A 115,343-nucleotide genomic window follows, 5' to 3' on the forward strand; every position below is an offset into this window, starting at 1 on the left:
AAAGGAATCATAGACTCAATTGGATTGATCGAATTCATAGATTTTATTTCTGAAAAGTATTCCATTGAGATTCCTGAAGACCTATTAACTCCAGATAATTTTGATTCAATCAACGGAATTGTAAAACTTGTCCAAAAATTGACAAAGTGATGTTATGAGAATTGATGAATATATTGCAAAACATGCTAAAGAAGCTCCTCAAAAAACTGCACTGGAAGAGAAGGACAGATCAATATCTTATAGTCTTCTTGATGAAGCTATAAACACTATAACAGCAGAAATTGATGATTTTGATCATTGCAAATTTGCGATCTTTGCCGAATCAGGTATAGAATATATTCAGGCCCTAATGGCAGTTTACCGATCGAATAACATCGCTGTACCCCTCCCAGTGGAACTGACAGAATCTAATATTAGAGAGATACTTAATGCTAACCAGATCAATAATATTATTGTCACCGAACAGCAATATTCGAGATTTGAAGGCAACTTCTTTGAAGACTTCACTACCATAATCCACATTTCAAAGGATTCCTCTGTGAATTCTTTGCGCAAAAATGTTATCAGTGAAACCAATAATGATCAACTACGACTTGTAATGTACACATCCGGCACTACAGGAGCTCCAAAAGGAGTCATGTTAAGTGATGAAAATCTAATAGCAAATGCAAATTCCATAATAGAAGTACTTAGCATAACACCAAAAGACAAAGCTGCACAAGTAATATCTCCACACCATGCTTTTGGAAACTCAATAATAAATTCCCAGTTGGTTGCAGGTGGTTCTATTAAGATAGGTAGCCTTACTTTTCTAGAATCAACCTTTAAACTTGTAGAATCGGGAGTAACTATATTTTATGGGGTTCCAAGTACCTACCGCATTCTTCTAAAATATCCTTCCAGCTTCCAGAGATCATTCAGGAACGTCCGACTTGCTGCATCTGCAGGTGGTGCTATGGAAGTCGAAATTATAGATCAGATCAAGCAGTTGAATGATAGGATCGAAATAATACCAATGTATGGACAGACGGAAGCAACAGCAAGACTTTCCTACCTCCCATCCAAAGACCTGGAAAAATACCCTGATGCGATAGGCAGACCTATCCCAGGTGTTGAACTTGATGTGGTTGATGATAACAAAAAACCAGTTGAACCCGGCGTTACAGGAGAATTGATCGCCAGGGGAAACAACATACTGATAGGTTATCTTAATGACGAAGAAGCTACCAGTAAAAAAGTTATCGACGGCTGGATGTACACCGGCGACCTGGCAAAAAAGTTGCCAAATGGTTACTTTAAATTATTAGGTCGTAAGGATGACCTGATCAAAGTTGCTGATCATCGCATAAATCCAAGAGAAGTTGAAAAATATATTGGGAAAAATAATGAAGTTTCAGACGTATTCATCGTCCCGGTCGATCACGAGTACCTTGGAAATGCGATCAGTCTAATGGTGATCCCAACTCAGGATACAGAAGTTGAAGCATTATATTCTTTTTGCAGGAAAAATCTGCCTGGTTTCCTGTGTCCACTGGAAATAATTCTTATCGAGAACTTGCCACTGAGTAAAAGTGGAAAAATATCTAACAGGTCTATAATAGAGGAGTATCAAAATGTCAAAGCTAACATGTAAGAAATGTATTTTAGATTCAGACATTCCTGGTATAACAATAAACGAGGAAAGTGGCCTTTGCCAGTTCTGTGAGAGCTATAAACCCATATCTCCTGATGAAAAGAAGGAATATTTGGAAATCATAGGAAAAATGCTTGAAGAAAACAGTGGAAAAGGAGAATATGATGTTATTTTTGCACTTTCCGGTGGAAAAGACTCCTCATATGGACTCTATAAGCTGAAAAAGGAGTATCCATTCCTTAACATCCTTGCAATTCAGTTTGATAATGCCTTCATTTCAGAAGCTGCTGTCGCTAATGCAAAAAAGATGTGTGAGATCGTTGGCTGCGACTTTTTTAAGCTGACAATGAAAGAAGAAGCACTTTGCGATACTTTTCGAAAAGCAGCCGGATCTACCAATGCATATTCAAAATTTGCCAGATATCGAGCCAGTGATATCTGCAACACATGCATTAGTATCATCAAACAGAAGCTGATAGAACAGGCAATTATTCATAAAGCACCATTCATTGTTTTTGCTTTCACATCAGGCCAGGCCCCTAATCCCATAATTGACCTTAAGCCCAGTTTCATAAAGTGGTCCCGGGATCTTTTTGAGAAGCAGCTCCAAAATATAGGTGTAGAAGACAGGGATGAGAGTTTCCTTCTAAAAAATGAGATTATAAAAAGCATCGATAAAGACGCTACTCCAGTTATTTTACACCCAATGTGCCTGTGGGATTATAATGAAGAGAAGATCGTGGAGAAGCTAATTGATCTCGGATGGATGCCTCCAAAGATCAATGACAGTAATTCAACAAACTGCCTTTTAAATGCATTTGCCTGTCAGAATCATATCAATAAATATGATATCCATCCATACGCTTTCGACATAGCAGGCCTTGTGAGAAGCGGGGATATGACCCGGGAAGAAGGACTGGAGAAATTGCATAAAGAATTGTCAGAGCCATTGATAGAAATGGCTGCAAAGAAACTTGAAATGGACCTGGAATAAACTTCCATACAAATGGGGACGTATCAATATTCTAAACCAGACAACATCACATCGTGCAAATTATTCCAGAGGGGGACATTATGAAAATAATTGATGAACTAAACAAAGATGCAGAAAAGAACGCATCTCAGATCAGGACATTCATTGAAGATAGAGTAAAGGACTTTAAGAAAAAGGGGATTGTCGTAGGAGTTTCAGGTGGAATTGATTCTGCGGTTATACTTGCACTGGCAGTTCAGGCCGTAGGTAAGGAGAATGTTTACGGATTAATACTTCCTGAAGAGGAATCAGCTGCATCCAGCAAAGAACTTGGAGCAAGACTTTGTGAATCAATGGATGTTTCCTATGAAGAAGTCCCGATTACCCCAATATTGCAAGCACTTGACACATACAGTAAAAAGGATCAGATAATAAAGAGAACCTGTCCGGAATATGATCCGAATATCCATAAGACCTCACTGGTCCTGCCCAGTCTCTTAGAGAATGATATGTTGACCATTCCATCCATAAGGCTGGTAAAAGATGATGAAGTGGTTGCAAAGAACAGATTGAAAGCAAAGGACTATCTCGAACTAATCGGCATCCAGAATGTAAAACAAAGATCAAGAATGATGATCCAGTATCTATACGCGGAAAAGAATAATTATCTTGTGTGTGGTACCACTAATAAGACCGAATATCTTCTGGGTCAGTTCGTGAAATATGGGGATGGTGGAGTGGATATCGAACCTCTGTCAGACTGTTACAAGACCCAGGTCTATGCATTGGCAAATTTCCTTGGCATAGACAAGGAAATAATAGAAAGGCCACCAAGCGCTGATACGTGGAGTAGCTTCACGTCTGATGAGGACTTCTTCTGGCGTATGCCCATACATGTCATGGACCAGCTGTTATATTCACAGGAACATGACCTGCCCATGGAAATAATTGAAAAGAATACAGAACTGTCAGAAGAAAAGATAAACAACGTAAAAAGAGGCATTGACAAAATAAAGAGTGCTTCCAAATACATCACATCAGCGCCTCCTATTTGTTATCTTGATAACTGATCCCGCATAAAGCTAAAAATATCAAAGCTAAAGATATCGGATTATGATGGTTCAAACTTGAACTATTCAAAGAAAGAGAGGAAGGAAGGAAAACATGCTCAAAGATAAAGTCGTACTGATCACAGGAGCCAGCCGCGGGATTGGAAGAGCTACAGCTTTATTGGCAGCAGAGAACCATGCACACGTAATTATTAACTACAAAGAAAGTGAAGATAAAGCAGCTGAACTTGTAGATAATATTACTGAGAAAGGACTTCATGCTACCATGATAAAAGCAGATGTTTCTGTTGAGAATGAAGTCAAAGAAATGTTTGAGTTGATTAAAGAGCGATATTCCAAACTTGATGTCCTTGTTAACAATGCCGGAATATTGAAAAGTAATCTGTTGGCGATGACAAGTACTGAGTTATTCGATCAGACTATCGATGTTAATTTAAAAGGAACCTTTCTATGTAGTCGATACGCCTCAAACATTATGAGAAGAAAAAGATCAGGAAAGATAATTAATCTCTCATCGGTGATAGGCTTAAACGGAAATGCAGGCCAAACAGTATATTCGGCAAGCAAAGCAGGGGTAATCGGATTTACAAAGTCTGCAGCAAAAGAACTTGGCAGATATGGAATTACTGTTAATGCTATTGCACCAGGTTTCATTGAAACTGATCTGACCAGAGATGTAAAAGAAGAAGTTCGCGAAAAATTGATAGCAAACATAGCTCTTGGTCGAAGTGGTAACCCAGAGGATGTTGCAAAAGTGGTTCTGTTTTTAAGCTCAGATCTTGGGAATTACATCAGTGGCCAGGTAATATCTGTTGATGGATGTCAGACGATCTGAACAACTGATAAGTTCAAATTGACCACAGATGATCGAATATGTAATTGATCAGATATCCATAGATATCACAGTTTTAATTTTGCAATCCCCTCGCGTACAGACATAGCAGACCTTGAAAATGCCTGCTGCTGGTTTTCGGTCAATTCAAGCTCGATGACCTTTTCCACTCCGTTCTTACCTAAAATAACAGGCACTCCTAAATACAGGCCATTCTCACCATATTCTCCCTGCAAGTAAGCGGCTGCAGGAAGAACTCGTTTCTGGTCATTAATTACGGATTCTACCATGGCTGCAATGGCTGCTGCCGGGGCATAGAAAGAACTGCCAGTCTTAAGATATTCAACAATTTCAGTTCCGGCGTTGACAGTGCGCTGTACCAGCCTATCGATCGTTTCTTCAGGAAGTAATTCTGGCAGCGGAACTCCTGATACTGTAGTGTATTGCGGCAATGCGACCATGGAATCTCCATGTCCTCCAAGTACCAGTGCAGAAACGTCCTTTACTGAAATTCCAAGTTCCATTGCAATGAATGCTGCAAACCGGCTTGAATCCAGTACTCCACTCATTCCAAATACCCGATTCGTTTCCAATCCGGTATATTTCTGTGTTGCATAGGTCATTATATCCAGAGGATTAGAGACAGTTATAACTATGGCTTCCGGTGCATATATTGCTATATTTTCACAGACCTCTTTTACGATATTTGCATTGATCTTCATGAGGTCGTCCCTTACCATTCCCTTTTTACGGGCAATTCCTGCAGTAATGATCACAATATCAGAACCTGCAATGTCAGCATAATCTGTTGTGCCCAGGATGTCAACATCGTATCCAAGAACTGGAGCAGCCTCAATAATATCAAGTGCTTTCCCTTCAGGAAGACCAGCAACAACATCGGTCATAACAATATGCCCAAGTTCAAGTTCTGCGAGACGTTGAACCGTAGTAGCGCCAACATTTCCTGATCCTATGACTGTAATTTTCTTCATTAACTAACAACCCCCATTTGATTAGACATCTCTAATAATCAGTGCAATGTGATCTAAACTATAATCTAAGTTTGAAGTTCAAAATTAATATATCTTTCTTCGTTTTGTTAGGGTTTTGTTTGAATCTACCAAGATATAAACCAGTATAAGAAACTCCAGATCAAAACAACCTTACTCTAACATTTATATCCTCAAAGACCAATCTACCACCGATCAGCCATGGAAATAGAGAAGCTACTTGAAAAGTTATCCAATGCACACGGCATATCCGGATATGAGAATGACGTTAAACAGATAATGGAAGAAGAAATAAAACCATTTGTTGATGAAACAAAGACCGACAAGATGGGAAATCTTATTGCCACAAAGAATGGGGAAGGCCCTACCATCATGCTGGCAGCACACATGGATGAGATCGGACTTATGGTGCAGTACATCGATGACAACGGATTCCTGCGCTTTGTTAAGATCGGAGGATGGTTCGACCAGACACTTCACAGCCAGAGAGTGGTCGTTCACGGAAGCAACGGACCACTTCCGGGAGTTATCGGATCAAAGCCACCGCATGTCATGAAAGATGAAGACAGGAAACAACCTGTAAAGGCAGAGGACATGTTCATCGACATAGGTGCAAAGGACAAAGAGGATGCCATGAACATGGGAGTGGACGTCGGAACTGCCATTTCCATTGACAGGGATTATACCCCTCTTGCCAACGGAATTGTCACATGTAAAGCCTTTGACAACCGTGCAGGTGTTGCAATGCTTATCGATGCAATGAAACAGTTATCCGAAAGTGATGTAAATGCAACTATCCATGCTGTAGGAACCGTGCAGGAAGAGGTAGGTCTCAAAGGTGCACGCACATCCGCATTCGGCTTAAACCCTGATGTTGCAATAGCAGTTGATGTCACATTCCCGGGAGATCACCCAGGAATCGAAAAGAAGGATTCCGCACTTGAGATGGGAAAAGGTGCGGTCATTACAGTTGTTGATGCATCCGGAAGAGGTCTCATTGCAGATAAAAATGTAGTGAAGTGGCTGAAAGAGACAGCTGAGGAAAATGAGATACCATACCAGCTCAACGTAGGCGGTGGCGGTACCACAGATGCTACTGCAATACACCTGACACGTGAAGGCATTCCTTCAAGCACCATCAGTGTACCTACAAGATACATTCATTCGCCTGTTGAGGTATTGTCCCTTGAGGATCTTAAGGCCTGTGCAGATCTTATCACAAAAGCAGTACTTAATGTTGACAAGTATTTCTGATGCCTTTTTTGGCATCTCTTGTTTTATTTTGTTTTATTTCATCAACCTGTGGTGTCTGAATTTACCATCTATGCATAATAGGTACAAAAGCAATAATTGATCTGAACGGGAGACAGGATCATGCAAACTCCACACCAAAAGTACTAAAACCAATAGAAGTATTCTTTTGGCTGTTATAGTCAGCGACATGCATCTATAAATAACATCTTGATTATTAGTGATAAATCTTAAAATGATGATCATAAGATCACGATCGAAAAAAGACATATTTCGCTGAAATACAAAAAATACAAATGAGGGATTGCATTATTCGAAAATATCCGGTTTTTGGACACAACTTTACGAGACGGTGAACAGACACCTGGTGTCGCACTGAAAACAGAAGAGAAAGTCTGGATCGCACGCAAGCTTGACGATCTGGGAGTAGACATCATCGAAGCAGGCTCAGCCATCACTTCAGAAGGCGAGCGAGAAGCCATTCGTGCTGTGGCAGCTGAAGGGCTGGACGCGGAGATCTGTAGCTACTGCCGCATCATGAAGCAGGATGTGGACTATGCCTTAGAATGCGATGTGGATTCCATTCACCTCGTAGCACCTGTATCAGACCTTCACATCAGTGTAAAGCTCAAGAAGGACAGGGAAGCACTAAAGGAAATGGCATTAAGCACCACAGAGTATGCAAAGGACCACGGTCTTATAGTGGAGCTTAGCGGAGAGGATGCATCCAGGGCAGATCTGGATTTCTTAAAGGACCTGTACAAAGCAGGCGTGGAAGTCGGTGCTGACAGGGTATGTTTCTGTGACACAGTAGGATTGCTTGTGCCGGAAAAGACGACCGAGATATTCAAAGAACTCACATCAGCTATCGATGTACCCGTGGCCATTCACTGCCATAATGACTTCGGCCTTGCGGTATCTAACACCATCGCAGCATTGAATGGCGGTGCAAGAGAAGCACATATGACGATCAATGGTATCGGTGAAAGGGCAGGAAATACAGCACTTGAAGAGGTCATAATGGCCCTTGAGTGGCTATACAAATACGACACAGGCATCAAGACCAATGAGCTTTACAAGGTCTCAAGGCTTGTCAGCCGTCTGACCGGACTCGCGGTAGCACCTAACAAGTCCCTTGTTGGTGGTAATGCATTCACCCATGAAGCCGGAATCCACGTACATGGATTGCTGGCAGATACTTCCACATATGAGCCAATCACTCCTGAGAGCATTGGACGTGAAAGGCAAATCGTACTTGGAAAGCATGCAGGGAAGAGTTCTGTAACACTTGCATTGAAAGAACTGGGACTTGATGTTGATGAGTCACAACTGAACGAGATAGTAGCCCGTGTCAAGGAATTGGGCGACCATGGCAAACGTGTCACAGATGCTGACCTCCAGACAATCGCTGAGACTGTGCTTGATATATATCGCGAATCAAAGGTCAAGCTCGAAGAATTCACTGTTGTTTCAGGTAACAAGGCAATACCAACAGCTTCCGTAAGACTTACAGTTGATGGAAAAGAGGTAGTTGAAGCAGGAATCGGAGACGGACCTGTGGATGCAACCTTTGAAGGAATTCGTAAGGCTGTGTCAGGTGTTGCAGATATTCATCTTGAAGAATATCATGTGGATTCGATCACCGGAGGAACCGATGCACTTGTAGAAGTACTTGTCAAACTTTCAAAGGAAGGAAAGATGGTCACTTCAAGAGGTGCACGTACCGACATAATCATGGCTTCTGTGGAAGCCGTCATTAACGGGATCAACCAGCTAATACAGGACTGAACATTCACATACAGGAATGAGCAGCCATAATAAAAAACAACAAACTGAAAAACAAAGATCTTAAACATATATTGATAATATCTTACCGATCAATCAAAGGAAAAGATAGCATGACCGGAAAACCAGAAAGAATGACAGGCGCAAGAGCATTCGTCGAGTGCCTGTACAGGGAAAATGTCGATGTTATATTCGGATATCCAGGCGGCGTGCTGCTCCCTATCTATGATGAACTCTATGATGCACACCTGCACCATCTGCTTGTCAGGCATGAGCAGGCAGCAGTCCATGCAGCCGAAGGATATGCAAGAGCCACAGGTAAAGTAGGTGTCTGCCTGGCAACATCAGGCCCGGGAGCAACAAACCTTGTCACAGGTATAGCAAACGCATACATGGATTCAATTCCAATGGTAGCTTTCACCGGACAGGTACCAAGCTCAATGTTAGGCAACGATGCCTTCCAGGAAGCTAACATCACAGGCATTACAATGCCTATAACAAAACACAATTATCTTGTACAGGATGCAAAGGACCTTCCAAGGATCATCAAGGAAGCATTCCATATTGCTTCCACCGGCAGGCCGGGACCTGTACTTATTGATATGCCTAAGGATGTCACGACCGATGTGATCGATTTTGTATATCCTGATAAGGTCGAGCTTCGCGGTTACAAGCCTACCTACAAAGGCAACACCCAGCAGGTCAAAAGAGCTGCATCAGCTATAGCAAAATCAACAAGACCTGTCATCTATGCAGGTGGCGGTGTTATCGGATCAAACGCAAGCAAGGAGCTACTCGCCTTTGCTGAGAAGATCAAGGCACCTGTCACAAGTACATTGACCGGTATAGGCGGATTCCCAAATGATAATGACCTTTACCTTGGGATGCTGGGAATGCATGGTACCAAGTACGCCAATTATGCAGTACAGGAATCAGACCTTTTGATCGCTGTCGGAGCACGTTTTGATGACAGGGTCACCGGAAAGCTACAGTCATTTGCACCAAATGCGAAGATCATCCACATTGATATCGATCCGGCAGAGATCTCAAAGAATATCACTGTAGACATACCTATCGTTGGAGATGCAAAAGATATTCTCAAGTCGCTTCTGACATATGTCAATGAGTGTGACACAAAAGAGTGGCTTGACAAGATCGCCATATGGAAGCGGGACTTCCCCCTCTACTACGTCAACAGGGAAGATGTCATCAAGCCTCAGTACATCATTGAGCAGATCAATGAGGCATGTCCTGATGCAATCGTCGTAACAGAGGTCGGACAGCACCAGATGTGGGCTGCCCAGTACTTCAAGTACAAAGAGCCACGTACATTCATAACCTCAGGCGGACTGGGAACCATGGGATACGGATTTCCGGCAGCTATCGGTGCAAAGCTTGGAAGACCTGACAAGGTCGTATTCGATATTTCCGGTGACGGCTCGTTCCAGATGAACTCACAGGAAATGGCAACTATCGTACAGAACGATATTCCGATCATCATCGCATTGTTCAACAACGGATATCTTGGAATGGTCAGGCAGTGGCAGGCATTGTTCTTCGAACACCGCTACTCACACACCACCATAGAGGACAGCGTGGACTTTGTCAAGCTGGCAGAAGCCTACGGTGCACTTGGAATTCGCGTGGAAAAGCCATCAGAGGTCAGACCTGCAATTGAAAAGGCAATTGAAGCAAACAGGCCTGTTATCATCGACTTCATCGTTGAACGAGAGGAGAATGTATCACCAATGGTACCAGCAGGTGCAGCAATCAACGAAATACTTGATCTGGAGAAGACACAATGAAACACACACTTGCAGTTCTGGTAGAGAACAAATATGGAGTACTGGCAAGGGTTGCAGGGCTCTTTTCACGACGTGGTTTCAATATTGACAGCCTTGCTGTGGGAATCACGGAAGACCCAACGATATCAAGAATGACAATTGTTGTTCGTGGTGATGACCACGTGCTTGAACAGGTCACAAAGCAACTTAACAAGCTTATAGATGTCATTCGAGTTACAGACCTGGGTTCAGAGGAATCTGTTGAAAGGGAGCTGGCACTCATAAAAGTAAATTCCGATGACAGCAACCGTTCAGAGATCATACAGATCGTGGACATCTTCAGGGCAAGGATAATTGACGTTGCTTCAAAATCAGTTACAGTTGAGGTCACCGGAGATTCCAATAAGATCAAGGCGATCCAGACATTGCTGAAGCCTTTCGGAATCAAGGAAATGGCAAGGACCGGTAAGGTAGCACTTACAAGAGGTTCTAAAAGTTCATAATTGAATTATTTTGATTTATAATACACGGAGAAATAAATATGGTAGAAATGTTCTATGACAAAGACGCCGATCTTGGCGCACTTAAAGGTAAGACAGTAGCTGTAATGGGTTATGGAAGCCAGGGACACGCACAGGCCCAGAACCTTCACGACTCAGGTCTTGATGTTGTAATTGGTCTCAGAGAAGGCAGCCGTCGCTGGGCACAGGCAGAGAACGATGGTCTTAAGGTAATGACAGTTGCAGATGCTGCAAAGGCTGCAGATGTCATCCAGATCCTCCTCCCTGACGAGATCCAGTCAAAGGTATACTACGCAGAGATCGAGCCAGGACTTGAAGCAGGCAATGCGCTTGTATTCTCCCACGGATTCAACATCCACTACAACCAGATCGTGCCATCAAAAGATGTGGACGTATACATGGTCGCACCAAAGAGCCCGGGCCACCTTGTAAGAAGGACCTACAATGAAGGAGCTGGTGTACCAGGCCTTATCGCTATCTACCAGGATGCAACAGGCAATGCACATGAAATGGCACTCGCACACGCAAAGGGTGTCGGATGTACAAGAGCCGGTGTCATCGAGACAACCTTCCGTGAGGAGACCGAGACAGACCTGTTCGGTGAGCAGGTAGACCTCTGTGGTGGTGTCGCAAGCCTCATCAAGACATCCTTTGAAGTACTTGTCGAAGCAGGATACCAGCCTGAGATGGCATACTTTGAGACACTCCACGAGCTCAAGCTCATCGTTGACCTCATCCACGAGGGCGGTCTTGAGAAGATGTGGTATTCAGTTTCCAACACAGCAGAGTACGGTGGTCTCACAGTCGGTCCACAGGTCATCAACGAAGAGTCCCGTGAAGCAATGTACATTGCACTCGAGAGGATCCAGAACGGTGAGTTCGCACGTGAGTTCGTCCTTGAAGGACAGACAAACCACGCTGTACTTACCTCCATGGAGCGCCTGGAGAACGAGCACCCTGTAGAGGTCGTTGGTAAGAAGCTCAGGGCAATGATGCCATGGCTCAACAGCGAGCTCAACGAAGAGTAAGCTAAAAATCGTAAAATACATTTTTCAGGACACACGTCCTGAAAACCCATTCTTTTTTTGATGATCCTGTGATAACATGTCAGCTACTATAGAGACCATACTTGCACGCAGAAGCATCAGGGAATACACAGAAGACCCTGTAAGCAACGATGAGATCAACACTATCCTTGAATGTGGCAGATGGGCACCTTCAGGCCTTAACAACCAGCCCTGGAAGTTTATCATCGTCCGGAACGAAGATACCATCAAAAAACTGGCAGACTGCACGCATTACTCAAAGATAGTTTTGCAGGCAAAGGTGCTGATCGCAATATATCTTGATCAGGAGACCATGTACCATCATGACAAGGATGTGCTTGCCATCGGTGCTTCCATACAGAACATGCTTCTCGCATGCGAGGATCTCGGTCTTGGAGCTGTGTGGCTTGGCGAGATCCTCAAAAAGAGCGAGCAAGTAAATGACCTCCTTGAAGTACCGGAAAGTCTTGAGCTTATGGCAGTCCTTGCAATCGGCCACCCAGTAGAAAAGGAACGCTCATCAACAAGGAAAACTATTGATGAGATCACATTCAACGAGAAGTATGGTGAAAAATGGACAGGTGAAAACTAAGACCTGCCACCTTTTGAACTTTAAGCTTTAAACATTATATTTTAAATTTTAAGCTTTATATTACAAATATTAAATTTTTCATTTTTCCCTGGCTTTCCTGATAGCATCTTTGCGAGCTGCAGCTGCTGCATCACATTTGCGGTTAGCACAGTATTCCTTGGCATCCTTCCCCTGTTCTTTAACCCTTATGAAGTGCCAGCCACAGCCATCACAGACCTTGTCCGTAACGGTGAGCCGTCCTTTCTTGGGTACCGATTGAGTATGCCCACAGCGTTTGGTGCATCCCAGGAAACGAGAGTCCTTTGTAGCAATAAGGAACATCTGGCCATCACAGGATGGGCAAGGACCTATCACTTCAGGAGGAAAGCATTCCTTTTCCAGTTCACATGAGAAACAGGGACCGATGCCGATCGACCAGAAGTATTTGTTCCCCACTTTGATAACGGCAATGCCATCCTTTTTGCACTTCCTGGACCGCTGTACAGCCAGTGCACCTGCCTTTGGAAGCGGGTATGTGTTCTTACACTGTGGATATCCCGTACATCCCACAAAACGACCCTTGTCCGTAATGACCATGCGAAGCATGCGACCACATTCAGGACATGTGCCGACGTGGTTCTTCTTGTCCGCTGCAACCGCCTCATCTGTGATCGTACCTGCGATCTGGGAGACCATAAGTTCACGGTTCTTCAGCAGCTGGGAATACATCTCCTTGATAAGGGCAGTGCCTTCCTCAAGAGCTTGTGGGAACTTCTTTGTCCCGTCCTCCACTTCCTGAATGAGGGATTCTATCCGGGCACGGATATCCGGTTTGACAAGTATGGGCACAGAGCTGTTCAGCGCATCCATCAGGGTGAAACCTGTATCCATTATTGCAATGGTCTTACCCTTTGTCTCAAAATAACCACGTTTCTTGTTCGTTTCAATATGAGAAGGTGCGGTTGCCTTGGTACCGATACCATGCTTGTCCATAAGGGTCAGCAACTCTGCTTCCGTAAGTTTCTTTGGAGGCATTGTCTGTGACTTTACATTGTTGATCTTCTTCACATCTATAACATCAAGCTCTTCGAGATCAGGTAAGAGCTTATCCTTTGGCTTTTCAAAAGGATATACTGCAAGCCAGCCTGCGCTCTTCTGGATAGAACCTGTGGAATCGAACAGCTCATCACCTACTGTGAGCTCAAAGCGTGTCTTCTCAAAGACAGCTTCAGGCAGCAGGTTTGCAATAAAGTGCCTTACGATAAAGTCATAGATATCCCATGCATGAGGCATCTTGACCGCCTTTTCCACTTCTGCACGGGAACCAGCCTTGATCGGATGAATAGGAGGGTGGTCATGACCATCTTTCTTCCCGTTACGGGGAGTTATCGTGTTCTGAGAGAGAAGCAACAGTGCGAAGTCCTGATAATCGCCTCTGGTAAATCCTTTTAGGATCTTCTTGAAATCCATATCATCGGCATACTTGTTGGTCTCTGTCCTGGGATAACTTGTAAAACCGGAAAGGTAAAGCTGCTCTGCGACCTCCAGAGCCTTTTCAGGACTTACTCCGAGGAATTTGGATGAACGTTTCAGGAACTCGTTGGTGTTAAGCGGGAAAGGAGCATTGGTCTTCATTTCCTTTACAGTCTTCTTTGATACCAACGCGGTCTTACAGGCTTTGATCTTGCTGAATATAGCATCTGCTTTTTCCTTTTCATAGATGTGACCGCCACGGTGAGCTCCTGCAAAATCGGTTCCTTTTCCGATAAAAAATCCTTCTATCTTCCAAAAGTCCTTCGAATCGAACTTTCGTATGGCAAGTTCACGCTCATAGACGAAACCACATGTAGGTGTCTGGCAGGGACCTACAGACAGCACCCCTTTGGTCCTAGCACGCTCTCTCACGGAAAGGGTCACAAAACGAGTGAATGCTGCACCCATCTTCAGATCAAGAATCTGCCTTGCCTCTGCGGACATTGCCATGTTCTCATCAGGCTCCACAAGATCGGTAAAGGCTTTCTCGATCTCACTTTTTGAAAGAGAAGAGAACCTTGCCCTCTTGACGGTCGACTTTGATACCTTTTCAGCGATGGATTTGGCCTCAAACCCTATATTTTCCCCTTCCCTGTCAAAATCGCAGGCAAGAACAAGAAGATCTGCGTCCTGGGAAAGCTTCAGTATCGCATTGCCAAACTGGGCTTTTGTTATCTGTTTTACCGGTTCGGTGTCCAGAAGCAAAGCAGGATCGACATCCCTCCAGTTATTGAACTCCTCCGGATAATCATAGCCCATGATATGTCCTGCAAGTCCCATTATTTTCCAGGGGACACCGTTCCTCTGGAATTCATAAACAGGAACCCCGGCTACAATTGTTCGTCTGGCCGAGCCGCCGGCTAATATGTTCGATATCTGAGCTGCAGCTTTGTTCTTCTCTGTGAATACGACTGTGGTCATGGAAATCAAAGGCAAATAACGTTTTCAAATGGCGATACTGTTCCTAAAAAAGGTGTGACATAAAATGGTACTAACAGTACATTAATTATCGTATTCGATTATCAAACTTGATCATCATATAGATCAGGCTCATAAGGAAAGGCTCAGATACGTTTTCCCAAAGATAACTAAGAGGTGATGGAAAACGAATGCAACCTCATCAAAAACTTCATAAATATACAAACCAATCTAATATTGGAGGGTAACTATGCAATGTACTGTTTGTGGAGTTGAAACTGAAAACAAATATTGTAACGATTGTGAAAAGATACTGGAAGAAATAATCCAGAAGGTCGGAGAAAAGCGCTGGAGTGCAATTGACGACTGCTCATACATCTATCCCATGATAAAAAGGGCAGCCAAAGGAGAACTGACCGTCAATGACATAATCAACGCAATGGAAGTTGAAGATTAAAACTAAATAATATTTCGAGGGATATGGAACCAAATGGTTCCTTAACCACTCATACGATTCTCACGGCTTACTTTTTTAAGAACAATCGCTACTGTCGATCCGGTAGAGATCAACTATTCGGAAATTTATTCTTTAATAGTTAAGCCATAAAGGAAATAAAAAAACCGGATTTGAGAAATTTCGGAGATCAAAGAGATCAAAAGTGGTGAGCCAGAAAGCTCACTTTGAGACCATGACATCTACCTTGGAGTGACGCAATACTTCCTCTGCAACACTTCCAAGAAGCAATCTTGTAAGTCCCGTCTTTCCGAGGCTGCCCATTACAATAAGGTCCATTTTGTTCTCTTCTGCATACTTGATGATCTCTTCTGCCGGATGGCCCTCAAGGACTAAGGTTTCAACCGCAACGCCACTCGAAGAGCAGGCATCTGCGACCTGTTCAACAGCCTTTCTAGCTTCTTCCATCATGACCTTGAATGGTACTTCCCACTGCATCATCCTGGAACCTATAGGCATTGAAGAAGATGGGTGCGTAGGTACTACACAAACTGCATATACCTTTGCATCAAGTTTTTTTGCAATATCTATACCGGATAAAACTGCACTATCCGCATTTTCTGATCCGTCAGTAGCTATCAGGATCTTTTTATATTCATTACCAGTCACACAATTACCCCCTTTGTTGATCTGTAAGCCGTGCATGGTGCACTTTGTTAATTAAATATAAACTTCAATAATATATCAACTTTCCCAAAACATGACAAGAGACTGACATTCTTAAGAGTATGAAACATATATATGTATCATTGCTGTATTGAATCCTAAGAACCGGCTATAATCATGCTTAAAATCATTTTTTCGGAGTTACAATGACGTTAATGGAAGATGCAAATAAGGGCCTTATCACTCCAGAGATAGAACGTGTGGCAGAGGTAGAAGGTATCGATGCAGATACAGTTAGATCCTGCGTTGCAAAAGGGCTTGTAACGATCCCAAATAACATCAAGGGAAAATCCCGGGCATTCGGTATCGGGAAATATATGAGCGTAAAGATCAACGCCAATATCGGTACCTCAAGAGACTTTGTAGACATTGAGGATGAAGTTGAGAAAGCTAAGGTCGCTGTTGCTTACGGTGCTGACACGATCATGGACCTATCCACAGGCGGAGACCTTGACCTGATACGTGCAAGGATCATGGATGCGGTAGATGTGCCAATAGGTACCGTGCCAATATACCAGGCTGCAGCTTCCCACAAGACCGTAGTTGACATGACATCCGATGACATGTTCAATGCCGTGCGCAAGCATGCTGAGGACGGAGTGGACTTTGTCACCGTCCATGCAGGTGTCAACTACAATGCGATCGAGAGACTCAAGAACAGCGACAGGATCACAAATATGGTCAGTCGTGGCGGTTCATTTACCTTTGCATGGATGACACACAACGAACAGGAAAATCCTTTCTATGCAGAGTATGACTATCTTGTTGAGATCGCAAAGGAGTATGACCTTACCTTAAGCCTTGGAGATGGAATGAGACCGGGGTGCATACACGATGCATCTGACGGACCAAAGTTCATGGAATTTATCACACTCGGCGAGCTTGTGAGCAAAGCAAGGCAGTCTAACGTACAGACCTTTGTCGAAGGTCCGGGACATGTGCCATTGAACGAAGTTGAGCTCAGCGTAAAAGCAATGAAAGAATTATGCCACCAGGCACCACTTTACCTGCTTGGCCCACTTGTTACTGACATTGCACCAGGTTTTGATCACATCACAGGTGCTATCGGAGGAACACTTGCCGGCATGTGTGGCGCAGATTTCCTCTGCATGACAACACCTGCAGAGCATCTCGCACTTCCAACTGTCGAGGACATCCGAGAGGGAGCAACTGTCACTAAAATAGCAGCCCATGCTGCAGACCTGACACGCGATGGTCAGAAAGAGCAGGCACGTGCACTGGATAACAAAATGGCAGTCGCTCGTGCAGAGCTTGACTGGGATACACAGTATGAGATCGCAATTGACAGCGAAAGGGCTCGCACCATCAGGGAGAGCAGGTACAGCGGAAGCGATGCATGTTCCATGTGCGGCGAACTATGTGCAATGAAGATCGTAAAGAGCGCACTTGAAGAGAGCAGGCAGAAGAACAATTCTTCTTCCTGATCATCTTTTTCTATTTACCATATTTTTCATTTCGATCATTTCTTTACTTCTATTATTTTTATTTCAGTTAGTCTCACTTCAGTTAATGTTTACTTTAATCATTAATTTAATACTTCATTTTCAATGCTCCTTCCACTGATATGTCCTTCTTTGTTTTTTTACTTCGATCTAGCTACATTTTTCGTATAACTCTAGCTTCCTCCTTGGACAAGCAGTTAATACATAATTGTTCTTGTAGTCAAACCTGACGAAATATCGAAACGTTTAAATTAGTTGAACTTCATAAAGTGACTTGTCGATAAATCGACGGATTTGCAGATATTCGGAGATGATGCAATGAGCATTACGGTTGATCAGGACATAAAAGAAAAAGAGACAGTTATCGAAACCATTGGTCTGAAAAAGAGCTACTACCTGACGGATGTTGAAGTCCCCATACTTCACGGTATCAATATCAACGTGAAAAAGGGTGATTTCGTAGCAATAATGGGTCCATCAGGTTCCGGTAAAAGCACTCTTATGAACATGCTTGGATGTCTTGACAGGCCCACTGAAGGTCATGTGATGATCATGGGGATGGACATCAACATAATCTCCGATATGGAACTGGCAAAGCTCAGAGGAATGGAGATAGGGTTCGTGTTCCAGAACTTCAGCCTTGTCTCCAGGCTTTCAGCCCTTCAGAATGTCCTTTTGCCAACCTATGCAAACCGCAGACCGGACATCGATGTGAATGAACGTGCCAGGCAACTCCTCGATCTTGTGGGACTCTCAGACCGCATGGACCACAAGCCAACTGAGCTATCCGGAGGGCAATCACAGAGGGTTGCCATTGCCAGGGCACTGATCAACGATCCTGCCATAATCCTTGCAGACGAGCCTACGGGAAACCTTGACTCAAAGACAAGTATCGAGATCATGGAGCTTTTTTCAGAACTACACAAGAAAGGAAGTACAATAATCATGATCACACACGATCCTGAAACCTCAGCATATGCTGACAGGACGATCCATGTCAAGGACGGCTATATCGAAAATAACTAAGGTGATGATAATGCAAAGAAGAAACCTGAAGATAACAAAAGAATTACCCACACTTGCAATCCTCCTGGTGCTGTTGACAATTATGTTGACCCCGGTATCAGGACAGGAGAGCAGTGCAACAAGCCTTGACGTGGACGTCCAGAAATATGAACCATATCCAGCGGAGATAGGACAATATGTTGACGTCTGGATCAAAGTGGAGAACTTCCGTTCAGGACAATCCGATGATGTATCTATAAGACTTGTACCCGAATATCCACTCTCCCTCGATTCCGAGAACAATGCTATCAAAAATATCGGCATACTCTCCCCTGATACTGCATCCGTACAGGAATACCGCCTGTATGTGGATGAAAATGCAAAACCGGGAACAGCTTCTTTTGATGTATACTACAGAGGTGATAGCGATAGCCCCTGGGTAAAAGATACTTTTGAAATGAAGGTTGGGTCTACTACTTTTGAAAGCAAGGGAACACTTGAACTGGAAGATATTACAGCTAATCCCGGAGTATTCAGCCCAGGAGATATCGGAACCGTCAGTTTCACGCTTACCAATACTGCCACAGAGAACACAATAACGTTCGAAGGCAAAGATTACGATACTAATGCACGTGTCCAATCCGCAACTCTTTCAGGCTCTGAGATCATCCGGACCACAAGCGTAGAACAGGATGCAGGAATAATCGGACCGGGAAATTCAGTAACACTGACATTTAATGTGGAAGTTCCTGAAGATACACCGGAAGGTACCTACTACCTTGACCTTTCAGTTATCGGAAATTCACACTCATACAATAATAACTGGAGAGTTCCACTTACAGTTGACAGCTCATCCCTCAAGATGATACCATCAAAACCAATGACACTTACTAACGGTGAAGGGAAGATCCAGTTCGATGTGGCAAACCTTCATCCAAATACACTTTCATCCGTAAGTATCAGACCGGAAGCAGAAGGCATTAAATTCTCACCGGCAGAGTATTTTATCGGGACCATGAAGCCTGATGAACTTTTTACCATAGAGTTCACTGCAGTGGTGGAAGATGAAGAAGCATTAACCCCTCTTACACTGGATGCAGAATACAGGAATGGGTTCAACGACCACACAACCTCCGAAGAGGTCGGTAGTTTTGACCTTACAGAAGAAGATAATGGGAATGGCGTCACAAGCGCTGCTGCAGCCCTTGGACTGGCGGTAGTCGCCGGATCGACACTCTTTGTCTACAGAAAGAAGAAAAAGGATTAATTCCAGGAGTGATGGACATGGTCAACCTCAGGCAGTCACTTGAGATCGCAACAGGAAGCATCTTCAACTCAAAGCTTCGTTCCACCCTTACAACCCTTGGCATAGTTATCGGTGTAGCTGCCGTTATAGCAAATGTTGCTATTGGTGCGAGCTTTAACCAGTACTTTGACGAGGAGATAGGGACCATTGGATCCAATTTCATATATGTAGGAGCGGGAGCAAACGAGGCGAACGTCCTGTTCGATAATGAACTGGAGGTAGTCAGGAACACACCCGGTGTTGTCAGGGCATCCCCACTCAATGAGCAGGTCGCTGAGGTGACATACATGTCGGACTCGAGAAGGGTGACGGTCATTGGAGTGACAGGCGACTATGATGAGGTCGCCAACATCCAGCTCAGTGAAGGAAGCTTCATCAAGGACAATGACCAGTACGTTGCTGTTATTGGAAATGAGGTCTCAGAGGATACTTTTGAGCGCAGGCTTGCAAACAAGAATTCCATAGATATAACTTTCCGAACCCGTGATGGCGAGGAGATCACGCAGACCTTCCAGGTAAAAGGAATTGTCGAAAAATCCGAAGCAAGTTTCATTTCAACAGGACTGGACTCTGATACAAGTATATTCGTTCCAATTTCCACAATGAACGAGATCCTGTCAGTAAACGATTATTCCGGAATATTTGCAGAAGGCGAATCCATAGATACGGTCACCGAGACCTCTGATGAGATCGATAAGAGACTAGGACGCTATATGGGGATCTCTTCGAGGGATATGGAAAAGGATGATATCAAACCCTACTTTATCGTGGACCAGCAGGAGTTGCTCGAAGAGGCCGGAAGTCTCTCAGATGCCCTTACTGCACTTCTTACAGCGGTTGCATTGATCTCACTTGTTGTGGGATCCATTGGTATCATGAACATCATGTTAGTAACGGTGACAGAACGCACATCCGAGATAGGTTTGATGAAAGCTATCGGATACTCCAATTATGATGTCCTGACAATGTTCATCGTGGAATCCGCTGTTGTGGGAACCATCGGGGGAGTAATTGGCGTGGTCCTCGGTTGCGTTGGAGCATATGGTGCTGCAACCTTCATGGGCCTGCCTGTTGTTCTACCTGCAACAAAGATATTCGCAGGGTTTGTGATCTCAATACTTGTAGGGTTGATCGCAGGCGCTTATCCCGCTAACAAAGCTGCAAAGATGAAGCCGGTAGATGCATTGAGACATGACTGAAAAATTATCAGAATAAAAGATGAGATCAAAAATGCTGACAATGATAGAGATAAAAATAGAAGCAAACTCGAAATTGAAAGAGAACAAGGTGAACAAAAATGCTTGATAGCTGGATATTTTTCCCGATAAACGCAATAATGTTCCTGATGTTTGCAGGACTTGCAATAGCAAGTACATTATTCTGGCTCTGGATGCTTATCGATTGTGTAATGAACGAACCATCACAGGGAAATGATAAGCTTATATGGGTAATTATAATAGTCTTTACTCAGTTATTGGGAGCAGTGATCTATTTCTTCTTCAGAAGACCAAAACGGATCGCACAGGAAATTTCAATGAGTTCAGAAAATTAATAAGTATATAGGAGGGGGAACGTATGGTGGAAAGAAGCATGAAAAGTATGATACGGGATTTTTTTGGAGTGGTCACACGTAAACAGACCTATCTGAACCTCACATACCTGTTGTTCTCTTTTCCGCTTGGAACAGCATATTTCATTTTCCTTGTGACAGGACTTTCAATGGGTTTGAGCCTGTCTATAACCCTTATCGGCATTCCAATACTCCTATTGATGCTTGTGGCATGGTGGGAACTGGCATCATTTGAGAGGCAGCTTGCCATCTGGCTTCTGGGAATTGATATCCCGCCAATGGAATCACGGAAGTTCACAAACCAGAAGATGACAGAGAAGCTCAAAGGGTATATCATGAACCCGGTTACATGGAAAGGACTGGTTTTCCTGTTCATCAAGTTCCCACTGGGAATATTCACGCTAATAGTTTCATTCACGCTAATAACACTCACAATAACCCTGTTAGCAGTACCATTTATCTATAAGACCGCCTACATGGACCTGGGAGAATACCAGTTCGATTCTCCCGAGATCGCCATTGCGATAATGTTTGGTGGCCTGCTTCTAGGGATCATTTCACTGCACATCATGAACGGGCTTGCAAAGCTTTCCGGAGTTCTGGCCTATCACCTGCTTGGAAGCACCGGGTCTGCAGGTATCGATGAGAATGATTATACATACATCGATGATGTCGAGATCGAAGATGATGTAGATTATGTAGAAAATGATAAAGAAGAGAATACAGAAAACGAAACAGAAGAAGACACTCCAGATACGATACCCAAAACAGTGGTAAAAGCACCAGCAGAAATAGAAGATGCTGTGGATAGAACTGAAGAAGATCCACAGAATTGAGATGGTTTTAGAGATGGTGTTTGAAATCGTATTTGAAACGTTTTTAGAGAATAATTTGTGTTTTCGTATAATGAAGATAATATCAGGTCAATATCGATCGACCTAAGATCAAACTTTCATTTTGGCCAGATCACCGTAGAAGTCAAGTACCAATAATGTTAGCTTATTGTCAAGGTTCAGGCTAAAGGTGCGTATCTGTTTACCAAGGCGTTTCTCGGTCACGATGTTCGCTTCAAGCAAAGGTTCGATGACCCTTGCGACACTTGAATGGGAAAGGCCGGTCTCTTCCGCAATACCTGATAAGTAGGTGGACTCACCTTTGTGGTGGATAAGGTTCTTCAGAACAGTTATCTGTGCAGTCTTTCCGAATATTTTTTCAAGAGCATCCATTAATATCATCATTAAATATACAATTATAACTTATAAGACTTTCTAATAATTGGCTGGTAGATTCAAAATATGAATAGACCTTATCATATTTAGAAAGGCTTTAATAATATCATTCGTTTATATTTAGATATATTTCAAAGTTGTGGTATATATGGAAAAGGAAACGCTTGACAAAGACATCATGAGACTTCTCGAGGAACAGCCGGATATCAGCACCAAGGAAATTGCAGAAAAACTATCTGTTTCTGAAGACGTGGTGGCAAAAAGAGTAGAGACCCTTTCAGATACCCGAGAGAAGATCCTTATCGTGGATGATGAACCTGATGCTGTCATGGCTACCAAAAGAGCACTTGAGGCAGATGGATACAATGTCATCGATGCAGGAAATGGTGCCATGGCATTCGATCTCCTGAGGTCCGATATCCCGGACGTTATACTTCTCGATGTAATGATGCCGGATATGGATGGCTTCGAGGTATGTAAGAGGTTAAAAGAAGATCCTGCATACAGGAACATACCTGTCATAATGCTTACTGCAAAGGGAGAGATCGATGACAAGGTCGGCGGTCTTGATATCGGGGCAGATGACTACGTAACAAAACCTTTCAACCTGAAGGAACTCAAAGCAAGGATCAAAACGGTGCTAAGAAGAGCACAGGACTGATAATTATAACGCACTTTTTGTGCTGACCCCTTATGTTTGCCAGAAAAAGCAGATGGAACGCGATCATCGTTCTTTTCATAACGATGCTCTTTATCAGCTCGATCCTATTTTTAGGGATCAGGGCAAACACCGAGGTCGAAGAGCAGTTCATCGAGCAATATACCCAGGGACAAACATCACAGGCACAGCAGATCTCTACCGGCATAACCACCTTCCTCAATGAGAAGGTTACCATGCTGGAGGTCCTTTCCATACAACCCCACCAGATACCGGACGATAATTTTGAAAGCACCTTTGCCAACATATACGAAAAATCAAAGGGCTTTTACGTTATTGAATATGTGGACAAGAATGGAACTATAGTATCAGGGTATCCCGAAGAGAACACACCGCTAAGATACAACTTGTACGAGAATGAAAACAATATCCCTTTTGATATAATACAGCAGACCGGTGAAACTTATATTACCGATCCACTCACCACATTTGAGGACGAGCTGGCAATATATGTTTGGGTGCCTGTATACGTTGGTGAAAATGACTTTGAAGGCGCCTTTATTGCAGTTATCGAGATCGATGAGATCGCTGAAGAGACGATAAAAACGGAAAATCCTGCAGGATATATCTACCTGATCAACGACCATGCAAGACTTCTCTACGATAGTGCTGAAACAGAACTTATTGGAAAGAACTACTTTGACATTGTGAACGAGCCTGATGTAAGCCGCCTTGAAATAATCGGAATGCAGACAGAGGGGCTTTCCGGCAGTGGCAGTTTTTCGGAAAGGAACGAGAATGGTTTCCTGGAGCAGAAGATCATATCCTACGAACCTGTGATATGGAAGAACCAGCAGTGGTCCGTGGGTGTTGTTACACCACTTTGGTATGTGGAATCACTGGTCCAGTCAATATACATTAAGCAGGGACTCTTTGCAATGATCTCTGTTGCATTCATCCTCTTCATAGGCTCATTTATAGCACTGATCCTGTTCTCCTGGAACAAGACCCTTGAGGGTGAAGTAAAGAACAAGACATCAGAGCTGGAAAGATCCAACGAATACCTGCAAAATGCTAACCGGAAGCTTAAGGAGCTTGACAGGCTCAAGAACGATTTCGTGTCAATGGTATCACATGAGCTGAAAACACCATTGACCGCCATGAAGACCTCCAGTGAGTTCATGAAGGAAACTGAATGCAACCCCGAGGTCAAGGAAGAGATGCTTGACCTTATAATAAGAAACATCGATCGACAGGCAAGAATGGTGGATGACCTACTGGACATCTCACGCATTGAGTCAGGCAAGATGAAGTTCAATCCGGAAGACGTGAACATAAGGGAGATCGTCGAGACATCCCTGCAGACAGTTGAAAAGCAGGCAAAGGACAAAGGAATTAATATCAAGGTAGGATATCCTGAAGAGAGCCTTACCATCAAAACGGATAAAGACAAGCTTATCAGGGTCTTTGTGAACCTCCTGACGAATGCCATCAAGTTCACACCACATGATGGAGAGGTGGAGATCAGCGTAACGGATGCTGGAAACCACATCCAGGCAAGTATCAAGGACAATGGTATCGGCATACCCCCTGAGAAACGGGAGAAGATATTCGATAAGTTCTACCAGGTGGACAGTACCGCTACAAGAAAAGCAGGCGGAACAGGACTTGGACTTGCGATCATCAAAGGAATTATAGATGGACAAGGCGGCAGCATATTCGTGGAAAGCGAGGCCAACAAGGGCAGTACTTTCACATTCAGATTACCAAAAGAGCTAAAGGAAGAAGACTTTACAGAGATAGAGCAGTATTAAGGGTGAAACATGAAATTAAAGATAAAAGCATTATTGGTTCTCATCATCGCAGTAGCGATATTCCAGAGTGGATGTACATCCATAGATGAAGAAAGCTTCAATGCCGATATTGAGGGATACGCAGACCCTATTGCAGAAAATGCACTCCAAGCCATCAATGAGAAGAACTACACCAAATTCTCCGCCGACCTGGACCCTACGATGAAAAAGGCATTCACGGAAGAGATCTTTCTGAAGTCAGCAAACATAGTTCAGGATGAGCTTGGCAACTATACTTCAAAGGAACTGCTGGACATCAATGCTGCCGAAAGGCATACTGTTGTGATATACCAGGCAAACTTCGAGAAACAGACCGATGATGTGATCTTACGCTTGATATTCGTAAATTCAGACGGTCAGGTGGAACTCAGGGGAATCTGGCTTGAATCCTCACAATTAAAGAAACGTATGGCTCTGGAAGAGAGAATATAATCCCATATATTCTTTTTTGCTCTTCTCCTTCCCCCTTCTTCTTTTACCTTCTTTTTTTCTGATCGAAGTTCAGTTCAAGCTGCAACCTACTACCGTAAGGTATCAAAATAAAGCATAAAGGCATCAGGCCAGCAGAAATACAAGGATTCCCTTTTAAAATATGAACAAAAAGATAGCATCAGAAGAGAACTTCGAGTTGGAAGGGAGTATGTGGTGTTTGCATGTGTGTTAGGGTAGTGACTCATCAGTTGTCAAGTAACTACTCAAAGTTCTCTGCCAATGTACAATACAATGGATGCACGAATTATACATAAACCTTTCTATATATGGGCGAGTTTTTTGAAATATTTCTAGTTTTATAACTGCATCAATAATTAATTGCCGTTAACCTTATAGCCCATCAAGTATATGTGATGGTTCAGTGGCACCTGAAAATTGAAGAAGATCAAGATATCAGGTATCCAATATTAAACAAAATGGGCTCGTGGTCTAGCTGGTTATGACGTTGCCTTCACACGGCAGAGGTCGGGTGTTCGAATCTCCCCGGGCCCATCATTATTTTCCACGTCTTGTGGTAGCGTTTTTTCTATATCGTGAAGCTTATTTTCTATCGAAGAGAGCCTCACTTCGAGGTCTGGTTGGGCAGAGGGTTGTATAACTTCTATGTTGCCGTTGAATTCATCATCCAAGGAAATTACAAACAAAGGCTTTCCATTGTTATCGATTTCAAAGATGTGGGCTATTTCGCCTGCAAGATGTGCGTGTGACTGTGGTAATCGAAGCAAAGGATATTCTATGTTTTTCTTGGGTCGAAGCCTTGTGATTTTTGATTTCCCTATGTATCTCATGATTACCAACTCTTTATGAAAAATAGTTGTATAACTTTATACAACCTTGTTGTACAACATTATATAACCCTGTTGTTTAACCTTGAAATCGTGCATAATATTGATGATGTTCCCAATAGATAATCATCAGAGGCGGCCGCGACACGAAGAATGACATCACCAGTTCTTCTGGAAGAGCTCGAACAAAATATTCATGCCTGCAGGTTTAACCTTCACATTGCGACACGAATTACAGACAATGTTGCATATGATCATGTAAGAGAGTAGGGCAAATATATTATGGAGATTCTAGTTATTTTCGAACATATGCCTGTCAGAAATGTTCAATTAAGTTCAATTATTTGAATCCTAGAAGTAACTCTTCGGTGTTACCCTTATACTTCGACAGGGATATTTCTAACTTGGGAAAGAAAAGGACATCTATAGTTTATAGTGACCCTTTTCTTCAGTTATTAAGTACTTCGTGTGAAGGAAATGAATTGGTAGAATTTTTTACTTGTTTAAAGTTAGTCTTTCTAATCCAAAAAACCATCATTCCAAATGAAATTTTGGTATGGGTCAAATTCATAATTTTCAAAAATGCTTGGATAGAGGGTTGGATATTCCGCTTTTTCTAGTGGTATACAAAACAACCTGTCTGGACTTAAGGGTGATCCACCAAGACCAATTACAACAAAAAAAGGAATCTTTTTCTGATAGGCATATGATAAGTATCGATTTATTTGCTTATCAGTTGACCAGTTAAGTTTTCCATTATATAATGAAGATCTAAATTTACACTCTACTGCAAATTCAGTTCTACTTGAATCATCTCGCATTAGTAGATCAGGATGTGTATCAGATTCAACATAACGGTTATGTTTACGTAACATATCTGTAGTCCACTCGACAACTGTAAAATAACGTTCATCAAACTTATCTACAACATAACGTTCAAAATCGTTTCCTTTCTGTTCCAAATCTTCGGCAACAGGCATGTTATTAGTAATATTTTGAGGAAATGTGTATGATTTATGAGTACCATGCATCATTGCACTCTTTGCTAAAGTACCACTATATCTCAAACCAAGTTTTGATTTTACTACTTCTTCACCTGCATGCGCTAAACCCAAAGCAGCTGTCTGAACAATCTTATTAGCAAAAGCGTTGTTTTGCTTATTGGTTGAAGCAGCATCCACATTCAAAATGTTAATGGATGGATTTAACTCATGAATGGAGGTCACAAATTTTGTTACAAAATCATTACTTCGGTCTGTAATTGTGACAACTTCCTCATTTTTTCCAATATTAAATAGCGATAAATAGCTTGCATCTTTTCCAATGGGTACAAACCTGACATATCCTCCAATATAGCGGCCTGCATATTTCACGTGCATTTCTGAAATATTTGAAAGAGCTACTTTGTATTCTACGGGTAATTTATTCCTCAGTCTCTTTCGAATATGTTGACGATCAATAACAAGATAATCATCAAAAAGATCAATGTATCCATTGTACCCCTTGAACTGAAGTAGTGGTTCAGGGTTATTATCACAATTGGAGAATAAGCGATTCAAGAATTTCATTGGTTTAACTTCCACAATTAATAAACTCATTATACAATATAAATTTTTCATACATACCTTTGATAGAATATATGGCGTCTATTTATTGTTTTTAAAATACATTTTCACGTCAATTGAATGCGAAGCAACTTCTGTTTTAACAAAATTGCATTGTGTTTCATCAATTGGGGGTTATAATCAAGATATTATGCGAATAAACCATATGGACGAAGACTTCAATAGCTCCGTAACCTCGTTCTTATGTTGTTCAAATGTTTTTAGTTGGATTATATCAGATGTATTTTTATCCTATGTATATAGGATGAACTTTTTCATTTTGTAGATTTTCTTTGCTGGACGAAAGCCCTTTCACGGTTTTAATAATGTCTGTAAATTCAATTGTCTCTTGAGTCGAATCACCACAACCCTATAATGTCAAGGTTGTGATGACCATGAATATAAAAATCAAAACATATTTATATTAAAACTAATACTGTTGGATATATTCCCAATTTATTTTTAATGTAGTATGGTAGTAATATGAATATTGATACTAAAATCACGAATCTGATTAAATCTGGTGCTCCAATTATTCAGATTATCAGCTATGAAACATTAAGGATTCATGCATCTTTGATTAAGGCTGCTTCTAAAACTGGAAGAACTGTTTATGTATGGAATCGAACAGAGGGATTGTCAGAATTGGATCAAAATGGGCAATTAAATGAAAAAGATGAAGATATGCGTGATCCATCATCGATTCTTGAATGGTTTGTTGACAATGACTCTGACAATTTATTATTATTACTTGAGGACTTTCATCCAGATCTTACAGAACAACAGCCTCATATTATCAATAGACTTAGGTGCATTGCACGCTCTTGTTTATCTCAAAAACTAATAAATCGTACTTTATTATTATCACAACCAATCAAACATTTGCCTGTTGAACTTGAGAAAGATGTACAGGTTGTGGAATTGCCCTTGCCAAGTACTAATGAGATTAAGCAGATTATGAAAAGTGTTCGTCAACGTTTTGATTTGCATGAGCGTGATTATCAGGAATCATCTCGTTTAACAGAAGCAGCTCTTGGTCTTACTACAACTGAAGCATCACTTGCTTTCTCAATGGCCGCAGTGGGAAATAAAAGATTAACTGATGCTGAAGTTCCTTTGATTGCAGCTGAAAAAGAACAGGTCATAAGAAAACGTGGTCATCTTGAATTTTATCAACCAGATCAAGGGTTGGACGAGATTGGTGGGCTTGATAAACTAAAAGATTGGTTAGGGCGTAGAGAAAGAGCTTTTACTGAAGATGCAAGAGATTTTGGTCTTGAATCACCAAGGGGAATTTTACTTCTTGGTTTGCCAGGTACTGGTAAAAGTCTTGCTGCAAAAGCGGTTTCCAACGCATGGCAATTGCCTCTTTTAAGGTTGGATATGGGTCGTGTATTTGGTGGTATTGTTGGGCAATCTGAAGAAAACATTCGATCTGCTCTAAATACTGCTGAAGCATTAGCACCCTGTATTCTTTGGATAGACGAAATTGAAAAAGGAATGGCTGGTGCACAAAGTTCGGGTGCAACCGATGGCGGAACTACTTCTCGTGTTCTTGGAACGTTTTTGACATGGATGCAGGAAAAGACAAAACCCGTATTTGTGCTCGCAACAGCAAACAATATTTCCCAGCTACCACCTGAATTATTAAGGAAAGGTCGAGTTGATGAAATTTTCTTTGTAGATCTTCCTGATTCCAACGATAGAAAAGACATAATTCGTATTCATCTTCGCAAGCGTAAACGAAGTCCAACTCACTTCACAGATATTGAACTAGATCATCTTGTCGAAATTTCTCGTGGGTTTACTGGTGCTGAACTTGAAGAAGCTGTAAAAGAAGCAATGTTCAGATCGTTTGATTATGGAAGGGATATAACTGCTGATGATCTAGAAGACGCGATTAATGATACAACTCCTCTTTCTCATACTATGAGAGAAGTCATCGAATCAACTCGTCAATGGGCAAAAGGACGTGCAGTTCCTGCAAGTGACAGAGCTCCAGAGGTTCTTGATAAAATTGATATTAGATCAAAACAACCAAGGTTACGTCAAGAAATAGAAAATCCATTTATATCTGATATTGAGGGTCAATAAATGGTCTTGTCGACTGGGCATTATGTTGCACTTGGCGTAGATGATCCATCTTCACTAATGGGATCAACCAAAAAGGGACTAAATCCCTTTATTGGCTATTTGATGAATTCAATAAAGTCTTTGGAGAACAAAGAGGTAAGTTGTAAATGGGAAAGAGTTGAAAAAGAACGTTTTATCTTGAAAGTTTTGAATAAAATATATGAGATTCGCCCTCAGACATTGGTTGAAATCGAACCTCCTGAAATGGGTTGGTTTAATGTGGAAGCATTAGATCTGGATGTAGATGATGAGTTTGATCCTGACCCTGAAGATGAATTGATTATTGGAAGGGGGAAAAAAGCCGATCGTCTGAAACTTTCAGATAAAAATGTTCGACAATCTTATGGAAGGACTTGGCAGATCAAAATTGAAGAATCCAGTAAAGTAGATAACAAAATCAATTGGTCTGGTTATGACATCAAACTTAATAGAATAGTATCTCCACTTGAAAGTGATGATCTGATTTTCAAACTTAATAGTGAGAAACTAAAATTTCATAGGGATGATAGTGAATGGAAATTTTGGCTGGATACTGATTTGATTTTAGGGAAAAGTTTAGAGATTAATGGGGCAGAATGCAAGTATAAAGTAATTCGCCGTTTTAATAAAGACACTTTTCAAAAGCAATATCCCCTATCTCAACAATTAGGTAACTATTGGAGGGTAACTTGTGAAAATAAACCACAGTTTGCCTGTGCGAATGTTGTCGAAATAACTAACGACCTAATGAGAGAGATATCAATTCAAGATCTTGATATTGATTTGCAATCTTTTATTCATGACGAATGGGATATTCTGAAAGGAAATGGTAAAAACGAATGGATTTTGATATACAAAGGAAATGCTGAAGATATAACGCTTCCCGAGAAGTTTGCTCACAAATCTATGAAGGATATGTTGTTTTCATGCCATAAAAAACAAGTCAAAGATAAGTGGATACAATTAGTAGAATCTGGGGAAGAAAATGAGATAAATCCTTCTGATTCAATACTTGAACACTTTTTTAGTGAAAATGTGTTACTACATGATTCAGATAAGTTTGAGAAAAACAATCAGTTGTATATTCTTAAACGCAACTATGAAGAAAAACAACTTCTTTTATCATATGGTAGAAAGGATAAACCTGCCTTTCCAAAAAGATCTTCTCTTCATCTAAAAGCAGATGTTTTTCAGATGAGAAATCAACAAAGATCTATTTATCAGTTATTAGATTATCCAGTTTCTGATCATCTTCCTCTTCTTGATCTTTTCAAACTACGAGATGAAATTCAGTGGCCAATATTCGATAATTTTCCTGAAGAAGACATTGATTGGAAAGTTTTGACTGATCTTTCTTTTAAAGGTTGTGACAAGCAAAGAGAATTTGTTTGCAAAGCTCTTGCAACTCCAGATTTTGCAATCATGAGTGGTCCTCCTGGAACGGGAAAAACAACTACTATACTTGAACTCATCCTTCAACTTACAAGCAGAGGAAAACGTGTCCTTCTTGCAGCATCTACACATGCAGCAATAAATAATGTCCTTGAGAGGTTGGAAGAAAGGGGTCATACTGAAAATGTGCACGCAACACGTGTAGGTCTTGAAGATCGAGCTGTTGGTCTTGAACATTTTGTGTACGATCGACAGGTGAATAATTGGAGTAGTAGCTTAGGTCTGAATGAAGGTGATACCCGTAAGCTTGTAATGGAAAGTGCAAATCTTGTTTGTGGTACAACTATGGGGATACACAGTTTACTGCGAAAAAAGAATGGATTAGATCTTGAAAGAAATGGTCCACCATTTGATATCATGATTATCGACGAATGCAGTAAAACTACATTCCATGAGTTTATGGTTCCAGCGAGACTTGCAAAGCGTTGGATACTTGTTGGTGATGTCCGTCAACTTTCCCCTTTTACTGACCGTGAGCAGATAACCTCCAATTTAAAAGTACTTGATCTTTCTGTAAAAGATGGACCTGCCAAGCATCTTTCAAGTGAACTCCAAGAAGCATGCAAATTGCTTCTGATCTTGTGGCCTTACAAAACTCGGTTTGTTGTTCCAGTTTCTGAAAAGGTTGCAGAAAAAATTGTTGACGAAATTGATGCACGATTAGATGATGGGGATAGTTCTATAGTTGATGATCTTAGACGAATTTTAGTAATATCAGATAAATTTGATCTCATAAATATTAATGCATTATACGAACATAATGTTGTTTTTATTGAACAAAATCTACTAAATAAATATCGGGAGTGGATGCCAAACGATTCTGTCATTCTTGAGAAGAATTGGTTGCTATCCGCACATGCCTATAGACATTTTGCAAATAATGATTGGTACTTTGGGCATGACTATCGTCCTCGTGGGAATAACACTTATAAGAGAGCAAATGAAGTTTACAAAGAATGCTCTCGGTCTCTTGAAACATCATGGGCAGATGAGGTTTGCTGGAGGTTGGAACGTGAATACTGGTTACGTTTTCTTTCAGGGAATAAAAGAAGATTACTGTCTTATCAGAAGCAACTTGAACGCTTATTTCCACAGAGTGAAAATGCAACTGGACGAATTTATACCTTGAGAAATATTGCATTCCCCTCAATTCTTGAAGCACTTTCTGGCAGTGGTTTGATTAAACGAAAGAGTGATGGTTTGACAACACTCAATCAAGGATTCAATAAAGAAGAACGTGACTGTCGTCATACTACATTGAGTTATCAACATCGTATGCACCCAGATATCTCAGCTTTACCTCGTGAATTGTTTTATTCATTGGATAGAAAGAATGTTTCCTTGCTTGATGGTGATCAGGTTTGCAATAAACTTAATTGGAGTTACGATCGCTATCAGAAGCATAGGGTATGGCTGGATATCAAAGGTGACGTGAAAGGTAATGCTAATGAAAAAGAAGCTGCTGCCATAGATAAAGAATTAACGTCATTTATAGAATGGACTAAACAAAATCCAAAAGCTGATGGGAGTTTTTGGGAGGTAGCAATACTAACATTTTACAAAGGGCAAGAAAAATGTTTACGTGAACACTTGAGGAAGCTTACAGGCGATAGCAGTCGGCACAGTCGGTTTGAAAAGGATAATGTTCACATTAAACTGGCAACGGTAGACTTTTTCCAAGGGCAGGAAGCAGATGTAGTATTTTTATCGATGGTAAATACCCAGAGGGATGGCTTCCTTGATAGTCCTAATCGCCTTAATGTTGCTATAACAAGAGCTAGGTATCAATTAGTGGTTGTTGGCTACCACGATTATTTTTTGAATAGATCATCGAATGAATTAAAAAAGCTGGCAAAGAATAGCTTAAAGGTGGATGTACATGGAAATTGAACTGGAACGTTCTATAAAGATGGAACGTTGTGAGATTATTGGGAGAATGGTAGTCGAGCAAGAACGTACCGATCTGAAACAATTACTTGTTCGTCTAAATGAAGGGGATATTTCAGACATTCCAAAGAGACTAGAGTATCTACTGTCAAAGTTGAAACTATATGAATCAGGTTCAATACTTGAAGCAGGAAATGAACTGCTTGAGAAAGGAACAGTGTTTTCTGAAGAATACGGACACTACGAGATATGGTATCTATTAAATGATGCATGGTTGGGTTCGCGTCCATTATGTATTCGTCGAATTCAAGCTAATAACAAAAAAGAGAATGGAAATAAGAAGCGAAGTGATAAATGGAGCAAAGAGGTATCTCCTGATAAATATTATTCTTCAGACAATACTCCTGCACAATTTTCTAAAGAAAAGGTATGCAATTTATCTTATTTAATCCCTGATTCAATATCACAGCATAAAAAGTATGATAATGGACATTTCTTATGCAAACTTGATTCTGATGACACTTCTTCCATTGAGGTATCAGCAAGTGTAAAATGGAGTTCTGATAACTCTAACGAGAATTTTTTAGTAAATATTGATTGGTATTCTACAAGAGTCTATGATCTTCTTTCTGATTTTGCTGAGAACTTAAATGTAGCATGGGATGCTAATAATGATGCTTTCCTTTTGGATGAGCCACCAGTCGATGAAAATGAACTAATTAACTTCCAAAGGAGTAAAGTCGTAATCTCAAATATTGACACAATAAGTGGTGGTTTATTTGAAACCGTTAGTATGAAAAATGTTCCATTACGTGCAAATTCAAACAGATGTGCAAAGGAGTGGTTACAAAAATTAATGATCAATAAATGGTCAAACTCATATGTTTCAACTGCTTCGTCTCTTGAGGATCAAAAAGAATGGCTTGCGTCTATTGCTTTAAAAGATCATGAACTTGAAACAGTGGAAGGTGAAAATCTTTTATCTTTCATGGATAAAGATAGCTCTAACAGAGCTTATTGGCATGTTGCTTCAATGCAGGATATAATTCCTTCTGGAGTTAAAGTAAAACCTTCTCCTTTTAAACTTAATGAGAATGATCTAGATCCCATAGGTAGTATTGCTTCAAGACTTGGTGTCGAGCAAGAAATAAGTGAATTTCGTGTGATTGATCGATATGTAATACACGGTGGACACATTAAGACAATTCAACAGATTTCTCAGAGTATTGGTGCAAAAAGCGTTTCTGTTGTAGCATTAAAGATGCCAAATTCTTTCCCTGATACATGGAATTATTTTCCTATGGGGCATAAAGAGAAAATGAATCATGATCGATATTGGTGTGTTAACAATAATGGCACATGGAATGTATGGAGCTGTACCGATTCTTCCGATTTTTTGAAAACGAGCGGAGGAAATACGCATATTGAAGGCTCTCCTACTTTTACACCTCTTGAAATTAAAGATCTCCCTAGTCTGATTAATGATTATTTGAACATGTCCAAGGAGGTTCAGAAATGATTAATGCAAAAGAAAAAACAATTACTGTTGATCAATCAGAACAAAAGATCTCACATATATTTTTGCCACTATCTTCTCAAGCATCCGATAGTCATAATCAAATTACCATCTCGGAACCATCACCAAAACAAACTCTATTTTTGGCTACAGATAAACTTGAAAGTGAGGAAATGATACGTGATCTCCAAAAGAAAGCTGATTCAGGAATTCGTGTCTATCTTCTATTAGGCAATCCTTACATAAATTCGGAATCAATTACACGATTGTCTGGTAGATGTATGATTCGTGCAGGTGTTCCTCAAACAGGATGCTTGATTTTGAGTGATATAAATACTACTGATCGTCATGGATGTGTCATATTTAACCAAGACACAATTCGAGGTTATGATCTTGATAGTATGCAATGTAATGATTTTTATCGTACATTTTGTTATCTTTTCTGGAATAAAGCAACTCATGAATGTTTGGATCAAAATGGGTATTTTTCAGAAGTTGATAACTGTCCAACAGGTGTGATTTCCCTCAATGAAAAATATAATCTTCCAGGAAAACTTTCTGATTATATTCTGAGATCTCTTGATGAACAAAGTGTAATTAGTATTCAGGATTATTCTAACAATTTACTTTGGGATCTATTACCCCTAGAGAAAATAAGTGGGTCATTAATGTTGCAGTTGTCTGGTAAGCAGTATCTTTCATCTTTAGATGAACTTTGTTTAAATAGGGATGTAAATGTACGTTTGACAGATAGGCCCGTAAATAATGCTGTTTTCTCATCGAAAGGTTGCTGGCTTTTACCAAATATCATTGACAACGATGTGGTAAACTGGTGCATTCGTGAAAATGATCTTCAAAATAATAGTTATTTGAATTCATTTAAGGCTGAATGGGGTTTATGCCAATGGGAGCTTGCTAGGGATATATCTTTAAGAGACATTAATGGAAATGTGCGTTTTGCTGATGAACCAGAAAATATTTGTGACTTTGTGAAGGATATGTCTATAGATTTAGATTCAATCTCATCTCCTGATTTTGATTCATTCCTTGATCCCGATTTTGAGAATCTTTTTGCAGACCAGATACAGTTTGATAAAGATCGGTTAGCGCACAAAATAGAGTACAACGCTACACTTTATCCTCCATTTTTGCCAGACAAAGCAATGCCTGATCCTCTTGTGCAGACATGGAATGAAAAACAGGAAGAGTGGTCTGAAAATATCTCTATCTTAAAGAGAATGGTCGATGAGCTTGAAAACTATGAAGGTGGCCTAAGTGAAAAAATCAGAGGTATGTTACGCTCTCGGTTAGCTGCACAGGGCCAAAAAATTGTAGAGTATAGGTCCAAACTTAGTAAATTAGAAGCTGCTGACCTTGGTAGAAGCTCTCCAGCAGATCTCGAAGGGTGGACTCATGATCTCATTGAACTGAATAAAGATATTGAAAAACGTATTATGGGTAACAGTAGAGAAAAAGAGCGAGTATCTAAAGAGATCGAGTGGAAAGACAAGTGTTGTCAATTAGATGATAAAATTTTAAAACTTGTGGAAAGTAGTTCAATTAAAGAATCTGAAATCAAAGAAGTTGAACATAAGATTAAGGATCTAGAAGAGCAACTTAGCGTTTTCTCGGATAAGAAACAAGAGAAAAATCTAAGAAAAGATTTGGACAAATCAAAAAAGAGGAAAAATTCCGCAATTTCATCTTTGAATAAATATACTGAACAGATATCAAAATTAAGATCTCAACGAGAGGATCTTGGTGAACACTTTGTTCCACAACTCAAAAATGATGGGGGGGATGGAGCTGAACTTGGTCGTATTCTTGGTAATAAAAATGTAGATATTTCGTTTAATTTCGAATGGCCTACTGAGTTCCTTCCAGCCGAGGGGATAGAACTCTTTTTTTCTGAAGGGATTAGGTGGATTGTCATTGATGATCTTGAACAAGTAAAAAAAGCCAAAAAATCGGCTGTTGAACTTAATGGTAAAATATGTGCTAGAAGAGGTGAGTGATTTTGGCAGAACAAAGGATTACTATTGAAATAGATGAAGAAGGCAAAATTGTAGCAAAAACCTCTGGATTTAAGGGGGAGGCATGTATGGACGAACTTCAGAAGTTACTTGATGGGGAAGTTTGTCCTTCCACATTAAAACCAACAGACGATTTCCATCAGAAAAAGACAGTAAATTCTCAGCAGAAGCAATCTTTGGGAGGTAAATAATTATGAGTGCAATAGTTAAAACTACAACTGCGTTTACTAACAAAGCTCTTCTTCTGGAGACCTTGGATGAAATGGGCGTTGGATACGAATTAAAGGGTAATAAAGTTGTCACGGATAGAATGGACTATTATGGTCACCAATGTTTTGAATATGGTAAGAATGGTTCCTTTAATTTCCAACATGATTCAAGCGCAGAAAAGATGAACTATCCTTGGCGATCGATTAATTTCCGAGAGTGGAAAACGGTTACGAGTTTTTTGGAAGCGGTTGAAGTTGGATACAAGGGTGCTTATACTCGAATGTTGGAGAGGTTAGCAGAGGAAGAAAGGTTGCGTGAAGAAGAGAGAAGGAAGCAATATGTTGAAAGTGTGCGCAATGAAACAATAGAACGTGCTAAATCACAGGGTTATATTGTAAAAGAAACGCGTCAGGACAACAAGATCAAACTTGTTCTTAGTAGAACAACCTATTGAAAGGTGATTTTTGATGAGGGACTATGGGACATGTTTTAATGTTGCACATATTGAATATGGGAGTCAAATATATGGACCTGGTAATCGGCTAGTGGTCTGGTTTCAAGGTTGTTCTCTTGCATGTTCAGGTTGTTGGAATAAAAGCATGTGGAGCTTTGAGTCATGTAAACTGATTGAAAGAAAACATCTTTTTGATTCTATTCAAGATCATTCGGAATTTGATGGAGTGACATTTCTTGGTGGAGAACCTCTTGATCAAATACAAAATTTGTCTTGGTTGATCACTGAGCTTAATCGTAATGACATCAGTATTATGTTATATACGGGATATGAGGTGGAAGAGATAAGGGGTGATACTTCAAAATCAGATATTTGTGAGATGGTTGACATTCTGGTTACTGGAAGGTACAGGGAAGAAGAACGTGATATTTTCTTAAGGTGGCGAGGTTCACAGAATCAAAAATTAATTATCAAAAACAACAAGTCCCCAAATCTTGATTTTGCTGATGGAACAAATCAAGTGGAGATTGTAATTGATGAATATGGTTCAACTAGCATTTTTGGTTATCCTGATGATGAAATCTGTCCAACATTATAAAAACATAATGTAAAAATTGATACCTGTTCTACAATACTAAAAAATGACTCGTCATAATCTTGAAATTTATTTCCGAGATACCTGTTTCTTTTCATTTTAGGAAGAGAAATTATTCGAATTCCGATGTTCAACAAGTAGGCTTCCAATTAATGTAGTTATGGTCTATATCTCATGTGAATTAGAATTGATATCATCTATAGATATGCCATCATTCAACACGAAAAGCTTCTGTCTCTTTCGGACATGTGTGTTTCAAATCGTCCAGTTGAGCTAAACCATTTGAATCTTCAGAATTAGTAAGATATTGAGCGCATAAACCACATAACAAAAGTCAGAGATTCATGCACCCAGTTTTTACACATAGACCACGTGACAAATGTCCGAGATATATGCGCAAATTTCGTCCATATACCACAAATCAAACGATTTAGGTATAATGATTACACAACCACTCTCCAAGCATTACAGCGGGCAAATATGACTATATTAACACGGCAAGCTCGGGAAATTGACTCTTAAACTAGACTTGAAGAGGCATCACCCTGTAGAGTTTTTAGCAGTCATGTTATTGAATGGGTGGAGCATTTATCTAATTGTCATTGATCTGATAAATGGATAGCACCACAACTGTAGCACCTTATTTTCCAGAATTAGCAGCACACATAATCTCTGATCAGCGTGCATTCAGTATGTCCAATTATAACATGGGCCTTCATTTGTATATATTAATTTCTATGAAATAAAACCAGCATCATTCAATTATTTTCACATACCTGCGATGCAAGGAATTGATGTCATGCATGCGATGCATGGATCGACACAATACCCATGCATTTTTCAAAAACAACAGCTGACATCATCTCAAGAAATCAGGACAAGTCTACATTGAAGTTAACCCAGGCAAACGTGGCGGAGTTGGACATGATTCACATGGAAAATGTGAATCCAACTTCTCAAAATTAAACCGAATATATTTGCAAAATGATAGGGTGATTATAGTTAATGTAATCTCCATTCACCAGCACACCAAGTTAACTTCAACTTCTCAAATGGCCAAGATATGTTGCAACTCCTGCGACACAAGGAAAATATCATCAATTCATGAAATTTTATGGATAGATCTTATTCTACATTTCTTAAAATTAGTAATTAGTTCTCGATCGCAGAATTGTTGTGGATACTCGAAATGTCGGGGAATTTGTATTACCAAAATCAGGGAAAAGGACAGCCCATCAAAGGACATATCCTACAATCAAATGCCTGCGGGCTTGATGCTTTAATTGGCGACACAATGGAGATTATCTCAACTTTGTACGAAGTTCCTATGGAATTTACCATGATCACTCCGATGATGTGAGTCCAGTAATTATTCAAACAGGGAACACATCAATGAGCTTTTTGTATTCCTTTTTTGCTTGTCCCACTTTGTTGAGGTAATGTGCACTTCCAACAGTCGTCGCAGCACGTCCCTGGATAAAGTCAGCTACACTCTCTGTGACTCCTTCCCTTATCATAACATTGAGATGCCATTTGCGTATTGTCTTTGCAGATACCCGATCGTAGCGGATCTTTTCAGTAATGTTGTAATAACATCTTGGCTTACCAATAGCTTTTAGCTCTGGAATAAATGAGGTCGGGAAAAAGACCTGGAATGTCTTCTTCGTACCTTCAGCGAATGAAGCCGTTGGATAACAAGCTACATCACCATCTACAATGATATTACGTTCATCGAAATTCTCCAACATTTTATGAATGTGTCTAGCCCTGCTTCCTGAATAAGTAAGCAAGCGAAATACTGGTTTCAATACTTCAGGGCAAGCATTGTAAGCTTCTTTGACCTCTTCATCCGTAACATATATCTCAACAACTCCCGATTTCCTAATTTTTACAAATCGTCTCCATTTTTCAATGCTATACTCACCAATGTAATCAATCTCTTCATCTTCACAATAGTTGAACAGATTTCGAAGACCTCGTGACTCTTTATCCTTTAGATACAATCCACGCAATTCGTTTGGCTTGTTTATGGTGTTATTCTCAAAGAATCTTGTAAGAGCAGTTATATAGCTTTGTTTTGTTGCCGCGGTGACATCCCTAAACTGCAACCATTGAAAGAATTCATCTTTATGTGTGATCCAGAATTCATTAATACTTATATTTTGTAAACAGGAGCGGGGTGTGAACTTGTGGTCAAAATCGATAGCATGCGCCACCTTCACACGGCAGAGGTCGGGTGTTCGAATCTCCCCGGGCCCATCATAATTCTATCTTTTAAATTTCGCGATGAAGAGCTTTGGTCTTGCTGTTTTAGATTTCCAATTGTGGCCCGTTTGACTATAAGGGAGGTGGTGAGCGTAGCTCATCACCTCAGTCCACGCTCCAGAAGCGTGATCTGGATTTCCAGACGATCATGGCTTGATTTGGATTATACCTGTCTCTATCTCCGTTATCGGATCTGCGTAGTCTCCAGTACCTATACCAACATTATTGTCGTAGATGACAGTTGTTGTATTCCAGATCTTTATCCTGAACATGTCATCATAATCATCATCATCATCAATTGCTGATATCAGGAACTCATAGTCAACCTCACCATTTACCGTACCATTTCCTTTGTAAGTGGCCTTGTGACCCGCAACCACCATCCATTCATAATCGACGGAGTGGAAATTCAGATCCTCAAACTCGAACTGCGTCTCACCTGTCAGTACACCTTTCTTGTACTCTGAATTAAAGTCGAATGTTGCCACGCCTGCAAGGTTTGAATCAGCCCCATATGCACCTGCAAGTGAGTCAAAGCTTCCTTTACCGGCCACAGATCCGCTTGCTGGATCATACACGACCACGTACTGATGATCTATTGTATCAAATCCACCGTCATCATCTGTAACCGTGAGGATGACCGTATGCATGCCAGCTTCACCGTATATGTGGGATTCATTTACAGTAAGACCGGTTACAGCATCTGATGTAACGTTGTCCCCCCAGTCGATTTCCCAGGAATGAGTATCCTGAGAGCCTTGATCAGTGAATGTGGCATTGAAATACACTACATCAATACCAACTTCAATTGATCCAGTTGGCTGCACAGTATAGGATAATATGTTTGGTGCTACATTGTTGACTGTTACAGTTGCAGATGCAGTACTTTCGCCACCATCGTCATCAGTCACAGTCACATTCACAGTATAGTCATCTGACAATGTTCCGGTTGGATCGTCATCTGGATACTGATGGGTTTCACTGAAACCTGTTGAACCTGCCGGATAACTGTAGGTATTATTGTCCCCATCACCCCAGTCAATCATCACATCGAAAGTATCATTGGTTCCGAGGTCAGTGATAGTACCGGAGACTGTTGTAGAATCATTTTCATTAATTACCTCTCCGACTGCAGTTGCAGTTGGTGCGACATTGTTTACGGTCACAGTCGTCTCATTGATATCTGTATGCATACCATCAGAAACCCTAACCACAATCGTATAAGTTGCATTGTCGTACCATGTGTTTGTGGGTGTTTCACCAGTTGCATCAACATCAAAGTTAATGCCATCATAGTCGAAGTCCCACTCGTATGTTAATTCATCTCCCTCTGGATCGGAAGAGCCACTGGCATCAAGGGTTATCGGAGATCCTTCATCAACTGGACCGTAAGGTCCGTTGACATCTGCCACAGGTGGCTGGTTTGAGGGATATGTAAGCGGCAGGTAGTCGGTGTTCCCATCAAAAATGTATTCACTAAGAAGTGAATCACAGAACCAATCACCGTTTGTATCGGTGTGATTCTGGCTGAAACCTTTGCCCTCAGGAGTTGCCCAATAATTCCCACCGATGAAAGGACCACCAATGATATTTGTTTCTGGTGTTTTTGTAGCATTCCAGATGTTTCTGGTGCTGTCTATAGAAAAAGTGTTTTCCGTGTTGTTAAAGTGATTGTTGTAGATGAGATTGCGGTTGGATTCATCAAGATAGATACCACCGTCATCGTTGTTCGACACCGTGTTGCTAATCAGCTTGTTGCTGCTGGACATCCTCAGATAGATACCACTGTCATTGTTATTCGACACCGTGTTGCTAATCAGCTTGGTGTTGTGGCTGTCCATGTACAGATAGATACCGTCGCCAACGTTGTTCGACACCGTGTTGCTGATCAGCTTGGTGTCTTTGGACATCACAACTTTGATACCATCATTATTGTTGAATGATGCATTATTGCTGATTAGGTTGTTGTAGCTGGACTCATCCAGCGCAATGCCGATGCGATTTTTCGACACAGTGTTACTGGTCAGGTTGTTGTAGTTGCTGTTAAAATGCAGATCGATGCCGTAGAATTTGTTGTATGATACCGTGTTTTCTATCAGGCCATTATTGTTACTGTAATTATACAGATAGATGCCACGATTGCTGTTGTTCGACGCCGTGTTGCTGACCAGGTCGTTATAATCGCTGGAATCATCCAGCCGGATACCGTAGTCATTGTTCGACGCTGTGTTGCTGGTCAGGTTGTTGTAGTCGGACTCAAACAGTGCGATGCCATATTCATTGTTTAATAAGACATTGTTAGTGACTGTACATCCTTCAACCCCATCAAGAAATATTCCACTGGCAGTTGTGGTACCAAGGACACAAAAACCATTGATGGTTACATTATTTGCAGTCACTTCGAAGACGTTAACGTTCGTAGCGTCAGCTAAAACAACAGCATGACTCGAAGATTTAATCGTTAACTCCTTATTCACAACCACATGTTCTACATATATACTATCTGAAATGGAATTTCCTGTATGGACAATAATCGTGTCATTATTGTTTGCAGCATTTACAGCAGCTTGGATAGAGTCTCCAGGGTACACATCAATATCAGTTGCTGCTGCAGTGCCTGCGGTCATTAATACTAAAGCTATTTCAAAACAAATCAGTATACTTTGTTTAATTGTCATTACATCCACCACCTTACTCTAACGATCTTCAAAATCGTCTAATCTGTAGAAATCAATAAGGCAGTGCATGCCAAATCAGGTACAAATAAAAGGCAGTACTGCCTGACGTCCCCCACAGACGAGTATGAACCTCTGTTAAAGTTTATATTTTATGATATAAGTACATTATTAAAGAATGTTAGATGACATGTAAAATATGTTAAGAGATACATGAATGGTAACGCTGTTAACAAAACAAAATGATAAAAAATGGATGTTAACAGACTTTACGCAGCAGAGGTCGGATGTTCGAATCTCCCGAGCCCACCACACTTCTATTTTTTAAATTTTCGCACGGCTGTCCTGAGGTTGTCAAATGTCCAGCCACAACATTTGCTCCTTCTCGACTGAAGACTGCTACACACATTTCGCTTTTAGAGATATCATTTCCTCATCACCATCAGATAAAAACGTCGGAATCAAAATAAAATGAGAAAATTCACTATTGTTTCGATCTTAATTGATATGTGATCATTTCAATTCTGGATCTTTGTATTTTCCCCTACTTTTTCTTATACGTGCAGCTACCACTTTATATTCGGGACACAAAGCGTCACCGTCGCAAACATCAGATGTTAAATTATTGATCATAACCTCAGGAAAGTGGAAAGTGGTACTTAATATTCCTTTTTTTACCGCAGTTGAGATCCGGGCTCTGATATCTACTTTTCCGCGTGGTGATTCTACACAAACCATGTCGCCACTGTTGATCAAATATTCTTTTGCATCATCAGGGTGTATCAAAAGTACATCTTCGGCAATCAGTTGTTCATTGGGCGTACGCCGGGTCATTACTCCACTGTTGTAATGTTCCAGTCCACGGTTGGTTGTAATAATGAAGGGATGATCTTTGCTATGCTCCTGTAGCTCCACCGTTTCCTTATAGGTCTGCTTATAAAATGCTCCCCTACCTCGTTTAAACGCTTCTTTATGCAATATAGGAGTATCAATGCCGCCATAATTCACAGGCCACTGCAATCCGTTCTCACCCAGATTTTCCCAGGTAATGCCTTTAAAGAAAGGAACGATCTGAGCAATTTCATTTAATACTCCTTGTGCCGAGTAATCAGGTTGCGGATATCCCATGCGCTGCATGATCTCTGTGAGTACCTGCCCATCGGGTTTGGTGCCGGGTAAATGTTCAACTACTTTGTTCACGCGTTGTACACGACGTTCCCCATTGGTGAATGTACCTTCTTTCTCCAAAAAAGAAGCACAGGGTAATATAACATTTGCGAGCTTAGCGGTTTCGGTCATGAACAATTCCTGAACCACCAGAAGATCCAGTTTGCTTAATGCTTTTATCACCATTTGGGTATTCGGATCTGTTTGTACTACATTTTCTCCAATGATCCACATCGCTTTCAGTTTATCCTGTAGCGCAGATTCGTACATCTGTGGAATTTTATAACCGACATGTTTGGGTAGTTTGGCACCATAAAAATTTTCATACAAGGAATGCATTTCATCGTTGGTCAGATCTAAATAACCAGCACCTTGATCAGGCTGACAACCCATATCGGCTGCACCCTGCACATTGTTTTGTCCACGCAATGGATTAACACCCACACCCGGACGACCGATATTGCCGGTGATCATAGCCAGATCGGCAATCAACATCACGGTCGAGGTTCCCTGTGAATGTTCGGTTGCTCCCAATCCATGGAATGACATCGCATTTTTTGCGGAGCCATAAGCAATTGCCGCTTCACGCACAAGATCGCGATCCACACCCGTTATGCTTTCCAATTCATCTATATTCAACGAGAGAACATGTTGCTTAAATTCTTCAAATCCTTCAGTGCGTTGTTCCACAAATGAAATATTAACTAAATTTTCTTTAATAATATAATAGAAGAAAAGATTCAGCATGGCCACATTGGTACCTGGTTTTAGTTGCAGATGATAATGCGCATAGCGGGCCAGTTCGGTTTTACGAGGATCAATTACGATCAGTGTTGTCTCCTTCATGGCAGCCTGCTTAATTTTTGCACCTGTAACCGGATGTGCATCTGTAGGATTAGCTCCGATCACCAGCATACAATTGGTGCATTTAATGTCTTCAATAGAATTGGTGGCGGCACCAGTACCAAAAGTGCGTTGCATGCCTAAAGCAGTAGGAGAATGGCATACACGAGCACAGTTATCAATATTGTTAGTGCCGATCACTGCACGCATAAATTTTTGCATCAGATAATTTTCTTCGTTGGGACAACGTGATGATGAAATACCGGCAATGTGATCAGGTCCATTTTCTTTAATGATCTCATTCAGTTTAGAAGTGATAAGATCATAGGCTTCATCCCAGGTGGCTTCAACAAATACACCATTCTTTTTGATCAATGGTTTCCTGATACGATCAGGGTGATTATAAAACGAAAATGCAAATCGTCCTTTTAAACACAGGTGACCGGGATTGACTTTTGTATCCCAGGGAGCTTGTATTGATTTTACTTTTCCATCTTTAACAGATACCTCTAAATTACATCCTACGCCGCAATAGGTGCAAATGGTTCGGACCTTTTTATCCGCAACGATGGATTTGGATTCATATATATCCGATATTGCAGAAGTAGGACAGGCTTGTGCACAGGCTCCACAACTTACGCAAGACGATTCCATAAAGGATGTATCCATACCTTTTATGATCCTGCTTTCAAACCCTCTGCCGGCCATACTTAGCACAAACATTCCCTGAACTTCGTCACAGGCCCTTACACAACGTGAACAATTGATGCATTTAGACAGATCTGAAGTCATGTAAGGATGACTCAGGTCTTTGGTTCTGTTCAAATGATCTTTACCGCCCGGGTATCTTACATCTCTCACACCAACACGTGCAGCTACTTCCTGCAGCTGACAATTGTTGTTCACTTCACAAGTTAGACAATCCAGCGGATGGTCGGTAAGCACTAATTCAATAATATTTTTACGCAATTTTAAAATGCGTTCTGATGAAGGATAGATGTGCATTCCTTCTGCGACCGGTGTATGACACGAGGCCACCACTTTAGTGGGGCCGTCTTGTTTTAGTGCAACATCTACACTACACACTCTGCAGGCGCCAAAGGGTTTTAGGTGACTCGCATCACATAAGGTTGGAATCAGCTTATCACCTTGTGAACGTCTCACAAATTGTAAGATAGTTTCGCCTTCCTGAATGACGTGTGGCTGATTATTGATATAGGCTAGTTTGTTCATATGAATCGAATTTTTTCAACATTCCGATTATCTATCGTTTATAATTGAATGTGAAAATGGTTTATTTAATGTAATCTTTTAATTCCTTGTCAAAGTGCTGTAGCGCATTTTTAACTGGTAAGGGCAGTCCGCATCCCAAAGCGCACAGGGAGCCTTGTTGCATAGTTTCCAGTAAGTCACTAAATAATTGCTCATCTATTTTGTAATTGCTTTCAGTTGCTTTTTGTAGTAGCTCAAAGCCACGTGTAGAGCCTAATCTGCAGGGAAAACATTTTCCACAGCTTTCATGTGCCACGAATTGGAACAAGTGCTTTATGTATTCGATCATCGGGAAGTTTTCAGGAATACTTACAATAGAAGCATGCCCCAACAAAAAATCATTTTCAGCAAAGGATTCAAACGATATATCTAAGGAATTGATCATTGATAACGGAACCAAACCTCCCAATGGCCCCCCAATATGCAAAGCTTTTACATCGCTCTTGAACCCACCACCCAATTGTTCAATTACGGTTTTAAGTGGAGTGCCCATTTCAACTTCATAAATGCCGGTTCTATTAAAGAAACTATCCAATGAAACCAGTTTAGTGCCTTTAGATTGAGAAGAGCCAATTTGGTTAAAAACATCGCCACCTTGTTCAACAATAAAGGGAACGTTAGCAAAGGTTTCAACATTGTTCACCAGCGTAGGCATATTAAATAGACCTTGTTGTGCCGGGAAAGGTGGACGAACACGTACTTCGGGACGTTGTCCTTCTATGGATGAAAGCAATGCCGTTTCTTCACCGCATACGTAGGCACCTTGAGCTTTGATCAATTTAAATTGGAACGAGAAACCTGAGTTGAGAATATCGTTTCCTAACAGATCTAGATCTTCCAGTTCTGTGATGCTTTGTTTGATGATCATTTGTGATTCGGGATACTCGGCTCTGATATAGACTACACCAGTATTTGCGCCAGTTATGTAACCCGCGATCAGCATGCCTAATAAAACTCTCAATGGTTGTTGTTCCAGTAAATACCGATCAGAGTAAGCCCCAGGATCGCCCTCATCGGCATTGCAAACAACGAATTTACGTTTACCTTCGGCTTTTTTAGTAGCTTCCAGTTTAAATCCCATAGGGAAACCGGCACCGCCACGGCCTCCTAACTGTGCTTTCTTGATCTCATCCAAAATCTGATCAGGGCTTAGCGTAAATAAATCTTGTAAATGTTTAGTAAAAGTTTCAGCGTTCAATGCGGTTTGCATTAAGATGGCTGTTCCTAACGCTTGAGTTACATATGTTTCTTTTGTAGCAGCTTTTGATTTAATTACTGAAGCAATGTCATCAATATCCTTACCCGAATAATTATGCCCATTGTAATAGAATGCACTATTCTCGTGGCATCTGCCCAGGCAACTCATTTCACCGATTTCTTCTTCTTTCAAATATTTTGTTAATTCACTTTTTGTCCGTGATTGTGTACCGGCGCATAAGCAAGCGTTTCCGTTGCATACATATGCTTTTTTGTTTTTGTTTTCAGGTCGAAGAAGATCATAAAATGAAAGCGTGCTATAGATATTGGCTTCACCCATTAAATTGTCTTTAGCAATTTGTTGTATCTCCTGCATATCAGATGTGCCACTTGCTTCAGCCAGCTGACCTAATTTCTCAAACAGGTTTTCATGTAAACCTTTACGACCGGATAAATAACTTAAATTTTCTGACATCGGATTTGGGGTCCTGTAATATTAGATTGAATTTTTAGTTCAAATCGCCTTTCATTCACTTAATAAAAAACTTATAATACCAGTTTTCAAAGAAGTAAATCACATTCATCATATAAATAAATTTCAAAGTATTATTTAATAGTTAATTAATTAAAGGGGGTGCATCATCGTTCTCGGTGACTAATTATATATCCCCACATGCTGCAGAACTAAAATTACAAATGGGAATTATTATATGACATACTAAATGTTTTCGATTTAAGACCATCCAAATAAATTCATTCCAGGAGGAAAAATCTGCACCACATCGTTAGAAACTTCTAGTTGTTGGTGTAATTCTTTAGCTGCTGCTGTGAATTATATCAACCGGGTGATTGATGATTTATGCACTTGCTTTAGAATTGTTTGTGATGGTATTGCGCTCGTTCTTAGTTTTAGGGGAGAGGGGATGCATAATCCTGTCATGTTATGCAAGTTGCTACTCAGATTGTCTAAAAGAAGAGAACTTTTTTGATAGTATCAAAACTGCATGTTGTTATTTTTATTTTGACATCAACTGCCTGAAATAATTTAGTAAAATTTATATATTAAAACAGTGTATTTTTCGAACCTTAATATCATCATTATAATTATCATAAATATAACGGTGCTTTAAATGAATCCAAAAAAATCATATATATTTAGAAACTCAATTGTATTGTTAATTTTACTTTCCTGTATAGGAACAGTATCTGCAGCAACAATTACAGTTGGAGACAACGGACAAAACTTCACAACAATAAGCGACGCAGTTTTTAATGCAAGTTCTGGCGACACCATTCTTGTAAGTGATGGCATTTATACTGAGAATATAGACGTAAATAAAGCCCTCACCATCATTTCAGAAAATGGTTCAACAACCACTGTGATCCAGTCATCAGTTGGCTCTGCATTTAATGTAAATAATATCAACAATGTCACAATTTGCGGATTTAATATTACAGGTGCTACAAATTCAGACATGGCCGGTATTAAACTTACATCGGCTTACGATTGTAATATCTCAAATAATAACTTGAATGGAAATAATTTTGGCATTTAGCTATTTTCATCAACGAACAACACATTGATCAATAACAATGTCACTTCCAATAATATTGGAATTTATATTTATGAATCAAGTATCAACACTTTGAACAATAATGTGATGTCATCAAATAATTATAATTTTGGAGTTGACGGAGACAATCTGGAATATTTTATGCAGGATATCGACTCGACTAATCTGGTTGATGGCAAACCAGTCTATTACTGGGTCAATCGTTCAGACGATGAAATACATCCAGATGCAGGCTCTGTATATGTGATAAACTCCAGAAACATCACTGTTAAAGATATTGAGCTTTCCAATGAATTTGGAGGTGTTATGTTTGCATATACTGACAATTCAACAATAGAAAACGTCACTGCACTAGGAAACTTTGTTGGTGTTGCATTGTATTCTTCCAACTATAATACCCTCAATAATATCAATAACAGTAATAACGAAGCAGGCATTTATCTTTATAATTCAAGCAATAACAACCTAAACAGCAACACGGTCAATTCCAACGATTATTATGGGATTTATCTTTATGATTCAAACAACAACACATTGACTAACAGTAATGCCAGTTTCAACGATTTCGGTATTGTTGTTGCTTCGACAACTAACAACACTTTGATCAACAGTAATGCAAGTTCCAATTATTTCGGTATTATTCTTGAATCAACAACCAACAACACTTTGATCAACAGTAATGCAAGTTCCAACGATTATTACGGCATTGCTCTTGATTCAACAACTGACACCACTTTGAACAACAATACTGCCAATTCCAACGATTTCGGCATTTATATTTATGATTCAAGCAACAACACATTGACCAATAATGCGATGTCATCAAACAATCATAATTTTGGAATTGATGGAGAAAATCTTGAAGATCTCATAAATGACATCGACTCGAGTAACCAGGTTGATAACAAACCGATCTATTACTGGACCAGCCGTTCAGATAAGAAAGTGTCTTCAGATGCAGGAGCCGTATATGTAATAAACTCCACTAACATCACTGTGAAGGATATTGAATTAGCTAATGGATACAATAATGTTCTGTTGGCATATACCAATAATTCAACAATACAAAATGTCACTACATCAGAAGGTAATAATGGAGTTAAGTTAATCTTTTCCAACTTTAATACTCTTGATGATATCACTGCCACTTCCAACGATTATTACGGAATTTATCTTTACGATTCAAGCAACAATATTTTGACTAACAACACTGCCAGTTCCAATGATCGTGGTATTTATCTTCGTGATTCAAATAACAACACATTGAACAACAATGATGCAAGTTCCAACGATTATTACGGCATTTACATTTATAATTCGAACAATCACATATTGAACAACAATACTGCCAATAACAATAGCAATACCAATGACTATGAACTTAGTTCCATGAGTCTGGACAGCGTTATCACTCCTAATAGACCAAGTAGCAGCTTATATGAGGATCATATTCGGGACTACCGCGACAACACTGTCAGTTTCAACGAACTTGATTCTATAAGCCTAAACAGTGTGTTCTCAACCACCAGTAAGAGTAGTAGCACCTCGTATGGTATCCGTGTTGTATCAGCCAACAACATTACATTTACAGAAAATAATGCAATCGGTAATGGAGATTACGAATTTTATGCTTCAAGCTCGGAGAATGTTACAGTAGACGGTCTAGTACTGACCAATAACTCCGCACAAGTTTCTTTCACTAGTGATCTGTACTATATCGGAATAAGTGGAGATGATGAAAATTCCATAGCCCTTTCCGGCAAAACAAATGTAAATGGCTATGTAACAATTACCCGTTCAGACGACCTGAATGTTACATTCCTCTATGATGATTCCGAAATGAGCAGCGCTGGTGAAGCTTCACTTACCTTATACAGTTTGGTTAGCAGTGAATGGATCGCAGTTCCAAACAGTTCACTCAACAAAACAGATAATTATGTTTCTGCAAACCTCACAGAATCCGGTACATTCGGACTCTTCAAAATTGCCGAAAGCTCCAGTTCCAGCCCTTCAAGTCCTGGTTCTAATGATGGTTCCGTGGCTGCACGAGTAAGAGCACAGGGAACTGTAACCGATCTGCCTGTAAATGGGGATGGAGAAGTAACTGATGAATCCATTGTAAAGTCATCTGACACAAAGACAACATTGACATTATCCAAAGGAACAATAACCACCGACCCTTCAGGAAACCCTGTGAACAAGATCATAGTCACCGTGCCGGCATCACTGCCTGCAGACACCCCTGCAGATGTTATTAACTCAGGCCTTTACTACGACTTTGGACCCTCTGGAACCACATTCAGTAAGGACGTCATGATCACCATTGAGTTTGATCCGGAAGATTTCGGAGGTAGAGCGCCAACGATCTACACATACACATCTGAAGATGGCTGGATTTCACTGGAAACAACTGTTGACTGGGAAAACGGCATAGCAACAGCAATGACAAGACACTTTTCATTCTATGCATTATTTGGAAACGATGCAGAAGAAGTAGAGGATCAGACGGTAGAAACACCTGAGGTAAATACTGGATCAACTGTTATTGTGGGAGAAGAAACACCCATTCAGAATAGTAATTCCAGTCCTCTCTATTGGATCATAGGTATAGGAATTATTCTGATGCTTGGAATAGTTGTTGTAAAGAAGCAAAAGGATGGAGGAGGACGTTAAGTCCTCCATTTATCCTTCTTATTCATGATATTGTTTAATAATTTATTTCTCAAAGATCATTAAGAGATCTACCCTTTATCACATCAGTTTAATTTCTAGTTTTTGACTTGATATTTCGAGAGAAAACGGTGTTACATTTTCGATGGCCTACAACCCTACCCAATAGAAGTCGGGTGTTTGAATCTCCCGGCCTCAACATATTCTATTCATTTGAATTTCGAGAAGAAGAGCTTTGTTCTTGCCGTTTTAGATTTCTAATTGTGGCTTCCGTTTGACTATAAAAGGAGGTGTTGAGCATAGCTCATCACCTCGGTCCGCGCTCCAGAAGCGTGATCTGGGTAGCGAATTGTTCTTGTTTCCAGGCGATCACGTCTTGATCTGGATTTTACCTTTCTCTATCTCCGTTATCGGATCTGCAACAATATCGCCACCAACATTATTGTCGTAGATGATATCTGTTGAATTCCAGATCTTTATCCTGAACAAGTCGTCATCACCATCAATTGCCGACACCAAGAACTCATAGCCGCTCTCATCGTTTATCGTACCATTTCCTCTGAAAGTGGCCTTGTGACCTTCAACCACCAACCAGTAATAGCTTTCTGACTGGAATTTCAGATCCGCTTCCTTGAACATGAATAGAGTTTCACCAGTCGGTACGCCTTTCTTGTTGTACTTTGAATCGAATTCGAATGTTGCCTCGTCTTTTACCGAATCATCCAGATAATACGCACCTGCGAGTGAGTCAAAAGTTCCTTTACCGGCTACATATCCACCATTCGGATCATGCACGATCACGTACCGGAATTGTGTATCATTGCCACCATCATCATCCTCAACAGTTAATGTGACATTGTAAAAGCCAGTGTTTGCATACGTGTGGTTTGTTTCTACAACACGATCACCCAGGGGTATACTAATATCAAGATCTGTTGTAGTATCATCCCAGTCAATACTATACGTATGATAATCTGCACCCGGATCGGTAAATGTAGCGGTTAAATTCACAGTGCTACCGATAGCAACTGAAGCTATTGGCAGCTCAAGGGTCTCGATTGCTGGTGCTACATTGTTGACTGTAACATTGGCTGTATCGTTAGTCGCTACTTTACTATCATTGACTTCCAGCTTAACCATGCCAATCCAGTCATCATCCCATGTATAATTTGCAGTTAGATTACTTGACCATTCTGTGTCCCAATTTCCATCATTATCAAAGTCCCATCTGTAAGTGAGAGCATCTCCATCCGGATCTAAAGAGGCACTGGCATTAAAGGTTATAGTTGTGTTTTCATCCACTTCATAAGGTCCGCTGGCATTTGCTATTGGTGCGCTGTTCGGAACAACCAATGGCAGATAATCTCCTCCATGACGTATGTTACCTGAAGAATTGTATGGAAGGAAACTATTACCAAATCCATCTCCATCGGTATCAACACCAGTATAATCTGACCAATAGTTTCCTCCAAGATAAGGGCCATCGATAATGTTTGTACCTTCTGTTATGGTGGTGTTCCATATGTTGTTTCCACCATCTCGAACATTCTTCGTGTTGTTGAAGTAGTTGTTGTAGATGAGGTTATCATCACTGCCAGACAGACAGAGACCGTAATTGTTGTTATACGATACCGTGTTATTGATCAGATAGTTAAAGTCAGAGCCAATATTATATGGATATACAGATATATGGCCAGTGTCCAGATAGATGCCGTAATAATCGTTATATGACACCGTGTTATTGTCCAACTCGTTATCTCTGGAACCACGCAGAGAAATGCCGCAATTCAGGTTATCCGACGCCGTGTTATTGATCAGGTCATTCTCGTTGCTGTAAATACCCAGATAGATGCCAGTATCTTGGTTCTCAGATACGTTATTATTGATCAGATCATTGTAGCTGGACTCCTGCAGATAGATGCCGCAATTCAGGTTATCCGACACCGTGTTATTGATCAGATCGTTGGAGTCAGATTCATTAAGATAGATGCCGTAATCGTCGTTATCCGACGCAGTGTTGTCGTTCAGGTTGTTTTTCCAACTTACCTTCAGATAGATGCCGTAATCATAGTTATCCGATGCAGTGTTGCTAGTCAGGTTGTTTTTGTCACTGCCCTCCAGCCAAATGCCGTAATCGTTGTACTTCACCGTATTGTTGATCAGGTAATTCTCATCGCTGTTATAGTGCAGATAGATGCCGTAATTGTTGTACTTCACCTTATTGTTGATCAGGTCATTCTCATCGCTGTTATCGTTCAGATAGATGCCATAATCATCATTATATGACACCGTGTTGCCTATCAGCGTGTTGTTATAGGATTCCTTAAGCCAGATTCCGCAATTGTCACCGAGGTGGGAATAATCGTTAGATGACGCCGTGTTATTAGTCAGGATGTTGTTATCGGATTCGTCCACACTTATGCCGCAATAATCGTTCTTCGACGCCGTGTTATTAGTCAGGATGTTGTTATCGGAATTATATATACGGATACCAGTATTTTGGGAGTCGTACCCACCCGGTGCCGAGTTGCCGTTCAGCTCGTTGTAGTCGCTGTTAGTTAGATAGATGCCATAATCGTTGTTCTCCGATGCCGAGTTGTCGGTCAGGTTGTTATAGCTGCAATCATTCAGATAGATGCCGTAATCGTCACTATTTGACGCCGAGTTGTCGGTCAGATTGTTGTAGCTGGAATCGTACATATAAATGCCGTACCCGTTTTCCCACAGCTTGTTGTTCGACACGGTGTTGTTTGACCCCTCCAGATAGATGCCTGCATGATTAGATGGAGCAGATTCTATCCTAAACCCACTGATGGTAACATTATTTGCAGTCACACTGAAAACATGATTATATGACTCATCCCGAACAGTAGTATCAGCCGGATTCCCCGATTGTGATCTTATTGTTATGTTTGATTGAGATACAACCACATTTTCTTCATAGGTTTCTGGATACACAAGGATAATATCGCCAGTGGTAGCATTGACCACCGCTTGCTGGATAGTTGTGTAGTTCTGTGGACCCGTAATGCTGGTCACGTTGAGAGTCGCTGCTGCTGCAGTGCCTACAGTCATTAATACTAAAGCCATTCCAAAACATATCAGTATACTTTGTTTAAATCTCATTACATCCACCACCTTATGATATTACGATCTTCACGATCAGCCACGTCTGTAAAAATCATTAAGGCAGTACATGCCAGAAAATATCAAGTACAATTAAGAGGCAGTGCCACCTTGCCGTCCCCACAGCCGAATATGAACCTCTATAAAAACATTGTAGATTATATTATAAGTACATTGTTAAAGAATATGTAATGACAGCGGAAATATGTTAAGAACCCTATAAATAGTAACACTGTTAACAAAATCGATGATAAAAATACATAACATAAAGTATTACACTGCAAAAAGAAGGTGTTGAAATCCCCCAAAAAGCATCTGTTTCTTTTAATGTTTATTCAGATATTTTGTCCCGGGCTTTTGAATTCTTTTTTCTCAAGTTTTTTGTCAAATACCTAAATAAAACAATTTCAAGATTCCATTTCAGGTATTTTGCTCCCTTTCAACAAAAGCCAGATCATAAACAATAATTCACCCCAACCAAAAATCTGGCTAATTGCCAGATCGAAGCTTGGAAAAAGGAAAATTGTAAGATAGTCTATCAGATAGCTCAACCCTGCGATCATCAACAAAACACCCAGAATTCGGGGAATGTAGTCCGACTTGAAAACCAGATAGCCCAGTAACGAAAGATGAAGGCCAAAAAATACAAATCCAATATCCCATACCTGATCGAACGCATTGAGAGAGAGCATCACCTGAGCATGTAACTGATCAGTTTCAAAAACTGACAGGTAATCAGTACCACTTAAAAGATGCAAGACAGCAAAGAGATTACCCAGGGCAACTCCAAAAATAATGGCATACGTCAGACGGGACCATGCAGTAAGCAATGAGAGACTCTTGTTCACTGGTTTGAGCAGGATATAAAGTGCCCAGGCAACCACCACATCAAGAATGACAACAACCAGGAAGCTACAAATGACAATGCGGAACAACAACTCATCGCTCATGATATTGTTTGCTGTTGTTGCTGCATCTCCCGGAACAATAAGACTCTGATGAACAGAAAAAGCGAAAAGAGCAAATACGGTCATTACCAGAAGCCCGATACCTCCGATCATCGCAGCTTTTGGTTGTGATATATCTGCTATGTGCTTTGTCATTTCAGTATCCCTTATTTTATCAGATCACTTAGTTGTCCAACGGATAGCATCTGCCAATGAAAGATTCCAGCATGCCACCTCAATAAGCTACATCAGCTCGCCGGGGAGAACTAATACTCTGGAACCATTCAATATCTCCATTGATTTAGCTTTCATTCTTTACCATATTCAGCAAAGGATTCACAGGTACCCAGATAAGTCCTCGATTCGACATACCTGAAAGCTTCCAGTTCTTCTTTTTCGAATCTGCCACGCTCCTCAAGAGCTTCTATACTTGGCCATTCCTCGATCCCAACAAAATCCCACTCTTCGTTGGACCAGCGACAATCAATCATCATCAGGACTTTCATTCCAAGTTCATCCATTTCCTCGCGATCCTTACGCATGAACTCAGCCTTTTCCTCTTCAGAAAGGTCATAAAATGCTTCCTTGATCCTGGCAAAATACATTCTGATGATAGGTTTATTCTCAGTCATCTTATCACTTCCCCCATTTCAATGCAACTCACTCATCAACATAGAAGCCGGACCCTACAAGATAGGTCTCGTTCCCGATCGATGCCCTCTTGATGAACGTGTGCTTCATTAAAGGCTCAGTTTCACCGGGTTTTGGCCAGTAGTAATCGACCCAGCCCTCACCTTCTTCACTGAGAGCAATATCAATGTATATCTGACCTATGGATTTGTCGTTGAAGTCCACAAGTTCGCTCATATCCTGGCCTTCGCCGCTCAGGTCCGGCGGATAGACAACACGCATCCCGTCAGTTTTCCAGACGAATATGTAGAAATCATCGTGGAACCACTCACTATTACTCTCCCGTAACTCAGGAAATGCCAGTTCTCCCATCTCTCCTATCAAGTCAATAGCCGCATTGACCTGGGATACCGTATACTCTTCCTGTGAAGTCAAGCCTGTCTGCTCCTCTTCAACTGTTTGATTCTCTTGTTCAGAAATGGACGTATCGTCCGGCTGCACACAGCCGGTGGCTACTAGTAATAGGGTAGCCATACACAAAATACAAATTTTGGTCTTAAGATCGCTCATATTATACCCCCAGTTGGAAAAATGAATTTCGATCGTTAAATGAAATTTCAACTTTATGGTTGAAATAGATATGCTTTGGAAGTCTAGCCTGTGGTAGGAAGTTGTTACTTTATTCTGACATATTCCACCAATGCTCTTTGAGCTTTATTGAGATAATGTGCACTTCAAACTGTGGTTGTAGCACGTCTCTTGATAAAGTCAGCTATACTTTCAGTAACACCTTCTTTAATAATTAAGTTGAGACGACACTTGCAGATGATCTTTGAATCAATATCGGGCTTAACAAAAAGACGGCACGATTCCCGGCTCGATCCCCGGGAATGTGTGCGAATTATCCTAATTTCCAGACGATTATGACCTGATCTGGATTCTACCTTTCAATATTGCTGTTATCGAGTCTGCATCATCATCTTCATCCGGCATGTTATCATAGACTATTGCATCGTTGTTGTCTTTGTCCCAGATCTTTATCCTGAACATATCATTATCAGCGCTTGATGTGAGTTCTGCATCAATTACCGACATCAGGAACCCATAGTTGCCCTCACCGTTGACAGTACCATTTCCTTTGTAAGTGGCCTTGTGACCCGCAACAACCATCCATTCGTAATCGACGGAGTGGAATTTCAGATTCTCAAACTCGAACTGCGTCTCTCCTGTCAGCACATCTTTCTTGTACTTTGAACTAAAGTCGAATGTTGCCACGCCCGTAAGACCCGAATCAGCCACATATGCACCGGCAGGTGAATTAAAGCTTCCTTTACCAACTACATATCCACCTTCTGAATCATACACGAGCACATACTGGAATTCTGTATCACTGTCACCATCATCATCCTCAACAGTGAATGTGACATTGTATAAACCAGAGGTCGCATACATATGATTTGTAGCCACTGCACGGTTACCCGAAGGTATAATAATATCAATATCATCTACTGTATTATCTCCCCAGTCTATGGTATAATTATGAGTATCTTCGATACCAAGATCGAGGAATTCTGCAGATAGATTCACCAGAGTGCCTATTTCAACTGGACCTTCCGGCAACTCTGTGAGGGATGTAACCTCTGGTGCGACATTGTTCACGGTTACAGATGCAGTTGCGATACTTGTAAATTCACTATCATTTACCTCAACAGCGATGTAGCCATCATAGTCATCAGTCCATGTATGATCTAAAGTAGGATCAGTTAACCAAAGGGTGTCCCAGATACTGTCATTATTGAAGTCCCATCTGTAAGTGAGAGCATCTCCCTCAGGATCAGAGGAAACGGAAGCATCGAGGGTTATAACTGAACCTTCAGTGACAAGGTAAGGTCCGTTGGCATCTGCTGTTGGAGCACTGTTTGGAGCATCGGTCACGGTTACGGTCAGAGTATCAGTTCCAACACCAAGATCATCATCGGTTACAGTGAGAATCACTGTATAGGTTCCATCAGATGCATAGACATGTGTTGGTGCCAGTGAACTGGTGTTTATAGTTCCGTCTCCGAAATTCCACTCAAATGTATGGGTATCATCTGCTCCGGAATCACTGAAAATTCCTGAAAAAGCAACAGCAGAGCCTTCAACAACAGTCTGGCCTGATCCTGCATCCACAACAGGTGCGACATTGTTCACGGTTACAGATGCAGTTGCGATACTTGTAAATTCACTATCATTTACCTCAACAGCGATGTAGCCATCATAATCATCAGTCCATGTATGATCTAAAGTAGGATCAGTTAACCAAAGGGTGTCCCAGATACTGTCATTATTGAAGTCCCATCTGTAAGTGAGAGCATCTCCCTCAGGATCAGAGGAAACGGAAGCATCGAGGGTTATAACTGAACCTTCAGTGACAAGGTAAGGTCCGTTGGCATCTGCTGTTGGAGCACTGTTTGGAGCATCGGTCACGGTTACGGTCAGAGTATCAGTTCCAACACCAAGATCATCATCGGTTACAGTGAGAATCACTGTATAGGTTCCATCAGATGCATAGACATGTGTTGGTGCCAGTGAACTGGTGTTTATAGTTCCGTCTCCGAAATTCCACTCAAATGTATGGGTATCATCTGCTCCGGAATCACTGAAAATTCCTGAAAAAGCAACAGCAGAGCCTTCAACAACAGTCTGGCCTGATCCTGCATCCACAACAGGTGCGACATTGTTCACGGTTACAGATGCAGTTGCGATACTTGTAAATTCACTATCATTTACCTCAACAGCGATGTAGCCATCATAATCATCAGTCCATGTATGATCTAAAGTAGGATCAGTTAACCAAAGGGTGTCCCAGATACTGTCATTATTGAAGTCCCATCTGTAAGTGAGAGCATCTCCCTCAGGATCAGAGGAAACGGAAGCATCGAGGGTTATAACTGAACCTTCAGTGACAAGGTAAGGTCCGTTGGCATCTGCTGTTGGAGCACTGTTTGGAGCATCGGTCACGGTTACGGTCAGAGTATCAGTTCCAACACCAAGATCATCATCGGTTACAGTGAGAATCACTGTATAGGTTCCATCAGATGCATAGACATGTGTTGGTGCCAGTGAACTGGTGTTTATAGTTCCGTCTCCGAAATTCCACTCAAATGTATGGGTATCATCTGCTCCGGAATCACTGAAAATTCCTGAAAAAGCAACAGCAGAACCTTCAACAACAGTCTGGTCTGATCCTGCATCCACAACAGGTGCGACATTGTTCACGGTTACAGATGCAGTTGCGATACTTGTAAATTCACTATCATTTACCTCAACAGCGATGTAGCCATCATAGTCATCAGTCCATGTATGATCTAAAGTAGGATCAGTTAACCAAAGGGTGTCCCAGATACTGTCATTATTGAAGTCCCATCTGTAAGTGAGAGCATCTCCCTCAGGATCAGAGGAAACGGAAGCATCGAGGGTTATAACTGAACCTTCAGTGACAAGGTAAGGTCCGTTGGCATCTGCTGTTGGAGCACTGTTTGGAGCATCGGTCACGGTTACGGTCAGAGTATCAGTTCCAACACCAAGATCATCATCTGTTACAGTGAGAATCACTGTATAGGTTCCATCAGATGCATAGACATGTGTTGGTGCCAGTGAACTGGTGTTTATAGTTCCGTCTCCGAAATTCCACTCAAATGTATGGGTATCATCTGCTCCGGAATCACTGAAAATTCCTGAAAAAGCAACAGCAGAACCTTCAACAACAGTCTGGTCTGATCCTACATCCACAACAGGTGCGACATTGTTCACGGTTACAGATGCAGTTGCGATACTTGTAAATTCACTATCATTTACCTCAACAGCGATGTAGCCATCATAGTCATCAGTCCATGTATGATCTAAAGTAGGATCAGTTAACCAAAGGGTGTCCCAGATACTGTCATTATTGAAGTCCCATCTGTAAGTGAGAGCATCTCCCTCAGGATCAGAGGAAACGGAAGCATCGAGGGTTATAACTGAACCTTCAGTGACAAGGTAAGGTCCGTTGGCATCTGCTGTTGGAGCACTGTTTGGAGCATCGGTCACGGTTACGGTCAGAGTATCAGTTCCAAAACCAAGATCATCATCGGTTACAGTGAGAATCACTGTATAGGTTCCATCAGATGCATAGACATGTGTTGGTGCCAGTGAACTGGTGTTTATAGTTCCGTCTCCGAAATTCCACTCAAATGTATGGGTATCATCTGCTCCGGAATCACTGAAAATTCCTGAAAAAGCAACAGCAGAACCTTCAACAACAGTCTGGTCTGATCCTGCATCCACAACAGGTGCGACATTGTTCACGGTTACAGATGCAGTTGCGATACTTGTAAATTCACTATCATTTACCTCAACAGCGATGTAGCCATCATAGTCATCAGTCCATGTATGATCTAAAGTAGGATCAGTTAACCAAAGGGTGTCCCAGATACTGTCATTATTGAAGTCCCATCTGTAAGTGAGAGCATCTCCCTCAGGATCAGAGGAAACGGAAGCATCGAGGGTTATAACTGAACCTTCAGTGACAAGGTAAGGTCCGTTGGCATCTGCTGTTGGAGCACTGTTTGGAACTTCCAGAACCAATGGTAGATAATCTCCTCCACTAGGTATGCCACCTGCAGAATTATATGGAAGCAAGGTATCACCAAGTCCATCCCCATCGGTATCAACACCGGAATAATCTGACCAGTAGTTTCCCCCCAGAGAATCTCCACCGATAATGTTTGTACCTGCTGTTTTGGTAATGTTCCAGACATTTCCGTTACTATCATTAATTAGAGTGTTATTCGTGTTGTTGAAGTAGTTGTTGTAGATCAAGTTGTTGCTGGAATCATACAGATAGATGCCTAAATCGTTGTTCGATGCCGTGTTGTTAGTAATAGTACATCCTTCGACTCCATAAAGATATATCCCGCTTTTATCATCACCAGTGACACCCGTTGCAGTAAATCCGTTGATAGTCACGTTATCTGCAGTCACGTGGAATACATGATCATTTGAAGAAGCAGCCTGAACAATGGTATCATCCGGATTTCCTGATTCTGATATTATAGCTAACTTCTTGTACACATCCACGTTCTCTGTGTATACACCAGGATAGACAATAATCGTGTCACCGTTGGTTGCAGTATCAACAGCATCCTGGATGGAATCTGCAGAGTGCACATTAATCTCAAGTGATGCACGAGACTTTGAGGCATACTCAGTATTCCCATACCTACCAAGATTAGCCCTATCACCATTATTCTCAGGCTCATTACTGTATGGGTCAGCAGGATCACCAGCATCGATACATGGGCTCATGGTTCCCATTGTCACCCACCCCGTACCGTTATACGTTCCGCCCACAGCAGTTGAATTTAGGTAATACAGACCATTGGCAGCATCATAGAATTTCGGGTCGCTGAAAATATCATAATCCCCGATATCCACATTATTGTAATTACCAAGTTCATTATCATAAATACAATTATAATCGCTGATTATCGTATGCTTGGAAGATTCGACGTTATTGATACCATACCCCAAACTTTCATACGCATTCATGCCAGTGATGATATTATTTTTTGCAGTGATAGTAAAGCCTGTTGTGTAGGTTGGATTAATAGTCGAGTATTGTCTTGTTGAAATACCATCTCCATCACAATTTACAATCGTGTTAGACTCAATTGTAACATCATCAATTCCATGAATACATATACCGCCAGCACGGCCATCATCACCATGTGAATTGTATATTAGATTATGATGGATATAATTGCCAGTCGTTTCAGGTTTATCAACAATACCACCATCTACTGACGCCATGAGGACAATACCATATTCTCTTACATCATATACCGTATTATATCTTATCTCATTGTCAGATAAACCAATATTAGACGGGTCATTATCGTATATGAGATAAATAGCTGAATCGCCTTCGTTATCTGTGGTGAATACGTTATTTTCAATTAATGCACCTGAACATTCATCCAGTCGAATACCTGCATTTGCAGCCACATATCCAAATTCATTATCATGTATCCAGATCCTATTTTCACCCGTTGACCCGGTACGTAACACATAAACACCTGAATGTCCACATCTGCCAAAATAATTATCATAAATTTCAAGGTCGGGTTCCGTTTCGCCATAATTTACGACCTTGATAAAATCCCCTACTCCCGTGGTAAATGACAAGTCATGGAACGTTAAATTAACACCACGAAGTTCGATGGTAGGGAACATATTCAGATCACGCATCTTTCCCTGGTTCCACCTGTCTGCATCAAATGTGATCTGAGAAATAATAATATTATTAGCTAATTTATAATCATGCCCGACTACTGCGGTATTGCCTGAAACCATCTGCCAGTCTTTTCGCGGCGGCCTATAATCATCTATCAGTTTAACAGTTACACCAGTATCACCGGTAAATGTTGTACCAGTTGGAACTTCGATTGTACCGTCTATAATATAATCATTTGTACCGCCATCGTTTTTAAGATAAACAGTCGTGAATCCTGCATTATCCCTGACATATGCCAATGCCTGGTTGATCTGTGTTTCATCAGATGTTCCATCACAATTGTAGTCACCGTCATTATTTGCGGAGACGTAAACTATTGGAGGTGATAAGGCTGCTGCAGTTCCTACGGTCATTAAAGCTAAAACTATTACAAAACACATCATTGCACGTATTCTCATTACCCCACCACCACATTATATTACGATCTCCAGAGTCATCTACATCTGTAGAGATCACAATCGCTAAGGCAGAACATGCCAAAAAACATCAGGTACAAAAAAGGCAGTGCCGCCTTGTAGTCCACCACAGACGAATATGAACCTTTACTTAAAGATTAAATTTTATTTTATAAGAACATTATTAAAGAATATTAGATGACATATCAAATATGTTAAGAATTTTATAAATGGTAACGCTGTTAACAAAACGGAATAATCAATAAAATAGATATTATCAATCTTTAAACAGAAGAAGTCAGGTGTTTGAATCTCCACGAAACCATCTGTTTCTTTTAACCTTTTTGATGGCTTTTTCCAGCGTTTGAATCCTTTTTATTTCTAGTTTATGTCAAATCCCATAATGAAACAATTTCAGGATTCCATATCAGGTATTTTACCCCCTTTCAACAAAAGCCAAAACACAAATACCAATTCACCCCAACCCGCAACCTGTCTAATTGCCACGTCGAAGCTGGGAAAAAGAAAATTAGGAGAAGGAGATTTCAAGATGCTTGTGTTCTACCTTATATACTCCATATTGTAAAATTCCTGTACATTCTTCCCGAAAGGATACCTAGAAAGATCCTGCCTTACATATCTATAATTGCATTCTATGCCATTCCCATATTACGATCTACCAAAAAAAAAGAGGGATTGGAAATATTGGGAAACAGCTCTTATTCGAACCGAAATCGTATCATTTTCATACCATTACTGATACTTGCAGTCAATGTCGCATGTATTGTACCGGAGATCAGCTTGTCAGTTCTGTCAATTACTTACCTCATGCTCACGATAATAGGTGTACTGGTCTTCTTGCAGTTGATATATAATATTCGGAAACATGATAATTCCGGAAATGCAATTGAGCGATGAGAATTGAAACAACCCAGTTCAACTCAACTTCGGCGACAAAGGAACACTAAACCCAAACACACTACCACTACCAGGTTCGCTTTCAACCCAGATATCGCCGCCGTGCAATTTTATCAATTTTTTTGCAATGGAAAGACCAAGTCCTGTGCCTCCAAACTGGCGATTCGGAGAGGATTCCACCTGTGTAAAAGGGTTGAAGAGATCGCATTGGGCAGATTCCGGGATACCGATCCCCGTGTCTTCGACCTTGATTACCAGAGTGTCAGCATCATTTTCTGCACGAATCATTACTGAGCCGCCTTCTTGTGTGAACTTTATGGCATTGGATACCAGATTGAAAAGGACCTGGGTTAATTTTAGCCTGTCAGCATTGATACAGAGATCATCAGCTCCGTTACTTGTGCTCAGGCAGATATTCTTTTTTTCTGCAAGAGGGGAAACAACTGCTTCTACGTCATTTAACACTTCCCTGAACCGGAACTTTTCATGTTGAAGCTCCATTTTGCCAGCCTCTATCTTTGAAAGGTCCAGGATGTCATTTATGAGAGTCAGCAAATGACACCCGCTTTTAGAGATGTTTTCTATATATTTCATTTGTATATCACTAAGGAGGTCCGTATCATTTTCAAGAAGAATATCTGAAAAGCCGATAACAGAATTCAGTGGAGTTCTAAGTTCATGGCTCATGTTAGCCAGAAATTCACTTTTTAATCTATTAGCTGCCTCTGCTTCAGTTTTTGCATCCAGAAGAGTTTTTTCTATGTTCTTATGCTCTGTAATATCCCTGAATATACTCAGAATTGCAGGATTGCCATCATATTCCATTAGCTGCGAGCTCATTTCGACTGGTATTTCAGAACCATCATTTCGCAGGCTTACCATCTCAAAAATGCAATTCCCCTGCTGGCAAACTTCTAAAACTCGTTTTTGGAAATCCACCACACATTCCTTAGAATAAGTCTCTGTTATTTTCTTCTGCAATAATACTTCCCTGCTATAACCTAAACACTCACATGCTTTGTTATTTGCTTCAAAGATGTTTCCATCCAGATCATAAAGGAAGACCGGATCATTGGAATTATCAAAAAGGGCCTTGAACTTAAGCTCGGACCTCTTTAGGGCTTCCTCTGCAAGTTTCCTTTCAGTAATATCAACGATAATACCCTGGAAACGGGATGGTTTTCCGTATTTATCCCTTCCTATCAATGAAGTTTCACTGACCCATCGAGTATTGGCTTCACGGTCCAATATCCTGTATTCTTTTGTAAATTCATTATCCCCATTTTTAATACATTCAGAAAAGGACAGAAAATAATCATCAGTGTCCCAGGGATGGATAAGATCCTCATAGAGAACCTTATGAGATACCAGATCCTCTGCTGAGTAGCCAAACTGGGATATGTTCTCTGAAACGAACTCAACGGGAAAACCATTCCCGGAACTCCTGAGGAAGGCAACCACAGGGCTGTTCATGTAAATAGACTTAAGCTCTTTTTCCTTTTTCATCAACTCCGGAGAAAATCGTAGGTGCTTCCTGTACTTGTTGCTGAGCAGGTCCATCAGACTGGTCCACATACCATTCTTTTTCATGATAGTGTTTTCCCTATCATCCATCAATTCAAACAGATCTGAAGAGGAAAAGGATTCAAGAGGGCATGTGAACAAGGTCGTAAGTTCAATATCCGAAGTTGCAGAAATGATGAATTTTCTGCATTGCTTGAGAAAAGGCAGCATTTTACCTTCGTCCGAGATCAGGTCAATAGTGATCCTCAGTCCATTAAATCCACATTTAATAGCAGATCTGTGTTTCTTTTCTATGAATTCGAGTATAGCCTTGGAAAATGCTTCGGCATCAGAAAGCAATTCCATGTCCATAAGAACAAGATCGAAATTCGAGGAAAAGGATTTCTCGTTAACGAAGATGGTCTTTTCCTTGAAGAAAGCATCCGGACCTTCATTCTTTTTTAATCCGGGAGTTATCCAGACACATAGATCATTGTGCTTCAATCCGGACCTTAAAAAAGACGAGACGAAATCAATTACCTTATCGCCGTTTCTGTATACAAGAGTAATATTTTCACCATGCGGAACGTCTGATATAGGAAGGTTCATTTTTTGTGAATATTCTTGCATGTTATTAACACCTGGATTCTGGATAATATGTATTCATAGATAGCGAAATTATGGGATCGTAAGTAAGTATCGATTTAAAACAGATTAACTTTACATACATCAAGTTCGTCTGTATTACGACATTTTATATAAACGTTACCCATACGTATAAGTTATCTCATCCTTTATGCAAAATGAGATGGAGATAATATCTATGGAAGTGACCCAAAGTAGCATTCCGAAATCATAATAACCCATCCAGACCATCAAACAGCTATGACCCTCTTGTCAAAAAATGAACTTCGAGAGCTTGTGCTTGCAAATCCTCCCCTTGTAGAGAACATGATAGACATGGATACCCAGCTCCAGCCAAACGGTGTGGAGATGACCCTCCAAGAGGTCAGGACCATTGAAGGTGCAGGAGCAGTTGACTTTGATAACTCCGGCAGAAGGATATCAGAAGGCAGCAAGATAGAATTCGATGAAAAAGACTGGATACACCTTGAACCAGGCATCTACAAGGTGCTCTTGAACGAGGTCGTTAACATACCAAAGACACTGGCAGCCATCGCCAAACCACGTTCCAGTCTTATCAGGTGTGGGGCTACTCTTGAAACCGCTGTATGGGATGCAGGATATTGTGGAAGGAGCGAATGCATGCTGGTTGTGTACAATACTGCCGGGTTCGACCTCCAGAAAGACGCTCGCATAATGCAGCTTCTTTTCTACCACCTTCACACAGAAGTGAATGAAGGTTATTGTGGAAGATACCAGCATGAGAATATCTGACATGGCAGATAATAGCATTCACGTAAAGGATATGTAATATAATAGGTATCTTCTCTAGCATGAGCGAAATTGGCAAATCTGTCAGGATGGAGCGTATTTTCGACAGAAATACGGGAAATGCTATAATCATACCAATGGACCATGGCGTCGGTGCAGGACCTATCAAAGGTCTGATCGACATGCCATCAACTGTTAACAAGGTTGCAGAGGGTGGTGCGAATGCTGTCCTTGGTCACATGGGACTTGCAAAGCACGGACACCGTGGCTATGGAAGAGATGTAGGACTTATCATACACCTTTCCGGTTCCACATCACTCGGACCCGATCCAAACCACAAGGTACTTGTTACGACCGTTGAGGAATCTATAAAAGTAGGCGCTGATGCTGTCTCTGTTCACATCAACGTTGGTGCTGATGATGAAGCAGCAATGCTCCAGGACCTTGGATATATCGCAAAGAAATGTGACGAATGGGGAATGCCTCTTCTCGCAATGACATACCCAAGAGGTGCAAAGGTCAAGTCCGAACTTGATGTCGAGTATGTGAAGCACGCAGCAAGAGTTGGTGCCGAACTTGGTGCTGACATCGTCAAGACAAGTTACACCGGCGACCCGGACTCTTTCAAAGAGGTCATTGATGGTTGCCCGGTTCCTGTAGTAATTGCAGGCGGCCCACAGATGGACACTGAAAAAGAGCTGCTCGAAATGATCTACGATGCACTTCAGGTCGGCTGCAAGGGTGTCGCAATGGGCAGGAATGTGTTCCAGTCCGATGACCCCACAAGGCTTGTAACAAGGATCTCAAAGGTAGTCCACGGCGGAATGACAGCAGACGAAGCCATGGAAGACTAAGATAAGACACCATATGCCGGAGATCCCGGCACTCATTTTTTAGTTTAAAATACTTTTTTGTATTAGCTACTTTGTCCGAAAAATAGGGTATTTATCGGTCAACGATACGATTTTTCAGTCACTTTTTATTTTAGTTGTAGATTAAGCAAATATTGATAGAATATGAGCAAACTACCACCAGAATCAGCATCTATTTAGCAGCATTCGTTTCTTCAGCATTCATTTAGCAACTAATAGAGATGTTCGATAATATCTTGAATCATACCAAGATATAGTAGCTAATCACTATTTATACTTTGTTTTATATAATAATAATTATTAGTTAAAAACTAATATATAAGTGTATACGTGATATAAACATGTATTTATATAAGAAAATATTTCTTTTGTGATAATAATGATGCATACCTTAGCACAAAAAATTAACATAAAATAATTTGGAAAATTGCCAAATTTTAATCTGAATAAAGTGGAGAGGACTATGTTAAAATTTTCATCCAGCAGTACCACAGTTGTAAACTCAAAGAAAGCCATCGCAGAATGTCTTGAAAATGCACTCGTTGATGAAGAGAACACTGATTGCGATCTTGTTGTAATCTATGCCACGGTTGGCCATAATCTGAATGATATCTTAGTTGAAGCACACAAACTCGCGCCCAGTGCACAGATTGTGGGTTGTACCTGTTCAGGAATCATTGGTAAAGAAGGACCTAATGAAGCAATGCGATGTCTGGCGATCATGACGGTAAAAGGCGGGAAAGATGAATATGCCGTAGCCATCAAAGACAATATAACAGGTCCAAATTCGTATGAGGTCGGTGCCCAATTGGCCCGGGATCTAAAAAGTAAAAATTCAAACATCAACATGGTCCATTTTCTGGCATCTGGCATCGATATTGCTGCCGACAAAGCGCTGGAAGGCATCGAGTCCGTTTTTGGTCGCGATGTTCCAATATTTGGAGCTACCTCTTCTGATAATATGAAAGCCATAAACAGCTTCCAATTCGTTGGCGACCAGATATTTGAAAAAGCTGCATTAGCAATTGGTTTTGCAGACCCTACACTTGAGGTAATTACACAAGCCTCCCATGGTTTCGCAATCATGGAAATGCCTTTTGAAGTTACGCGCTCTGAGTCGAACCGTGTGTACGAGCTGAACGGGAAGCCAGCCTGGGAATGCCTGACAGAGAATCTTGGATTACCCGAGACAGCACGACTTGAGGATACGATCCCAATTGGAGCACTTGCGGAGGAACTCCCAAAAAACTTACATGAAGAGTATGGCAACACCCACATCCTTCGTGTGATAGCAAAGAAAGGAACGGATGGTAGCATCTACATGCCTGTTGAGTGCCCCGAAGGCACAAAACTTCATCTTACCAAGAGGGATGAAAATCTAATATTTGATGGTCTTGATCAGATGGTTGGACAGATAGTAGAAAAATGCAACGGTCGTAAACCTGTCGCCGTTTTCCATGCAGACTGTGTCGCAAGAGGAAGAGGAATGTTAAACCGTATCCTTAAGGATGAAATTGTAGCCAGGATGCAGTATCCCCTATGTAACGATGAGGATGTACCATGGCTGGGGATGTACGGACTGGGCGAATTTGCAAGATTAGGCGGAAGAGACCAATTCCATAACTATACAACAGCTCTGTATGTCATTGTCAAATGCAACGAATAATGTAGCCCCCCAGTGTATTCGCACCAGACATCTCGCAACATGAATGAATAAAGGTAAAAATGATCATGAATGGTGAGACCTTGAACTATGATGAGCTTAAAGCCAAGTATGATAAGCTACAGAAACAGGTAAGCTGTTTTTCTGCGATTGAGCAGAAGCTTGTCGACACAGGAGATCTCCTTGATCAAGAGCTGGAGCGCTTTAAGTCGATCCATTCATACAACAAGAAAGCCATTCGGAGTAAAGATCTACACGAACTTTTGTTGATAACGGTAGAATCCATAGTTGAAGTTTTTGAGGTTGAATGTGGTGCATTCTTCACTTACGACATGGCTAACAATAGCTTAACGCTTGTGGAGGATTATGGTTTTGATGAAAAATATCCATTGGTCATGGACTGGATAGTTTCCGATGACATTGTGAACGCAAGAGAAGCCGTCTTTATCGAGGATTCCGGCCCGACAAATCCCTGGGAATCGCTAGGATTATGCCAGGTTATTTACGCCCCATATTATAAAGATAGGGATTTGCAGGGATTCGTTCTGGGAGGACGATCCATAAAAAAGAAGGAGTTCTATGACAAAATCGATGAAGAGCTCAAACCGTCTTTCATGGTATTCACTCAGCAGATGAGCGCATTGCTGCACAATCTTGAATCACAGGAAATTATCCGACAAAATGTAGCAGAGCTGACAAGTACCAACAACCAGCTCCAACAAGAGATCACACAACGTAAGCGAGCAGAGTACCACATCAAAAGGATGAACGAATGTTTCTTAAGTTTCGGGACTGACCCATTAGAGAACATCAATTACCTTACAGCTCTTTTCGGAGAAATGATGGGAGCTACCAGTGCACTCTACAACCGATTAGAGGACGGTTTACTCTGTTCATGGGGTCAGTGGAATACACCAACTAACTACAACCCCGTGGATGAGCCTGAAGGACATCTTTGCTATGATGTTATACAGCGTGCACAAGATCACTTGATGGTGGTCCGGAACCTTTCCGAAACAGCATATGCACACACAGACCCAAATGTAATCCCATATGGATTAAAGACCTATGTAGGAGCAGGGGTTAAGCTTGGAACAAACTACGTTGGCTCCCTGTGTTGTGTATTTCAGAACGATTTTGTACCCACAAAAGAAGAGAAATGGATGATCGGGGTGATTGCAACGGCAATAGCCGTGGAGGAAAAACGAAAGTGGGTACAAGAAGAATTACTTAATTCTGAGAACAAGTATCGCATGATCTTTGAACATTCTCCGGTAGGAATTTTCCATTATGACCAAAATGGAGTTATTACCCATTGTAATGATAGTTTTGCAAAGATCATTGGACCACCTGTAGAAAAGATAATCGGATATAATATACTGAAGTCACCGGAAAATGTTCAAGTGTCTAAGGTCGTTAGAGAAACACTTTCTAAAAGATCAGGACATTTTGAAGGAGAGTATCGATCTGTCATCAGTGGTAAACGTACAATGATCAAAGCTGAAGCTAACCCTATTTTATCGAAGAACGAATCTTCTCAGGGAGGCATCTGTGTTGTAGAGGATATTACCGAACGCAAACAAGCAGAAGAAGTTCAGAAAAAAGATACCTTGTTAAAAGAGATCCATCATCGGGTGAAAAATAACCTTCAGGTAATTTCCAGTTTGCTCAATCTTCAATCTCGAAACTTCAGTGATGAAAAAGTGATCGATGCATTCAAGGAAAGTCAGAACCGCGTCCGATCAATGGCCATTGCCCATCAGAAACTGTACCAATCAAAGGATCTGGCAAGTATAAATGTTGGGGATTACATCAAAAATTTGACGACCTACCTTTTCCAGACATACAGGATAGGCAACCGTGCAGTCAAATTGAAACTGGATGTTGATAACATTAACATGGGAATAGAGAGAACTATCCCCCTTGGATTGATCATCAATGAAATTGTTTCAAATTCCTTAAAGTATGCTTATCAGGAAGAGCAAGAAGGCGACATCAATATCGAATTCCATCTTGAAAACAAGATGTTTACACTTATTATCAGCGACACTGGGACAGGTATTCCTAAAGAGCTGGACTATAGGAATTCACATTCATTAGGTTTGCAACTGGTAACAACACTTGTAAAACAAATTCGTGGTGAAATAGAGCTTGATCGAAGCGAGGGTACTAAATTCGTGATAACTTTTGAGGAATAAGTGAGGAGTTGAGGGAGCTTTAATGACAACACAAAAAATATTAGTTATAGAGGATGAACTCATTACAGCCCTGGACATAAAGAACACGTTGGAATATTTCGGATATTCAGTCCCTTTCACTTTTGCATCCGGGGAAGAAGCTATTGAAAAAATAGAAGAGATTTGTCCGGATCTGGTGCTGATGGATATTATGCTGGATGGGGATATGGACGGTGTCCAAGTAGCTGAACATATACAGACACTCTATAATATTCCAGTTGTCTACCTTACCGCTTATGCCGATGACAATACCTTGCAGCGAGCAAAGATAACAGGACCTTTTGGTTACATACTCAAGCCTTTTGAAGAGAAGGAATTATACACCATTATAGAGATAGCCCTTTATAAGCATGAGATGGAAAATAAATTGAAAGAAAGAGAAGAAAAGTATTCCGCTCTTGTCGAAAATGGAAATGATGGAATTATTATTATCCAGAATTTCATGATTAAATATGCAAACCCGAAAATGCTGGATACAATCAATTACTCCTTTGATGAAGCAAACGAAATCCCTTTTATGAATTTGATCTCGCCCGAGCATACAGATCTACTAAAAGAGAGATATGTAAAGAGGCTGGAAGAAGCCATTAAACCGGATTATGAGATAGATATCCTGTCAAAAGATGGAAAAAGAATACCAGTTGAGATCAATGCATCTACCATCCAATACAAAGGTAAACCGGCAGATATGGTAATCATAAGAGATATCACAGAGAGGAAAAAAGCAACTGATGCTTTGATGGAATCAGAGAAAAAATATCGAGAGTTGGCTGAAAATATTGAAGAAATGGTATACTGTATTGACCCTAAAACCTTTGAAACAACATTTACTAATCCGGCTGTTGAGAAAATTTTCGGATATACTATTGAAGAATGGTACAGTAATCTGAATTTATGGAAATTTACCATTCACTCTAAAGATAGAGAGAAAGTCCTTTTAGAATATGAAGAAATGCAGACAAATCTTGAAAATGGTGTTTTAGAATACCGTATAAGAAGAAAGGACGGAACAATAAGGTGGGTAGAAAATCACATTGCATGGATAATAGACAAAGAAAGAAACACTGTTTCAATTAATGGTATTATGCATGACGTGACTGAACGTAAAGAAGCCGAAATTGCATTAATGAATGCAAAAATTACTGCTGAGTCTGCCAATAAAGCAAAGAGTGAATTTCTTGCAAATGTAAGCCATGAATTGAGAACACCCCTTAATTCTATCATTGGTTTTTCAGATTTCCTTCTCCATTATGACGAATATTTGCTCAATGATAAGCAAATAAGATACATAACTAATATATCTAAAAGTGGTAACCATTTACTAAGCCTTATCAATGATATTCTGGACCTTTCAAAAATAGAGGCTGATAAAGCGGAGCTTCAGAATGAAAAATTTATAGTTTTAGAGATATTGAATGATGTAATATCAATTGTTTCTCCTCTTGCAGAAAAAAAGAATATCTGCCTGAACACAAGTATCGAAGATGATGATCTTTGCATTAATGCTGATAAGATAAAATTAAAACAGGTTATTTTTAATCTCTTATCTAATGCTATAAAGTTCACCCCTGATGGTGGTTCAATAATGGTTAGGGTGGAAAAGAGCACTGAATACTTGATCATCAAAGTCAAAGATACAGGAATTGGCATTTCAAAGGATTATCATGAAACAATCTTTGAGCCGTTTACACAAGTTGATTCTTCGAGCAGTAGGTTACATGAAGGTAATGGCCTCGGCCTTGCCCTTGTGAAAAAAATCGTTGAGATGCATAATGGTGAAGTCTTATTAAAAAGTGAACTCAGTGAAGGAACTACAATAGGATTTAGCATTCCAACCGATTTATAAAATTCGTTTCCTTTTTTAAAATATATTAATTACCTCAATAGAAGAAAAGATATGCAATACATCCCAACTTTGATATTTTTGCTTTTTTCCGAAAAGACTGTATTTCTTTAGAATAAGCATAAAAAATATCAATCTTTAGAAATAAAGAAACCATTTCAAAAATAAAGGTTTGGAATTAGAAGTTCAGGTAATAATTAAAAGATAAGAATCATAGCAAGATCGGTGATGGAATAACCAACAAAATCAGTTAGTAGTGGTGGTACAATATGATTTACGATCTTGCTTAACTAATACAATATATTAATGACTATATATAATTTTCGAAATTGTTTTTTGTTTTGTATGTAAAAAATAAATGCAAATGTTTCGAATAATCGATGCGACATCCCATTGATCGATAAATAATAAAAATATAAAAATAAGCAGTTTGAAAAATAAAAGCTCAAAGCTGGAAGCTTTAGGAATAACTAAAAATGAAGAATAATAGCAAGACCGTGATGGAATGACCAATAAAAAATCAGTTTGTGGTGGTGGTGGTACGATATGATTTTTTCGGTCTTGCCTAAATAATAATATGCATTAGTAACTATATAAAGATGTTGCTGATTATTATTATTATTATGAGGTCTGTGTATTGAACATATTTTTTGAAACTCAGCACCAACATAACCAAATGAAAAGAAATGACCAAATTATTTTACTACACACATGAATCTGATCTTTGACAGGACAAATAAATAAACAAATGAATTTATAAATAAATTTCAGATATCAAAAGCTAAAGTCAATATTTTTATGATGAAATGGTTCCTTACAGACACAAATTTATATGTGGAAAGTGCGTTAATCAGAAATATAAACCAGCCAACATATTGAAAAATATAAAAATGAACTAGGGTTTCAGATATTCCCATTACATACAGGCAGGAAATATCGATAATATAGCATATTATAATCCCCAACAATATGATCGCGGAATTATGAGGATCTATCATGGACAGGTATGAACAGGTAATTGAACTGGCAAAAAGACGAGGTTTTTTGTGGAACTCCTTTGAGCTGTACGGAGGTACTGCAGGATTTTATGATTACGGACCTCTCGGAAGCACTTTAAAGAGAAGGATCGAGCAGATCTGGCGTGAACTCTATGTCATCCATGAAGGATTCATGGAGATAGAAACGCCTACCGTTGGTATCGAAGATGTTTTTGTTGCATCCGGTCATGTTGGAGGTTTTTCCGACCCTCTCTGCGAATGCAAGGAATGTGGCGAAGCGTTCCGAGCAGATCACCTTGTTGACAAGATAGTAGAAATTGCAGATGCTTTGAGCAACGAGGAACTTGACAGGCTGATCAAGGAGAACGACATTGGATGTCCCGAATGTGGTGGCGAACTTGGCAAAGCTTATGAGTTCAACCTTATGTTCAAGACGAGCATCGGTCCGGGTACAGGAAGACAGGGCTACATGCGTCCTGAAACTGCACAGGGAATGTTCATAAATTTCCAGAGGCTTTCCCGATACTATCGTGAAAAACTACCCTTTGGTGCAACCCAGATAGGAAAATCATACCGTAACGAGATCTCACCGAGGCAGGGAGTCATCAGACTTCGTGAGTTCACACAGGCAGAAGCTGAGATCTTCACACATCCGGAAGAAAAGACCCATCCGAACATTGGTAGGTTCGAAGGTGTTACATTAAACCTTTATTCAGATGAAGCACAGCAAAAGGGTGTTATCGAACAGATGACCGTCAGGGAAGCTATCGACCAGAACATCATTGCACATGAGTTCCTGGCCTACCACATTGCACTTACAAACAGTTTCCTGCAACGTGTGGGTATTGCTGCAGATAAGCTCAGGTTCAGGCAGCACCAGAAAGACGAGATGGCACACTATGCTATCGATTGCTGGGATGCTGAGATACTGACCGACAGGTTCGGCTGGATCGAGGTCGTTGGAATTGCGGACAGGACAGACTATGACCTGATGGCACATGCAAAGACCAGTGGAAAAGAACTTGTTGTCAATATCGAGTATGATGAGCCGAAGATGATAGAACAGTTCGTGGTCAAGCCAAACATGGCAAAAATGGGACCTCTGTTCAAAGGAAAGGCAAAGGCTGTTGCTGATGCACTTAAAGAATTAAGCTCCGACGAACTTGACAATGAAGAGATCAAGGTAACCGTTGATGGTGAGGAGTTCACAGTTCCTTCTGATATCATATCATATGCACAGGAAACTGTCAAGGTCAGCGGTGAAAAGATCGTACCGCATGTCATTGAACCATCCTATGGTATTGACAGGATCCTCTACTGCACAATGGAACATGCCTTTGAAGAAGAAATGGTCGCTGCAGAAGGCGACGAGGAAGAAGAGGAAAGGATAGTCCTCAGGTTCCAGAACGAGGTCGCACCTGTACAGGTAGCTGTCCTGCCACTGCTTACAAGAGAAGAACTGATGGGGCCTGCAAAGCAGATCGCAGAAAAGCTTCGAAACAGGGGACTGCTTGTAGCCTATGATGACTCAAGAGCCATCGGCAGACGTTACCGCAGGAACGATGAGATCGGAACACCATATTCCATAACCGTCGATTATGATACGATCGAGGATCATTCCGTGACCATCCGAGACCGTGATACAATGGAACAGGTAAGGGCACCAATCGATGGCATTGAAGATGCAATATATGACCTGGTCTATGGAAAGAAGGACTTTGATACCGCAGGTGTGAAGCTGTAAACACTTTCACACCGCTTGCCTCATATTTAATAAGGTTAAGAACGTAATTGCATCAAGCAACTTTCAAACCTGTAATAAATATGAGCAACTTTATCAAACACTCCCTGGTCAAACCAGATACTATAGAACAAAGGCTCTATCAGCTTGACCTTGCCGGAAAGGCACTATCAGCACCAACACTGGTAGTTTTGCCAACCGGCCTTGGTAAGACCATTGTTGCACTTCTTGTTATTGTTTCCAGATTAGAAAAAGCCGGAGGAAAGGTCCTTATCCTTTCCCCCACAAAACCACTGGTTGAGCAACATGCTTCTTTTTTAAAAACTGCCCTTAACATACCCGAAGAAGAGATACTGACATTCACAGGTGCAGTTTCCCCTGAGAACAGGGCAAAGCTCTGGGAAAAGGGAAGGGTGATCATATCAACACCACAGGTCATTGAGAACGACATCCTCACAAAAAGAATCAGCCTCGAGGATATTTCACACATCACTTTTGACGAAGCACACAGGGCTGTCGGGAATTATGCTTACACCTATATTGCAGAGAGATATTTCCAGGATGCTAAGAACCCGCATTGTCTTGCTATCACTGCAAGCCCGGGAAGTTCCGATGAGAAGATCAGTGAGGTCTGCAACAACCTGTTCATAAGTTCAGTTGCCATCAAGACAGAATCCGATTCGGATGTTGCCCCATACATTCACAAAAAAGAGATAGAATGGAAGCACGTCATACTGCCGGATGAGATGAAAGAGCTGAAAAAGCTCCTGGACAAGGTCCTTGATGACAGGTTCAAGAAGCTTGGGGAACTTGGATATTCCCTCTCATCCGGGAAAAGTGCTTCAAAAAGGGATCTACTGGGCCTGCAGAAGAAGTTGCAGGGAGAACTAAGAGGCATGGCCGATCCAGCAGTGTTCAGTGCATTATCCATACTGGCCGAGATCATGAAAGTAAATCATGCAGTGGAGATCATTGAGACACAGGGTATCGAATCCCTTTCAAAATATGCTGACAGGCTGGAGAACGAAGCAGTCTCAAAGAGCGGAAGCAAGGCTGCAAAACGCCTTTCTGAAGACATTTACATGAGACAGTTCTACCACAGGATAAAAGAATGCAGCACAGAGCATCCAAAACTTAATGTTGTTCGTGACCTTGTTTCAAAGGAACTCACTGACAAGCCAGAATCCCGGGTTATTGTCTTTACAAATTATCGTGACACCTCTGAGATGGTCACAAACTCCCTTTCCGAGATAGAAGGGATACGACCTATCAAGTTCGTGGGACAAAGCTCAAAATTCCGTGATAAAGGACTCACACAGAAACAGCAGGTTGAGATCATCGAGAAATTCAAAGCAGGGGACTACAATGTCCTCGTAGCGACCTCAGTAGCTGAAGAGGGACTCGACATACCTGCCACTGACCTTGTACTTTTCTACGAACCAGTACCCTCCGAGATCAGAAGCATACAGAGAAAAGGTCGTACCGGCAGAAAGCATGAAGGAAGAGTCGTTGTACTGGTTACCAAAGGTACAAGGGATGAAGCGTACTACTGGAGTTGTACCCATAAGGAGCGCCGGATGCAGAGCAATATGCAGCAATGGCAGGAGACAATGACCTCCGACAATGATAATCACGACATTACAGGTGAATTTGGAGTCAGCCAGAAACAGCAAACGGGACTCTCAGACTTTACAGATGATGAAGTAACAGTTGTCCTTGACCAGAGGGAGATCCGAAGCACTGTAGCACGAAATCTTGAGAAGATGGGGATTAATATCGTTGTCAAGACCCTTGAGGTCGGAGATTATATCGTCAGCGACAGGACAGCCATCGAGCGTAAGAGTGCAGAGGACTTTGTGAGTAGCTTGCTTGACAGGGACCTTTTCAGGCAAATATCCGACCTTTCAGGAGCCTATGATAAGCCCATAATGATAATTGAGGGAGAAGGCTTGTTCACTTCCAGAATGCTTAATCCGAATGTGATACATGGAACCCTTGCAGCCCTTGTTCTTGACTTCGGCGTATCTGTATTATACACACGAGATCCTGAAGACACAGCATCCCTTATCAGCATCCTGGCAAAAAGAGAGCAGGTTGATGAAAAGCGAGAGATCAGTGTGCATGGGAAGAAGTCTTCAATGTTGCTTTCACAGCAGCAGGAATACATTGTATCCTCCATTAGTGATATTGGACCCAATGCTGCGAGAAATCTGCTCGAACATTTTGATTCGGTTGAAAATGTCATGAAAGCCGAACAGGATGAACTTACAAAGGTCAAGAACATCGGACCAAAGACCGCATCAAAGATGAGGGAAATCCTCACAGGTAAATATAAAGGATAAAAAGGTGAACAAGGGCAGAATCGCCCTGAAATTTATTAAAGCATGTTCATTTCTATTTTTTAGCCTGATAAGTTCCAACCTATTACACCGATACCAGACCGATAAGCTTCAACATATCACCCCGATATTTGACCGATAAGTTCCAACTTATTGAACCAATAACTAAACTGACCATGCCATTAAATTAGCTATTTAATTTGCCATTCAATTTTGATCCTATCGGTCATCAGCAAGCTATCAATGAACTGTTCGACCGATCTAAGACCAGGTGTTCAATTAAGCCTTTCAAGGATATCAAGGCATTTTTCCATTATCTCAAGATATTCCCTGATCCTGCGAGGATCATTCTCGGAATGAATCAGACTTGCAATGGATTCTAACTTCATTTTCAGCATATCGGCAACAGAGCCCGTGACTTCCACGTGTTTGGCCGAGGATGCAGGCACAGATCCCTGCCTTACATCAGGAGAAGCAAAAGAGATTGGCACCTGGTCTGCTGGAAGTTGTCCTGCAGGTACTGAAAATGTTGTGGCTTCCTGAACCGGAACATTCTGTGGAACAGTGGGGACTTCTGACCTCATCGTTTGTTCCTGTGAAGTCATATTTGTGCCAACAGGTTCGCCCTGACAAATAGGACAAAGGACATCGCCGTGATACCTGAACATAGGGGCTCCACATGTTGTGCAGTGCTGTGCAAGCATTGTGCCACCAAGTTCCAGTAATCTTGAGATCTGTTTTATTTTATCGTCACTATCGCTCATTTATTCACCTTTTTACTTACTCCATGAATGAAAGTCTTTTTATAGGATATAATTGTTAGGGATACTACAGCATTGATTCTTATTTTATATCATTAAACCATTTTAAGGTGATCCAAATGTTAGGAGCCAGCCAACCTGAAGACGTCATAAAGCAATGTACGCAAGTGTTAGAACACATCGCAAACGATAATTCAGTTCCAAGGAACATCAGACGTTCAGCAAATGACATCCTTGCAACATTGAATAACGAAGCAGAGCCACTATTCCTTAGAACATCATCCAGTATTTCAATACTGGAAGATATCAGCAACGACCCAAATATCCCGTTGCACACAAGAACCCTTATCTGGAATGTTGCAAGCCAGCTTGAAACAATTCCTGTAGACGATTAATATCAAAACTACCCACGATAAGTGGGAAGAGATCCGGTCTGATGATTCAGACCAAACTTATCCTTTTATTTTATGCATATTGTAGCTTACATGCTTTTCCCGAACGTAAGTATAATAGCCATTGATAACTTTTTATGCATGAAATTACGATTACTACCTACGATAATTACTATAAATTAAAAGAGATTTTATCATGAAATTCGATCCTGAAGCCATAAGAAAAGCAACCAAAGAAGACTTTGATGCTACATGGAAAAATGGGAAGGACCTTGTTCACAGATCAGGGCTGAACCAGCAGTACCCACACACATCATTCAATTTTGGAAAAGCACATCCGGTCTACGATACAATATCAAAGCTCAGAGAAGCCTACATGCGCATGGGCTTTGACGAGATGATGAATCCGCTAATTGTGGATGAACGTGAAGTTCATAAGCAGTTTGGCCACGAAGCACTGGCAGTCCTTGACCGCTGTTTCTACCTGGCAGGATTACCAAGACCAAACGTTGGCATCTCCGACCAGAGGATCGCAACAATAAAAGAGATGCTTGGAGGTATTGATGATGACGGGATCGAGATCATCCGAAAAGTTCTCCATTCATACAAGAAGGGAGAAGTTGAAGGGGATGACCTTGTCCCCGAGATCGCACACAAGCTCGATGTTTCTGACGCTCTTGTTGTCGAAATGATTGACCAGGTATTCCCGGAATTCAAGGAACTTACCCCTCAGGCCACCAGGAAAACACTTAGAAGCCACATGACATCCGGATGGTTCCTTTCCCTTGCAGGCATACTGGAACGTGCAAGACCACCATTCCACTTCTTCTCGATAGACCGTGCTTTCAGGAGAGAACAGCAGGAAGATGCATCACGGCTCATGACCTACTACACTGCTTCATGTGTGATCATGGATGAAGATGTCACAATCGACCATGGAAAAGCAGTTGCACAGGGACTTCTTTCCCAGTTCGGTTTCGAAAAATTCCTTTTCAGGCCTGATGAGAAGAGGAGCAAATATTATGTCCCCGACACACAGATCGAAGTGTTTGCATATCATCCGAAACTTGTGGGCTCAAATACAAAATACTCCGATGGCTGGATAGAGATCGCAACCTTTGGAATATACTCACCAATCGCTCTTTCAGAGTACGATATACCATACCCGGTCATGAATCTCGGACTTGGTGTTGAAAGGCTTGCCATGATCCTCCACGACTCCACCGACCTGCGTGCAATGACATATCCACAGATCCCACAGTACTCCGAATGGACATTGAAGGACGGAGAACTGGCAACGATGATATTTGTGGACAAGTTGCCCGAAACCACCGAAGGTCAGGAGATCATGGACAGCATCGTAGAGCAATGTGAGCTACATTCATCAGAACCAAGCCCATGCGAATTTGCTGCCTGGGAAGGATCAATTCACGGAAAAAAGGTCAAAGTATCCGTAGTAGAGCCCGAAGAGGATACAAAGCTCTGTGGTCCAGCAACATTCAACGAAGTGCTTGTCTATGAGAATGATGTTCTGGGACTTCCAAACAACAAGAAGTGGAAGAAGGCTTACGAGAACCACTCAGCAAGGACAGGCGTAAGGTTCCTTGATGCTTTTGCAGCACAGGCAGCCAGGGAGATCGAAGAAGCAGTTGAGAGCGGTGAGAATACAGTGGAAACACGTGTAAGGATCGTTAAAGTGCCATCCGAGATCAACATAAAACTAGACCCACTTGCCCAGAGATACATAACTGGCAAGAACAAGAAAATAGATATCCGCGGCCCCGTCTTCACAACTGTCAGGGCAGAGATCGAATAAAAACAATTTGAAGGAAGAAATATGTTCACAGAGATCGCAAAGCTCATGGACAAAGGTGAGCCAGTCTGCATAACCTTTGAAAACGGAGATACAGGAGAGGAATACGACCTCCTGTACTGTGAACTTATTACAAAAGCACGCGACGGAGAGGCATTCCTTGCCTCCTCCCAGCGATGCCCCCCCGGCAAATATGTTCTGGGAGTTTCTGAAGACAAGCCTGATGGCTATTACCTCAAGTCCGGTCGTTATATTGATAAAGAGACCGCTGCCAATGCAGCCTCAAATCTTCCAAGGGTCAGCAGGGAATATGACCACATAAAGATCGAGCCATTGTCAAAGAACGATGGGCATTTTGATGTAATGATACTCTACCTGATGCCAGAGAAAGCTATGAGAATAGTTCAGGCTATGGCATATAACGATGGAGAGCGTTTATGCATCGACACCTTCGGTGCAGCTTCCATATGCGGAGATTGTACGGCACTTGCGTATGAAAAAGGGACAGGATTATCCTATGGCTGCAAGGGTTCACGCAAGCACAGTGATTATAGCGATAACGAGACACCTATCGGTCTACGCTTTGACAAAGCAAAAAAAATAGAAAAGGGATTGAAGAATATCCCCGAAACCAGAAATTGACCGAAACTTAATGTGCTTGTGCTTCAAACCAGCTTTCTTTTGTAATTTATCCACATTTAACGTGCTTCGTAGAAGCACATGTCCTCAGCCATCACACGAGTCTCTTTTCCGACATCGTTGGAAAGCACCTTGCTTATGCGGGCAATGCCTTTGGTCTGGAGCTGAAGGCGGATCATCATGGTCTCATGCTCCTCAAAGAACATGCCATCCCCGGCAATTGTCCTGTGGGTTGACAACTGGTGCTTTACCACTTTTGCAATTATGCCGGTGGTCCCATGCATAAGGTCCTGTATGGAAGTATGGGTAAGAAATACAGTATCGCCTGCATTCACATTTAAGGCTGTGAAAAAATTCTGAGGTGTACGTATCTCGATCGTGCGCAACTGATGGTTCTTCAGCTCAGAAATGACTAAATCCGATATACCCGTAAGTGCGACGTATTCCATTTTGATCACCCGTACATTGGGAACTCTTTTCTTGGCGTTGTTGACTGTTCAGTTGTACGAACATCCTCAGCAAGCTTCTGCATTTCAACTTCGATCTTTTCAGCCTGTTCAATAAGGTCCTCCGTATCTATCGAAAATCCATACAGGGAATTCAGGACATCTACGACCACTGCCGCTGCTCTTGGGTCCGGGTTCTGGGTCTTGGTTGCCCCAAGAAGGCTTATGGCCGGCAGACCATGCATGAAACATTCTGCCATTACACTACCTGAAATACCTGAGATCGTACCCATCTGGAAGATCTCTACCTTTTCTTTGATCTTTTCCAGCATTTCCTCATTGGTCGCTGCACCAAAGACCTTGTTATCCTCACCCATAGTAGCAATACCTGCGATAGAGATAACCTCTTTTACACCGACAGATTTGGCCCATCCGACAAGGGCCTTGCTGACATCATAGGAAACTGAAGGATTGATAGGGATATCAGATACCACCATCACAATATTATGTTCCTCACTCTCATAGATCCTGACCGGCATGTTGACAAGACCCTCGTACAGAACAGCTATAGGAGGGAAATACCTGGATTCAATGGAACCGATATATTCCATGTCCAGTTCTTCAATAATTTGCTGGCTGGCAATATTACCCACAAGACCTATTCCCGGAAAACCTTCGATCAATATAGGCTCTTTTGATCTTACGGGCTTTGTTATGATCTCTACATCGATCGCATCATAATCATCTGTTTCTGACAAAAAAATCACCCTCTATAAATGTAACCCCATCACTATTCAGTTCGTATACTTTACACTTATTATATAATTGGAGATTCTCATAGATAAGAACATCGTTATCAGATCGCAGAACGATATACATAAAACCGATGATAACAAAATGCATTCAAATAATGGAGAATTATCATGGAAGGATCTATACAATATTTTGATGATGTAGGCAAACAGAACACCGATAATGTTGTGAAGGTAGCTGCCAAAAGAGCAGAAGAACTGGGGATAAAACATATTGTCCTTTCAAGTACTGAAGGTTATACGGCCCTGAAGATGGCAGAAGAGGTTAAAGGCAAAGACATAAAGATAATTGCTATAACCCATCAGTACGGACTCCGCGAGGATGGAAACTGGGAAATGGACGAAGATAACCTGAAGAAACTGCAGGAAATGGGCGTCCTGGTCACCACACAATCACACATGTTCTCAGGAGTAGAACGTGCTATCTCAAAGAGGCTGGGTGGTGCAAGCCGTGCAGATGTTATCTCTGACACACTTCGTGCAGTCTTCGGAAAAGGTTTCAAGGTCGCTCTGGAAGTCGTGATGATGGCAGCAGATTCAGGTCACATTCCTGTCTCAAAGGATACCGAAGTAATAGCCATCGGAGGAACACGCCAAGGCGCCGACGTGGCTCTTGTGGTAAGACCTGCACATTCACAGAATTTCTTTGACATACAGGTTCGCGAGATCCTTGCAATGCCACGTGCAAAAGAAGAAGCAAAATAAAAAATTTGCATAAAAACAGATTAAAACAAAATAAGATTTAGATTAGATAAATTAAATCAAACTAAATTAAACTAAAAGAAATCAAACTAAAATACGTATTCAAGCTAAGGCATCTATAGAGATGCCATCCTTTTTTATATTGCATATTCTTGTTGAACTTATTCAACTTTCACATCTTCATCTTCGAATTCATCATTGACAAGAGCAGTATCGCTTCCTGGAACAGAACTGGAAGACCCTGATGCCTCTGTTTTAAAACTTGAAGCTGCTTTGAGGTTCATTGCTGTAACAGCTACAATGAGAACGAAAGCAAGAATCGCAATGCCAATTACAGTTAAAGTGTCCATGAAATTAAAAAAAGAATAAGTGTCGAAAGGACACTTACTGTGGCTTTTCGTACAATGCGGTCTTTGTCATCTGGACGCCTTTCTTAGAGTGTGGCTTCCTGAAGACAGAGTCGTTTGCTTTTTCGATCTCACGTGCGTCGATTGCAAGCTGTGCTGCTGCGCGCATCATTTCATGACCGGTAGCAGTTGTGAGTGTAACCTGTTCGATCTCCTTCATCATGAAGCATGCAGGGAAGTTGATCTGTGCGACCTTGTCAGCCATGTGGAGTGCTGCAAGTGCCTTTGCTTTTGCGTATGGGTTGTTGAAACCTGCGCGCTCGATGCACTTCTCTGGCTTTGCGAGAATGTGTGGAAGCTCAAGGTCCTTGCCGGACTTGCCTTCGTCGACCTGTGCAGCGACTGCATCAAGTTCTTCCTGGATCATCCTGACAACACCACAGGTTGAGAGGACCTTCATTGCATCGGAGTTAAAGGATGCCATCTCTACAGCATCAAGGAACTCTGTCTTTGCGCCGATAAGTGGGTCGACGGTCATAACGATGTAACCGAAGCCTGCATCTTCGAGTGCCTGTCTGTCATCTTTCTTGGTTGGACCATCGGAGATAACGATGCATGGAACATCTTTGTAAAGCTCACGTGCAGCGGTTGGGCCTGGTGCACTGGAGTTAGGGCTGATCATCACATAGAAATCAGCACCCCATTCCTTGAATGCTTCTGTCTCTGCAGCTTCTGCTTTGCCCATTTTAGGACCAGTTCCGAAAACACGTACACTGATACCTTCTCTTGCTGCGATCTCGTCCTGAACAAGGTCAATGACCTGACTCATACCAAGATTTCCTAATTTAATAAATCCTATTTTTGCCATAGTAGATCACATTACTGCAAGTACGGATTAGGATATAATATTTTTGATTATTTCTACATAACAGAAGCTGAAAATGCACCGACTTCACAAAAATGAAAAGAAGCTTTCGAAAGCATATTAAGTAATAATTCGCTGTTTTTTAAAATAAATAGAAAAGAAAAAATATAGAGCAACTCTTTTATCCCTTATACCATCCCATATAGTGTATATTATGTTAGTATTTGGATTAACGATCTGTCTCAGAAGGCATATCCTACCCGAAAAGCTTAAAAGTAATGTGGGGAATTGTAGTTCAATCTCAGTACATCCCATTATTACAGATCCGTAATCAGGATCTTAAAGTTTCAGGTATGGTCAAGTGAATTCCAGCAATAATATTTCTCAGAAAAGATATTCTAAACTAATTGTTTTTGATATGGATAGTACGCTCATTGATGCAGAAAGTATCGATGAACTTGCACGTGCTGCAGGCGTTGTGGATAAGGTTTCTGTTGTTACCGAAAAAGCAATGAATGGCGATATTGACTATCATCAGGCTTTAAAGGATAGAGTCAAACTTCTAAAAGGATTGAAGCTGGAAACTGCACAGGAAGCAATGAGAGCTATGCAACTCATGCCCGGTGCAGAAGAACTTGTTAAACATGTAAAGTCCCTGGGATTCAAAACAGCAATGCTGTCAGGCGGCTTCACCCTATCAACAGACAGAGTTGGTGAACTCCTTGGTATTGATTACGTATACTCTAATATACTTGCTGTAAAGGACGGATATCTTACAGGCGAGGTCAGCGGTCCAATGGCAGATAATTGCTCCAAAGAAGTGGTCTTTGAAAAGATCGCAAAGGAGATGGGTTTTGAGACCACTGATTGCATCGTTGTTGGTGATGGTGCCAACGATATCTGCCTCTTTAAAAGAGCAGGATGTGCAATTGCATTTAATCCAAAACCGATTCTGCGCCAATATGCAGATGAGGTTGTTACCCAAAAAGACCTCAGGGCAATAATTCCGATCATCGATTCACTCGATCTGGATTAAAGCCCTACGTATCGTGCATTAGAAATGCATGAAATGCCAGCTTTTTTGCTGGAGCGGGAGGATATATAGAACATGTTGAAAGAATTGAACACCAAAAGGCAGGATCTTAAAACTGCATCTGAAGAAGCTAAAGAAAAGAGAAATGGATTGAACGCTGAAGCAAGCACTCTTGCTGCAAAGCGTAATGATCTCAACAAGCGCACAAAAGAACTCATCAACGAAGCACAGGAATACAAGAAGCTCCGTGACGAGAACAATGAGCAGGTTAAAGAGAACAAAGCAAAGCGTGACGAGATCAATGCCAAAGCAAACGAAGTATTTGCAAAGGTCGATGCATTACGTACCGCAAATAATCTTACCGGTCCATCCATCAAAGATATCAGAAAAGATATCGACCGTCTTGAATTCACACAGCAGACAGAAGTGCTGACCCCAGGCAAGGAAAAGGAACTGGTCAACAAGATCACAGAGCTTCAGAAACTCTATGTCGTTAAGCAGGAACAGCTCGAGAGCAACACAGAGCTTAAGACCCTGTTAACAGAAGCACAGGAGATTCGCGACGAAGCATCAGAATTCCACAATGTCCTTTCAGAATACGCACAGAAAGCACAGGAATATCATGACAAGATGATCTCCACCTTCAAGGAAGCCGACAAGATGCGTGCAGAATCTGATGCTGCTCACAAACAGTTCGTCGAGTTCCAGGAGAAGGCTGATGAACAACATAAGTTATTCATTGCAGCACAGAAAGAGATCAGGGACATCGATAAAGAAGTTCGCAAGATCAGGAAAGGCGAAGACACTGGCAAGAAGGTAGCATCTATGGAAGATGTTAGAAAAGATGCAGAAGACATCTTTGACAAGTTCAAGTCAGGTCAGAAGCTCACCACAGAGAACCTTATGACCTTGCAGAAGTCCGGTCTGCTTTAATCGGAAATTTGACAACATCGAGGGTGTTAATTCACCCTCAATTTATTCTAATATTCATTGGATCTACCAGATCCATCCTTTTTGAGTACTGTTTTTTAGTAATTGATAAGTTGATAGTGATCACTATCTCTTTCAGATCATAAATAGAAAAATTGATCTACTGCCCCATATAAGAAGCGGAAATTATTTTTGAGATGGCTAAATGAACATGAATGTAGTTTTGATAAATAAAATGAACATAGGGATTTTGAAAAGGTGAAAGGGATGTCTGTTGAGAGCGAATTTAGAGAATATAAAGAAGATGTAATGAAACTTTTGGACTATTTTAAATGTCCAGAGGGCTGTGAGAAGTGTAAAAATGTGAAGGAGAAGAAAGGTGTCACGATGGACATTTTCCCATTCTGGATTCAGAACAAAGAGTATTCTGATAAAATAGCAATTGCCCCTTGTGACAAGGGTGTGGAAATTGCGAAGGCTCTTGCAGAGCAGAAGAAATCATTGTTTGCTTATATTGTTGATGTTGGACAAATGGATGAGCAAGAGGCCGTGGGATTGTATGCATCTTTCCTTGGCAATATTGAATTGTTGGAAGAACAAAGTAAGACATTTACTGGAAAAGAAGAGAGCTTTGGGAATTTGATAGTTGATACAAAAGATGCCTATATTCTTTTGTCATATCTGAGTTATGATGAGGACAATCAAGAAGAATCCAGAAGATATTTTGAAAAGGCTTTAGGTATGAACTAAGCCTAACTTTTTTTTGATTTTTGTTTAGCAATGATAATATAGTTAGATCAATTACAGATCGAACAATTCAAAGCGAGAAGTCAAAAAAGAAATGACATATCGCCACTATTTCTAACTTAAAAGTATAAAATTGTAAAATAATATTCATTAGATCGATCAGTCAAACTTATGTAATTTCCTGAAATCAGAATCCCTCATGAGACAGGTTCCACCATTATAGGTTGAGTCCTTACGGATCTTCCGCCAGACATCAGAAAGCTTGTCCTCATGAATATTTCCAAAAGATAGAGGAAGGCATGAACAGGGGAATATATCACCTTCCGGAGTTATGTGAAGCCACTTTCTTCCTGCAAAACATCCCATCTTCTTTAGCACATGAGGGATTGCGAATACCTTAGGACCATCCATGGATTCAGTACGTTTCACGAAATCATCGAACTTCTTGTGATCATCTGCAGTCATCATCTCATCAAGGCGGTTCATCCAGCGTCCCGTAGGGACTATCTCGAAGAAAGAGATCTCATGGACACCGAGATCTGTTGCTATTTTGTAGAAATCATCCAGTTCATCAATGTTCCCTGGAGATATTACCACATAGATATTAACGAGCAGACCGGCATCAAGCGAATTTTTAACAGCACCAATGGCATCCTTGAACACACCTACTCGCCCTCGCATGGTGTCATGCCCTTTTTCGGTCGAACTGTCAAGACTTATGCTCAACATATCAAGCCCTGCTTCCTTAAGAGAAATTGCACGCTCTTTTGTCAACCCCACTCCCGAAGTGAACATTCCGGTAGTAGCAAGGTCACCATCAACATAACTGATAAGTTCTTCAAGGCCTTCATAGACAAGTGGTTCGCCGCCATCAAAGACAATGAAAGTAGAGCCCATATCGAGAACCTGATCAATTGTACTTTTAACGTCCTCAGCAGACAACGATGCCCTGTTCTTAGTATCAGGAAGTGCACAGTGTATACAATTATTAGGACAATCCTCGGTTATGGAAATTGTTACCTGCTCAGGAACCATCTTTCCACGTATGTAACCCATCTGGCTCGATACCAGACGATCAAAAGCCTTGCTGGGTATAGGTGGCATCCACGTAGAGAAAACAAGCTCTTCCCCTCTTACCAATGCAGGCCTTTGTCCTTCAAAAAGGTCCAGCATCTCAGAAGTCAATGGTTTGATGGCACGTGATGCAACTCCCGAAGTATGCATCCTGACGAGCCCATCTTCGACCGTAGCATAGACCTTATAGAAGGGATTTTTATAAAAATAATATCGCTTATCAGTCACCATGAGATCACTTGTTCCTCAATAAGGCCCTGTAAGCCAGAAGTGACTTCGGGTTTTTCTTTAGCATAAAAAGACCAAGCTGCATTGACCTGTGGAAAGAAGTACCTGAAAGGAAAGAGAAATCCACGCCTTCGAAAGTCCTCATAAGATCGTCGATCTCAGGATCCGTCATTTTGCGCAGTGTTTCCAGACCTATACGACCAAGCACATACTCTGCCCTGTACTCGGCATTCCACCTCTTACGATACTCAGAAAGGAACTTTGCCGAAACGTTGCCTTTTGCAATAGCATCTGCAGCTACGTCACCACACATCTGTCCGGCATGCATGCTATACCCTATTCCAGACTGTCCTGCAGCACCACCGACCAACATCACACCATCGGCCAACATCTGTTTGGGTATAGTGATTATAGGGTCACCACCCACAGACCTTTCAAGAACTTCAAGATCATCGAGACCTTTTAGCTGCTTGAATTTATCGACCCATCTTTCAAAGAATGGAGATACATCTTTCCCATGCCCCCTCACATAGACCCCAAGGGTAGCAAGATTCCCTCCGCATGGAGAATAAGTGGATTTCCAGCCAGGGCAATGATTCCCAACATAATATTCAAACATATCAGGTTCACCAATGCCATCTGCTTCTACAAATGCTTCCATTGCCCATGCAATGTCATTGGGATGTTTCATTGGTTTAAGTCCGAGTAAACCGGCGACCTTTGAATTGATACCATCGGATACGATAACCAGAGAACAGGTTAGCACACCATCCGAAGTACTAAGGTTCATAACACCCTTGCTTCTGAAGACGCTACTAACCTCAACACCCATATGAACCTCTGCTCCGGCATCCATGGTCTGCTTTGCATAATATTCATCGAACTTTAACCGGTCAAGGAAATATGCAGGACTTTCAATAGCTACCCTGCCACCGGAAGGAGCGATCAGGTAAGCACCCCTCATGTTCTTTATCACATAACTCTGATCAACGGGTTCTTGCGACCTGTCGAACATACCCTTGAAAAAAGTATTAGCAGGATGTGTGGGATAACCTATTATCTCTTTTTTATCTACAACGAGTACCTTTGCTCCTTTTCGGGAAGCATTTCTTGCTGCCATCAGACCCGCCGGCGAGGCACCTATTACAATTATATCTGCATCCATTTAAGAACCTCTGATCACCACAGGATACCTGCATAAGATGTTAAAACGATAGAGAGCACTACATCGACTATAAGGGAACCAAACATGAAACCCCTGTATCTTGAACCCTGCAGGAACAGCTTTCCACCACGCTCGGGAAGAGGATTTTTTACAAAATCAAGTGCCTGCATTATCATCCAGATACCGGAAAGAATTGCTCCCACAAAGAATATCGGACCGAGATGTGCAGTTAGCCCAATAGCAAACGATGAAAGAATACCTACAGACCAGCATACGAAGACGAACTTTGATGTTGCAGGAACTCCAAATGTCACAGGGAATGTTGGTGCACCTTTTGCACGATCGCCTTCCACATCCCTGGAGACTCCTGAAAGAGTGAAACCCCAGTCAGCCACACACATCATTATGAAAAAGAATATACCAGGCAATGGCAGGATAACACCATCGCTACCCCGAAGTATCCCGGCAGGGTCGAATGCAAGCCAGATACCCACAGGAACAAGACCATATGCAATACCAACTGGTACAAAGCTCAGGAATGTTAGCCTTTTTGCCAGCTTAGAATAGATACTGATAGTAAGAACTGCAACAACCAGAACCATAAATGATTCAGGGTTTAAGTAGAATGCTGCAATTGAGGCAATCACGAATAGAACGAATGCATATGTAAGACCCTGTTTTTGAGATACCTTCTCTGAAGCAAGTGGCCTGTCAGGAAGATTTATTTGATCAATATCCACATCACAGCAATCGTTGTACACATAGGAACTTGTGATAGCTGCATATCCACCGATAACAGCAATTATGAAAGGAATGAGCGGAGGAAGGGCAGAAGTTGCCAGATATGATGCAAGTAGAGCACTTGCTGCCGGAAGGGCAAAATCCATATCCGCTATTTCCGGCCTTAGCAGTTCTAAGTAAGGGTTGCGTGTCTTTGATCCTGTTGTTGATACCAAATAAATCACCATTGAATGATATCTTCAAATTTTATGGTTATAAAAAGTGACAGATCATTCTTTAATATCTGCGATCTGCCCCAGCTTTTCGAATAGAGGATGTTCAAATCCATCTTCTTTAATAAATGTGAACTTTGCCTCTGGATTTAACTCGATAAGAGCAATAGTGTTCTCAAGAGCCTTTCCAAGAGATTCTATATCAGGAGTCCTGATCACTTCTGCATTGAAAGGATATACCTCAGCAAGTTCAGCAGGGAATGCACCAAATGGAGCCTTGAAGATCAGATCATTGTCATAACCTTTGATATCTTTCTTTGAAGCCGATCTGATCACAGCAGAACCCTTTATAGTGAAACGCTCAAGCTTATTGGAAAAGCGCAGCACTTCAGGCCTCTGTGCAGATTCCGGACCACAATAGAAGAATGTGGACTTTGATGCAGGGTCATATTTCTCGATCCAGTCTGTATAGGAATACATCTTTTTTAGTGCTTCCAGCATTCTCGGGTGAGTGCGACATCTTTGTTCCACAAGTTCCAGGAGATTCCCTTCCTTAATGGATTGCTTGACAAGACGCATTTCCTCAAATGTAACATAAAGATTATGTCTTGCGAGAAGCTCACTGCAATTATCAGCTTTCCTAACCTCTTCTGCTGTATGGGATATACATACAGGACAAGAGCATGGGAGATAGCTCAGGTTATCAATATGATATGTACCGTTGGAAGTGATATAACGCCTGTCCTTAGCATATAATGCGTAAGCAGCAGAATCAAAGAGGTCACAACCAAGTGCCACTGCAAGTGCGAACATCATAGGGTGTCCGGCACCAAACAGGTGTACAGGAACTGTTGGGTCAAGTCCTTTCTTCGCTGATACGATAACATCGACAAGATCAGCATATCGATAGGATTCCATCAATGGAACTACTGCACCCAGAGGATAGACATCGAACTTGTGATCGCGAAGATCCTCTGCACACTTCTGGCGAAGGTCAGGATATGTTGAACCCTGCACGGGTCCTGCCAAAAGCATCTCGTCATTGACCATCCCACGCGCTTCTTTTAAGCGCTCAAGAGTGATCTTAAGTTCGGATTCCGCCCTACTACGTGGAACATCAGGTGGTGTAGGAATATCCAAAGGGACACCTATGTCAGAACCGATCGTTTTCTGGAACTCGATTATCTGCTCGTTAGTTACATCGATATCACCGTAGACAGAAAGCTGGAATGAGCCGGAATCGGTCATTATGGGACCGTCATAATCAAGAAGAGAATGAAGCCCGTCTTTTAGCGCTTTTTCGCGCAGATTGTCCTTGCGTGATATGATATATGAATTGGTAATTAGCATCTGGGCACCAAAATCTTTCATCTCGGAAGGTTTGATGACCTGAAGGTTCGGATTGATCACAGGCATGACGGTAGGGGTTTCCACAACACCATGCGGTGTTTTCAGTTTCCCGATACGTCCTGCAGCATCTTTATGGGTTATCTCGAATATCGATGACATTTGAGCATTAGATATTGGCTGATATTATATATTTGTATTTCATGGATGACTCATGAAATACAAATTCATATCAGTTAAAAATCCAGACCAGTATAATTAATTTGCCAGAATTTCCGACACTTTTTCAAGTGTATCGGCCAATTCAGGTCCTTTTACCCTCAAATCCTTATTCTTACTTATACCAAGATCCGTCACCAGAATATGACGGTCCACTTCAAGACCTGAAAGCTCAAGAGCCTTCTTTGTACAGTTGAGAGGACATCCATCGATCGCGATAATGCGATCACAGCCTTCTGCCGACCTGAGAAGACCAGACACCTGACCTCCGATACCAACAGCACACATCATCTTACCAACTCCCTTTTCAGTAAGTTCAATGGCAAGCTGATTGGATAGTTGTCCTACATTAGAAGCACCTGAACATGAGAACAATGCTACATTAGTAGAGTCACAGGCACATTTGATCTCTTCTGCCATGAGATAATCCACCTGCATCACTGAGTTAACCATTCCCTTACCTTATCTTCGGAAGGGATCTTGCCTGCGAACTTGACATCGCCATCAACAACTAGTCCGGGGGTAACCATAACTCCATAGTCCAGTATCTTATTGATATCTTCAACCTTGATGATCTCAGCATCAATGCCTGCTTCATTTACTACTTTTTCCACGATCTCTTTTACTTTGTTGCATTTAGCGCAACCTGAACCAAGTACTTCTATTTTCATCTTTGAACCTCTCAATGTTTTTGATTTATGAAACTATTTTATATTTTTGTTTTTAATTTGATATTTATACCAGAGGACTGTTCAATAACCCCTTCTTAATATCCCTATGAGTTCTTTTGGGTGAGGCATCTTTTTTTGTATACTCTTGCATAAAGATTCCAGATCATATTCGCATTTTATGAGCTCTACAGAATGATTTTCAGTGTCGAAAACAGCGCAACTCGCATGTACATCCCCATTCCTTGGCTGGCCAACCGAACCGGGATTAAGTATAGTCACATCACCCACCTGCCTGATGAAAGGAATATGAGAGTGACCAATCACTATGAAATCCGCATCCACACCATCGATCATCTCAAGGACCTTGTCTTCGGGAGTGTCGGGTTTGATGTATTCATACATAGACCTCGGGCTTCCATGAGTAAAGAGCATATTCGTGCCATCGAGAGTCCTTTCAATGTGCATCGGTAATTTCTTCAGAAATTCCATATGCATATCATCAAGCTGTCCCCACGTATATTCTCTGGTGGCTGTTGACAGATGCTTGTACTTGTAGCCGCATCCGCAATCGACCTTTGAAGCCACTGCATTGTCATGATTGCCTTTGATTACTGGAACATCCTGATCCATTAGGGATTCAATGCAACCGACCGGATCAGGACCATAGTCTACAAGATCACCAAGGCAGATCACTTCATCATGCGGTACGGAAAGTACGGCATCAAGAGCATCTTTGTTTCCATGGATATCCGATATTATCAAGAGTTTCATATTTCAGCCCTATATTTGAACATCTTTTTTGTCCTCAGACATATACTTACAAGTCCGAGCATCACAGGAACTTCTATGAGAACTCCCACGACTGTTGCAAGTGCTGCACCCGAATTGATTCCAAAAAGCATTGCTGCGACTGCAATTGCAACTTCAAAATGATTAGAGGCACCAATTAGTGCGGTTGGTGCTGCATCTTCATAATTTATCCCGATCAGTTTAGCAACCCCGTATCCAAGGAAGAATATAAAGAACACCTGAACCAGAAGGGGAACTGCGATCATTGCTATCACAAGTGGCATATCAAGTATCACATCTCCCTGAAGTGAGAACAAGACGACCAATGTTACCAGTAGTGCAGTAATAGCAATGTTATGCATTACAGGTGAGAAAATATTCTCGAACCAGTCCTTTCCTTTGCTTGCAAGCAGATAATTTCTTGAAAAATATCCGGCAAACAGAGGCACACCTACATACATTCCCACGGAAAGCAAAATTGTTTCCCAGGGAACCACGATATCGCTTATACCAAGCAGAAGTCTTGCAAGGGGAGCATATAGGAAGAGCATGGCAAGGGAATTAATTGCAACCATTACCAATGTATGACCTTGATTGCCTTTTGCAAGATAACCCCACACAAGTACCATTGCAGTACATGGAGCAACTCCGAGCAATATCATCCCTGCCATATACTGGGAGATCTGGAGCTCAGTGAGATAAGGAGCAAATATATTTGCCATGAACAGCCATGCAAAAAAGAGCATGGTAAAGGGCTTAATAGCCCAGTTGATGATCAATGTAGTTAGTACAGGCTTAGGCGTCTTTCCTGCTTTTACTACTTGTTTGAAATCGATCTGAACCATGATCGGGTAGATCATGAAGAAAAGACAGATCGCAATTGGAATTGAAACTTCATATACCTGCATTGAATCAAGTGTTCCGGCGATCTGTGGAAAGATCTTACCAAGGACAATACCAATGACTATGCATGCAAAGATCCATACAGTCAGGTATTTTTCGAAAAATCCCAGTTTTTTTTCATCAGCCATTATAATCACCCACCATTATCAATTTTTGAATAATAGCAATACAATCACCCAATAACGTAACCAAATCCAAGTCCTGCAAGTGTAGCAATTATAACTACAAGTGTTATGTATGAAGCACCTCTTTTTGCACCCATTATCCTGCTTATGACTATCATGTTAGGAAGACTAAGTGCTGGTCCTGCCAGAAGCATAGATAGTGCCGGACCTTTACCCATGCCAAGAAGCGTAAGTGCACTAATAATTGGGACTTCGGTTAGTGTTGAGAAGTACATCAGGGCTCCGGAGACCGATGCGACCAGGTTTGAGGAAAAAGATTCGCCACCAACGAACCGGGCAACATATTCTGAAGGAAGAACTTCCACAATTATCCCTGCAAAGAACACACCAATCAGAAGAAGAGGTGTTATCTGCTTGACAAGGAACCATGTCTCACCCATCCATGAAGAGAGCTCCTCACGGGTAAACCATTTGAAAGACAGATATATAGTAACAGCTATGAGGGGAATAAGTATTGCTGCCATCATTGTCCATGTACTGAATATCTCCGGAACAACAAGAATTCCCAGAAGCAGGATGAACAACATTGCACTGTTCTTGTGCTTTTCTTCTCCGAAAGTGGTGATCTTCTTCCTCTCCACATTACCTCTTTCAAACATCGCTGCCATCGTAAGTCCAATAATAATAGATAAAGAAACAGCTACAACAGCCCTTGCCACACCAAGATCATAACCAAGGATCTTGGCAGTATAAACTATTGCAAGTATGTTTATGGCAGGTGCGGAGAAAAGAAATGTTGTTGCGGGTCCGATCCCTGCACCTCTTTTATAGATACCTGCAAATAAAGGGAGCACGGTGCAACTGCACACGGCAAGAAGACAGCCTGATGCAGCTGCTACTGAGTATGAGACATATTTGGGCGCATCTGCTCCGAAGAACTTCAATACTGACTCCTTAGAGAACAGTGATGCTATTGCACCCGCAAGAAAGAATGCAGGTATCAGACAGAGGAGCACATGCAGCGCAAGGTAGTTCTGAACTGATTGGAACCCAGCATTCATAAGATATAGTAAATAATCATATGACATAATTTCAAATAATGTTGAAACACTATATAAACATACCTATTTCAATATTATTTGAATTGTATTGAAAGAGTTCCAGCTTCAACACAATTCTGCAGACATTAAGATGAAGTAGATTTAATCAAGAAAAAACTGCAAAACTGCGACCATGAATAAAAACATATCAGAACAACAAACCCAAAGCTAGTGAGTTAAGATCAGTTAAAGAAAAAGGGTAATAGAGTGAGCACAGCAGCGACGCAGATTTCCCGAGGACTCTCGTACCTCAGTACAGTAAGCAACGTGGGCAGGCTTATCTTCTGTGTTCGGAATGGGAACAGGAGTGGCCCTGCCGCTATGGCCGCCGTACTCTAACTCATATTAATGGATGAAAGCCAAAGTCCAAATCCAGATCAGCGCTTCTGCAGCGCGCGACCTTTGAGCTTTGCTCAAGAGGTCAGGATACTGAATAAGACCTTACTTTTGTTAATGGATGAAAGCCAAGGTCCGAATCCAGATCAGCGCTTCTGCAGCGCGCGACCTTTGAGCTTTGCTCAAGAGGTCAAGATGCTGAATCAGACTTTACTTTTTTAACGGATGAAAGCCAAGGTCCGGATTCGAACCGGAATGGAATCGCTCTGCAGGCGATTGCGTAGCCGCTCCGCCACCTTGGCATTTGAACGAATCCTAGTAGGTAATACAGGCATATAAGCCTTTACATTGCGACAATGAAAGCACAAGTCTGATGATTAGACACAAGCTCAGTACTAACTTTAAGCAAAGCTCAAGAACTGTTGAATACTTGAAAAAGATAAAGTTACAACTCATGGGTTGTAGCAGATCGAAGAAAAGTTAAGGTAAAGAGTGAGCATAGCAGCGACGCAGATTTCCCGAGGACTCTCGTACCTCAGTACAGTAAGCAACGTGGGCAGGCTTATCTTCTGTGTTCGGAATGGGAACAGGAGTTGCCCTGCCGCTATGGCCGCCATACTCATCTCTAATACTGGAAATGATCATGTTATTATATTACATATCAGATTTCGCCTGGACAAAGCAAAACGGATGAGGCACAGATATTAGTGGCCGCGGACTGAACACCTCGTTGCCTTGGTGCGTACATCCCGACTCTATCAATCCGGTCTTTTACCGGAATCCTTAACGTAGTCTCTTTTTAGGTCAGATTTCGAGCTTAGATGCATTCAGCTCTTATTCCTTAGCGCGTAGCTGCTCGGCAGTGCCTTGTCAGACAACCGATCGACCAGTGGCGCCGTTGCTCTGTTCCTCTCGTACTAAAAGCAACTTACCCTCAGACTACAGACACCTCTAGTAGATAGTAACCGACCTGTCTCACGACGGTCTAAACCCAGCTCACGATCTCCTTTAATAGGCGAACAACCTCACCCTTGGCTGCTGCTGCACAGCCAGGATGGAAAGAACCGACATCGAGGTAGCAAGCTGCCGGGTCGATATGTGCTCTTGCCGGCAACGACTCAATTATCCCCGGGGTAACTTTTCTGTCATCTTTAGCCCGCACCAAGCGGGACATAAAGGTTCGCTAGAACCGACTTTCGTCTCGTGATCCGCTACTGTGCCGAATCACGTCAGGCTAACTTATGCTCTTGCACTCTTCAGTAGGTTTCCGACCCACTTGAGTTAACCATTGCGCGCCCTTGATATCTTTTCAAGGGCGTCCCGCCCCAGGCAAACTGCCCACCTATCGGGGTCCTCCTCTCGGAGTAAGGGGCGTAACTTTGGAAGGGTAGTGTCCCAATTGTGACTCCACCGATGCTGGCGCACCGGCTTCGACGTCTCCTACCTACACTGTACATCCAAAATCACACCCCAGCGACAGGCTGCAGTAAAGCTCCACGGGGTCTTCACTTCCCCCTAGAGGTCTCTAGACTCTGCACTAGAATGTAAGCTTCACCGGACTCTGGCTAGGGACAGTAGAACTCTCATTGATCCATTCATGCAAGTCGCCAATTAAGCGACAAGGTACTACGCTACCTTAAGAGGGTCATAGTTACCCCCGCTGTTTACAGGCCCTTCTTTCCGTTGAACCGAAGTTTCAGGTACCTGCACTGAGCAGGATTCAGAGATCGTACTAGCCCTTACGGGTTTGCGATCTCCTATGTTGATATTAGACAGTTAGAGTTCTCTGGTCACTGCGACCTGCCGTCTACACGGCAGGCACTCCTTCTCCCGAAGTTACGGAGCCAATTTGCCGAATTCCCTTAGCCAAATTATTCCGACACGCCTTAGCCTTTTCAGCTAGGGGCACCTGTGTCAGATCTCGGTACGGACATTTAACTCCCTTTTCACGGGTTCCAGGGTGAAGCTGACTTTCGCCATAACATATTCGTCTGCTTCTCGCCATTACGGCTCTCCACAGAGTTCGATGCTTAGACGGCGCGACGGCGCCGCTCAGCCTGCCCCGAAACGTCAGTTTTATTGTTAAATGGTACAGGAATATTAACCTGTTTCCCTTTTGATGTACTCGAATTACGGTACAACTTAGGACCGACTAACCCTCGGCTGACGATCATTGCCGAGGAAACCTAGCCCTTCGGCGGTCAGGATTCTCACCTGACTATGCTGCTACTATTACCAGGATTTTCGTTTCCGCTCGGTCCACAGGACTTCACAGCCCTGCTTCTGCCCAAACGCAACGCCTTCCTACAAGATTACCTTTCGGTACTCCGTGGTATCGGTGGTCGACTTGAGCCCCGTCCATTTTCGGGGCCCCAAACCTCGACTGGTGGGCTGTTACGCACTCTTTAAAGGATAGCTGCTTCTAAGCTAACCTTCCAGCTGTCTAGGGCTTAGGACGCCCTTTAGTATTAACACTTAGTCGACACTTAGGGACCTTAACCACGGGCTGGGTTGTCTCCCTTACGGACTACAAGCTTACCCCAGTAGCCCGGACTCCAACCTTCTACGACGACGGTGGGTTCGGAGTTTGACAAGCGGCTGAGGGATTTCTCCCCCGGGACCACCAATCAGTGCTCTACTCCACCGACTATCTCCAGTTAGGTCATGCTGCGACATGTTTTGGAAGGAACCAGCTGATGCCGGGTTAGATTAGCCTTTCACTCCGAGACGCAGGTCACACGAATGATTTGCAGATCAATACCGCTTGCGGTCCTCCACGTAGCTTTCGCCACGCTTCAACCTGCCCACGCCTAGATCACCCGGCTTCGGGTCGTAACTTAGTGACTCCACGCACTTGTATACGCCGCACCTCACCCCGTGAAGGGTTGCGTGCTTGTTGCTTTCGCTTCGGCTTCCCAGATAAAGGTTAGCCATCGCCACTTAGTTACACTCCCTGGCCCGTTCTTCAAAACGTATGATATGACATCGGCATTAGAACTCGTACTACAACCTCGCGGTTGATTCCTTCGAACTAAAGATCCTTTCATGCCATATCGCTCCATCACCATCAGGTTTCAGGCACTTTTAACCTCCCTTTTGGGGTACTTTTCAGTTTTCGGTCACCCTACTACTTCGCTATCGGTCTCAAGACGTATTTAGTTTTGGAAGTTGGTGCCTCCCAAATTCCCGCGTGATTTCCAACACACGGTACTCAGGAACATTTCCAGTTCCTCTTTTCTTTGCTTACGTGACTTTCACACTCTACGGTCTAACGTTCCAGAAAAGTTCAGCTAAGAAAAGGTCGGAACCTTAGAAAGTTCCTACAACACCACATCTCCCTCACATTACTGGAGGGATTCAGTTTGAACTTTGCCGTGTTCATTCGCCATTACTAACGGCATCTCTTCGATTTCTCTTCCTGCCCCTACTAAGATGTTTCAATTCGGGGCGTTCCCGATCATGACTGATCAGCACAAATGTGCTAAGAGGTCTCATTAGGAAATCTCAGGTTCATAGATTCCATGCGTCTACCCTGAGCTTATCGCAGCTTGGCACGTCCTTCATCAGCGCTTGAGCCGAGCCATCCACCTGACGGCATAATTACCAGAGTCCATCTCACTTTGTCCAGTGAGCGTCTGATATGTAATATATACATGATCTCATAGTGCCCAATATCGGGGAAAGGGCACATCCATCCTTCCCAAGCAACATTACTTGCTCGGTGCACTTGATGATTGTGAATCGTAATTGATCCAATGGACTTGCTGGGATTCGAACCCAGGGCCTTCGCCTTGCAAAGGCGACGATCTTCCAACTGATCTACAAGCCCTCGCTCGCATTTTTTCCAGCGAAATCTTGTTTCATTGAAGTGGTTTGTCGAAAGTGGCAGTTTATCGATTTCTGACTGATAGCGTTGATCCGCTTTGTGCGGATCGTTGCTTAGGAGGTGATCCAGCCGCAGATTCCCCTACGGCTACCTTGTTACGACTTAACCCCCCTTGCGAAATTTAGGTTCGAACACGGCACAAAATCCGTGCCCTCACCCATACCTCACTCGGGTGGTTTGACGGGCGGTGTGTGCAAGGAGCAGGGACGTATTCACCGCGCTATGTTGAAACGCGATTACTACGGATTCCAGCTTCACGAGGACGAGTTACAGTCCTCGATTCGAACTACGGCTGGGTTTAGAGATTACCATCACCTTTCGGTGTAGGAACCCATTGTCCCAGCCATTGTAGCCCGCGTGTAGCCCGGGAGATTCGGGGCATACTGACCTACCGTAGCCCGCACCTTCCTCTGGTTTAGCACCAGCGGTCCCCACAGAGTACCCATCATCCCGAAGGACATGCTGGCAACAGTGGGCACGGGTCTCGCTCGTTGCCTGACTTAACAGGATGCTTCACAGTACGAACTGACGACGGCCATGCACCTCCTCTCAGCGATTCAGGTAAAGTCTTTAGCTTGACCTACATCTTGCTGTCGCCCCCGGTGAGTTTTCCGGCGTTGAGTCCAATTAAACCGCAGGCTCCACCCGTTGTAGTGCTCCCCCGCCAATTCCTTTAAGTTTCAGCCTTGCGGCCGTACTTCCCAGGTGGTTCGCTTCACGGCTTCCCTACGGCACCAGAAACGGTCGCACCGTCCCTGACACCTAGCGAACATCGTTTACGGCTGGGACTACCCGGGTATCTAATCCGGTTCGTGCCCCCAGCTTTCGTCCCTCACCGTCGGACCCGTTCTGGTAAGACGCCTTCGCCACTGGTGGTCCCACAGGGATTACAAGATTTCACTCCTACCCCTGTAGTACCTCTTACCTCTCCCGGTCCCAAGTCTGACAGTATTCCCCGGAAGCCTAACAGTTGAGCTGTCAGATTTCCCGAAGAACTGATCAAACCGGCTACGGACCCTTTAGACCCAATAAAAGTGATTACCACTCGGGCCGCCGGTGTTACCGCGGCGGCTGGCACCGGTCTTGCCCGGCCCTTGCTAACACATGCCGTTTACACATGTGGACAGCCAACATAATATGCTGGCACTCGGTATCCCCTTATCGCGGTTTCCCGCATTGTAAAGTTTTCGCGCCTGCTGCGCCCCGTAGGGCCTGGATTCATGTCTCAGAATCCATCTCTGGGCTCTTGCTCTCACAACCCATATCCGTCGTAGGCTAGTAGGTACCTTACACCCACTACTACCTGATAGACCGCAGATCCATCCTTAGGCAACCGAAGTCTTTGAACCAAAAAGCATTCCAGCATGAATGGTTTATTCGGAATTATCTCCAGTTTCCCGGAGTTATGCCGAACCTAAGGGCAGGTTATCCACGTGTTACTGAGCAGTTCGCTATGTTCACGAAGAACATTTAACTCGCATGGCTTAGTCGAATACCGATAGCAGTAACCTCTGGCAGGATCAACCAGAGTTATTTGTTAAAGCACACAAAATTTGGAAGTTAACTAAGAATTGTCGGAAAAGAACTCTTTTGTTTAATTAGAGAGTTGTTTTCTTTGCACAATAGTTGGTTAGTTCTGTTTGATAGATAAAGTCACTATCAGTCAGAATTAACCGAACTGCCACTTTCAACGTCAGACCGGAAAAGCTCCGGTCTCCACTAATGATTTTGAAATGGAGGTGATTGAAATTCCACACATTGTGCGGAATTAAATAAATGTCACGTTGGTATATAAGACTTTCGATGCCTTATATATTGACAATCTCACAGAGGGAAGTAACAGACAGATCATGCGCAATTGCAGACCCGCATATTCACTCGCCTTGCGAGGACTCCTACATGTACACACTGGGATATAAACGTTTCGTAAGTAACGGTTTTAACATTACAAATATTTAAAAAGATACAATTGCAAGCTCCCATGAAGAATTGGACCAGCCCAACCATACCCCAGGAACCAGAATAGTAACATAAGCACCAAAACCGGGTTCAAACAATAGGAAACACACGCAACCTTTAACAATAGATGAAACGTAAATAATGCAATATATTGGATAAATCGGAAAGAGGAATTTGGCTGGATAAAATAGAACCTGGAATAGATAGTGATGCACCACAACAAGCAACACGAGTAAGAACACCAAAAGCGGAAGACAGGGAAGTTCTTGCGATCGTGGAGAGCCTTATGGGTGCAAGCCGGGTAAAGCTCCGGTGTATGGACGGTGTCGCCCGTATGGGTCGCATACCAGGATCCATGAAAAAAGACAACTGGATACGTGAAGGTGATGTTGTGATCGTTATCCCATGGGACTTCCAGGACACAAAAGCAGACGTGATATGGAAATACACACGCAACCAGGTCAATTGGCTTGAAAGTGAAGGTTTCCTGAAAGGATGATTATGAAAAAAGAACTTGAAGGCAAGATAAAACGCCTTGATAATAGCGTTGATAAATTGCGAATTAGACGCAAAGACAGCGACAATCTCAAAGTAACCGAGAACGTATTTGATAACGCCACCCTAAAGGCACTATATACTTTGTCCAACAAAGGGATAGTACAGGCACTGGGCGGATCCATAAGTACAGGAAAGGAAGCAAATGTATTCCTTGCAGATGGAGAAGAGGAAGACATCGCAATCAAGATCTACCGAATATCTTCAAGCAGTTTTAGATCAATGGAAGATTATATCCTCGGAGACCCACGTTTCAGCAATATACGTCATAACAAGAGGGACATAGTCTTTGCATGGACTAAAAAAGAGTTCAGGAACCTCATGAGAGCAAAACAAGCTGGAGTCCGCGTACCCGAACCCATAATTACCGAAAGGAACATACTAATAATGAAATTTATGGGTGAGAATGGCAAGCCTTACCCACTGCTCAAAGACATGAAGATCCAGAAAGAAGACGGGCAGATGATATTCGAAACGGTTATAGACTATATGCATAAGCTCTATGTAGATGCAAACCTTGTCCATGGTGACCTTAGTGAATACAACATACTGATCGATCCGGAAGATCTAACACCCATCATTATCGACATGGGACAATCCGTAACTCTGGAACATCCACGTGCAGACCAATTCTTAAAGCGAGATATCGAGAACATAGTCAGATACTTTAAACGCTACAAGATCGAGGAGTCACCCGAAAGCATTTATGCACGGATAAAAGAACCGGAACCAGAGAACTAAAAAACAAAACTATAACTATAATAATCAACAGGTAGACCACATGACACATATCAAAGTACCCCAGGACAGAATCGGCGCGATCATCGGCCCAAAAGGCAGTGTTAAAAATATGATCGAAACCAAATCCACCTCCAAACTGGAAATAAATAGCGAAAGTGGCACAGTGGAAGTAATAGCTGGGGATGACCCGGTCGGAGCTATGAGAGCAGCTGACGTCATACAGGCCATTGCAAGAGGATTCAACCCTGAAAAGGTATACAGTTTCTTTGATGATGATATGCTAATGCTCGAGATAATCGACCTATCACAAGCAGCATCAACATCAAAGGAATTACTTCGACTTAAAGGGAGGATCATTGGTAAAGGTGGAAAGACAAGAGAAATAGCAGAGAGCCTTATAGGCGTCAAGATCTCAGTCTACGGTAAAACAGTAAGCGTCATAGGCCATCCCGACCAGATACTTATAATGAGAACAGCATTGGAAATGCTTATCGACGGTGCAAACCACGGTTCTGTATACAGCTTCCTTGAAAAGAAGAAACAGGACATGATGCGTGCGCAGCTTGATTCATATTGAGACTCCCTATTAAAGGATGCTACACAAAGTAAAGCAGCATCCTTTAGACCAGATATCTTTAAGTCAGGTATCGATCTGAAAATCTAATACGGAGACATTTACATGAGTGAAACAAAGAGCATCGTACAAACAGCAATAGACATCGGTGATTTTCCAACACTTGTAAATGCTGCTAAAAAGCTAGGCCTCGATAAAAAGTTCGATAATAATGGACCATATACAATATTTGCCCCTCTTGAAAAAGCATTCGAACCAATACCTGAAAGTGTAATAGATGAAGCATTCGATGACCTTGATTACCTTATGGACATCATAAATTACCATGTTGTCGAAGGAAAATACCTCACATCAGATCTAAAAGAGGTTGACTCACTGACTGCCCTCAACGGTAAGATATTGAAGATCACAAACGATGGTAATGTAATGATCAATGGGATATCGATCGAAAGAGAAAATATTGAATGCACTAATGGCATCATTCATGCTATCGGCGACATACTGATACCTTAAAAGCGTTCCTGCAAGCTAAACTTAGATCGGAAGCATCACATGAACGGTGGTACCCTTACCTTGTTCACTTTCCACCCACATATGACCATCATGAAGACTAACAAGTTTCTTTGTGAGTGCAAGCCCTAAACCAGTACCGCTATAAAGTCGTTTTGTGGAACCATCCACCTGATAGAACTTGTCATATAGATGCGGCAGTTGCTCCTTCGGAATCCCGATACCATCGTCCTTAATAATGATATGCATCATCTCACCAATGGGTTTAGCCTCAACATTCACATTACCCCCCTCTGAAGTGAATTTGACAGCATTAGAAAGAAGATTGTAAATAATGTGCCTGAACTTTGCCTTATCAGCATTTATCTGCGGAAGCTCAGGATCCATATCATAAGAGAACGAAACATCTTTTTTCAAGATAGACTGCATAATAGAATCCTTTGTCTCCATAAATACAGTAACTATGCTAAACTTTTCGAAAGTAGCTTCTAGCTTACCTGCTTCTATCATTGAGATCTCAAGGATATCATTTATGATCTCAGAAAGATGATTGCCATTCTTGAATACATTTTGGAGATATTTTCGCTGAACATCAGTAAGTTCCCCACATCCACCATCCAGCAATATCTCGGAAAAACCAATTATTGAATTAAGAGGGGTCCTAAGCTCATGACTAACATTCGAAAGGAACTCACTTTTGGAACTATTAGCAGCATCCTCAATAGCTTGCGCACGTTTAAGTGCATCTTCAGCCGCCTTTGCCTCACTGACATCATGCAACGTTACAGAGAGATTAGAAGGCACATTATCCCGATCAAATATCACATGAGAGTCGAGCATAGCAGGAAAAATACTGCCATTCTTCCTCATGTGCCAGACCCCTTCTTGCTGGAAATGTCCATCATTAAGTAACTTGTCACGTAAAGATTTCAAGTGAGGGATCTGCTCTTCATTATAGAACATCAAAAAGTGATCGCCAAGCACATCTTCAAGAGAATGATCATGCATTGACGCAAATGCCTCGTTGAGATAAAGGAGATTTCCTTTCATATCAAGGACTGCAATACCATAGTTTGCATTATCAGAAATAGTCTTGAATATATTAAGGTCCTTTTCCACAAGTATGCGTTCAACGAACTTACCGAGACAATCAGAGATGTAATCGACAATATCTTCTCCCTCATTCAGGAAAGAGACACCAACCTGATCCGGCAATTCTTCAAGATAATAAACTTCCAGACTACCATGAACTGCACCATCAATGAAGATCTCAGATGCATATTTTAATCGGGATACTTCAAAATTGTCAGATTGGAAGATCATATCATCAAAAATGATCCTTGAACATGCGATCGACGAATTTTGCATACCACATGGAATCATTTTCACGACCTGCTGAAAACAATCCTCCAACGAAGATGCAGCATTAACAACTTTAGAAACTGAATGTAAATATTGTACAATATTCATACAGACACTACTACCCTGACCTTGCTTTTCTGGAACATCGATTGCATCGGACGTAATAATTAATTCAACATCCACAAGATGGGGCCCATTTGCCATTATGGATGAGGAGCATTCACATCCCCATTTCGAGATCATCCGTCTCCCACACCTATGACATAAACTGATACAAAGATAATCGCTTCGAATTGCTTTGATCAGATATGAATGACACATTTCCAAATGTCACCGAACTACCACCTTTACAAGTATGGTTTAACCGAATGTCAAAATCGGCTCCAACAATACTATAATGTCAATTAATACCAACCATATTAAAGACTTTTCTTTATAAAAAGAGAAAACGAATAATCTGGATGATCAATAAGATCGATTCGATCATTCCAGAAGTTCATCTATCAGCTCGAGCAGGTCCCTGACTTCAAGCGTCGAAGTTTCACTTACACCCAGTTTCAGGTTATTGACACAAAACGGGCATGTGGTAAGCAGGACATCTGCTATCTCAGCCTGACCCACTCTTTTCTCAGCGATCTGCCGGGATATTTCAGGGAACATTGACCGGACACCCCCGCCACCGCCGCAACAACGTGCTGATTCCCTGTTATCCTTCATTTCCACGAACTCGAGTTCCGGTATCATATTGATCACATCACGGGGTGCATCATATATCCCTAAGTGCCTGCCAATGTGACATGGATCATGATAAGTTACCTTTCTGTTGTAAGATCTTAGATCAAGTTCCTGCTCACTGAGCCACTCAACAAAGTGCATTGCCTTAAAAGACATATCCTTAAAGCGAGGATATTCTTTTCTAAACATCCTCAAACACCCCGCACATGAGAAAAGCACGACCTCAGCACCAGTATCCTCAATTGCCTTAATGTTCGCCTCAGCCTGCCTTCTGATCACATCATCCGAAAAGCCGACCCTTCCAAGTACGCTCCCACAGCAAACCTCATCAAGTAATGTATAATCCACTCCAATCTTCTTCAAGATGGAGATGCCTGCCGAAGAAGTCTCTTTATTACGATATGCTGCACTACAACCTGTAAAATAGGCGATCTTAGCAGGATGAGGAACTTCACCGAATAATTCTTTTCGGCTTTTTTCTTCACCGAACGGATTTCCCAATGTAGCAATGGAGTCGGCAATCTTCTGATGAGTTGAACCTACTACCCCCGATGCTACAATATCTTTTCGTGCAGCTTCGATCACTTCAACTACACCTGTAGATGAAGGACACCTGCGAGTACAATCAGCACAAGTGGTACATTGATAGATACGTTCCAGTACAGACTCATCAGGTTCGATGTCTCCGGAATACAACCCATAGGAAAGAGCCATCTTACCCCTTGCTGCTGAAGAATCCCATTCGAGATGGTCAAATATAGGGCAGATCTCCTTACAGAACCCACACTGAGTACAATTAAGCAACTCTTTTTTCCATTCTTTCAGATTATCAGTCTTCATTCACTCATCCTCCAGATGGTACCGCAGATGGGAAATGAAATTACCTTCCCAACCCATGATCTTATTCGGGTTCATAATATTATTAGGATCCAGAGCCATCTTGATCGTTTTCATGGCATTAAGGCTACATGCCCTTTCCTTAAGGAAGAACGGAGCTTTGGTCATACCAACACCATGTTCACCAGTAATCGTTCCACCAAGGTCCATTACTTTCTCATAGATCTCTTCAACAGCCTTTTCTGCCTGATCCCAGTGGGACTTCATCGTAGGATCCATTAGCACCTTAGTATGCAGGTTCCCATCACCTGAATGACCATAGCTGGCAATGATTATATCATATTTATCGGAGATCTCCTGAAACGCCTTGACAGCCTCAGGAACTTTGCTCATAGGAACTGCCATATCATCGGCAAGCATAACAGTTACAAGATCATCATCATACTTCGACAACGCAGGTATCATTGCCTTTCTGCCCTTCCACAATTCTTCCTTTCTTTCAGGATCATCAGTGAAATCAACAGACAGAGCGTTTGAAGCCTTACAAACTTCCATTACGGTTTCGATCTGGTCTTTAACATCATTGACACTACCATCGACCTCTATCAAAAGTATAGCCTCTTCATCAGGCAACCCCATACAAACAGCCTTGTTCACCGCCTGGATACAAACCTTTGACATAAGCTCCAACCCTGAAGGTATCAGAGGCTTTGCAATAATATTGGAAACGCATTGACCTGCTTCCTCCAGCGTATCAAATACTGCTACTGCGACTGCAGTAGTCTCGGGAAGTGGAACGATCCGTAGTGTGACCTCGGTCATGATACCCAGAGTTCCCTCCATGCCACACATCAGTTTTTCCAGTTGGTATCCTGCAGAGTTCTTCAAGGTCCTTGAACCCAACCTTGCGACATCCCCATTAGGGAAAACTACCTCCATTCCAAGAACGTAATCCCTTGTCGCGCCATATTTTACAGCATTGCCACCTGAAGCATTGGTCGCCACCATGCCACCAATATTGGCCACATTGCCACTTGAAGGACCCGGGATGAAAAATCCATATTTCTTAAGCTCTGCATTCAGATCCTTGTGGATAACACCCGGCTCGACCACCACATACAGGTCTTCGATATGCAATTCCTTTATCTTGTCCATCCTTTGCAGATCAATGACCACACCACCAGCAACAGGTACACTATGACCACAAAGTGCAGTGCCTGCACCCCTCGGGACGATCGGGAAAAGATACTCATTTGCAAGTTTCACTATTTTTTCAATTTCAGCGGTCGTTTTTGGCCTGATTACGGCATCAGGCATACTGCGGTGTATTCCTGCATCGGTAGAATAAGCATACAGCTCAGCCGTAGATGTACTGATATGAACCTCACCTACAATATCCCGTAATCTGTCAATGATCTGCTGATCCATTATTTCACCTTTATTCAATAAGAGGTACTGTCAGACTACCCTGAGGCAGAATAATAGCATAAGGCTCTTTGCCCTGTTCTTTAATAATGTTGATAGCCTTGTCAAAAGCTTCCTGTATCCCTTCCTGCGATTCCAGTTTCGCAGACTTCAGGGTATCACTGTCAAGGTCAGATACTGCCCACATTTTAGCCCATGTACCTATCTGTGCCATCCTTGCAGCCTTGTGGAATCCCAGCTTGTAACATTCGGATGTCTTTGCCATGACCTCACTGCAGGTTGCTGAGGAGCCAAGTAAGTTAAGGAATGTATCATCCCCGACTCCATCACGACACTTGGATACCAGAATGATGATACCACCATCTTCGAGAGCTAGCCTGCCATTCTCAAGAGCTTTTTGTGATTGGTAAAGATCAATATCCATAGGATACGGTGCTGCAGTCAATACGATATTTCCTTTTTTACTGAACTTCGTGCAGAAAACCTCATTGGCTTTTACAACGGCAGCATCAAAGGATTCAAAAAGATCACCGGCGGTCATTGCATAAAGGCCATGATCTGCAGTAAGTACGGCCTGGACAGAGAAAATATTGAGGTCCTTAAGAACCTCCATGGCATCGGTCATATCCTCGGCGACAGGATTTCCATCAAGAGCAAGGGATTGTGCTGCATTTGAGAGAGCATGCTTGTGGTTCATCTCAATTGTCTTGTAGCCTGCAACTCCCGGAAGGAAAGACTTTCTCCCACCAGTGTAGCCTGCGAAATAATGCGGTTCCACACTTCCGATAACAAGGATATTGCCTGCCTGACGGACCATTTTGTTTATGTACATTTCAGTGCCGTTGGAAGAAACACCCAGATAATCCATATCCTCATCCTTTCTTGCATCATGCACAAAGATCCGATCCCCCATATCATCATAGATCTCACCGAAAATGAACCTGAACTCATCTTCCGTGGGAGCCCTATGTGCTCCTGTTGCCACTATAAGCTTTACATCAGGATGGGAAAGAAGCGTGTCCTTCATCTCAAGAAGTACGCGGGCAGTTGGTGTCGGCCTGGTTGCATCATTTACAATGACCAACAGGCTCTCAGCATTCTTTACAAAATCCTCAAAAGGTTCCCTGCCCATAGGGTTTGAAAGTGCCTGTGAGATAATTCTGGACTCGTCCCCTACCTCCGGCTCATTAGGCGAAAGCACCTCATGAGGTATTTTTACATCAAGATCAACAAAGTCCTTTCCATAGGGTATCTTCACATTCATTCCATCTTCTCCTTTTTGCGTACATCAGGACATATAATTAGTAATACAATATAAATCGGATAAAAACCGGATGATTATATCAATAATGCATACTTGAACCATTCTAAGTAAAGTTAGTATAAAAAGACTAGGTATGATACAAAGAAAAAAGATCTCACATATAAAAAGATTATCCTTGCAAATTTATCCAAAGCTTTTTCAAATCAAGATAAGCACTGATTGAATGCGTTTTTAATATAAAAATGACACATGCAAGACCTTTTATTTTTCAATTTCCTTGCTAACTCTTTCTAATAACTCCTTAATTTCATTATTTAGCTCGACGGCTTTTAAATCGAGATACTGGAGAGACTTTAGTTTGACACCATCAGCAGAGGTTTCATCTTCCTTTTTTAATACTTCTTTTACAGCCCCCAGGTCGTCTTTAAGCCTGTCTTTCTGCTCCAATATGGAATTAAGATTTTGCACTTCTTTTGATTTAATTTCCTCATCACTGATCCTATTGACCAGATTAAAGAACTCATTCAGTTTCTGCTCCATATCTTCGATCAATGTATCTATCTTCTTAGTGATCTCAGCCTCAATAGCCTTACCAAAAATCACATCTTCGGTCGTAACCTGCGTGACATATTCATAAGTTGCAGGTGGCTTAACACTTACCTTATCATGATCAGAAGGTATGAAAACTGCATTCTTATCATATACTCTCTGATTCATAAATGTTGGAGATACTATTTCAATATGATCTTCATGAAGGCTATCGAACATCATCTTTTTCAGATCTGATCTTTTGGTTATAAGGCTGGATACATCCTTCAAAAGACCTCCTACTTTGTAAGTAACTGAAAAATCACCCAATTCGACTACGTGGACAAAAATATTCTCAAGATCAACTTTTTCTGCGGCCTTGATAAGAGCCTTTTCTACCTGCTCTCTTGAGACATTATAACCTAATGAAACAGTAGTCGAGATGATCGTGCCTGATGAACTTATAGTGAACAGAGGATTGGAAATCAATTTAAGGTTCGGGATGGTTATAATATCACGATCGATAGATTGAACCTGAGTATGCAGTATTCCGATCTCAGATACCTTCCCGAAAGTTTCTTCGATCCTTATATAATCACCTGCTTTGAAAGGCTTTATGCGACTTAGCATTATGCCGGACATACCATTTGCTACAAATGTAGTCGATGATAGCGCAATGGTAGCACCGATCAGGATACCAAAAAAGCTCAGGAGTGTCTGCTTCGTATTATCCGAGATAGGAAGTGTAAGCACAAAAACCACAAGTCCGACAAGTGATACCAGAAAAAGAATGAACTGCTCAAAGGTCTTTTGTTCAGAGAATATACGAGTCTTTCTGAAAATGTATCCCAGAGCAGTCAAAAGGATGAGAGTTCCTATAACCACTATAATTCCAGGATAGTATTCTTCCAGTACCATGATTCTTTTCATCCCCAAAAGCACAGAAAATACAAATTAGATATACATACTAATTTTGTTTTTGTTTTATAAAAATGTGTTTGTGAAAGAAATGATCTAAACCGCTCAAAAATAATTCATGAATTACCCCGAAATATAACTATTTTCTGAATATTAATGAACAAAATATTTGAAAAAAATAGTTCTGTGCCCATGAACATCGATTAAAAATTCACACTCAATCCATACCTATCGTAAATAATAAAAAACAGCACCAAGGTAACGCAATAATTTGAGAATAATCATAAGCCAAATGTAGCTAAAAACCAAGATTGATGCAAAATTATTTAAATATAAAAATGGAACATATATATATGTATCTTGATTATGCTGATAAATGGATTAAAAAAGGAGATAGCTTGTTTAGTCTCAAAAAATACGAAGAAGCAATTGATTCATACAATAAAGCACTTGAGATATATCCGAAGGATGAAGGTGCATGGGAAAGCAAAGGCAATGCTTATTTTAATCTCAGGCAATATGGGGAAGCCATCGAAGCATACAATAAGGCTCTTGAACTTAATCCGGAGCTTGAAGGCATCTGGATGAACAAAGGAAATGCTGCCTTTAACATCAAAGAATATGTGGAAGCTATTGAAGCATATGATCAAGCTATACAGATATATCCGGAAAATGAAAATGCCTGGATAAACAAAGGAAACGCTTTTTTTAATCTCAAAAAGTACGAAGAAACAATTGCTTCATACACTAAAGCTCTGGATATTTACCCTGAAGAGGAAAATGTATGGATCAACAAGGGAAATGCATATTCACACCTGAAAAAGTACGAAGAAGCAATTGAAGCTTACGATAAAGCACTTGAACTTAATCCGGAATCAAAGGATGCATGGGAAAACAAGGGAGTTGCATATTCCCATCTGAAAAAGGGTGAGGAGGCATTAGAGGCATTCAACAAAACCCTGGAGATAGACCCGGAAAATGAAGAAGCATGGGGAAGTAAGGGCAAGACGCTTTATGAAATTGGAAAATATAAGGAAGCGATAGAGGCATTCGATAAAGCTATACAAATTGATCCTGAAAATGAAAAGGCCTGGATAAACAAAGGAAACGCTCTTTTTAATCTCAAAAAATACGAAGAAACAATTGCTGCATATACTAAAGCCCTGGACATATACCCTGAAGAGGAAAATGTATGGACCAACAAGGGAAATGCATTATCACTCCTGAATAAGTATGAAGAGGCAATTGAAGCTTACAATAAGGCCCTTGAACTAAATCCGGAATCAAAGGATGCATGGGGAAACAAGGGAGTTGCATATTCCCATCTGAAAAAGAGTGAGGAGGCATTAGAGGCATTCAACAGGACTCTGGAGATAGACCCGGAAAATGAAGAAGCATGGGGAAGTAAGGGCAAGACGCTTTATGAAATTGGAAAATATAAGGAAGCGATAGAGGCATTCGACAAGACCCTGAAAATAGACCCAAAAGATGAGAAGACATGGGCAAAAAAGGGTAACTCACATTTCAATCTTAGGGAATATACAGAAGCAATAGAAGCATTCGACAAAGCCCTGGAAATAGATCCTGAAAATGAAAAGGCATGGGGAACAAAGGGTAATGCACATTTTAATCTGAAGGAATATGCAGAAGCAATAGAAGCATTCGACAAAGCCCTGGAAATCGATCCGAAAGATGGGAACATATGGGCAATTAAAGGAATTGCATATTCCCATCTGAAAAAAAGTAATGAGGCATTAGAGGCATTCAACAGGACTCTGGAGATAGACCCGGAAAATGAAGAAGCATGGGGAAGTAAGGGCAAGACGCTTTATGAAATTGGAAAATATAAGGAAGCGATAGAGGCATTCGACAAGACCCTGGAGATAGACCCAAAAGATGAGAAGACATGGGCGAAAAAGGGTAACTCACATTTCAATCTTAAGGAATATGCAGAAGCAATAGAAGCATTCGGTAAAGCCCTGGAAATTGATCCTGAAAATGAAAAGGCATGGGGAACAAAGGGTAATGCACATTTTAATCTGAAGGAATATACAGAAGCAATAGAAGCATTCGACAAAGCCCTGGAAATTGATCCGAAAGATGGGAACATATGGGAAATTAAAGGAAATGCTTCCTTGATCCTGAAAAAGTATGACGAAGCTACCGAAGCATATGAAAAAGCCACAGCTATCAACCCGGAAAACGGAACCATATGGGCAAGCAAAGGAAATGCATCCCTAATTCTGGAGAAGTACGAAGAAGCTATTCAGGCATACGAAAAGGCCACCCAGCTTGAGCCGGACAACGGAATCATATGGGCAAGCAAAGGAAATGCCCACGCCAGCCTGAAACAGTATGAAGAATCCATTGAGGCATACGATAAGGCCACAGCTATTGATCCTAAAGATGAGGAAGTATGGGTCAGCAAAGGGTATGCATACTTAAATCTGAAAAAATACGAAGAAGCAATTCAGGCCTGTGTTAAAGCCCTGCAGCTTGACCCGAAGGATGAAATGGCATGGACCTACAAAGGAAATGCCTGCTCGATTCTTGAAAGACATTCAGAAGCAATTGAAGCATACAATAATGCTACAGAGATCAATCCCGATTCAAAAGACATCTGGGTCAACAAAGGAAATACACTTTTCACCCTCGAGATATACGACGAAGCGATCGAGGCATACAACAAGGCAATTGAGATCGATCCAGGATCTGAGAGCGTCTGGGCCAACAGA

Annotated in this window: 84 protein-coding genes, 3 tRNA genes, 4 rRNA genes and 1 pseudogene (2 of these 92 running past the window's edge); 52 read left to right on the forward strand and 40 right to left on the reverse strand. The window is 41.6% G+C overall.

Translation table 11 applies throughout. The features are described from left to right. The 5 genes from J7W08_RS05590 to J7W08_RS05610 form a co-directional block, all read left to right on the forward strand. Positions 1-150 carry the 3' portion of an acyl carrier protein gene (locus J7W08_RS05590; protein ID WP_233085642.1) on the forward strand. Its footprint begins 96 nt before the window's first position, so only the last 150 of its 246 coding nucleotides appear in the window; its start codon lies beyond the left edge, outside the window; the stop codon is at positions 148-150. Between the two features lie 4 nt (positions 151-154). Then, complete coding sequence (locus J7W08_RS05595; RefSeq protein ID WP_233085643.1) at positions 155-1,633, forward strand: class I adenylate-forming enzyme family protein; 1,479 nt, start codon at positions 155-157, stop codon at positions 1,631-1,633. Then, positions 1,614-2,627, forward strand: a complete 1,014-nt coding sequence (locus J7W08_RS05600; RefSeq protein WP_233085644.1) for an adenine nucleotide alpha hydrolase family protein — start codon at positions 1,614-1,616, stop codon at positions 2,625-2,627. Before J7W08_RS05595 ends, J7W08_RS05600 begins: the two co-directional genes overlap by 20 nt. 80 nt (positions 2,628-2,707) lie before the next feature. Next, a complete protein-coding gene (nadE, locus tag J7W08_RS05605; protein WP_310742511.1) occupies positions 2,708-3,676 on the forward strand; it encodes an NAD(+) synthase in 969 nt (322 codons plus the stop codon). A 94-nt stretch (positions 3,677-3,770) separates the two neighbouring features. Then, complete coding sequence (locus tag J7W08_RS05610; protein ID WP_233085645.1) at positions 3,771-4,511, forward strand: 3-oxoacyl-ACP reductase family protein; 741 nt, start codon at positions 3,771-3,773, stop codon at positions 4,509-4,511. Positions 4,512-4,576: 65 nt separating this feature from the next. Here the strand turns inward: J7W08_RS05610 and mdh are convergent, their stop codons facing one another. After that, on the reverse strand, positions 4,577-5,500 hold the full coding sequence (gene mdh, locus J7W08_RS05615; RefSeq protein WP_233085646.1) for a malate dehydrogenase: 924 nt from the start codon (positions 5,498-5,500) through the stop codon (positions 4,577-4,579). Between the two features lie 219 nt (positions 5,501-5,719). On the opposite strand from mdh, the gene J7W08_RS05620 reads away from it, so the two are divergent. The 6 genes from J7W08_RS05620 to J7W08_RS05645 all read left to right on the forward strand — a co-directional run bounded on the left by J7W08_RS05620 (position 5,720) and on the right by J7W08_RS05645 (position 12,497). Next, positions 5,720-6,772 (forward strand): M42 family metallopeptidase, encoded by a 1,053-nt coding sequence (locus J7W08_RS05620; protein WP_233085647.1) that lies wholly within the window; start codon positions 5,720-5,722, stop codon positions 6,770-6,772. Positions 6,773-7,072: 300 nt separating this feature from the next. After that, on the forward strand, positions 7,073-8,557 hold the full coding sequence (locus tag J7W08_RS05625; protein WP_259370134.1) for a (R)-citramalate synthase: 1,485 nt from the start codon (positions 7,073-7,075) through the stop codon (positions 8,555-8,557). Between the two features lie 110 nt (positions 8,558-8,667). Further along, positions 8,668-10,359 (forward strand): acetolactate synthase large subunit, encoded by a 1,692-nt coding sequence (locus tag J7W08_RS05630; protein ID WP_233085649.1) that lies wholly within the window; start codon positions 8,668-8,670, stop codon positions 10,357-10,359. Then, positions 10,356-10,841 (forward strand): acetolactate synthase small subunit, encoded by a 486-nt coding sequence (gene ilvN / locus J7W08_RS05635; protein WP_233085650.1) that lies wholly within the window; start codon positions 10,356-10,358, stop codon positions 10,839-10,841. Before J7W08_RS05630 ends, ilvN begins: the two co-directional genes overlap by 4 nt. Positions 10,842-10,879: 38 nt before the next feature. Continuing rightward, positions 10,880-11,887: a ketol-acid reductoisomerase gene (gene ilvC, locus J7W08_RS05640; RefSeq protein ID WP_048194784.1), complete on the forward strand. Its 1,008-nt coding sequence runs from the start codon at positions 10,880-10,882 to the stop codon at positions 11,885-11,887. A gap of 76 nt (positions 11,888-11,963) precedes the next feature. Beyond that, complete coding sequence (locus J7W08_RS05645) at positions 11,964-12,497, forward strand: nitroreductase family protein (protein WP_233085651.1); 534 nt, start codon at positions 11,964-11,966, stop codon at positions 12,495-12,497. A 78-nt stretch (positions 12,498-12,575) separates the two neighbouring features. On the opposite strand, the gene J7W08_RS05650 is transcribed toward J7W08_RS05645, so the two are convergent. After that, positions 12,576-14,930, reverse strand: coding sequence for a DNA topoisomerase I (locus tag J7W08_RS05650; RefSeq protein ID WP_233085652.1), 2,355 nt, complete (start codon positions 14,928-14,930; stop codon positions 12,576-12,578). A 247-nt stretch (positions 14,931-15,177) separates the two neighbouring features. Between J7W08_RS05650 and J7W08_RS05655 the strand changes: the two genes are divergently transcribed. Continuing rightward, positions 15,178-15,384 (forward strand): hypothetical protein, encoded by a 207-nt coding sequence (locus tag J7W08_RS05655; RefSeq protein WP_048194788.1) that lies wholly within the window; start codon positions 15,178-15,180, stop codon positions 15,382-15,384. Positions 15,385-15,603: 219 nt separating this feature from the next. On the opposite strand, the gene J7W08_RS05660 is transcribed toward J7W08_RS05655, so the two are convergent. Next, the gene (locus J7W08_RS05660) at positions 15,604-16,050 is read right to left on the reverse strand and encodes a universal stress protein (RefSeq protein ID WP_233085653.1); all 447 of its coding nucleotides are present in this window, start codon (positions 16,048-16,050) and stop codon (positions 15,604-15,606) included. A gap of 203 nt (positions 16,051-16,253) precedes the next feature. On the opposite strand from J7W08_RS05660, the gene thiC reads away from it, so the two are divergent. The 6 genes from thiC to J7W08_RS05690 all read left to right on the forward strand — a co-directional run bounded on the left by thiC (position 16,254) and on the right by J7W08_RS05690 (position 22,287). After that, positions 16,254-17,552 (forward strand): phosphomethylpyrimidine synthase ThiC, encoded by a 1,299-nt coding sequence (thiC, locus tag J7W08_RS05665; RefSeq protein WP_233085654.1) that lies wholly within the window; start codon positions 16,254-16,256, stop codon positions 17,550-17,552. Between the two features lie 336 nt (positions 17,553-17,888). After that, the gene (locus J7W08_RS05670; RefSeq protein WP_233085655.1) at positions 17,889-18,596 is read left to right on the forward strand and encodes an ABC transporter ATP-binding protein; all 708 of its coding nucleotides are present in this window, start codon (positions 17,889-17,891) and stop codon (positions 18,594-18,596) included. 10 nt (positions 18,597-18,606) lie between these two features. Then, entirely contained in the window at positions 18,607-19,842 is a 1,236-nt protein-coding gene (locus tag J7W08_RS05675) for a COG1361 S-layer family protein (RefSeq protein ID WP_233085656.1), read from the forward strand. Between the two features lie 17 nt (positions 19,843-19,859). Beyond that, positions 19,860-21,080, forward strand: a complete 1,221-nt coding sequence (locus J7W08_RS05680) for an ABC transporter permease (protein ID WP_233085657.1) — start codon at positions 19,860-19,862, stop codon at positions 21,078-21,080. Positions 21,081-21,178: 98 nt separating this feature from the next. Continuing rightward, positions 21,179-21,433, forward strand: coding sequence for a PLDc N-terminal domain-containing protein (locus tag J7W08_RS05685; RefSeq protein ID WP_233085658.1), 255 nt, complete (start codon positions 21,179-21,181; stop codon positions 21,431-21,433). A 38-nt stretch (positions 21,434-21,471) separates the two neighbouring features. Continuing rightward, entirely contained in the window at positions 21,472-22,287 is an 816-nt protein-coding gene (locus J7W08_RS05690; RefSeq protein WP_233085659.1) for a sensor domain-containing protein, read from the forward strand. A gap of 108 nt (positions 22,288-22,395) precedes the next feature. Here J7W08_RS05690 and J7W08_RS05695 read toward each other — a convergent pair whose 3' ends face one another. Next, complete coding sequence (locus tag J7W08_RS05695; protein WP_233085733.1) at positions 22,396-22,677, reverse strand: MarR family transcriptional regulator; 282 nt, start codon at positions 22,675-22,677, stop codon at positions 22,396-22,398. Positions 22,678-22,828: 151 nt separating this feature from the next. On the opposite strand from J7W08_RS05695, the gene J7W08_RS05700 reads away from it, so the two are divergent. From J7W08_RS05700 to J7W08_RS05715, 4 genes are all read left to right on the forward strand, one after another. Continuing rightward, a complete protein-coding gene (locus tag J7W08_RS05700; RefSeq protein ID WP_233085660.1) occupies positions 22,829-23,341 on the forward strand; it encodes a response regulator in 513 nt (170 codons plus the stop codon). A 32-nt stretch (positions 23,342-23,373) separates the two neighbouring features. Next, complete coding sequence (locus J7W08_RS05705; protein WP_233085661.1) at positions 23,374-25,152, forward strand: sensor histidine kinase; 1,779 nt, start codon at positions 23,374-23,376, stop codon at positions 25,150-25,152. A gap of 9 nt (positions 25,153-25,161) precedes the next feature. Next, positions 25,162-25,623 (forward strand): DUF3887 domain-containing protein, encoded by a 462-nt coding sequence (locus tag J7W08_RS05710; protein ID WP_233085662.1) that lies wholly within the window; start codon positions 25,162-25,164, stop codon positions 25,621-25,623. A 478-nt stretch (positions 25,624-26,101) separates the two neighbouring features. Further along, positions 26,102-26,175: transfer RNA gene (locus J7W08_RS05715), tRNA-Val, on the forward strand. Between the two features lie 811 nt (positions 26,176-26,986). Here J7W08_RS05715 and J7W08_RS05720 read toward each other — a convergent pair. Then, the gene (locus J7W08_RS05720) at positions 26,987-28,051 is read right to left on the reverse strand and encodes a hypothetical protein (RefSeq protein ID WP_233085663.1); all 1,065 of its coding nucleotides are present in this window, start codon (positions 28,049-28,051) and stop codon (positions 26,987-26,989) included. 504 nt (positions 28,052-28,555) lie between these two features. On the opposite strand from J7W08_RS05720, the gene J7W08_RS05725 reads away from it, so the two are divergent. The 8 genes from J7W08_RS05725 (at position 28,556) to J7W08_RS05760 (ending at position 39,691) form a co-directional block, all read left to right on the forward strand. Next, complete coding sequence (locus tag J7W08_RS05725) at positions 28,556-30,166, forward strand: AAA family ATPase (RefSeq protein ID WP_233085664.1); 1,611 nt, start codon at positions 28,556-28,558, stop codon at positions 30,164-30,166. Beyond that, the gene (locus J7W08_RS05730) at positions 30,167-33,526 is read left to right on the forward strand and encodes an AAA domain-containing protein (RefSeq protein WP_233085665.1); all 3,360 of its coding nucleotides are present in this window, start codon (positions 30,167-30,169) and stop codon (positions 33,524-33,526) included. Then, positions 33,516-35,042 carry a hypothetical protein gene (locus tag J7W08_RS05735; protein ID WP_233085666.1) on the forward strand — a complete coding sequence of 509 codons (1,527 nt, stop codon included), beginning with the start codon at positions 33,516-33,518 and terminating at the stop codon, positions 35,040-35,042. The genes J7W08_RS05730 and J7W08_RS05735 overlap by 11 nt, the downstream gene beginning before the upstream one ends. Then, a complete protein-coding gene (locus J7W08_RS05740) occupies positions 35,039-37,054 on the forward strand; it encodes a hypothetical protein (protein ID WP_233085667.1) in 2,016 nt (671 codons plus the stop codon). Before J7W08_RS05735 ends, J7W08_RS05740 begins: the two co-directional genes overlap by 4 nt. A 2-nt stretch (positions 37,055-37,056) precedes the next feature. After that, positions 37,057-37,263 (forward strand): DUF2997 domain-containing protein, encoded by a 207-nt coding sequence (locus J7W08_RS05745; RefSeq protein WP_233085668.1) that lies wholly within the window; start codon positions 37,057-37,059, stop codon positions 37,261-37,263. A gap of 2 nt (positions 37,264-37,265) precedes the next feature. Further along, positions 37,266-37,736 (forward strand): hypothetical protein, encoded by a 471-nt coding sequence (locus tag J7W08_RS05750; protein WP_233085669.1) that lies wholly within the window; start codon positions 37,266-37,268, stop codon positions 37,734-37,736. A 13-nt stretch (positions 37,737-37,749) separates the two neighbouring features. Further along, positions 37,750-38,334 carry a 4Fe-4S single cluster domain-containing protein gene (locus tag J7W08_RS05755; protein WP_233085670.1) on the forward strand — a complete coding sequence of 195 codons (585 nt, stop codon included), beginning with the start codon at positions 37,750-37,752 and terminating at the stop codon, positions 38,332-38,334. 1,198 nt (positions 38,335-39,532) lie between these two features. Further along, a complete protein-coding gene (locus tag J7W08_RS05760) occupies positions 39,533-39,691 on the forward strand; it encodes a hypothetical protein (protein ID WP_233085671.1) in 159 nt (52 codons plus the stop codon). A gap of 13 nt (positions 39,692-39,704) precedes the next feature. Here the strand turns inward: J7W08_RS05760 and J7W08_RS05765 are convergent, their stop codons facing one another. From J7W08_RS05765 to J7W08_RS05780, 4 genes are all read right to left on the reverse strand, one after another. Next, positions 39,705-40,439, reverse strand: coding sequence for an integrase (locus J7W08_RS05765; RefSeq protein WP_233085672.1), 735 nt, complete (start codon positions 40,437-40,439; stop codon positions 39,705-39,707). A 303-nt stretch (positions 40,440-40,742) separates the two neighbouring features. Further along, a complete protein-coding gene (locus J7W08_RS05770) occupies positions 40,743-43,274 on the reverse strand; it encodes a right-handed parallel beta-helix repeat-containing protein (RefSeq protein ID WP_233085673.1) in 2,532 nt (843 codons plus the stop codon). Positions 43,275-43,784: 510 nt separating this feature from the next. Next, entirely contained in the window at positions 43,785-46,514 is a 2,730-nt protein-coding gene (gene fdhF, locus J7W08_RS05775) for a formate dehydrogenase subunit alpha (RefSeq protein ID WP_233085674.1), read from the reverse strand. Positions 46,515-46,575: 61 nt separating this feature from the next. Beyond that, entirely contained in the window at positions 46,576-48,225 is a 1,650-nt protein-coding gene (locus J7W08_RS05780; RefSeq protein ID WP_233085675.1) for an NADH-ubiquinone oxidoreductase-F iron-sulfur binding region domain-containing protein, read from the reverse strand. A gap of 655 nt (positions 48,226-48,880) precedes the next feature. Here J7W08_RS05780 and J7W08_RS05785 point away from each other — a divergent pair. From J7W08_RS05785 to J7W08_RS05790, 3 genes and pseudogenes are all read left to right on the forward strand, one after another. Continuing rightward, positions 48,881-49,306 carry a hypothetical protein gene (locus tag J7W08_RS05785; protein WP_233085676.1) on the forward strand — a complete coding sequence of 142 codons (426 nt, stop codon included), beginning with the start codon at positions 48,881-48,883 and terminating at the stop codon, positions 49,304-49,306. A gap of 12 nt (positions 49,307-49,318) precedes the next feature. Then, a pseudogene (locus J7W08_RS12320) lies at positions 49,319-49,417 on the forward strand (DUF1565 domain-containing protein); the annotation flags it as partial. 48 nt (positions 49,418-49,465) lie between these two features. Continuing rightward, a complete protein-coding gene (locus J7W08_RS05790; protein ID WP_259370135.1) occupies positions 49,466-51,997 on the forward strand; it encodes a NosD domain-containing protein in 2,532 nt (843 codons plus the stop codon). A 366-nt stretch (positions 51,998-52,363) separates the two neighbouring features. On the opposite strand, the gene J7W08_RS05795 is transcribed toward J7W08_RS05790, so the two are convergent. From J7W08_RS05795 to J7W08_RS05820, 6 genes are all read right to left on the reverse strand, one after another. Next, a complete protein-coding gene (locus J7W08_RS05795) occupies positions 52,364-55,120 on the reverse strand; it encodes a NosD domain-containing protein (RefSeq protein ID WP_233085678.1) in 2,757 nt (918 codons plus the stop codon). 407 nt (positions 55,121-55,527) lie between these two features. Beyond that, positions 55,528-56,223, reverse strand: a complete 696-nt coding sequence (locus J7W08_RS05800) for a DUF4386 domain-containing protein (protein WP_233085679.1) — start codon at positions 56,221-56,223, stop codon at positions 55,528-55,530. Positions 56,224-56,375: 152 nt separating this feature from the next. Continuing rightward, positions 56,376-56,699, reverse strand: a complete 324-nt coding sequence (locus J7W08_RS05805) for a hypothetical protein (RefSeq protein WP_233085680.1) — start codon at positions 56,697-56,699, stop codon at positions 56,376-56,378. Positions 56,700-56,727: 28 nt separating this feature from the next. Then, positions 56,728-57,267 carry a cache domain-containing protein gene (locus J7W08_RS05810; RefSeq protein ID WP_233085681.1) on the reverse strand — a complete coding sequence of 180 codons (540 nt, stop codon included), beginning with the start codon at positions 57,265-57,267 and terminating at the stop codon, positions 56,728-56,730. A gap of 351 nt (positions 57,268-57,618) precedes the next feature. Further along, positions 57,619-63,411 (reverse strand): PKD domain-containing protein, encoded by a 5,793-nt coding sequence (locus J7W08_RS05815; RefSeq protein ID WP_233085682.1) that lies wholly within the window; start codon positions 63,409-63,411, stop codon positions 57,619-57,621. A 933-nt stretch (positions 63,412-64,344) separates the two neighbouring features. Next, the gene (locus tag J7W08_RS05820) at positions 64,345-66,459 is read right to left on the reverse strand and encodes a PAS domain S-box protein (RefSeq protein WP_233085683.1); all 2,115 of its coding nucleotides are present in this window, start codon (positions 66,457-66,459) and stop codon (positions 64,345-64,347) included. A 255-nt stretch (positions 66,460-66,714) separates the two neighbouring features. On the opposite strand from J7W08_RS05820, the gene J7W08_RS05825 reads away from it, so the two are divergent. The 7 genes from J7W08_RS05825 to J7W08_RS05855 all read left to right on the forward strand — a co-directional run bounded on the left by J7W08_RS05825 (position 66,715) and on the right by J7W08_RS05855 (position 78,920). Further along, on the forward strand, positions 66,715-67,227 hold the full coding sequence (locus J7W08_RS05825) for a deoxyuridine 5'-triphosphate nucleotidohydrolase (protein WP_233085684.1): 513 nt from the start codon (positions 66,715-66,717) through the stop codon (positions 67,225-67,227). Positions 67,228-67,286: 59 nt separating this feature from the next. Further along, the gene (locus J7W08_RS05830) at positions 67,287-68,078 is read left to right on the forward strand and encodes a 2-amino-3,7-dideoxy-D-threo-hept-6-ulosonate synthase (RefSeq protein WP_233085685.1); all 792 of its coding nucleotides are present in this window, start codon (positions 67,287-67,289) and stop codon (positions 68,076-68,078) included. 481 nt (positions 68,079-68,559) lie between these two features. Further along, positions 68,560-69,762, forward strand: a complete 1,203-nt coding sequence (locus J7W08_RS05835) for an FIST signal transduction protein (RefSeq protein ID WP_233085686.1) — start codon at positions 68,560-68,562, stop codon at positions 69,760-69,762. Positions 69,763-69,821: 59 nt separating this feature from the next. Further along, positions 69,822-71,957 carry a histidine kinase dimerization/phosphoacceptor domain -containing protein gene (locus J7W08_RS05840; RefSeq protein WP_233085687.1) on the forward strand — a complete coding sequence of 712 codons (2,136 nt, stop codon included), beginning with the start codon at positions 69,822-69,824 and terminating at the stop codon, positions 71,955-71,957. A gap of 22 nt (positions 71,958-71,979) precedes the next feature. Then, positions 71,980-73,842: a hybrid sensor histidine kinase/response regulator gene (locus tag J7W08_RS05845; RefSeq protein ID WP_233085688.1), complete on the forward strand. Its 1,863-nt coding sequence runs from the start codon at positions 71,980-71,982 to the stop codon at positions 73,840-73,842. Positions 73,843-74,835: 993 nt separating this feature from the next. Continuing rightward, the gene (gene glyS / locus J7W08_RS05850; protein ID WP_233085689.1) at positions 74,836-76,581 is read left to right on the forward strand and encodes a glycine--tRNA ligase; all 1,746 of its coding nucleotides are present in this window, start codon (positions 74,836-74,838) and stop codon (positions 76,579-76,581) included. 80 nt (positions 76,582-76,661) lie between these two features. Next, positions 76,662-78,920 (forward strand): DEAD/DEAH box helicase, encoded by a 2,259-nt coding sequence (locus J7W08_RS05855; RefSeq protein ID WP_233085690.1) that lies wholly within the window; start codon positions 76,662-76,664, stop codon positions 78,918-78,920. A gap of 272 nt (positions 78,921-79,192) precedes the next feature. Here J7W08_RS05855 and J7W08_RS05860 read toward each other — a convergent pair whose 3' ends face one another. Next, on the reverse strand, positions 79,193-79,681 hold the full coding sequence (locus J7W08_RS05860; protein WP_233085691.1) for an Sjogren's syndrome/scleroderma autoantigen 1 family protein: 489 nt from the start codon (positions 79,679-79,681) through the stop codon (positions 79,193-79,195). Positions 79,682-79,797: 116 nt separating this feature from the next. On the opposite strand from J7W08_RS05860, the gene J7W08_RS05865 reads away from it, so the two are divergent. The 3 genes from J7W08_RS05865 (at position 79,798) to J7W08_RS05875 (ending at position 82,525) form a co-directional block, all read left to right on the forward strand. Then, complete coding sequence (locus J7W08_RS05865) at positions 79,798-80,073, forward strand: stationary phase-response protein (protein WP_048196360.1); 276 nt, start codon at positions 79,798-79,800, stop codon at positions 80,071-80,073. A 193-nt stretch (positions 80,074-80,266) separates the two neighbouring features. Beyond that, complete coding sequence (gene sepS / locus J7W08_RS05870; RefSeq protein WP_233085692.1) at positions 80,267-81,886, forward strand: O-phosphoserine--tRNA ligase; 1,620 nt, start codon at positions 80,267-80,269, stop codon at positions 81,884-81,886. A 21-nt stretch (positions 81,887-81,907) separates the two neighbouring features. After that, on the forward strand, positions 81,908-82,525 hold the full coding sequence (locus tag J7W08_RS05875) for a DUF169 domain-containing protein (protein WP_233085693.1): 618 nt from the start codon (positions 81,908-81,910) through the stop codon (positions 82,523-82,525). A 56-nt stretch (positions 82,526-82,581) separates the two neighbouring features. Here the strand turns inward: J7W08_RS05875 and J7W08_RS05880 are convergent, their stop codons facing one another. Next, positions 82,582-82,971 (reverse strand): DUF473 domain-containing protein, encoded by a 390-nt coding sequence (locus J7W08_RS05880; RefSeq protein ID WP_233085694.1) that lies wholly within the window; start codon positions 82,969-82,971, stop codon positions 82,582-82,584. Positions 82,972-82,976: 5 nt separating this feature from the next. Then, positions 82,977-83,726, reverse strand: coding sequence for a proteasome assembly chaperone family protein (locus J7W08_RS05885; RefSeq protein WP_233085695.1), 750 nt, complete (start codon positions 83,724-83,726; stop codon positions 82,977-82,979). A gap of 165 nt (positions 83,727-83,891) precedes the next feature. Here J7W08_RS05885 and J7W08_RS05890 point away from each other — a divergent pair, with 165 nt between their 5' ends. Continuing rightward, the gene (locus J7W08_RS05890; protein WP_233085696.1) at positions 83,892-84,485 is read left to right on the forward strand and encodes a pyruvate kinase alpha/beta domain-containing protein; all 594 of its coding nucleotides are present in this window, start codon (positions 83,892-83,894) and stop codon (positions 84,483-84,485) included. Positions 84,486-84,643: 158 nt separating this feature from the next. Here the strand turns inward: J7W08_RS05890 and J7W08_RS05895 are convergent, their stop codons facing one another. After that, the gene (locus tag J7W08_RS05895; protein ID WP_233085697.1) at positions 84,644-84,832 is read right to left on the reverse strand and encodes a hypothetical protein; all 189 of its coding nucleotides are present in this window, start codon (positions 84,830-84,832) and stop codon (positions 84,644-84,646) included. A 34-nt stretch (positions 84,833-84,866) separates the two neighbouring features. Then, positions 84,867-85,697, reverse strand: a complete 831-nt coding sequence (locus J7W08_RS05900; protein ID WP_048196374.1) for a F420-dependent methylenetetrahydromethanopterin dehydrogenase — start codon at positions 85,695-85,697, stop codon at positions 84,867-84,869. Between the two features lie 415 nt (positions 85,698-86,112). On the opposite strand from J7W08_RS05900, the gene serB reads away from it, so the two are divergent. The 3 genes from serB to J7W08_RS05915 all read left to right on the forward strand — a co-directional run bounded on the left by serB (position 86,113) and on the right by J7W08_RS05915 (position 88,407). Next, positions 86,113-86,730 (forward strand): phosphoserine phosphatase SerB, encoded by a 618-nt coding sequence (serB, locus tag J7W08_RS05905; protein WP_233085698.1) that lies wholly within the window; start codon positions 86,113-86,115, stop codon positions 86,728-86,730. A 72-nt stretch (positions 86,731-86,802) separates the two neighbouring features. After that, positions 86,803-87,660 (forward strand): coiled-coil protein, encoded by an 858-nt coding sequence (locus tag J7W08_RS05910; protein ID WP_048196375.1) that lies wholly within the window; start codon positions 86,803-86,805, stop codon positions 87,658-87,660. Between the two features lie 264 nt (positions 87,661-87,924). After that, the gene (locus J7W08_RS05915; RefSeq protein WP_233085699.1) at positions 87,925-88,407 is read left to right on the forward strand and encodes a hypothetical protein; all 483 of its coding nucleotides are present in this window, start codon (positions 87,925-87,927) and stop codon (positions 88,405-88,407) included. Positions 88,408-88,563: 156 nt separating this feature from the next. Here the strand turns inward: J7W08_RS05915 and J7W08_RS05920 are convergent, their stop codons facing one another. The 15 genes from J7W08_RS05920 to J7W08_RS05990 form a co-directional block, all read right to left on the reverse strand. Beyond that, positions 88,564-89,709, reverse strand: coding sequence for a radical SAM/SPASM domain-containing protein (locus tag J7W08_RS05920; RefSeq protein ID WP_233085700.1), 1,146 nt, complete (start codon positions 89,707-89,709; stop codon positions 88,564-88,566). Positions 89,710-89,713: 4 nt separating this feature from the next. Beyond that, the gene (locus J7W08_RS05925) at positions 89,714-90,871 is read right to left on the reverse strand and encodes an NAD(P)/FAD-dependent oxidoreductase (RefSeq protein WP_233085701.1); all 1,158 of its coding nucleotides are present in this window, start codon (positions 90,869-90,871) and stop codon (positions 89,714-89,716) included. A 14-nt stretch (positions 90,872-90,885) separates the two neighbouring features. Continuing rightward, positions 90,886-91,827: a UbiA prenyltransferase family protein gene (locus J7W08_RS05930; RefSeq protein ID WP_233085702.1), complete on the reverse strand. Its 942-nt coding sequence runs from the start codon at positions 91,825-91,827 to the stop codon at positions 90,886-90,888. A gap of 54 nt (positions 91,828-91,881) precedes the next feature. Then, on the reverse strand, positions 91,882-93,333 hold the full coding sequence (gene tgtA / locus J7W08_RS05935; RefSeq protein ID WP_233085703.1) for a tRNA guanosine(15) transglycosylase TgtA: 1,452 nt from the start codon (positions 93,331-93,333) through the stop codon (positions 91,882-91,884). A 96-nt stretch (positions 93,334-93,429) separates the two neighbouring features. After that, complete coding sequence (locus J7W08_RS05940; RefSeq protein ID WP_233085704.1) at positions 93,430-93,810, reverse strand: putative zinc-binding protein; 381 nt, start codon at positions 93,808-93,810, stop codon at positions 93,430-93,432. 17 nt (positions 93,811-93,827) lie between these two features. Then, the gene (locus J7W08_RS05945; protein ID WP_048196387.1) at positions 93,828-94,061 is read right to left on the reverse strand and encodes a thioredoxin family protein; all 234 of its coding nucleotides are present in this window, start codon (positions 94,059-94,061) and stop codon (positions 93,828-93,830) included. Positions 94,062-94,142: 81 nt separating this feature from the next. Further along, positions 94,143-94,832, reverse strand: a complete 690-nt coding sequence (locus J7W08_RS05950; protein ID WP_233085705.1) for a metallophosphoesterase family protein — start codon at positions 94,830-94,832, stop codon at positions 94,143-94,145. Next, positions 94,829-95,881: an ACR3 family arsenite efflux transporter gene (gene arsB / locus J7W08_RS05955; protein ID WP_310742512.1), complete on the reverse strand. Its 1,053-nt coding sequence runs from the start codon at positions 95,879-95,881 to the stop codon at positions 94,829-94,831. Before arsB ends, J7W08_RS05950 begins: the two co-directional genes overlap by 4 nt. A 44-nt stretch (positions 95,882-95,925) precedes the next feature. Continuing rightward, positions 95,926-96,966: a permease gene (locus tag J7W08_RS05960; protein WP_233085706.1), complete on the reverse strand. Its 1,041-nt coding sequence runs from the start codon at positions 96,964-96,966 to the stop codon at positions 95,926-95,928. Positions 96,967-97,189: 223 nt separating this feature from the next. Next, a 5S ribosomal RNA gene (gene rrf, locus J7W08_RS05965) occupies positions 97,190-97,311 on the reverse strand. Positions 97,312-97,544: 233 nt separating this feature from the next. Then, positions 97,545-97,616 (reverse strand) — tRNA-Cys (locus J7W08_RS05970). Between the two features lie 194 nt (positions 97,617-97,810). Next, positions 97,811-97,932, reverse strand: a 5S ribosomal RNA gene (gene rrf, locus J7W08_RS05975). 67 nt (positions 97,933-97,999) lie between these two features. Next, positions 98,000-100,926, reverse strand: a 23S ribosomal RNA gene (locus J7W08_RS05980). Positions 100,927-101,070: 144 nt separating this feature from the next. Then, positions 101,071-101,143 (reverse strand) — tRNA-Ala (locus J7W08_RS05985). A 112-nt stretch (positions 101,144-101,255) separates the two neighbouring features. Then, a 16S ribosomal RNA gene (locus J7W08_RS05990) occupies positions 101,256-102,731 on the reverse strand. The 16S, 23S and 5S rRNA genes sit together here with 2 tRNA genes alongside, the layout of an rRNA operon. A gap of 606 nt (positions 102,732-103,337) precedes the next feature. Between J7W08_RS05990 and eif1A the strand changes: the two genes are divergently transcribed. The 4 genes from eif1A (at position 103,338) to J7W08_RS06010 (ending at position 105,542) form a co-directional block, all read left to right on the forward strand. After that, positions 103,338-103,658, forward strand: a complete 321-nt coding sequence (eif1A, locus tag J7W08_RS05995; protein ID WP_233085734.1) for a translation initiation factor eIF-1A — start codon at positions 103,338-103,340, stop codon at positions 103,656-103,658. A gap of 2 nt (positions 103,659-103,660) precedes the next feature. Further along, positions 103,661-104,455, forward strand: a complete 795-nt coding sequence (locus J7W08_RS06000; RefSeq protein ID WP_233083650.1) for a serine protein kinase RIO — start codon at positions 103,661-103,663, stop codon at positions 104,453-104,455. 40 nt (positions 104,456-104,495) lie between these two features. Continuing rightward, positions 104,496-105,032 (forward strand): 16S rRNA 3'-interacting factor aDim2p, encoded by a 537-nt coding sequence (locus J7W08_RS06005; RefSeq protein WP_233083651.1) that lies wholly within the window; start codon positions 104,496-104,498, stop codon positions 105,030-105,032. A gap of 102 nt (positions 105,033-105,134) precedes the next feature. Further along, on the forward strand, positions 105,135-105,542 hold the full coding sequence (locus tag J7W08_RS06010; RefSeq protein ID WP_233083652.1) for a fasciclin domain-containing protein: 408 nt from the start codon (positions 105,135-105,137) through the stop codon (positions 105,540-105,542). A 21-nt stretch (positions 105,543-105,563) separates the two neighbouring features. Here the strand turns inward: J7W08_RS06010 and J7W08_RS06015 are convergent, their stop codons facing one another. From J7W08_RS06015 to J7W08_RS06035, 5 genes are all read right to left on the reverse strand, one after another. Then, complete coding sequence (locus J7W08_RS06015; RefSeq protein ID WP_233083653.1) at positions 105,564-107,144, reverse strand: sensor histidine kinase; 1,581 nt, start codon at positions 107,142-107,144, stop codon at positions 105,564-105,566. Between the two features lie 240 nt (positions 107,145-107,384). Continuing rightward, positions 107,385-108,476, reverse strand: coding sequence for a (Fe-S)-binding protein (locus J7W08_RS06020; RefSeq protein ID WP_233083654.1), 1,092 nt, complete (start codon positions 108,474-108,476; stop codon positions 107,385-107,387). Then, positions 108,477-109,901, reverse strand: a complete 1,425-nt coding sequence (locus J7W08_RS06025; protein ID WP_233083655.1) for an FAD-binding oxidoreductase — start codon at positions 109,899-109,901, stop codon at positions 108,477-108,479. Positions 109,902-109,911: 10 nt separating this feature from the next. Further along, positions 109,912-111,162, reverse strand: a complete 1,251-nt coding sequence (locus J7W08_RS06030; protein WP_233083656.1) for a nickel-dependent lactate racemase family protein — start codon at positions 111,160-111,162, stop codon at positions 109,912-109,914. Between the two features lie 261 nt (positions 111,163-111,423). After that, entirely contained in the window at positions 111,424-112,620 is a 1,197-nt protein-coding gene (locus J7W08_RS06035) for a mechanosensitive ion channel family protein (protein ID WP_233083657.1), read from the reverse strand. A 326-nt stretch (positions 112,621-112,946) separates the two neighbouring features. Between J7W08_RS06035 and J7W08_RS06040 the strand changes: the two genes are divergently transcribed. Continuing rightward, on the forward strand, positions 112,947-115,343 hold the 5' portion of the coding sequence (locus tag J7W08_RS06040) for a tetratricopeptide repeat protein (protein WP_233083658.1). Its footprint extends 1,095 nt past the window's final position; 2,397 of the gene's 3,492 nt are visible here — the first part of the coding sequence; it begins with the start codon at positions 112,947-112,949; its stop codon lies off the right edge, out of view.

The organism is Methanococcoides orientis (assembly GCF_021184045.1).
Taxonomy (GTDB): domain Archaea; phylum Halobacteriota; class Methanosarcinia; order Methanosarcinales; family Methanosarcinaceae; genus Methanococcoides; species Methanococcoides orientis.

Excerpts from the sequence above, each read along its gene's own strand:
- J7W08_RS05900 (WP_048196374.1), bottom strand. The coding sequence starts at position 85,697 with ATGGCAAAAATAGGATTTATTAAATTAGGAAATCTTGGTATGAGTCAG.
- thiC (WP_233085654.1), top strand. The coding sequence starts at position 16,254 with ATGACGTTAATGGAAGATGCAAATAAGGGCCTTATCACTCCAGAGATA.
- J7W08_RS05620 (WP_233085647.1), top strand. The coding sequence starts at position 5,720 with ATGGAAATAGAGAAGCTACTTGAAAAGTTATCCAATGCACACGGCATA.
- J7W08_RS05750 (WP_233085669.1), top strand. The coding sequence starts at position 37,266 with ATGAGTGCAATAGTTAAAACTACAACTGCGTTTACTAACAAAGCTCTT.
- J7W08_RS05630 (WP_233085649.1), top strand. The coding sequence starts at position 8,668 with ATGACCGGAAAACCAGAAAGAATGACAGGCGCAAGAGCATTCGTCGAG.
- J7W08_RS05780 (WP_233085675.1), bottom strand. The coding sequence starts at position 48,225 with ATGTCAGAAAATTTAAGTTATTTATCCGGTCGTAAAGGTTTACATGAA.
- J7W08_RS05795 (WP_233085678.1), bottom strand. The coding sequence starts at position 55,120 with ATGAGATTTAAACAAAGTATACTGATATGTTTTGGAATGGCTTTAGTA.
- J7W08_RS05690 (WP_233085659.1), top strand. The coding sequence starts at position 21,472 with ATGAAAAGTATGATACGGGATTTTTTTGGAGTGGTCACACGTAAACAG.
- J7W08_RS05810 (WP_233085681.1), bottom strand. The coding sequence starts at position 57,267 with ATGAGCGATCTTAAGACCAAAATTTGTATTTTGTGTATGGCTACCCTA.
- J7W08_RS06030 (WP_233083656.1), bottom strand. The coding sequence starts at position 111,162 with ATGAATGTGAAGATACCCTATGGAAAGGACTTTGTTGATCTTGATGTA.
- J7W08_RS05700 (WP_233085660.1), top strand. The coding sequence starts at position 22,829 with ATGGAAAAGGAAACGCTTGACAAAGACATCATGAGACTTCTCGAGGAA.
- ilvN (WP_233085650.1), top strand. The coding sequence starts at position 10,356 with ATGAAACACACACTTGCAGTTCTGGTAGAGAACAAATATGGAGTACTG.
- J7W08_RS05865 (WP_048196360.1), top strand. The coding sequence starts at position 79,798 with ATGTTAGGAGCCAGCCAACCTGAAGACGTCATAAAGCAATGTACGCAA.
- J7W08_RS05945 (WP_048196387.1), bottom strand. The coding sequence starts at position 94,061 with ATGAAAATAGAAGTACTTGGTTCAGGTTGCGCTAAATGCAACAAAGTA.
- J7W08_RS05830 (WP_233085685.1), top strand. The coding sequence starts at position 67,287 with ATGAGCGAAATTGGCAAATCTGTCAGGATGGAGCGTATTTTCGACAGA.
- J7W08_RS05730 (WP_233085665.1), top strand. The coding sequence starts at position 30,167 with ATGGTCTTGTCGACTGGGCATTATGTTGCACTTGGCGTAGATGATCCA.
- J7W08_RS06015 (WP_233083653.1), bottom strand. The coding sequence starts at position 107,144 with ATGATCTCGAAATGGGGATGTGAATGCTCCTCATCCATAATGGCAAAT.
- J7W08_RS06035 (WP_233083657.1), bottom strand. The coding sequence starts at position 112,620 with ATGAAAAGAATCATGGTACTGGAAGAATACTATCCTGGAATTATAGTG.
- nadE (WP_310742511.1), top strand. The coding sequence starts at position 2,708 with ATGAAAATAATTGATGAACTAAACAAAGATGCAGAAAAGAACGCATCT.
- J7W08_RS06025 (WP_233083655.1), bottom strand. The coding sequence starts at position 109,901 with ATGGATCAGCAGATCATTGACAGATTACGGGATATTGTAGGTGAGGTT.
- J7W08_RS05880 (WP_233085694.1), bottom strand. The coding sequence starts at position 82,971 with ATGGAATACGTCGCACTTACGGGTATATCGGATTTAGTCATTTCTGAG.
- fdhF (WP_233085674.1), bottom strand. The coding sequence starts at position 46,514 with ATGAACAAACTAGCCTATATCAATAATCAGCCACACGTCATTCAGGAA.
- J7W08_RS05835 (WP_233085686.1), top strand. The coding sequence starts at position 68,560 with ATGTTAAAATTTTCATCCAGCAGTACCACAGTTGTAAACTCAAAGAAA.
- J7W08_RS05920 (WP_233085700.1), bottom strand. The coding sequence starts at position 89,709 with ATGGTGACTGATAAGCGATATTATTTTTATAAAAATCCCTTCTATAAG.
- J7W08_RS05960 (WP_233085706.1), bottom strand. The coding sequence starts at position 96,966 with ATGTCATATGATTATTTACTATATCTTATGAATGCTGGGTTCCAATCA.
- J7W08_RS05755 (WP_233085670.1), top strand. The coding sequence starts at position 37,750 with ATGAGGGACTATGGGACATGTTTTAATGTTGCACATATTGAATATGGG.
- mdh (WP_233085646.1), bottom strand. The coding sequence starts at position 5,500 with ATGAAGAAAATTACAGTCATAGGATCAGGAAATGTTGGCGCTACTACG.
- J7W08_RS05785 (WP_233085676.1), top strand. The coding sequence starts at position 48,881 with ATGAATCCAAAAAAATCATATATATTTAGAAACTCAATTGTATTGTTA.
- J7W08_RS05790 (WP_259370135.1), top strand. The coding sequence starts at position 49,466 with ATGCAGGATATCGACTCGACTAATCTGGTTGATGGCAAACCAGTCTAT.
- J7W08_RS05740 (WP_233085667.1), top strand. The coding sequence starts at position 35,039 with ATGATTAATGCAAAAGAAAAAACAATTACTGTTGATCAATCAGAACAA.
- J7W08_RS05840 (WP_233085687.1), top strand. The coding sequence starts at position 69,822 with ATGATCATGAATGGTGAGACCTTGAACTATGATGAGCTTAAAGCCAAG.
- J7W08_RS05815 (WP_233085682.1), bottom strand. The coding sequence starts at position 63,411 with ATGAGAATACGTGCAATGATGTGTTTTGTAATAGTTTTAGCTTTAATG.
- J7W08_RS05645 (WP_233085651.1), top strand. The coding sequence starts at position 11,964 with ATGTCAGCTACTATAGAGACCATACTTGCACGCAGAAGCATCAGGGAA.
- J7W08_RS06000 (WP_233083650.1), top strand. The coding sequence starts at position 103,661 with ATGAAAAAAGAACTTGAAGGCAAGATAAAACGCCTTGATAATAGCGTT.
- J7W08_RS05650 (WP_233085652.1), bottom strand. The coding sequence starts at position 14,930 with ATGACCACAGTCGTATTCACAGAGAAGAACAAAGCTGCAGCTCAGATA.
- J7W08_RS05800 (WP_233085679.1), bottom strand. The coding sequence starts at position 56,223 with ATGACAAAGCACATAGCAGATATATCACAACCAAAAGCTGCGATGATC.
- J7W08_RS05680 (WP_233085657.1), top strand. The coding sequence starts at position 19,860 with ATGGTCAACCTCAGGCAGTCACTTGAGATCGCAACAGGAAGCATCTTC.
- ilvC (WP_048194784.1), top strand. The coding sequence starts at position 10,880 with ATGGTAGAAATGTTCTATGACAAAGACGCCGATCTTGGCGCACTTAAA.
- J7W08_RS05820 (WP_233085683.1), bottom strand. The coding sequence starts at position 66,459 with ATGCAAGAATATTCACAAAAAATGAACCTTCCTATATCAGACGTTCCG.
- serB (WP_233085698.1), top strand. The coding sequence starts at position 86,113 with ATGGATAGTACGCTCATTGATGCAGAAAGTATCGATGAACTTGCACGT.
- J7W08_RS05855 (WP_233085690.1), top strand. The coding sequence starts at position 76,662 with ATGAGCAACTTTATCAAACACTCCCTGGTCAAACCAGATACTATAGAA.
- J7W08_RS06010 (WP_233083652.1), top strand. The coding sequence starts at position 105,135 with ATGAGTGAAACAAAGAGCATCGTACAAACAGCAATAGACATCGGTGAT.
- J7W08_RS05610 (WP_233085645.1), top strand. The coding sequence starts at position 3,771 with ATGCTCAAAGATAAAGTCGTACTGATCACAGGAGCCAGCCGCGGGATT.
- arsB (WP_310742512.1), bottom strand. The coding sequence starts at position 95,881 with ATGGCTGATGAAAAAAAACTGGGATTTTTCGAAAAATACCTGACTGTA.
- J7W08_RS05940 (WP_233085704.1), bottom strand. The coding sequence starts at position 93,810 with ATGGCAGAAGAGATCAAATGTGCCTGTGACTCTACTAATGTAGCATTG.
- J7W08_RS05895 (WP_233085697.1), bottom strand. The coding sequence starts at position 84,832 with ATGGACACTTTAACTGTAATTGGCATTGCGATTCTTGCTTTCGTTCTC.
- J7W08_RS06020 (WP_233083654.1), bottom strand. The coding sequence starts at position 108,476 with ATGAAGACTGATAATCTGAAAGAATGGAAAAAAGAGTTGCTTAATTGT.
- J7W08_RS05670 (WP_233085655.1), top strand. The coding sequence starts at position 17,889 with ATGAGCATTACGGTTGATCAGGACATAAAAGAAAAAGAGACAGTTATC.
- J7W08_RS05915 (WP_233085699.1), top strand. The coding sequence starts at position 87,925 with ATGTCTGTTGAGAGCGAATTTAGAGAATATAAAGAAGATGTAATGAAA.
- J7W08_RS05735 (WP_233085666.1), top strand. The coding sequence starts at position 33,516 with ATGGAAATTGAACTGGAACGTTCTATAAAGATGGAACGTTGTGAGATT.
- J7W08_RS05860 (WP_233085691.1), bottom strand. The coding sequence starts at position 79,681 with ATGAGCGATAGTGACGATAAAATAAAACAGATCTCAAGATTACTGGAA.
- J7W08_RS05710 (WP_233085662.1), top strand. The coding sequence starts at position 25,162 with ATGAAATTAAAGATAAAAGCATTATTGGTTCTCATCATCGCAGTAGCG.
- J7W08_RS05770 (WP_233085673.1), bottom strand. The coding sequence starts at position 43,274 with ATGACAATTAAACAAAGTATACTGATTTGTTTTGAAATAGCTTTAGTA.
- J7W08_RS05910 (WP_048196375.1), top strand. The coding sequence starts at position 86,803 with ATGTTGAAAGAATTGAACACCAAAAGGCAGGATCTTAAAACTGCATCT.
- J7W08_RS05705 (WP_233085661.1), top strand. The coding sequence starts at position 23,374 with ATGTTTGCCAGAAAAAGCAGATGGAACGCGATCATCGTTCTTTTCATA.
- glyS (WP_233085689.1), top strand. The coding sequence starts at position 74,836 with ATGGACAGGTATGAACAGGTAATTGAACTGGCAAAAAGACGAGGTTTT.
- J7W08_RS05600 (WP_233085644.1), top strand. The coding sequence starts at position 1,614 with ATGTCAAAGCTAACATGTAAGAAATGTATTTTAGATTCAGACATTCCT.
- J7W08_RS05925 (WP_233085701.1), bottom strand. The coding sequence starts at position 90,871 with ATGGATGCAGATATAATTGTAATAGGTGCCTCGCCGGCGGGTCTGATG.
- J7W08_RS05695 (WP_233085733.1), bottom strand. The coding sequence starts at position 22,677 with ATGGATGCTCTTGAAAAAATATTCGGAAAGACTGCACAGATAACTGTT.
- J7W08_RS05805 (WP_233085680.1), bottom strand. The coding sequence starts at position 56,699 with ATGACTGAGAATAAACCTATCATCAGAATGTATTTTGCCAGGATCAAG.
- J7W08_RS05950 (WP_233085705.1), bottom strand. The coding sequence starts at position 94,832 with ATGAAACTCTTGATAATATCGGATATCCATGGAAACAAAGATGCTCTT.
- J7W08_RS05675 (WP_233085656.1), top strand. The coding sequence starts at position 18,607 with ATGCAAAGAAGAAACCTGAAGATAACAAAAGAATTACCCACACTTGCA.
- J7W08_RS05875 (WP_233085693.1), top strand. The coding sequence starts at position 81,908 with ATGTTCACAGAGATCGCAAAGCTCATGGACAAAGGTGAGCCAGTCTGC.
- J7W08_RS05845 (WP_233085688.1), top strand. The coding sequence starts at position 71,980 with ATGACAACACAAAAAATATTAGTTATAGAGGATGAACTCATTACAGCC.
- J7W08_RS05655 (WP_048194788.1), top strand. The coding sequence starts at position 15,178 with ATGCAATGTACTGTTTGTGGAGTTGAAACTGAAAACAAATATTGTAAC.
- J7W08_RS05890 (WP_233085696.1), top strand. The coding sequence starts at position 83,892 with ATGGAAGGATCTATACAATATTTTGATGATGTAGGCAAACAGAACACC.
- J7W08_RS06005 (WP_233083651.1), top strand. The coding sequence starts at position 104,496 with ATGACACATATCAAAGTACCCCAGGACAGAATCGGCGCGATCATCGGC.
- J7W08_RS05725 (WP_233085664.1), top strand. The coding sequence starts at position 28,556 with ATGAATATTGATACTAAAATCACGAATCTGATTAAATCTGGTGCTCCA.
- J7W08_RS05825 (WP_233085684.1), top strand. The coding sequence starts at position 66,715 with ATGACCCTCTTGTCAAAAAATGAACTTCGAGAGCTTGTGCTTGCAAAT.
- sepS (WP_233085692.1), top strand. The coding sequence starts at position 80,267 with ATGAAATTCGATCCTGAAGCCATAAGAAAAGCAACCAAAGAAGACTTT.
- J7W08_RS05685 (WP_233085658.1), top strand. The coding sequence starts at position 21,179 with ATGCTTGATAGCTGGATATTTTTCCCGATAAACGCAATAATGTTCCTG.
- J7W08_RS05595 (WP_233085643.1), top strand. The coding sequence starts at position 155 with ATGAGAATTGATGAATATATTGCAAAACATGCTAAAGAAGCTCCTCAA.
- tgtA (WP_233085703.1), bottom strand. The coding sequence starts at position 93,333 with ATGTCATCGATATTCGAGATAACCCATAAAGATGCTGCAGGACGTATC.